General features: G+C 64.6%; 111 protein-coding genes and 3 tRNA genes (1 of these 114 cut by a window edge). 53 read left to right on the forward strand and 61 right to left on the reverse strand.

The window, feature by feature from the left end; translation table 11 throughout:
• Positions 1-112: 112 nt before the first annotated feature.
• Positions 113-1582, forward strand: a complete 1470-nt coding sequence (locus XH90_RS28915) for an amidase (protein ID WP_194477673.1) — start codon at positions 113-115, stop codon at positions 1580-1582.
• An 85-nt stretch (positions 1583-1667) separates the two neighbouring features.
• Here XH90_RS28915 and XH90_RS28920 read toward each other — a convergent pair whose 3' ends face one another.
• Entirely contained in the window at positions 1668-1985 is a 318-nt protein-coding gene (locus tag XH90_RS28920) for a hypothetical protein (protein WP_194477674.1), read from the reverse strand.
• A gap of 143 nt (positions 1986-2128) precedes the next feature.
• Between XH90_RS28920 and XH90_RS28925 the strand changes: the two genes are divergently transcribed.
• Together XH90_RS28925 and XH90_RS28930 are read left to right on the forward strand one after the other, a co-directional pair.
• Positions 2129-3037, forward strand: coding sequence for a PaaI family thioesterase (locus XH90_RS28925; protein WP_194477675.1), 909 nt, complete (start codon positions 2129-2131; stop codon positions 3035-3037).
• 93 nt (positions 3038-3130) lie between these two features.
• The gene (locus XH90_RS28930) at positions 3131-3496 is read left to right on the forward strand and encodes a hypothetical protein (protein WP_194477676.1); all 366 of its coding nucleotides are present in this window, start codon (positions 3131-3133) and stop codon (positions 3494-3496) included.
• 119 nt (positions 3497-3615) lie between these two features.
• On the opposite strand, the gene XH90_RS28935 is transcribed toward XH90_RS28930, so the two are convergent.
• Entirely contained in the window at positions 3616-4248 is a 633-nt protein-coding gene (locus XH90_RS28935; RefSeq protein ID WP_194477677.1) for a 2-dehydro-3-deoxy-6-phosphogalactonate aldolase, read from the reverse strand.
• Positions 4249-4261: 13 nt separating this feature from the next.
• The gene (locus tag XH90_RS28940; protein WP_194477678.1) at positions 4262-5176 is read right to left on the reverse strand and encodes a 2-dehydro-3-deoxygalactonokinase; all 915 of its coding nucleotides are present in this window, start codon (positions 5174-5176) and stop codon (positions 4262-4264) included.
• Between the two features lie 219 nt (positions 5177-5395).
• Between XH90_RS28940 and XH90_RS28945 the strand changes: the two genes are divergently transcribed.
• Together XH90_RS28945 and XH90_RS28950 are read left to right on the forward strand one after the other, a co-directional pair.
• The gene (locus XH90_RS28945) at positions 5396-6493 is read left to right on the forward strand and encodes an LLM class flavin-dependent oxidoreductase (RefSeq protein ID WP_194477679.1); all 1098 of its coding nucleotides are present in this window, start codon (positions 5396-5398) and stop codon (positions 6491-6493) included.
• 57 nt (positions 6494-6550) lie between these two features.
• On the forward strand, positions 6551-7105 hold the full coding sequence (locus XH90_RS28950; protein WP_194477680.1) for a flavin reductase family protein: 555 nt from the start codon (positions 6551-6553) through the stop codon (positions 7103-7105).
• A gap of 56 nt (positions 7106-7161) precedes the next feature.
• On the opposite strand, the gene XH90_RS28955 is transcribed toward XH90_RS28950, so the two are convergent.
• The 5 genes from XH90_RS28955 to XH90_RS28975 all read right to left on the reverse strand — a co-directional run bounded on the left by XH90_RS28955 (position 7162) and on the right by XH90_RS28975 (position 16652).
• Entirely contained in the window at positions 7162-9012 is a 1851-nt protein-coding gene (locus XH90_RS28955; RefSeq protein WP_194477681.1) for a sigma-54-dependent Fis family transcriptional regulator, read from the reverse strand.
• A 95-nt stretch (positions 9013-9107) separates the two neighbouring features.
• Positions 9108-12413, reverse strand: coding sequence for a carboxyl transferase domain-containing protein (locus tag XH90_RS28960; RefSeq protein ID WP_194477682.1), 3306 nt, complete (start codon positions 12411-12413; stop codon positions 9108-9110).
• Between the two features lie 11 nt (positions 12414-12424).
• Positions 12425-14146, reverse strand: a complete 1722-nt coding sequence (locus tag XH90_RS28965; RefSeq protein ID WP_194477683.1) for an AMP-binding protein — start codon at positions 14144-14146, stop codon at positions 12425-12427.
• Between the two features lie 139 nt (positions 14147-14285).
• Positions 14286-14957 (reverse strand): aspartate/glutamate racemase family protein, encoded by a 672-nt coding sequence (locus tag XH90_RS28970; RefSeq protein ID WP_194477684.1) that lies wholly within the window; start codon positions 14955-14957, stop codon positions 14286-14288.
• A 12-nt stretch (positions 14958-14969) separates the two neighbouring features.
• A complete protein-coding gene (locus XH90_RS28975) occupies positions 14970-16652 on the reverse strand; it encodes a methyl-accepting chemotaxis protein (RefSeq protein ID WP_194477685.1) in 1683 nt (560 codons plus the stop codon).
• A 283-nt stretch (positions 16653-16935) separates the two neighbouring features.
• Here XH90_RS28975 and XH90_RS28980 point away from each other — a divergent pair, with 283 nt between their 5' ends.
• The 3 genes from XH90_RS28980 to XH90_RS28990 all read left to right on the forward strand — a co-directional run bounded on the left by XH90_RS28980 (position 16936) and on the right by XH90_RS28990 (position 17880).
• The gene (locus XH90_RS28980; RefSeq protein ID WP_194477686.1) at positions 16936-17145 is read left to right on the forward strand and encodes a hypothetical protein; all 210 of its coding nucleotides are present in this window, start codon (positions 16936-16938) and stop codon (positions 17143-17145) included.
• Positions 17146-17156: 11 nt separating this feature from the next.
• Positions 17157-17558, forward strand: a complete 402-nt coding sequence (locus XH90_RS28985) for a hypothetical protein (protein WP_246755613.1) — start codon at positions 17157-17159, stop codon at positions 17556-17558.
• Between the two features lie 76 nt (positions 17559-17634).
• Complete coding sequence (locus XH90_RS28990; RefSeq protein WP_246755614.1) at positions 17635-17880, forward strand: hypothetical protein; 246 nt, start codon at positions 17635-17637, stop codon at positions 17878-17880.
• A 30-nt stretch (positions 17881-17910) separates the two neighbouring features.
• Here XH90_RS28990 and XH90_RS28995 read toward each other — a convergent pair whose 3' ends face one another.
• Together XH90_RS28995 and XH90_RS29000 are read right to left on the reverse strand one after the other, a co-directional pair.
• Positions 17911-18846 (reverse strand): GTP-binding protein, encoded by a 936-nt coding sequence (locus XH90_RS28995; RefSeq protein ID WP_194477687.1) that lies wholly within the window; start codon positions 18844-18846, stop codon positions 17911-17913.
• 3 nt (positions 18847-18849) lie between these two features.
• A complete protein-coding gene (locus XH90_RS29000; protein ID WP_194477688.1) occupies positions 18850-20340 on the reverse strand; it encodes an amidohydrolase family protein in 1491 nt (496 codons plus the stop codon).
• Positions 20341-20492: 152 nt separating this feature from the next.
• On the opposite strand from XH90_RS29000, the gene XH90_RS29005 reads away from it, so the two are divergent.
• Together XH90_RS29005 and XH90_RS29010 are read left to right on the forward strand one after the other, a co-directional pair.
• Positions 20493-20642, forward strand: coding sequence for a hypothetical protein (locus XH90_RS29005; protein WP_194477689.1), 150 nt, complete (start codon positions 20493-20495; stop codon positions 20640-20642).
• 98 nt (positions 20643-20740) lie between these two features.
• A complete protein-coding gene (locus tag XH90_RS29010) occupies positions 20741-21871 on the forward strand; it encodes a PcfJ domain-containing protein (RefSeq protein WP_194477690.1) in 1131 nt (376 codons plus the stop codon).
• A gap of 315 nt (positions 21872-22186) precedes the next feature.
• Here the strand turns inward: XH90_RS29010 and XH90_RS29015 are convergent, their stop codons facing one another.
• From XH90_RS29015 to XH90_RS29030, 4 genes are all read right to left on the reverse strand, one after another.
• Positions 22187-22720 (reverse strand): 2'-5' RNA ligase family protein, encoded by a 534-nt coding sequence (locus XH90_RS29015; RefSeq protein WP_194477691.1) that lies wholly within the window; start codon positions 22718-22720, stop codon positions 22187-22189.
• A gap of 22 nt (positions 22721-22742) precedes the next feature.
• Complete coding sequence (locus tag XH90_RS29020; protein WP_194477692.1) at positions 22743-24560, reverse strand: DEAD/DEAH box helicase; 1818 nt, start codon at positions 24558-24560, stop codon at positions 22743-22745.
• A 174-nt stretch (positions 24561-24734) separates the two neighbouring features.
• A tRNA-Glu gene (locus XH90_RS29025) sits at positions 24735-24809 on the reverse strand.
• 56 nt (positions 24810-24865) lie between these two features.
• Positions 24866-25210 carry a hypothetical protein gene (locus XH90_RS29030; protein ID WP_194477693.1) on the reverse strand — a complete coding sequence of 115 codons (345 nt, stop codon included), beginning with the start codon at positions 25208-25210 and terminating at the stop codon, positions 24866-24868.
• Here XH90_RS29030 and XH90_RS29035 point away from each other — a divergent pair.
• The 3 genes from XH90_RS29035 to XH90_RS29045 all read left to right on the forward strand — a co-directional run bounded on the left by XH90_RS29035 (position 25209) and on the right by XH90_RS29045 (position 27862).
• The gene (locus XH90_RS29035; RefSeq protein ID WP_194477694.1) at positions 25209-26216 is read left to right on the forward strand and encodes an RluA family pseudouridine synthase; all 1008 of its coding nucleotides are present in this window, start codon (positions 25209-25211) and stop codon (positions 26214-26216) included. The two genes, XH90_RS29030 and XH90_RS29035, sit on opposite strands and share 2 nt — an antisense overlap.
• Before the next feature lie 216 nt (positions 26217-26432).
• Complete coding sequence (gene rpoH, locus XH90_RS29040; protein WP_100178250.1) at positions 26433-27332, forward strand: RNA polymerase sigma factor RpoH; 900 nt, start codon at positions 26433-26435, stop codon at positions 27330-27332.
• A 188-nt stretch (positions 27333-27520) separates the two neighbouring features.
• Positions 27521-27862 (forward strand): hypothetical protein, encoded by a 342-nt coding sequence (locus XH90_RS29045; RefSeq protein WP_194477695.1) that lies wholly within the window; start codon positions 27521-27523, stop codon positions 27860-27862.
• A gap of 10 nt (positions 27863-27872) precedes the next feature.
• Here XH90_RS29045 and XH90_RS29050 read toward each other — a convergent pair whose 3' ends face one another.
• The 4 genes from XH90_RS29050 to XH90_RS29065 all read right to left on the reverse strand — a co-directional run bounded on the left by XH90_RS29050 (position 27873) and on the right by XH90_RS29065 (position 31389).
• A complete protein-coding gene (locus tag XH90_RS29050) occupies positions 27873-28493 on the reverse strand; it encodes a peptidoglycan recognition family protein (protein ID WP_194477696.1) in 621 nt (206 codons plus the stop codon).
• 37 nt (positions 28494-28530) lie between these two features.
• Positions 28531-29742 carry a GGDEF domain-containing protein gene (locus XH90_RS29055; protein ID WP_194477697.1) on the reverse strand — a complete coding sequence of 404 codons (1212 nt, stop codon included), beginning with the start codon at positions 29740-29742 and terminating at the stop codon, positions 28531-28533.
• A 590-nt stretch (positions 29743-30332) separates the two neighbouring features.
• On the reverse strand, positions 30333-30944 hold the full coding sequence (locus XH90_RS29060; protein WP_194477698.1) for a LysE family translocator: 612 nt from the start codon (positions 30942-30944) through the stop codon (positions 30333-30335).
• A gap of 70 nt (positions 30945-31014) precedes the next feature.
• On the reverse strand, positions 31015-31389 hold the full coding sequence (locus tag XH90_RS29065) for a response regulator (protein WP_194477699.1): 375 nt from the start codon (positions 31387-31389) through the stop codon (positions 31015-31017).
• Between the two features lie 129 nt (positions 31390-31518).
• Between XH90_RS29065 and XH90_RS29070 the strand changes: the two genes are divergently transcribed.
• Positions 31519-32361: an SDR family oxidoreductase gene (locus XH90_RS29070; RefSeq protein WP_194477700.1), complete on the forward strand. Its 843-nt coding sequence runs from the start codon at positions 31519-31521 to the stop codon at positions 32359-32361.
• A 31-nt stretch (positions 32362-32392) separates the two neighbouring features.
• Here XH90_RS29070 and XH90_RS29075 read toward each other — a convergent pair whose 3' ends face one another.
• Positions 32393-33199 (reverse strand): lytic murein transglycosylase, encoded by an 807-nt coding sequence (locus tag XH90_RS29075; RefSeq protein WP_194477701.1) that lies wholly within the window; start codon positions 33197-33199, stop codon positions 32393-32395.
• A gap of 154 nt (positions 33200-33353) precedes the next feature.
• Between XH90_RS29075 and XH90_RS29080 the strand changes: the two genes are divergently transcribed.
• The 6 genes from XH90_RS29080 (at position 33354) to XH90_RS29105 (ending at position 37980) form a co-directional block, all read left to right on the forward strand.
• A complete protein-coding gene (locus XH90_RS29080) occupies positions 33354-33881 on the forward strand; it encodes a hypothetical protein (protein WP_194477702.1) in 528 nt (175 codons plus the stop codon).
• Between the two features lie 36 nt (positions 33882-33917).
• On the forward strand, positions 33918-34268 hold the full coding sequence (locus XH90_RS29085; RefSeq protein ID WP_194477703.1) for a hypothetical protein: 351 nt from the start codon (positions 33918-33920) through the stop codon (positions 34266-34268).
• A 707-nt stretch (positions 34269-34975) separates the two neighbouring features.
• Complete coding sequence (locus XH90_RS29090) at positions 34976-35212, forward strand: hypothetical protein (protein ID WP_194477704.1); 237 nt, start codon at positions 34976-34978, stop codon at positions 35210-35212.
• A 493-nt stretch (positions 35213-35705) separates the two neighbouring features.
• Positions 35706-36419, forward strand: a complete 714-nt coding sequence (locus XH90_RS29095; RefSeq protein ID WP_194477705.1) for a hypothetical protein — start codon at positions 35706-35708, stop codon at positions 36417-36419.
• 266 nt (positions 36420-36685) lie between these two features.
• Positions 36686-37432 (forward strand): metallophosphoesterase, encoded by a 747-nt coding sequence (locus XH90_RS29100; RefSeq protein WP_194477706.1) that lies wholly within the window; start codon positions 36686-36688, stop codon positions 37430-37432.
• 242 nt (positions 37433-37674) lie between these two features.
• The gene (locus XH90_RS29105; RefSeq protein WP_194477707.1) at positions 37675-37980 is read left to right on the forward strand and encodes a hypothetical protein; all 306 of its coding nucleotides are present in this window, start codon (positions 37675-37677) and stop codon (positions 37978-37980) included.
• A 281-nt stretch (positions 37981-38261) separates the two neighbouring features.
• On the opposite strand, the gene rpoD is transcribed toward XH90_RS29105, so the two are convergent.
• Together rpoD and dnaG are read right to left on the reverse strand one after the other, a co-directional pair.
• On the reverse strand, positions 38262-40412 hold the full coding sequence (gene rpoD / locus XH90_RS29110) for an RNA polymerase sigma factor RpoD (protein ID WP_194477708.1): 2151 nt from the start codon (positions 40410-40412) through the stop codon (positions 38262-38264).
• A gap of 371 nt (positions 40413-40783) precedes the next feature.
• Positions 40784-42811 (reverse strand): DNA primase, encoded by a 2028-nt coding sequence (gene dnaG, locus XH90_RS29115; protein WP_194477709.1) that lies wholly within the window; start codon positions 42809-42811, stop codon positions 40784-40786.
• 193 nt (positions 42812-43004) lie between these two features.
• Here dnaG and XH90_RS29120 point away from each other — a divergent pair, with 193 nt between their 5' ends.
• A complete protein-coding gene (locus tag XH90_RS29120; protein ID WP_194477710.1) occupies positions 43005-43568 on the forward strand; it encodes a chlorite dismutase family protein in 564 nt (187 codons plus the stop codon).
• 33 nt (positions 43569-43601) lie between these two features.
• On the opposite strand, the gene XH90_RS29125 is transcribed toward XH90_RS29120, so the two are convergent.
• Together XH90_RS29125 and XH90_RS29130 are read right to left on the reverse strand one after the other, a co-directional pair.
• The gene (locus XH90_RS29125; RefSeq protein ID WP_194477711.1) at positions 43602-44000 is read right to left on the reverse strand and encodes a gamma-glutamylcyclotransferase; all 399 of its coding nucleotides are present in this window, start codon (positions 43998-44000) and stop codon (positions 43602-43604) included.
• Positions 44001-44007: 7 nt separating this feature from the next.
• A complete protein-coding gene (locus XH90_RS29130; RefSeq protein WP_194477712.1) occupies positions 44008-44922 on the reverse strand; it encodes a transglutaminase family protein in 915 nt (304 codons plus the stop codon).
• A 93-nt stretch (positions 44923-45015) separates the two neighbouring features.
• Between XH90_RS29130 and XH90_RS29135 the strand changes: the two genes are divergently transcribed.
• The gene (locus XH90_RS29135) at positions 45016-45822 is read left to right on the forward strand and encodes an N-formylglutamate amidohydrolase (RefSeq protein WP_194477713.1); all 807 of its coding nucleotides are present in this window, start codon (positions 45016-45018) and stop codon (positions 45820-45822) included.
• An 84-nt stretch (positions 45823-45906) separates the two neighbouring features.
• On the opposite strand, the gene XH90_RS29140 is transcribed toward XH90_RS29135, so the two are convergent.
• Genes XH90_RS29140 through XH90_RS29150 form a run of 3 tightly spaced genes read right to left on the reverse strand, consistent with a single transcriptional unit; the run spans position 45907 to position 48567 of the window.
• Positions 45907-46527, reverse strand: coding sequence for a LysE family translocator (locus XH90_RS29140; protein WP_194477714.1), 621 nt, complete (start codon positions 46525-46527; stop codon positions 45907-45909).
• A gap of 46 nt (positions 46528-46573) precedes the next feature.
• Positions 46574-47119 carry a hypothetical protein gene (locus XH90_RS29145; protein ID WP_194477715.1) on the reverse strand — a complete coding sequence of 182 codons (546 nt, stop codon included), beginning with the start codon at positions 47117-47119 and terminating at the stop codon, positions 46574-46576.
• A 2-nt stretch (positions 47120-47121) separates the two neighbouring features.
• The gene (locus tag XH90_RS29150) at positions 47122-48567 is read right to left on the reverse strand and encodes an LVIVD repeat-containing protein (RefSeq protein WP_194477716.1); all 1446 of its coding nucleotides are present in this window, start codon (positions 48565-48567) and stop codon (positions 47122-47124) included.
• A gap of 192 nt (positions 48568-48759) precedes the next feature.
• Here XH90_RS29150 and XH90_RS29155 point away from each other — a divergent pair, with 192 nt between their 5' ends.
• The 3 genes from XH90_RS29155 to XH90_RS29165 are packed head-to-tail and all read left to right on the forward strand — an operon-like array spanning position 48760 to position 50046.
• Positions 48760-49074 (forward strand): helix-turn-helix transcriptional regulator, encoded by a 315-nt coding sequence (locus tag XH90_RS29155; protein ID WP_097657644.1) that lies wholly within the window; start codon positions 48760-48762, stop codon positions 49072-49074.
• A complete protein-coding gene (locus XH90_RS29160) occupies positions 49067-49537 on the forward strand; it encodes an SRPBCC family protein (protein WP_194477717.1) in 471 nt (156 codons plus the stop codon). Before XH90_RS29155 ends, XH90_RS29160 begins: the two co-directional genes overlap by 8 nt.
• Positions 49534-50046 (forward strand): SRPBCC family protein, encoded by a 513-nt coding sequence (locus XH90_RS29165; protein ID WP_194477718.1) that lies wholly within the window; start codon positions 49534-49536, stop codon positions 50044-50046. The genes XH90_RS29160 and XH90_RS29165 overlap by 4 nt, the downstream gene beginning before the upstream one ends.
• A 34-nt stretch (positions 50047-50080) precedes the next feature.
• Here XH90_RS29165 and XH90_RS29170 read toward each other — a convergent pair whose 3' ends face one another.
• A complete protein-coding gene (locus XH90_RS29170; protein WP_194477719.1) occupies positions 50081-50854 on the reverse strand; it encodes a DUF2189 domain-containing protein in 774 nt (257 codons plus the stop codon).
• Positions 50855-51096: 242 nt separating this feature from the next.
• Between XH90_RS29170 and XH90_RS29175 the strand changes: the two genes are divergently transcribed.
• Positions 51097-53325, forward strand: coding sequence for an ATP-binding protein (locus XH90_RS29175; RefSeq protein WP_194477720.1), 2229 nt, complete (start codon positions 51097-51099; stop codon positions 53323-53325).
• Here XH90_RS29175 and XH90_RS29180 read toward each other — a convergent pair.
• From XH90_RS29180 to XH90_RS29210, 7 genes are all read right to left on the reverse strand, one after another.
• Positions 53322-53762, reverse strand: coding sequence for a hypothetical protein (locus XH90_RS29180; RefSeq protein WP_194477721.1), 441 nt, complete (start codon positions 53760-53762; stop codon positions 53322-53324). The genes XH90_RS29175 and XH90_RS29180 overlap by 4 nt on opposite strands.
• 2 nt (positions 53763-53764) lie before the next feature.
• Positions 53765-54133: a nuclear transport factor 2 family protein gene (locus tag XH90_RS29185; RefSeq protein ID WP_194482850.1), complete on the reverse strand. Its 369-nt coding sequence runs from the start codon at positions 54131-54133 to the stop codon at positions 53765-53767.
• An 80-nt stretch (positions 54134-54213) separates the two neighbouring features.
• Complete coding sequence (locus tag XH90_RS29190) at positions 54214-54681, reverse strand: MarR family winged helix-turn-helix transcriptional regulator (protein ID WP_194477722.1); 468 nt, start codon at positions 54679-54681, stop codon at positions 54214-54216.
• 9 nt (positions 54682-54690) lie between these two features.
• Complete coding sequence (locus XH90_RS29195) at positions 54691-56301, reverse strand: acyl-CoA synthetase (protein WP_194477723.1); 1611 nt, start codon at positions 56299-56301, stop codon at positions 54691-54693.
• A gap of 3 nt (positions 56302-56304) precedes the next feature.
• Positions 56305-57444: an epoxide hydrolase family protein gene (locus XH90_RS29200; RefSeq protein WP_194477724.1), complete on the reverse strand. Its 1140-nt coding sequence runs from the start codon at positions 57442-57444 to the stop codon at positions 56305-56307.
• Between the two features lie 150 nt (positions 57445-57594).
• On the reverse strand, positions 57595-58050 hold the full coding sequence (locus XH90_RS29205; RefSeq protein WP_194477725.1) for a GatB/YqeY domain-containing protein: 456 nt from the start codon (positions 58048-58050) through the stop codon (positions 57595-57597).
• Positions 58051-58083: 33 nt separating this feature from the next.
• Entirely contained in the window at positions 58084-58812 is a 729-nt protein-coding gene (locus tag XH90_RS29210) for an alpha/beta fold hydrolase (protein ID WP_194477726.1), read from the reverse strand.
• A 146-nt stretch (positions 58813-58958) separates the two neighbouring features.
• On the opposite strand from XH90_RS29210, the gene carA reads away from it, so the two are divergent.
• Positions 58959-60149 carry a glutamine-hydrolyzing carbamoyl-phosphate synthase small subunit gene (gene carA / locus XH90_RS29215; RefSeq protein WP_194477727.1) on the forward strand — a complete coding sequence of 397 codons (1191 nt, stop codon included), beginning with the start codon at positions 58959-58961 and terminating at the stop codon, positions 60147-60149.
• 38 nt (positions 60150-60187) lie between these two features.
• Here carA and XH90_RS29220 read toward each other — a convergent pair whose 3' ends face one another.
• Positions 60188-60403, reverse strand: coding sequence for a hypothetical protein (locus XH90_RS29220; RefSeq protein ID WP_194477728.1), 216 nt, complete (start codon positions 60401-60403; stop codon positions 60188-60190).
• Positions 60404-60546: 143 nt separating this feature from the next.
• Here XH90_RS29220 and XH90_RS29225 point away from each other — a divergent pair, with 143 nt between their 5' ends.
• A complete protein-coding gene (locus tag XH90_RS29225; RefSeq protein ID WP_194477729.1) occupies positions 60547-61071 on the forward strand; it encodes a cupin domain-containing protein in 525 nt (174 codons plus the stop codon).
• 87 nt (positions 61072-61158) lie between these two features.
• Here XH90_RS29225 and XH90_RS29230 read toward each other — a convergent pair whose 3' ends face one another.
• Positions 61159-61683, reverse strand: coding sequence for a Dps family protein (locus tag XH90_RS29230; RefSeq protein WP_194477730.1), 525 nt, complete (start codon positions 61681-61683; stop codon positions 61159-61161).
• A gap of 104 nt (positions 61684-61787) precedes the next feature.
• On the opposite strand from XH90_RS29230, the gene XH90_RS29235 reads away from it, so the two are divergent.
• Both XH90_RS29235 and XH90_RS29240 read left to right on the forward strand, forming a co-directional pair.
• On the forward strand, positions 61788-62489 hold the full coding sequence (locus tag XH90_RS29235; protein ID WP_194477731.1) for a class I SAM-dependent methyltransferase: 702 nt from the start codon (positions 61788-61790) through the stop codon (positions 62487-62489).
• Positions 62490-62543: 54 nt separating this feature from the next.
• Positions 62544-62619, forward strand: a tRNA-Ala gene (locus XH90_RS29240).
• Between the two features lie 115 nt (positions 62620-62734).
• On the opposite strand, the gene XH90_RS29245 is transcribed toward XH90_RS29240, so the two are convergent.
• The gene (locus XH90_RS29245) at positions 62735-63106 is read right to left on the reverse strand and encodes a helix-turn-helix transcriptional regulator (protein WP_194477732.1); all 372 of its coding nucleotides are present in this window, start codon (positions 63104-63106) and stop codon (positions 62735-62737) included.
• Positions 63107-63219: 113 nt separating this feature from the next.
• Between XH90_RS29245 and XH90_RS29250 the strand changes: the two genes are divergently transcribed.
• From XH90_RS29250 to XH90_RS29265, 4 genes are all read left to right on the forward strand, one after another.
• Positions 63220-64389, forward strand: a complete 1170-nt coding sequence (locus tag XH90_RS29250) for an MFS transporter (protein ID WP_194477733.1) — start codon at positions 63220-63222, stop codon at positions 64387-64389.
• A 142-nt stretch (positions 64390-64531) separates the two neighbouring features.
• Positions 64532-67996 carry a carbamoyl-phosphate synthase large subunit gene (carB, locus tag XH90_RS29255; RefSeq protein ID WP_194477734.1) on the forward strand — a complete coding sequence of 1155 codons (3465 nt, stop codon included), beginning with the start codon at positions 64532-64534 and terminating at the stop codon, positions 67994-67996.
• Between the two features lie 224 nt (positions 67997-68220).
• Positions 68221-68694: a transcription elongation factor GreA gene (gene greA, locus XH90_RS29260; protein WP_018318257.1), complete on the forward strand. Its 474-nt coding sequence runs from the start codon at positions 68221-68223 to the stop codon at positions 68692-68694.
• A 140-nt stretch (positions 68695-68834) separates the two neighbouring features.
• A complete protein-coding gene (locus tag XH90_RS29265; protein WP_194482851.1) occupies positions 68835-69224 on the forward strand; it encodes a DoxX family protein in 390 nt (129 codons plus the stop codon).
• Between the two features lie 10 nt (positions 69225-69234).
• Here the strand turns inward: XH90_RS29265 and XH90_RS29270 are convergent, their stop codons facing one another.
• On the reverse strand, positions 69235-69714 hold the full coding sequence (locus XH90_RS29270; RefSeq protein WP_027534298.1) for an Lrp/AsnC family transcriptional regulator: 480 nt from the start codon (positions 69712-69714) through the stop codon (positions 69235-69237).
• A gap of 267 nt (positions 69715-69981) precedes the next feature.
• Here XH90_RS29270 and trxB point away from each other — a divergent pair, with 267 nt between their 5' ends.
• From trxB to XH90_RS29295, 5 genes are all read left to right on the forward strand, one after another.
• Positions 69982-70947: a thioredoxin-disulfide reductase gene (gene trxB, locus XH90_RS29275; protein WP_194477735.1), complete on the forward strand. Its 966-nt coding sequence runs from the start codon at positions 69982-69984 to the stop codon at positions 70945-70947.
• Between the two features lie 5 nt (positions 70948-70952).
• Complete coding sequence (locus XH90_RS29280) at positions 70953-71876, forward strand: LysR family transcriptional regulator (RefSeq protein ID WP_187436649.1); 924 nt, start codon at positions 70953-70955, stop codon at positions 71874-71876.
• Between the two features lie 461 nt (positions 71877-72337).
• The gene (locus XH90_RS29285) at positions 72338-73246 is read left to right on the forward strand and encodes a 4-hydroxy-tetrahydrodipicolinate synthase (protein ID WP_194477736.1); all 909 of its coding nucleotides are present in this window, start codon (positions 72338-72340) and stop codon (positions 73244-73246) included.
• A gap of 170 nt (positions 73247-73416) precedes the next feature.
• Entirely contained in the window at positions 73417-73566 is a 150-nt protein-coding gene (locus XH90_RS29290) for a hypothetical protein (RefSeq protein WP_194477737.1), read from the forward strand.
• A gap of 129 nt (positions 73567-73695) precedes the next feature.
• Positions 73696-73863, forward strand: coding sequence for a hypothetical protein (locus XH90_RS29295; protein WP_194482912.1), 168 nt, complete (start codon positions 73696-73698; stop codon positions 73861-73863).
• A 157-nt stretch (positions 73864-74020) separates the two neighbouring features.
• On the opposite strand, the gene XH90_RS29300 is transcribed toward XH90_RS29295, so the two are convergent.
• Together XH90_RS29300 and XH90_RS29305 are read right to left on the reverse strand one after the other, a co-directional pair.
• Positions 74021-74698: a ParA family protein gene (locus tag XH90_RS29300; protein ID WP_194482852.1), complete on the reverse strand. Its 678-nt coding sequence runs from the start codon at positions 74696-74698 to the stop codon at positions 74021-74023.
• Between the two features lie 375 nt (positions 74699-75073).
• Positions 75074-75412 (reverse strand): hypothetical protein, encoded by a 339-nt coding sequence (locus XH90_RS29305; RefSeq protein ID WP_194477738.1) that lies wholly within the window; start codon positions 75410-75412, stop codon positions 75074-75076.
• 443 nt (positions 75413-75855) lie between these two features.
• On the opposite strand from XH90_RS29305, the gene XH90_RS29310 reads away from it, so the two are divergent.
• From XH90_RS29310 to XH90_RS29340, 7 genes are all read left to right on the forward strand, one after another.
• Positions 75856-77022, forward strand: coding sequence for a CaiB/BaiF CoA-transferase family protein (locus XH90_RS29310; protein WP_194477739.1), 1167 nt, complete (start codon positions 75856-75858; stop codon positions 77020-77022).
• A gap of 2 nt (positions 77023-77024) precedes the next feature.
• Positions 77025-77948, forward strand: coding sequence for a CoA ester lyase (locus XH90_RS29315; RefSeq protein ID WP_194477740.1), 924 nt, complete (start codon positions 77025-77027; stop codon positions 77946-77948).
• A gap of 7 nt (positions 77949-77955) precedes the next feature.
• Complete coding sequence (locus XH90_RS29320) at positions 77956-78894, forward strand: AEC family transporter (protein WP_194477741.1); 939 nt, start codon at positions 77956-77958, stop codon at positions 78892-78894.
• A gap of 456 nt (positions 78895-79350) precedes the next feature.
• A complete protein-coding gene (locus tag XH90_RS29325) occupies positions 79351-79737 on the forward strand; it encodes a nuclear transport factor 2 family protein (protein ID WP_246755615.1) in 387 nt (128 codons plus the stop codon).
• 221 nt (positions 79738-79958) lie between these two features.
• Positions 79959-81158 (forward strand): XRE family transcriptional regulator, encoded by a 1200-nt coding sequence (locus XH90_RS29330; RefSeq protein WP_194477743.1) that lies wholly within the window; start codon positions 79959-79961, stop codon positions 81156-81158.
• 4 nt (positions 81159-81162) lie between these two features.
• Positions 81163-81630 (forward strand): DUF4411 family protein, encoded by a 468-nt coding sequence (locus XH90_RS29335; RefSeq protein WP_194477744.1) that lies wholly within the window; start codon positions 81163-81165, stop codon positions 81628-81630.
• Positions 81631-81717: 87 nt separating this feature from the next.
• Positions 81718-82660, forward strand: a protein-coding gene (locus tag XH90_RS29340; protein WP_194476145.1) for an IS630 family transposase whose coding sequence is annotated in 2 segments (ribosomal slippage) — positions 81718-82053 and positions 82055-82660 — 942 coding nt in all. Because the reading frame shifts where the segments join, the coding sequence is not laid out codon by codon here.
• Between the two features lie 147 nt (positions 82661-82807).
• Here the strand turns inward: XH90_RS29340 and XH90_RS29345 are convergent.
• The 3 genes from XH90_RS29345 to XH90_RS29355 form a co-directional block, all read right to left on the reverse strand.
• Positions 82808-82884 (reverse strand) — tRNA-His (locus XH90_RS29345).
• Positions 82885-83194: 310 nt separating this feature from the next.
• Positions 83195-83629 carry a phasin gene (locus XH90_RS29350; RefSeq protein ID WP_194477745.1) on the reverse strand — a complete coding sequence of 145 codons (435 nt, stop codon included), beginning with the start codon at positions 83627-83629 and terminating at the stop codon, positions 83195-83197.
• A gap of 384 nt (positions 83630-84013) precedes the next feature.
• Positions 84014-84397, reverse strand: a complete 384-nt coding sequence (locus tag XH90_RS29355; protein WP_194477746.1) for a phasin family protein — start codon at positions 84395-84397, stop codon at positions 84014-84016.
• Positions 84398-84696: 299 nt separating this feature from the next.
• Here XH90_RS29355 and XH90_RS29360 point away from each other — a divergent pair, with 299 nt between their 5' ends.
• On the forward strand, positions 84697-88221 hold the full coding sequence (locus XH90_RS29360) for a PAS domain-containing sensor histidine kinase (RefSeq protein WP_194477747.1): 3525 nt from the start codon (positions 84697-84699) through the stop codon (positions 88219-88221).
• A 30-nt stretch (positions 88222-88251) separates the two neighbouring features.
• Here the strand turns inward: XH90_RS29360 and XH90_RS29365 are convergent, their stop codons facing one another.
• The 12 genes from XH90_RS29365 to XH90_RS29420 form a co-directional block, all read right to left on the reverse strand.
• Positions 88252-90228, reverse strand: coding sequence for a methyl-accepting chemotaxis protein (locus tag XH90_RS29365; protein WP_194477748.1), 1977 nt, complete (start codon positions 90226-90228; stop codon positions 88252-88254).
• A 191-nt stretch (positions 90229-90419) separates the two neighbouring features.
• Positions 90420-91592 carry an acetyl-CoA C-acyltransferase gene (locus tag XH90_RS29370; protein ID WP_194477749.1) on the reverse strand — a complete coding sequence of 391 codons (1173 nt, stop codon included), beginning with the start codon at positions 91590-91592 and terminating at the stop codon, positions 90420-90422.
• A 219-nt stretch (positions 91593-91811) separates the two neighbouring features.
• Positions 91812-93401, reverse strand: a complete 1590-nt coding sequence (gene serA, locus XH90_RS29375; RefSeq protein WP_194477750.1) for a phosphoglycerate dehydrogenase — start codon at positions 93399-93401, stop codon at positions 91812-91814.
• A 125-nt stretch (positions 93402-93526) separates the two neighbouring features.
• Entirely contained in the window at positions 93527-94699 is a 1173-nt protein-coding gene (locus tag XH90_RS29380) for a phosphoserine transaminase (protein ID WP_194477751.1), read from the reverse strand.
• A gap of 79 nt (positions 94700-94778) precedes the next feature.
• On the reverse strand, positions 94779-94985 hold the full coding sequence (locus XH90_RS29385; protein ID WP_194477752.1) for a hypothetical protein: 207 nt from the start codon (positions 94983-94985) through the stop codon (positions 94779-94781).
• A 157-nt stretch (positions 94986-95142) separates the two neighbouring features.
• Positions 95143-95607 (reverse strand): GNAT family N-acetyltransferase, encoded by a 465-nt coding sequence (locus XH90_RS29390; protein ID WP_194477753.1) that lies wholly within the window; start codon positions 95605-95607, stop codon positions 95143-95145.
• A 31-nt stretch (positions 95608-95638) separates the two neighbouring features.
• Positions 95639-96229, reverse strand: coding sequence for a glutathione S-transferase family protein (locus XH90_RS29395; RefSeq protein WP_194477754.1), 591 nt, complete (start codon positions 96227-96229; stop codon positions 95639-95641).
• A gap of 74 nt (positions 96230-96303) precedes the next feature.
• Positions 96304-97182 carry an outer membrane protein gene (locus XH90_RS29400; protein ID WP_194477755.1) on the reverse strand — a complete coding sequence of 293 codons (879 nt, stop codon included), beginning with the start codon at positions 97180-97182 and terminating at the stop codon, positions 96304-96306.
• Positions 97183-97351: 169 nt separating this feature from the next.
• Positions 97352-98188: an outer membrane protein gene (locus tag XH90_RS29405; protein WP_194477756.1), complete on the reverse strand. Its 837-nt coding sequence runs from the start codon at positions 98186-98188 to the stop codon at positions 97352-97354.
• A 228-nt stretch (positions 98189-98416) separates the two neighbouring features.
• Positions 98417-99679 (reverse strand): MFS transporter, encoded by a 1263-nt coding sequence (locus XH90_RS29410; protein WP_305853152.1) that lies wholly within the window; start codon positions 99677-99679, stop codon positions 98417-98419.
• A gap of 145 nt (positions 99680-99824) precedes the next feature.
• Positions 99825-101168, reverse strand: a complete 1344-nt coding sequence (gene glmM / locus XH90_RS29415) for a phosphoglucosamine mutase (RefSeq protein ID WP_194477757.1) — start codon at positions 101166-101168, stop codon at positions 99825-99827.
• Positions 101169-101387: 219 nt separating this feature from the next.
• Entirely contained in the window at positions 101388-101555 is a 168-nt protein-coding gene (locus XH90_RS29420; protein WP_194477758.1) for a hypothetical protein, read from the reverse strand.
• 100 nt (positions 101556-101655) lie between these two features.
• On the opposite strand from XH90_RS29420, the gene XH90_RS29425 reads away from it, so the two are divergent.
• Positions 101656-102792: an alpha-hydroxy acid oxidase gene (locus XH90_RS29425; protein ID WP_194477759.1), complete on the forward strand. Its 1137-nt coding sequence runs from the start codon at positions 101656-101658 to the stop codon at positions 102790-102792.
• Between the two features lie 55 nt (positions 102793-102847).
• Here XH90_RS29425 and XH90_RS29430 read toward each other — a convergent pair whose 3' ends face one another.
• The 6 genes from XH90_RS29430 to XH90_RS29455 form a co-directional block, all read right to left on the reverse strand.
• A complete protein-coding gene (locus XH90_RS29430) occupies positions 102848-103687 on the reverse strand; it encodes a shikimate dehydrogenase (protein ID WP_194477760.1) in 840 nt (279 codons plus the stop codon).
• Positions 103688-103740: 53 nt separating this feature from the next.
• The gene (locus XH90_RS29435) at positions 103741-105495 is read right to left on the reverse strand and encodes a SulP family inorganic anion transporter (protein ID WP_194477761.1); all 1755 of its coding nucleotides are present in this window, start codon (positions 105493-105495) and stop codon (positions 103741-103743) included.
• Between the two features lie 91 nt (positions 105496-105586).
• A complete protein-coding gene (locus XH90_RS29440; protein ID WP_194477762.1) occupies positions 105587-105859 on the reverse strand; it encodes a helix-turn-helix domain-containing protein in 273 nt (90 codons plus the stop codon).
• 229 nt (positions 105860-106088) lie between these two features.
• Positions 106089-108137 (reverse strand): elongation factor G, encoded by a 2049-nt coding sequence (locus XH90_RS29445; protein ID WP_194477763.1) that lies wholly within the window; start codon positions 108135-108137, stop codon positions 106089-106091.
• Between the two features lie 303 nt (positions 108138-108440).
• Positions 108441-108920: a DUF992 domain-containing protein gene (locus XH90_RS29450; RefSeq protein ID WP_194477764.1), complete on the reverse strand. Its 480-nt coding sequence runs from the start codon at positions 108918-108920 to the stop codon at positions 108441-108443.
• 161 nt (positions 108921-109081) lie between these two features.
• Positions 109082-110284: a pyridoxal phosphate-dependent aminotransferase gene (locus XH90_RS29455; RefSeq protein WP_194477765.1), complete on the reverse strand. Its 1203-nt coding sequence runs from the start codon at positions 110282-110284 to the stop codon at positions 109082-109084.
• Positions 110285-110824: 540 nt separating this feature from the next.
• Here XH90_RS29455 and XH90_RS29460 point away from each other — a divergent pair.
• From XH90_RS29460 to XH90_RS29480, 5 genes are all read left to right on the forward strand, one after another.
• Positions 110825-111475, forward strand: a complete 651-nt coding sequence (locus XH90_RS29460) for a glutathione S-transferase family protein (RefSeq protein WP_194477766.1) — start codon at positions 110825-110827, stop codon at positions 111473-111475.
• Between the two features lie 155 nt (positions 111476-111630).
• On the forward strand, positions 111631-111807 hold the full coding sequence (locus tag XH90_RS29465) for a hypothetical protein (protein WP_194477767.1): 177 nt from the start codon (positions 111631-111633) through the stop codon (positions 111805-111807).
• A gap of 73 nt (positions 111808-111880) precedes the next feature.
• Entirely contained in the window at positions 111881-112036 is a 156-nt protein-coding gene (locus tag XH90_RS29470; protein WP_194477768.1) for a hypothetical protein, read from the forward strand.
• A 131-nt stretch (positions 112037-112167) separates the two neighbouring features.
• Positions 112168-112974, forward strand: coding sequence for a PAS-domain containing protein (locus tag XH90_RS29475; protein WP_194477769.1), 807 nt, complete (start codon positions 112168-112170; stop codon positions 112972-112974).
• A gap of 81 nt (positions 112975-113055) precedes the next feature.
• On the forward strand, positions 113056-113133 hold the 5' end (the start) of the coding sequence (locus tag XH90_RS29480) for a GNAT family N-acetyltransferase (RefSeq protein ID WP_194477770.1). The gene runs 378 nt beyond the window's last position; the window shows 78 of its 456 coding nt (coding positions 1-78); its start codon is at positions 113056-113058; the stop codon falls past the right edge of the window.

Below are 113133 nucleotides of genomic sequence, written 5' to 3' on the forward strand. Positions count from 1 at the left end.
TGGACGCCGCTACCTCTCCGCCCGGCGCAACCCTGCCCTTCGCGCCGGCTCAGTTGATTCACGCGGGCCCTTGCGAAAAAGGTGGCGCCGCATCCAAGGGGATTTGGACTTCATGACTTTGCCGATGAGCTGGAACGAATGGACGCAGCACGATGGCGTCGGACTTGCGGCACGGGTCCGCAAGGGCGAGCTGACGGCGAAGGAACTGGCACGTCAGGCCGCGGCTGCCGTCGCCAAGGTCAATCCGACGCTGTCGGGCGTGGTCGAGCTGTTCGACGACGTGATCGCCGACCCAGCCAAGGACGGCGCCAATCTCGCAGGCCCCTTCGCGGGCCTGCCCTTCCTGATGAAGGATCTCGGTCCGACCATGAAGGGCCGGCTCCAGGAGATGGGCTCGCTGTTGATGCGCGGCAATCGCGCCGCGGCCGACACGTTCCTCACAGGCAAATTCCGCCAGGCAGGACTCAATCTGATCGGACGTACCACGACGCCGGAATTCGGCGTGTGCAGTTCGGCCGACAATCCCGCCGTCTATGTCACCCGCAACCCCTGGAATACCGACTACACCACCTGCGGCTCGTCGGCGGGAAGTGCTGCGATGGTCGCCGCCGGCGTGGTGCCGATCGCGCACGCGACCGACGGCGGCGGCTCGATCCGCATTCCCGCCGGGGTCAACGGCAATATCGGATTGAAGGTCTCGCGCGGCGTGTTCTCGCTGGCGCCGCACATGTCCGACCTCACCGGCCTCGTCTCGATCCAGGGCTGCCAGTCACGCACGGTGCGCGACACCGCGGCTTTCGTCGATCATGCCCGCGGGCCGGCGCCCGGCGAGTTCATGCCGTTCTGGACCACGGCGCAGCCTTACAGCGAGATGATCAAGCGCGATCCATCGAAGCTGCGCATCGCGCTGTCGCACAGCTGGGGCGATTACACCGCAACGCCCGAGATCGCCGCCGAGCTGGAGAAGACCGGCCGCTTCCTCGAAGGCCTCAGCCACCAGGTCGACTATGCGTTGCCCGAGCTCGATTTCCGCGCCGCCTTCGCGGCGCAGACCACCTGCTACATCTCGAATTTTTCGGTCGTGATCTCCAACATGCTGGCCGCGCGCGGGCTGGAGCGGCCGCCGGAAGATCTGATCGAGCCGATGAACATCCGGATCTGGGAAGCCGGGCTTCACACCAGCTTCGCCGATCGGGCGAAGATGCAGGCCGTGTTCAACACGACCTCGCGCGGCTTCGGCAGCTTCTTCGAGCAGTGGGACGTGATCCTGACGCCGATCACCGCGCTGCCGACGCCGAAGGTCGGCACGAAGCAATATCTCACCATCTCCGACAATCCCGACGTGCTCGACTGGTTCGGCAATCTCTGGCGCTTCTTCGCCTTCACCCCGCTCGCCAATCTCTGCGGCATGCCGGCGATCTCGATGCCGATGGCGAGCCAGGATCACGGCCTGCCGCTCGGCATCCAGGCCATTGCCAAGCAGGCCAATGACGGCCTGCTGCTGCAACTCGCCGCCCAGATCGAACGCGCGCTGGACGGCAAGTGGAACGGCGGCAAGAAGCCGAAGGTGCATGCCGGCTGAAGTGTCGCGGCGGTGTCTCAGACCCTCATTGTGAGCAGCGCCGCCTCGCGGCGCGTGTCGAACCACGCAGGCCCGCCTGCGCGCCTCAGTTCTTCACCGCAGGGATCGCCTCCTCCGGCTGCTGCTGTCCGAGCTTGAGTATCGCCAGCGCCTTGTCGAGTGCTTCGCGCAAGGCGAGCGCCGCGGCCGGACTGCAGCGCAGATGCGCGGTCTGGACCACGTCGACCCTGACGGCGGCACCGATGGGCATCAAGAGGTTGGCGGCGAGCTCGATCTGGATCGCGCCATTGTGATGGCCGAAGCAGGACGCGCCGTCGAAATAGATGATCGGCGCCCGCTCCGAGCTCGAGACGGAAATGGTGACGGGCCCCTGGTTGGCGGCGGGTGTTTCGGGGTCAGCCATGGAATACTCCTCGCGGGCAGTGAAGCGCCCACCATCGTTGCTTCGGCCTGATCTGTCGAGGCCAAACCAGCCTTGCAAACCCGCCGTACGACGATGCATGCGGGGTTTTTGCGCGGCGGCCGACACTGGTCTAGAACATCGTCATGTCCAACCTGTCGACCACACGTCCGTTCGAGGAACTTGCCGAGGCCATCAAAGGCCGCCGTTCCGATTACGGCCATATCAGCGGGCTCCAGCTCGACCGGTTCGCACCGGGCGAGGCCTGGTCTAGCCTGCCCTACCGCCCCGTCTTCGTCGGCGACACCGAGACCGGCGTGCTGCATGGCGGCGTCGTGACCGCGATGCTGGACGAAAGCTGCGGCATGGCCGTACAGCTCGCGCTTGACGGCACCAGCGCGATCGCGACGCTCGATTTGCGCATCGACTACCAGAAGCCGGCGACGCCCGGGCTCGCCATCAAGGCGCATTCGATCTGCTACCGCACGACCCGCTCGATCGCCTTCGTGCGCTCCACGGCCTATCAGGAGTCGGAGGACGATCCGGTGGCGACCGCGACCGCCTGCTTCATGATCGCGGCCAATCGCACCAACATGCTCGCTGACCGCAGGATGGACTCGCGCAGCATTCCAACGCTGGAGGCGCCTGACGATCCGCACGGCCCGTTCGCCAACAGCCCGTTCGCGCGCGCCCTCGGCATTCGCGTCAATGACGACGGCACGCTGACGATGCCGTTCTCGCCAAAGATCATCGGCAATCCGATCCTGCCCGCGATCCATGGCGGCATGACCGGCGCCTTCCTCGAGACGACGGCTATCCTCGGCGTGCGGCGCGAGCTCGGGATCGCCACGCTGCCGAAGCCGATCGGCCTCACCGTCAACTACCTGCGCTCCGGCCGCGCGCTGGATACCATTGCCAATGTCTCGATCGTGAAACAGGGCCGGCGTATCGTCGCCTTCGAGGCACGCGCCTGGCAGGACGATCCGGACAAGCCGATCGCCTCCGCCTTCGGCCATTTCATGCTGCGCCCGACGCCGGGAAACGACGAGGAATAGGCGTATTTTGCTTGACGGCACGGGCTTGACGTCGAAGGCTCGACGCCGAAGGCTTGGAACTCACCATAGCCCATTCCCGCGAGAGGTATTCGGTTGCGGCATCCGATCGACATCATCGCCATGTTTGCCGCCATCTGGCTGTTGGTGTCGATGGTGCTCGACGCGCTGACACCGAAGGAGCTGACGGCGGTGTTGATCGCCATCGCGATCGGGCCTGCCGTAGTCATCACCGCCGTGTTCTACTATCTGCGCTGCCCGCGCACGGATTTCGCGGTGATGTTCGCGGCGCTCTGGTTGATCTCCGACATCGCCATCGCCTTCATCTCGCCGAACGGACTGCCGCACTGGCTGATCGCGCTCGGCTTCGTGCCCGCCGCACTCATCGGCACCGTGCTGCACTGGCAGCGCTTCCAGCGCCGCCACGAGCGCTTGCCCGTACCGTCGGCGAAGCGCAGCTAGCGCGATAGCAGATTGGTCCTGGCGAGATCGATCACCTCGTCGCCACGGCCGCTCATCACGGAATTCGCATCGCGATCGCCAGCACGGGAACGCGGCGGCGCAGCGGCTCGGTTGCCACCTCAGTCTTTCACAATCGCCCGGTCATAGGCCTCGATCGTCGCCTTCGCGCGCGCCGCGACATCGCTGGCCGACATGCCGGGCTTGTAGAGGCTGGAGCCGAGCCCGAACGCGGTGACGCCGCCCTTGATGTACTCGGCAAAATTCTGATCGGAGACGCCGCCGACGGCGGCGATCATCACGCCGGCCGGCAGGATCGCGCGGATCGCGGCAATGCCGGACGCGCCCAACACGCTCGCCGGAAAGAACTTCAGGCCAGATGCGCCGGAGCGCGCCGCAAGCAGCGCTTCGGTCGGCGAGAACACGCCCGGCAGTGTCACCATCGCGTGCCGATGCGCGCGCGCCAGCACCTCGACATCGACATTCGGCGAGACCATCAGCCTGCCGCCGACGTCGTTGAGACGATCGACGTCCGCCGCGGTCAGCACGGTCCCGGCGCCGATCAGCACGCCCGAGGGCGCGAGCTTCGCCGCAAGGCCGATCGAGCGGAACGGATCCGGCGAGTTCAGCGGGATCTCGATCGCGGTCATGCCGGCTTCGATCAGCACGCCGACGATGGCCTCGGTCTCCTCCGGCTTGACGCCGCGCAGGATCGCGACGAGGGGGCGCTTCATCGACGGAAAGGGAACGCTCATCTCAAAAATCCTCTCACTTCGTCCAGATCGCCGCAGCCGCCATCGACAGGCCGCGACGCACCGCTTCGTCGGCATCGATCGGGCTCACGTCGACCTTCAGCGCATCGAAAGCCTGCCTATACAGAGCCGCAAGCCGACCCGACGCAATCAGCGTGATGCCAGTCTTGGGTACGCTGCCGGACAGGCCCGCCGCGAGCTCCGCACCGATCAACGTACCCGACAACGTCTCGCGCGCCGCAGCCGGCGTGCCGCCGAACAGCAGTTGGCGCGACCGCGCGGTGAACAGGAGATTGGCGGCGAAGGCCGGCGCCCCGAACGCGGCTTTCACGGCTGCCTTGAAGCTCGCGACATCCTCGGCCTCATCGGCGCCGGCGACCGCGAGCGACAGGATCGTCTCGCGCGAGACGACGCTGAACAGCTCGCCGGTCATGAAGGTCGAGAAATGCGTAACCGTGCCGTCCTTGACCCGCACCCATTTCGAATGGGTGCCGGGCATGCAGACCAGCGCCTCGCCCGCAGCGTCCAGGCCGAGCGCGCCGAGCAATTGCGTCTCCTCGCCACGCATCACGTCCGGCGCTTTTGAGTCGCGCTGCGCGATGCCGGGGAGGATGCGGATGTCGCGTGCCTCGCCCGACACGCGGGCGGCCTGCTTCAGGACCGCCGACAACGGCGCCGGCGTGTCGACATAGCCGGCCTCGACCCAGCCGGTCTTGGCCCCGGCCATACCGCAGACCAGAACCGGCAGATGATCGGGCGCTTGAACCGCGGCAAGGTGGGATTGCAGCACGCCGCGGAAGCCGGCCTTCGCCGCCGCCAGCATGCCCTCGTCGCTGCGACGCTCGGCCAGCACGTGGCCGGTGCGATCGACCAGCCAGAGCCGAAAGCTGCTGGTGCCCCAGTCCACCGCGACAAAAGCGGGATCGGTCATGTCGAAGCGTATCCTCGTCTCACGGCCAAGACGCCGTCTCGCGACAATGAGACGAAGCGCCAGCAAATCCGCCCCGGGATATCGGCAATTGCCGCCCCGAACCAGCGTTTTCTCGCGGGGTCCGGGCGCAAGGCGCGCTGGCACACGGCTTGCTGAAGCTGTTCCTGTTCACGTCCCCGAACGCGCAGCAAGACGCGTCAACATCAGATGAGGAAACCCATGGAGATCGGCTATTTCACGATGCCTTCGCATCCGCCGGAGTGCGGCCTGAAGGAAGGACACGACTGGGACCTTCAGGTCCTGCGCTGGCTCGACGAGCTCGGCTATCAGGAAGCCTGGATCGGTGAGCACCACACGGCGCCCTGGGAACCCAATCCCACGCCGGACCTGCTGATCGCGCAGGCCCTGATGCAGACCAAGCGTTTGCGCATCGGACCGGGCGGCTTCCTGCTGCCCTATCATCACCCCGCCGAGCTCGCCAACCGCGTCGCGATGCTGGACCATCTCTCCGAGGGCCGGCTCAACTTCGGCGTCGCGGCCTCGGGCTTGCCGAGCGACTGGGCGATGTTCAACGTCGACGGCATGAGCGGCCAGAACCGCGACATGACGCGCGAGGCGCTGGAGATCATCCTGAAGCTTTGGTCCGATCCGGCGCCCTTCACCTACAAGGGCAAGTTCTGGACGGTGACCAAGCCGGACACGATGTTCGACTTCCTCAAGCCACACATCAAGCCGCTCCAGGCGCCGCATCCGCCGATCGGCGTTGCCGGGCTCTCGAAGAACTCGGACACGCTGAAGCTCGCGGGCGAGCGCGGCTTCATCCCGATGAGCCTCAACCTCAACCCGGCCTATGTCGGCAGCCATTGGGACTCGGTCGAGATCGGCGCCGCCAAGACCGGGCGCAAGCCGAACCGCGCGGACTGGCGGCTGGTGCGCGAGGTCTTCGTCGCCGACACTGAGGAAGAGGCCTGGAAGCTCTCGACCGGCGACATGATGGGCCGGATGATGAGCGAATACTTCCTGCCGCTGCTCGGCCATTTCGGCTTCAAGGACTATCTGAAGCATGCCCCTGACGTGCCCGACAGCGACGTGACGGTCGAATATTGCGCCAAGCGGAACTGGATCGTCGGCTCGCCAACGACGGTCGCCGAGAAGATCGAGAAGATCTACGACGAGGTCGGCGGCTTCGGCGTACTCTGCGTGTTCGGCTTCGATTACAAGCACAAGCCGGAGGCCTGGCACCACTCGCTCGCGCTGCTCAAGAACGAGGTGATGCCGCGGCTGAAGCATCTCGGCTCCGCGAAGAAGGCGGCTTGACCTGATACGGGTGCGGCGCGAACCTGCCGCACCCGCCACTGTTTTGGAGATGTCCGCGTGAGCGTCGACGCAAAGGATTTCAAGCAGGCGATGCGCCAATGCGCCGGCGCGGTCGCGCTGGTCACTGTCGGCGCCGAGCACGGCAAGCGCACCGGGTTGACGGTGACGTCGGCCTGCTCGCTGTCGGACAATCCACCGTCGCTGATCGTCTGCGTCAACCGCAACGCCAGCGCCCACGCCCGCATCCGCGAGGAAGGCGCCTTCGCGATCAACTTCCTGCACGAGGATCACGCCCTGCTGGCGCTGACCTTCAGCGGCCAGAAGGGCGTCAACGGCGACGACCGCTTTGCCTTCGGCCAGTGGACGCGCGGGGTCACCGGCGCGCCCGTGCTGACGGATGCGGTCGCCGCATTCGATTGCGTGCTGGCGCAGGAGTTCGAAACCAAGACGCACTCGATCTTCGTCGGCGAAGTCCGCGGCGCGACGCATTCGGCGACCACCGCACCACTGGTGTACCTGCGCAGCAGCTTCCACACGCCGCAGGAAATCCGCGAGACCGTTTCAGTCGGCGATCTCGATTCGCGGCATTTGAGCTGGACTGATTTTTCGTAGGAGGCATCGGCGGTGACTTTCCTTCTCCCCTTGTGGGAGAAGGGAAGAGACAGGCGCTACTGCGCGGTCTCGATCTTCAATTGCTTGATCTTCCGATACAGCGTCGCGCGGCTGAGCTTCAGTGCGCGGGCGGCTTCGGTGACGCGGCCGCCGTGCTTGCGCAGAGCTTCCACGATCGTCGCGCGTTCGGCTGCTTCGAGATCGGTCTCCGTCGCTCTCCCGCCGAATGGCGGCAGGTCGAGATCGGCGTCCATGATCACGCCATCCTCCGCCGTGCAGCCGGCAAGCCGCAGCACGTGGCGGAGCTGGCGCATATTGCCGGGGTAGGGATAGGTCGAGAGCAGCGCCCAGGCCTCCTCCGACAGGCGGCAGTTCGGCGCCTCCTCGCGCGCGATCTGGGCGATGATGTCATCGCGGTCCGCGCGCTCGCGCAAGGCGGGCAGCCGCACCTCCATGCCGCGCAGGCGGAAATAGAGGTCGGCACGAAATGCACCCTCCTCCGCCATGCGGCCGAGATCGCGGTGGGTGGCGCTGATCAGGCGGATGTCCACCGGCACGGGCTTGAGCGCACCGAGCGGCCAGACCTCGCGGTTCTCCAGCACGCGCAGCAGCCGCGTCTGCAGCGCGATCGGCATGTCGCCGATCTCGTCGAGGAACAGCGTGCCGCCGTCGGCCTGCACGATCAGCCCCTTCGAGCCGTCGCGACGTGCGCCGGTGAAGGCCCCGGCCTCGTAGCCGAACAGCTCGGCGTCAATCAGGCTCTCCGGCATCGCCGCGCAGTTCAGCGCGACGTAGTTGTTGCGGGCCCGGTTGCTGGCGGCGTGAATGGCACGCGCGAACACGTCCTTGCCGACGCCGGTCTCGCCATGCAGCAGCACCGGCAGATTATGATCGCCGATGCTCCGGAGGCGCTTCACGCTCTTGACCAGGCCGGGATCGCGGCCGGCAAGCCGGTGCAGCGCGTCGAAACGATCGAGCGGCGCATCGCGGCGCGGTGTAGCGGATCTCGCGCGCTGTGGCGGAACGACATGGCTCTGCCCCAGCGGACGGCCATCGGCGCGGCGTAGCTCGACGATCTCGTCCGCGTTGCGCGCATGGTCGAGCTTGACGTAGCGCGACAGATCGATGCCGGAGGCGATCAGGCCGTCGGTGAGCCCGAGCAAGGCGCGCGCCGCGCGGCAGGCACCGACGATGCGGCGGTCGTCGTCATAGGCGAGCAGCCCGCTGCCGCCATCGCCCGGCACGGTCGCAATCCAGGCGTTGCGGAAATGATCGCGGAAGATCGCCCCCTCCATCCGCCGCGTCGCCTCCATCGTCACCGCAAGCGCGAGCTGATGCGCGGCCCGCTCGAGATCTTCGCGGCAGGACGTGATGTTGACGGCGCCGGCGAGGCGCCCTGACTGGTCGAACAGCGGCGCCACGGCGCAGGAGAACATGTGCCACTGCGCGCGAAAATGCTCGTCGCGGTGGACCAGGATCGGCTTCTGCTCGGCAAGGCAGGTACCGAGCCCATTGGTGCCCTCGAACGTCTCCGCGAAATTCGAACCGGTGTAGATCTTCCAGTCCATGAACATCCGCGCGTCGGCCTCTCCAGGCAGACGGCTGAACAGCATGGTCGCGTTCGCGTCGGCCAGATTGACGCAATAGCCGGCGTCGCGCAGCACACGGGCGAGATCGTCGAGTTCGGGCGTCAGAAGCCGGATGGTCTCTTCCAAGGGCTCGGCGACGTGACGGACCTCGGCCTCGGTCAGCGTCTGCGGCGGGCCCTGACGGGCGGGATCGAGCTTGTGGCTGATCAGGCAACGCCGCCAGGAGTTCTCGATGCGCGACGAGGCGTCGACGTCGGCCACATGATTGGCGACGGACAAGACACGGGCGACATGGTTCGAGGCCGAAAGGCTGGCCACCGCGGACGTCTCCACCCTGTATTATGATGCAAAGTCTGGCACCACAGGCGGGGATGTCAATCGGGAACCGGGTCGCGGCTATTGCTGCACCGCCCTCACCACGTGTCGATACACGGCCGCTTCTTCTCGGTCCGCGTCGGCGGCTTCGGCACAGTCCGGAGGCCCGCCATGATCCAGCGCCGCGTCTCCGCGGGATCGATCACGTTGTCGATCTCGAACACCGAGGCGATCGAGACCGCCTTGCCGTTGGCATAGAGCTCGGCGACCTTATTGCGGTAATAGGTCTCGCGTTCCTCGGGATCAGCGATCGCCTCCATCTCCTTGCGGAAACCGAGCCGGACGTAGCCTTCCAGGCCCATGCCGCCGAACTCGCCGGTCGGCCAGGCTGCGGTGAAGAACGAGGCGTGGAAACCGCCGCCGATCATGGATTGTGCGCCGAGGCCATAGCCCTTGCGCAGCACGATGCCGAACAGCGGCACGGTGAGGCTCGCGCCTGTCACGAACATGCGCGAGACATGACGTACGATCGCGGTTTTCTCGGCTTCCGGGCCGACCATGAAGCCAGGCGTATCGCAGAGCGAGACAACAGGCAGGTCGAAGGCATCGCAAAGCTGGAGGAAGCGCGCGGCCTTGTCGCCGGCATCGGCGTCGATGGCGCCGCCGAGATGGCGCGGATTGTTGGCGATCAGGCCGAACGGCTTGCCCTCGATCCGGATCAGCGCGGTGATCATGCCGACACCGTAGTCGCGGCGCAGCTCCAGCACCGAATCTTTGTCGGCGACGAGATCGATCACGCTGCGGATGTCGTAAACGCGCAGGCGGTTCTCGGGGATGGCGCGGCGAAGCAGGCGCTGGTCTGCCGCTTCCCAGTTCGTCACCGCGCCCTGGAAATAGGACAGATATTTTTGCGCGACCGATGTCGCCTCCTCCTCGTCCTCGACAAGGATGTCGATGACGCCGTTCGGCGACTGGAACGAGACGGGGCCGACCTCGGCCGGGTGATAGACGCCGAGGCCACCGCCTTCGATCATGGCGGGACCGCCCATGCCGATCGAGGCGTTCCTCGTGGCGATGATGACATCGCAGCAGCCGAGCATCGCGGCATTGCCGGCGAAGCAATAGCCGGAGACGACGCCGATCACGGGCACGAGGCCGGAGAGCCTTGCAAACTGCACGAAGGACGGGCCGTCCAGGCCGGTCATGCCGAGCCGGTCGGTGTCGCCGGGCCGGCCGCCGCCGCCCTCGGCGTAAAACACCAGCGGCACCCGCCAGTCTTCCGCCAAGGTCAGCATGCGGTCGATCTTCTTGTGGTTCATGTGGCCCTGCGTGCCCGCCAGCACGGTGTAGTCATAGGCCACGACGATGCAGCGCGCGGCGTCTCCGCCGAACTTTTCGGCGTTGACGGTGGCAACACCCATCACGAGGCCATCGGCCGGCGTATTCTTGATGAGGTCGTCAAGCTTGCGCCGGCGCCGCTGCGCGGCGATGGCGAGGCTGCCGTACTCCATGAACGAGCCGTCGTCGACGAGCTGCGCGACATTCTCGCGCGCGGTACGCTGGTTGGTGTTGCGGCGGCGCTCGACCGAAGCGGGGCGGTTCGCATCGAGCGTGTTGGCCTGGCGCGCGATCAGTTCGGCAAGATCCGGGCGGATGTGGTCGAGATCGATGTCGGCTTCGGCCGCCGCGCTGTCAGCGGCAACATCGAGCGGCTCGAGATAGAGGATCGGCTCGCCATGCAGCAGTGTGACGCCATCGCCGGCCATGAGCCTCATGACGCGGCCGCCCTGCTCGGCCATCACGAGGTGCTCCATCTTCATGGACTCGATGACGGCGAGTTGCTGGCCCGGACGAACAATCTCGCCCTCCTTCACCTGGATGGTGACGATGGTCCCTTGCAAGGGCGCGGCTACCATCACCGCGCCCTCGGGGACGATCTGCGCGACGTGCGCCTCAGCGGCATGCGTGCCGCTTCGCTCGGCCGCGGCAAAGTACAGCGGCTTGGCCGCGCCATCGGCCGCTTCGACGAGCTTTGCGATGTTGCGGTCGATGAAGTCGGTCGCGATCCGATTGGTCCTGAAATCGGGATGCGCCAGCACGGCCTGGAGGAAGGCGATGTTGGTGACGACGCCGTCGATCCGGAACTCACGCAGGGCGCGCGATGCTTTCGCCACGACATCATGCCAGGCTTCACCCGGCGTGTGCACAATGACCTTGGCGAGCAGGGAGTCGAAGGCCGCGCTGGTCTTGTAGCCGGCGTAACCAAAACTATCGACACGGACGCCGGGGCCGGACGGCGGCTCGAACACGGCGAGCACGCCGCCGGTCGGATGCGTCGCGCCCGTCTCGTCCAGCGTCTCCATGTTGACGCGGAGCTGCATCGCATAGCCACGCGGCTTCGGGATCGAGCCCTGCGTCAGGCCGAGCGAGGCCAGCGATGCGCCCGCGGCAATCGCAAACTGGGCGCGAACGAGGTCCAGGCCGAGCACTTCTTCCGTCACGGTGTGCTCGACCTGGAGCCGTGGATTGGCCTCGATGAAGGCAAAGCTGTCCTCGGCGGTGCCGTCGACCAGGAATTCGAACGTGCCGAGATTGTCGTAAGACGCCGCCGTCGCAAGCTGCTTTGCCGACTCGATGATGCGGCCGCGCAAGGTCTCGCTCAGCGACGGGCTCGGCGCCACCTCGATCAGCTTCTGATGCCGGCGCTGGATAGTGCATTCGCGCTCCCAGAGATGAGAGATTGCACCGTGGCGGTCGCCGATGATCTGCACCTCGATGTGACGCGCCTGCCGGATCAACCGCTCGGCATAGACGCCGTCGAAGCCGAACGCCGCCCTGGCCTCGGACTGGCAGCGCGCATAGGCTTCAGCGAGATCGGCCGAGTTCTCGACGACACGCATGCCGCGACCGCCGCCGCCGGCCATCGCCTTGATCACGATCGCCGCATTGGCTCCAAGCGAGGTGAAAAACGCGGAGATCTCGTCGAGCGACGACGGACCACTGGTGCCGGCGATCACAGGCACGCCGCAGCGCTTTGCCAGTTGCCGTGCGGCAACCTTGTCGCCGAACAGTTCCAGCGCGGCCGGCTTCGGCCCAACGAACACGATGCCTGCATCGGCACTGGCTTTTGCGAACGCCGCGTTCTCGCTGAGGAAGCCGTAGCCGGGATGCACGGCATCGCAGCCCGCACTCTTCGCCGCCTTCACTACAGCGTCGATGTCGAGATAAGCCCGCGCGCCGCGGCCGGGGATCTCGACGGCCTCGTCGGCCACGCGCACATGCAGCGAGAGCGCATCGTCCGCGGGATGGATCGCGACCGTCGCGATGCCGGCGTCGGCCGCGGCGCGCGCGATGCGGATGGCGATCTCGCCGCGATTGGCGATCAGGAGCTTTTTGAACGACATCGGTCTCTCACTCAGACTGAGGCAGGCTGGTTCGGGTTGAGGTCCTGCTTCTTCACCTTGCCCGTGGCCGTCAGCGGCAGGGCTTCGATGATGCGGACTTCCGGGACCTTGTAGACGGCCATGCGCTCGGCACACCAGGCGCGGAGATCTTCCGCCGAAATGGTACCGACCGCCTCCGGTTTGAGCTGGATATAGGCCACCGGCACCTGCCCCTTGTCGGGATCGTCGCGTCCGACGACGCCCGAACCCAGCACTTTCGGATGCTGGCCGAGCAGCGCCTCGATCTCCGGCGGAAACACGCTCATGCCCTTGACCTTCAGCATCTCCTTGCGACGGCCGAGGAAATGCAGGAAGCCGTCCCTGTCGATGGTGCCGATGTCGCCGGTACGGAGCCAGCCGTCGATCAGCGACTCCGTGGTCGCCTCAGGCTTGTTCCAGTAGCTCTTGAGCAGCGATGGCGTTCGCACGCGGATTTCGCCTTCCGCGCCGAGCGGCAACAGCGCGCCGGTCTCGAAATCGGTGATCTTGAACTCGGCGCCGGGGACCGGCAGGCCGACGAAGATCGGCTGGTTGTTGAGATCGAAATCGTCCTCCTGGAAGCCTGCCGTGAACGTGTTGGAGGTGTGGGTCTCCGTCATGCCCCAGGCCGCTTCCATCAGGATCGTACCGGTGAGGTCCTTCCAGCGCTTGCGATAGTCGGCGTTGAGCTTCTTGACGAAGGAGACGACGCGGACCTGCTCGAGCGACGACAGGTCGAACTCGTTCCAGCGCGGATGGTCCATCAGCTCGACGGCGCCATCGACCGGCATCGCGGTGATCGTGACCTTGTACTTGTCGATCGCCGCCATCGCGCCGACGGCGTCCCACCGCGCCAGCAGCACCAGCGTCCCGCCGGAGAACAGCGGGAAGATCAGGCCGAAATTCTCGCCGGCAATCCAGAACTCCGGAAAGAACGACAGGAAGACGCTGCTTTCGTCCGACAGCACCGAGATGCCGTAATTGGCCGCCGCCGTATAGACCATGTCGCGATGGGTGTGGACGCAGCCCTTGGGCATGCCGGTGGTACCGCCGGTGTAGTTGAGCGCGGCGACCTCATCGAGGGCGGGCGGCGGCAGCGGCGATGGTGCAGGCATTGCGGCAAGTGCTGGGAGCAGGTCAGTTGCTCCTGAAACCGCGATCCGCGGCGCTCGGATCGAGTCCGGCGTGGGAAACGCCGGCGTCGCCGGCACGACGTCGGCGAAGCTGGTGGCGATGATCTCGCGCAGGCTCACCTCACCTCGGACCTGCTCGACGACGGGGATGAGCTGATCCAATGCCACTATCACCTCGGCCTTGGTGTCGTTGAGTTCGTAGGACAGTTCGAACGCGCGCGACAGCGGGCTCACGGGAACGTGGACCGCACCGAGCTTCAATATGCCGAAGAACACGATGTGGAATTGCGGGCAGTTCGGCAGAAAGACGGCGACGCGATCGCCCTTCTGCACCCCCTTCGCCTGCAACAGCGCCGCAAAGCGGTCGCTCTGCTGATCGAGATCGGCATAGGTCGTGACGTGACCGTAGAAGATCACCGCAGGTCGCGTGGGACTTTGCCTCGCCCAGGCGCGAAGATATTCAGTCAGGGGAACTTCGCCATGCAGATAGTTCGGCGAACGCGGCATGCCCTTGGGCCAGGCCTTCTCCCACAAACCGTGCAAGGTGGCGAGGTAGTCCTTTTCATCGAGGCCTGCACTCATGACGTCTTTCCCGGATAACTTTTCCATACGTCGGCACGCGCGCGCCGACAATCGACATCGTTACAGGTCGAGCACGGCAAAGGTCATGTCAAGGAAAACAGTCTTCCGCATCACGGCCGATGCCGCGACGCGGAAAATGCTACGCCCTCACGAGGCGGATGATCCGCGCCACCGCGGAGGGGATCGGCGCGATGACAGGCACGGTGAACATCGACTGCAGCTCGCGAGCGACCTCACCCAGCGGGCCACCGCCGATGACGACGGCATCGGCTCCATCCTGCGCGATGCAGGCCTCGACTGCATCGGCAAGAGCCGAGCGGAGCCGCGACGGATCGCGCATCAAGACTTGCGGATCGCCCGCGGCGAAGCGGGCACCGGTGTAGCGGGACCGCAATTCCAGTGCGTCCGGCAGCGCGTCGATCTTCGCCTTCAGCTGCGGCGTCGTGGTCGCGACGCCAAAACGACGACCACCCTCGGCAGCCGCCAGCATCGCAGACTCTCCGATGCCGACCGCGGGCAGCGTCATCGCCGCCTTGATCCCCGCAAGGCCGGGATCGCCGAACGCGGAAACGATGATGCCTTCACAAGACATTTGATGCGCCAGCGCGATCTCCTCGACCTCGGCCGCGGCCGCATCCAGCGCGTCGGGTGTCACGATCATCTGGGGCGCACGCGTTGCCGTGGCGCCGATGATGTCGAAATCATCGGGGGCGGCAGACTTCGCGATGGCGACCATCATGGCGGTGGTCGCCTCATTGCTGTTCGGATTGATCAGGAGGATGCGCGCGCGGCGATCGGATGTCGGCCCCATCCCCCTGCTAACCTAGGCCGCCCGCACGCCGGCAACGAAGGCGCTGACCTCGTTCTCCAGCGATTGCAGCTTCTGGGTCAACCGTCCGCTCGACTGCAGCACGAGGCCGGCGGCCTGACCGGTCTCGGCTGTCGCGTCGGTGACGCCGGAAATGTTTTGCGAGACTTGGTCCGTGCCGGAGGCTGCTTCCCGCACGCTATGGGCAATCGCTTGCGTCGCGGCGCCCTGCTCTTCGACCGCGGCGGCGATCGACGAGGAGATCTCGTTGACCTCCATGATGGTCTTGCGAATGCTGTCGATGTTGCCGACGACCTGGTTGGTCTCGGCCTGGATCGCGGTGATCTGCGAACCGATCTCGTCGGTCGCCTTCGCGGTCTGGCTCGCCAGCGATTTCACCTCGCTCGCGACCACGGCAAAGCCCTTGCCGGCCTCGCCGGCGCGCGCCGCCTCGATCGTCGCATTGAGCGCGAGCAGATTGGTCTGTGAGGCGATCTGGTTGATGAGATCGATGACCTCGCCGATCTTGTGCGCCGCCGCGGCGAGCCCTTGTACGGTGTCGTTGGTGCGCTGGCCGTCGGCGGCCGCCTTGTCGGCGACCGTTGCCGCCTGTGCAACGCGCTGGCTGATCTCGGTGATCGAGGCCGACAGCTGCCCGGCGGCCGACGCCACGGTCTGCACATTGTTCGACGCCTGCTGGCAGGCGGTGGCGACGAAGCTCGCGCGGTCGGTCGCCTTGTCAGCGGTCTCCGACATGCCCTGGGCGGCCTGCTGCATCGCGCGCGCCTCGTTGAAGACGTCGCGAACCACGGCCTGGACACTCGCCTCGAACCTGCCGGCGAGATCCGCCATCGTCTTGCGCTTCTCGTCGTCGGTGCGCAGCTTCGTCTCCTGCTGCTCGGCATGCATCCGGCCCACGGCCGACGCGTTGTCCTTGAACACGGCCAGTGCCTTGGCGAGCCCGCCGACTTCGTCCCTGCGGTCGGTATAGGGCACCTCGAACGCACTGTCGCCGGAGGCGAGGCGTTCGGTCAGGTCCGTGATTTTCGCCAGCGGCCGCGTCACGCTGCGACCGATCGCGAAGGACGCGCCGAGCACGAGCACGAGCACCGCAAGACACACCAGGCCGAAGGTCATCGCATCCTGGCGGAAGACGGCGTCGACGTCGTCGAGATAGATGCCGGTGCCGATGATCCAGCCCCAGGGCGCAAAGCCCTTCACATAGGAGATCTTCCCGACCGGCTGCTCGAAGCCCGGCTTCGGCCAGAGGTAGCTGTAGAAGCCCGCGCCCTGTTTCTTGACGACATCGACGAAGCCGAGGAACAGCGCGTTGCCGGAGGGGTCCTTCATCCCGGCAAGATCCTTGCCGTCAAGCTCGGGCTTGATCGGGTGCATGACCATCCTGGGGGTCATGTCGTTGATCCAGAAATACTCGACCTTGTCGTAGCGAAGGCTCTTGATCTCCGCCATGGCGCCGGCCTGCGCCTGCTCGCGCGACAGCTTTCCGTCGCTCTCGAGCTTCTGGTAATGCGCGAGGATTCCATAGCCGACATCGACCATGTGTTGCGTCTTGGCCTGGCGGTCGGCGATCATCTGGCTGCGCAGTGTCGACAGCGCGATCGGCGCGAGTGCGATCATGCCGAGGAGGCTGATGCCGACAATGAGAACCAGCTTGAAACTGATGCGGGAGAAAATCATCGGTGCTCGCGAGATCTGGCGGGGCTGATATGCCAATTTATCGCGATCCTCTTAGCAAAGCTTTAAGCATTCGGGTTCCCGTTGCCCCGCAAAATCGCGCGGGCGAGGCCGCTGGCATCCGGCGACGGAGGGGTCGGCCGCATCCGGGATGAAGCTCTTTAGAACTGGAAGACCTCGATATCGTCGCTCCGAACGTTGACTTGCAGAGGACCCTGGCGGAACGATCGGCGCAGATCGTCAGCGCCGGACAGCGGCGTGAGCGCAGCCGGACGCGAGAGGCACAATGCATCAACCGACATCTTCGGGGTCTCCCGACCTCACCGTGCCGAGCGCCGTGCCTTCGCTGGAGGACATCATCGAGGTCTTTGCCTGCACGGCGCACACGGCCATCGAGGTTCATTGTCCCACCGGCCTGACGATACCGGAGAGTGGGCACATCGCGCAGACGATGGCGATGAAGAGCCGGTTTGTCGGAAGCCCCACATTGCATTGATGGGACCGTTCATGCAGGACACGCCGCGAAGCGTCGATGGCTGCGACGAGTTTTGCCGCGTCGCGCTGTCGCTGTTCCGGTTCATCGACGCTGCCTATGCGACCGGCGCCTCCGATTGCTGGGAAGCCGCCTATCGCTGCGCCGACGAAGCGCCCGGCATCTCCGACAGCCCGCTGCTGGTCGCCCGCGTTGCCGCGCTGGTCAGGATCCTGCGCAGCGGGCGTCCCTGCCATCTCTGCTTCATGCCGCCGTCATGCAGGCGGCTGTCGAAGGACGAGACGGAATTGATGCGCCTGCTGGCCGTCGCGCGACGCAGGGAGGCTGGGGAGCTCAAAACGGTCGTAGGCCAACTCGTCGGGATCGATCGGCAGGTTGCCGCCACGCGGGCAATCGCCGCGCTCGCAGTCTGCTGATGCTTTCGGGGTGTCCAGTCGCTCCCCTCCTGAGCATTGATCGCCGGAAGGGTCTGATGGGGTGTGGCTCGAATGGATGCGTGCCAAGCTGTTCGTCAACACGCAGGGCAATGTGACCGAACGCAAGATGGCGGTCGACGTCTCCGAGGAGCTTGCGCGCAAGGGCCAGGAGGTGCGCGAGATGACGCGTGATCTCGACATGCTGAAAATCGACGTCGACGTGATCGACACGATGATCCGGCTGCGCGGCACACACGCCGCACCCGCGACCCACGCGGAAGATGCGGCGGAGAAGCCGGCCGAAGAACCGGACGGGGAATGAGGCTGCAGCACGTCGAAGCTGCGTTTTCGCCTACGAATGGTCCTCGACCACGACACAAGTCTCCATGATCCCGTCGATCTCCGCCTTCGTCAGCACCCCGAGTTCGGCGATGAAGACGATCCGCGCGCGGGGCACGCCCGGTGCGGGTGCTTCGCCCGGCGCCAGCGTCGCGCGGCCTCCGGCGAGTTGGAACACCATCTGGCGGCCGGGCTGCTCGACCGTCTCGAACAGGCCCTTTGCGCGCGCCAATTTCGGCGCCAGCTTGCCGATCGCCTGCTGCAGGCGCGGCAGGGAGAGCGGCCGGTCGGAGGTCCAGCTCAACGTCTCGAAGCGCTCTTCCGACGGACGTTTCGGACCCGGCTCGCGCGGCGCGGGCGGGCGATCGCTCACGGGAAACAGCAGCGCTGATGGAATCTCGCCATGTTTGGCATCGACCACGACGGCAGGGACGCGCTGTGCGCGGATCGCCTCGCGCATCCGCAGGCCGGCGCCCTCGTCCGCCAGATCCAGCTTGCTCAACGCGACGATATCGGCGACGCGCAGTTGCGACCGCATCAACGCGTCATTCAGGGCAGAAGGCGGCGTCGCGGCGTCCATCACGCACAGCACCGTCTCCAGCGGCGCCTCGCGCAGGATGACGGGGTCCATCAGATTGCGGACGATGTCGGCGGGGTCGGCGACGCCGCTGGTCTCGATGACGATGTACTCCGGCCTGGGATCACGCCGCAGCAGCGTCGAGAGCGTGCGGAGCAGATCGCCTTCGAGCGAACAGCAGATGCAGCCATTGCTGAGGCTGACCACGCCGTCGCTCGCGCCAGCGATCAGCTCCGCATCGATGTTGATCGCGCCGAAATCGTTGACGATGGCGGCGATCCGCCGCCCGTCCGCGTTCGCCAGCAGGTGATTGACGACCGTGGTCTTGCCCGCCCCCAGGAAGCCCGTGACCAGGAGAACGGGGACCGGCATGGATCAACTCCCGACGACGGGACGGCGCACCGGCTTTCCGGGCCGCGCCGCGACGTCGAGCAAGCCATCGGTGATGAGCGGCTGGCCGCTGACGACGAGATGCCGAACGCCTTCCGACGGCCGGTTCATCGCGGTGAAGGTCGCGCGATCGGAAAGCTTTTCGTAATCGAACACGACGATATCGGCATCAGCGTCCTTGGCAAGCTTGCCCTTGGCACGCATTGCGGGCGTGCTCTGCGACAGGATCTCCGCCGGGATCAGCGCGCATTTGCGCACGCCTTCGAGCAGCGACACGGTCTTGCGCTCGCGCACCCATTCGCGGATGAATTTCGTGAAGCAGCCGGCCGAGCGGGGATGCGAGGTGGCATCGTCAGGCAACGGCCAGGCGTCGCCGGTGTAGGTCTTGCCGTCCGACGTCGTCCACGGCATCGCGTCGGAGGCGATCGCACCGCCGGGATAGAGCACCGACATGTCGAGCAGATCGCGGTGATGCGCATTGTGCTCGGTGTCGAGAATGTGCCACAGCACCAGCGAGGACGGATCTTCGGCCTGCGCCTTCAGGAGCTCCTCGCGGTCGTGAAAGCGATAGCCGTCGGTCACGCGCTGCACGGAATCGTAACCGGTGCCGTTGCGCTCGACGAATTGCGGATCGCTGAAGAAGGCGGCGGCCAGCACGGTCGAGCCGGTGCCGTAGGGGTAGGCCTCGACCGTGATGGGCAGGCCCTGCGCCTGCGCCTTCTCGATCAGCACGCGGCAGCGCTCGATGTCGGTCTTGCTCGACGAATTGAAGTGACAGATGTGCATGTGCGCGCCGGTGGCGCCGGCATAGCCGATCAGGCGGATATAAGCCTCCGCCGCACTTTCAGGGTCGATGCGCGACATGTAGGCGACGTGGGTGAAGGTCGGCACGTCCTGCTTGGCCGCAAGCTGGCACACCGCGGTCAGCTCTTGCACACCGGCGCCGGGCGCATAGGCATTCAAGATGCCGATACCGATGCCGCCTTCGTCCAGACCCCGCGTGAGGCGCTCGAGGATGCCCGCCACCTCCGCGTCGGTTGCGACATTGTCCATCCAGCGGCGATCGCGCATGGCGTTGCCGAACGCCTCCAGCGAACTCTCGGCGTTGGATCCCGTCATCGCGCCGATGCGCGCAAAGGCCCAGTTGGTGGCGGCGCCGTAATTCAGCACGCGACCCTTGCGCGCCTGGCGCTCGTACCACGAGCCGACCGGCAGCACGCCGGCCTCGAGATCGAGCGTCGTGGTCACGCCGTCGAAGGCCTGCATGCGGTCGGCGGGGATCGACTGGCCGTGGGCGTGCAGATCGATGAAGCCGGGCGCGACCACGAGCCCGGTCGCATCGATCACCCGCTCGGCGCCGCCGAGCGAGGCGCCCACCGCGGCAATCTTGCCGTCCACCACCGCCACGTCGCCAATGGCATCCATTCCGCTCGCGGGATCCACCACCCGGCCGCCAGAGATCACCAAACCGCTCATATCGCCACTCCGCCACGCTATTTCCAAAGCCCCCAAAGGTCCGGCAACAGCTTCGGAGGCGAGACCAGCCGCATCGCGCACCGTCCCGTCGCGCATCAAGGCAGATTTTTTGATGAACCACCACCGCCACTGAAGCCGACACAGCATGCAGATTGCTGCCCGCCATTGCGGAGGTCGCGCAGATGGATGCAGTCCCGGGTTGCATCTCGGCCGAGGCCAAGCTATTGGATGCGCGCATTTTCATTTTGGAGGCGACCATGTCGACGACTGCACGCTTCCCGGGTTCGCCGCGCGATATTTGACGCGCCTGCCCGGGACCCATGTCCCAGGTGAACCACAAATCTCCAAATCGACTCTCATCTGCCGCGGCCATCGGTGCCGCGATTGAGAACCTATTGGCATGACACCCCATCTTCTGCCGGCCCCCTGTCAGGCGGCCGGGCGCTCCGACCTGCTCGAACGCAGGCTTCGGCGATATCATCCGCACGTCCAGGGCGCGGTGCGCGCGCTGGCCATGCGCCATCCGCGCGTCGCCGATCTTGCTTTGAGCTTTCCCGCGCTTCTCTTCGCACTGGCCGATCCGCAGGCCCGGCGCGATCCTGCATGCGCGATCGCCTCCGCGATCGACGGCGCCGCCCTCGCGCAAGTCGCTGCCCTTGTCGATCTGCCGATGTGGCTGCGCAAGATGCCGCCGGAGGCGTTCGTGCGTCCGATTCCCCCGCTGCCCAATGGCGAGCTTTTTCGCCGGCAGATCGCGAACCATCTTCCGCGTTCTCCAAAACTTGCGCCGGCCTGGCTTCAGCTCGTGGCCGATGCTGCCGCGCTCGCGCATGAGCCGCTGGCAGCGTGGATCGCGCGCGAATATGTCCGCGATCCGTCGCAGGTGCCGCCTGCAAGGTTACGGCGCATCGCGCTTTGGGCCTGGTTCTCGGCTGAGCCCGCGACGACAGGGCACGACCTGATCGAGCGGCCGTGGACGCCGAACATGCGGATCGACGCCGCACGCTCGGCTGCGAGTGATTGGGAAATCGCAGTTGCCCTGCATGCAAATCTGGGGCGACAGCCGATCGCCGATATGTGGCTGCGGGCGGGCCGGTTGGCGGGTTACGAGTTCCTGCCTCTGGATTCGATTGCTGCAATCACCGAAGAGGCAAAGGCCATGCGGAATTGCCTCCGGACCTACGCCGGCAACCTCGCGCATGATCAAACGCGGATTTGGGGCGTGCGGAAGGACGGCAAACGCGTCGCGACGCTACAGATCGCCCGCCGCTATCGCGACCCGCTGCCAAACATCGTGCAGCTCAAGGGACCCGGCAATAGCGAGGTCTCACGCGAGGTGTGGTGGGCCGCACGTCAATGGCTGCACAAGCACGATTTGTCGCAGGTCGTGATCCGGCCGCGCAACTGGGGAACAGCGCCGCTCGATCGCGACAGCTGGGTGTCGCTGTGGCGACCCTACTGGCTCGCCAAGCGCCGCATCCCCGACTGGCTGCCGTTGGCTCCGTCGCGCGAGGCGCTGGGCGCGCTGTGAATGAGCGAAGCCGTTGGTACAGCGTTGACCTCGAGCCATCCGTCCGGCTTTCCCACTTCGCGATCGAGGGTGGCCGAGCTGACTTTCTTCCCCGGCAGGTTCACTCCCGTTCTGCGCAAGCTGAGCGCAATTGGCGTCATGGCACCTCTGATCCCCCTCCAACCGGCCCTAAACTACAGGACGCGCCCGGCCGTTGCCACGCGGGATCAATGAGGAGGAGCGTTCGATTGTGCACAGATCGTCAGCGGTCGAGAATCGGTACGATGCTGTCGATCCTCAAGCGGCTCGCGACCACGCGATCGCGTTCTCGACCGATTACGCCGCCAGTCTCCGCTCAGCGACAATCCGTACGGGCGGAAACACAACGCAATCCACCACGTCGAACGTCACTTCGATGCTGCGATCGAACGCCAGCGCAAAGGCAATGGCATCATTGCGCCGTTCGTTAGCGACGCCAGTGCCAAGCGTACAGTGCGGCGTCCACGCGCCGGGCCGATAATGAGGACGACAATGTGATGGATCGATTGCCGCGCTGACAGCACGATGGATGCGGGCCAGAGCCTCCTCGACCTCCGGCTCCGCCCAGAGGACCAGCGGAGAACCTTCAAACCAGCGAATTCGCTTGAACGCGATGCGCAATTGGGTTTCGCCAGCTGTGGCTGCCAGCAGGGCTTCCCATGCGGTCCTTTCATCGATCGCGGGGCCGTCGTAGATCGCAAATGTAAAATGCGGACGGTAGCCGAGCGCACGCATGGACGGCTCGGCCTCGAACGCACCGACCTGATCCCACAACCGCTCGATCTCGCCCGCTGAACCGTTATCGGCCCGGATGTTGATCGCCAATGCCAAGGGCTCACCTCGATGGAGCTGCCTACGCAATCAAACGCTGCACCAGCGCCGACTCACTCGAGTAGGTCAAAAGCGCCTCGTGAGTCGCGCGGGTAACTCCGACATACGTCAGTCGAACACATTCCTCGATCGTCTCGCCGTGGCGGCCAAGCATGCCCAACCCTGCAATCGCGACGCACGGAAACTCGAGTCCTTTCGCCGTGTGCATACTCAACAAGCGCACAGCGACACGCTTCGTCGAAATTCTGTTCTTGTTGTTCTTGGCCATATCGATCGGCACGTCATGCTTGGCGAGGATCTGAGCGACCCGCTCCCCAATCCAGTGCTCCGGATAAAGGCAGGCCATTTGCGGCCACTCATACCCGGCCTTTTTCCGCCCGAGGAACCACTCGGCGACGCAGTGAGCTTCTGCGTCGATGCTCACACATTGCCGTACATCCGGCGCCAGGCCTTGCCGACCCGCATCTTCGGGCAGCAGGATGGGATTCTCGTCATCGGCGGTCGTGCCGGGAGCACCGATCACGTCGGAAGCGAAGCGTCTCGCAAAGGCAACGATCTGCGCAGTATTGCGGTAGTTGACTTTCAGCACGGTCGTTCTGCCCGACGCTTCAATTCCGAGCTGCTTCCATACCGGGCGCTCACGTCCCTTGTAGATGGCCTGTATGTCGTCGTAGACGACCATCAACGCCTTCGTGCGCGGGTTCACCATCTTGGCCGCAAGCGCGAGCCATTGCGGCTCGAAGTCGTGTGCCTCGTCGATCAGGACGGCGTCGTACTGCCCCATGGGGATATGCCCCTGATCGACAGCCTTCATGACCTCCGAAACGCTCGCAGCCAGTCGCTTTGCGTAGTCCGGATAGTCTCGCTCGGATGGAGCCGGAATCCCATACGTCCGCAGCATCCGGTAACACCAGCCATGAAAGGTAAGAACCTGCACGCGATGCTCCACGCCCCGATCCTGCATGGCATCCTCAAGTCGGCCCGCGATGCCATTGGCGTAACACAGGATGAGCACCGGCCTTGTCGCCCCGCGCGCCAGATACTCGGCGCGAAAGGCGAGGATCAGCGTCTTGCCCGATCCGGCAACGCCGCGAATGATCCGATGGCCCTCGCCCAGGCTGCGCGCGATCTGCTCCTGATGCATATCCATGACCGCGAGCGTCCGGTCGGACGGATCAGGCACGGGCGCTTCGTCCAGCGGCAAGGCAATCTGCCGTATGCGGATCTCGGGAAACAGCAGCGCACGCAGCCGGTCGAACTGCGGCATCGACAGCGGCTCTTCGAAGCGCGGCGGGACCATGCGCCACAATCTGCAGCGGAATTCTTCCGGGTCTGCGCTCTCGGTCATTTCATCCTTGAACACACACAGGTGCCCGGCGAGCACCTCCCTGAGATCGGTCTGGTCGAATTGCCGGCGCGTGATGTTGGTGAATACGACACCGAAGCCGAACGGAACGATGGATTTGCCCATGAAGCGATGGCCGGGCGGAAACAGCAATTGCCCGTCCCGTTCCAGCGTGCGCACAACATCGAACGTATACTTGCGCGCCTGCTCCAGGGGATTGCTTTCGCGCACGATGCCGCGCGCCGTCAGCAATTCGACGTTGCCCTTGTCGGCCGACACGATCGACTCCAGACGCCAGTCCTTCACCTCGAGCACGAGCAGGCCGTTTGCCGGGTGAACGATGATGAAGTCCGGATGCCGATTGCGAGGGCCCACCGGGAGATTGTGCCAAACGACGGCATTCTCCTCGAGGAAGTCCTTGAGGCGCTCCGCGAGCCGCAACTCGCCGCGCGTGTCGAAGCGCGCGAAGCCGAGGCTGGGGATCAGTGTCGCCATGTGCGTCCGAGAGGTTGAGAGCCAACTCGAAAGCCTAACATGACCTCGGCACGCTGTGGACCAATGCGCGCAGGTCTGCGACCTCGCAACTCAGGGGCTATTCCGGTGACTTTTTCTGGAAGACCCATCGGGCCGGGGCGACTTCAAGCGCATCCGATGGCGTTCTGAAATAGCTGGCGCTCCCTAGGGGAATCGAACCCCTGTTTCAGCCTTGAGAGGGCCGCGTCCTAACCGCTAGACGAAGGGAGCGTGAGGGCTAGCCAATAGCCTCGAAATTTGTCCGCCGCAAGGACTGAACCGGCCTTTTATGGCTCATTGGCAAATTTCAGCTTTCCGGCCGGCTTGAGCGTGCGGGCGTCGAAGGTGCGGATCTCGGTGACCCCGCCGATATCGAGCGTGACCACGAGGCGGTCGCCGGCGATGCCGGTGGAGACGATCCTGGCGCCCTTCGGCAGGGTGGCGGTGACGTCGCCTGCGGTTTCCACCGCCCTTCCCTCCGACTTGAAAAGGCGGTAGCCCACCGCGATCAGGACGGCGCAGACGGCCAGCGCCGTGGTCAGCCCCGCGATCAGCATCATCCGCCGCACCCGCGCGAACAGCGCGGCCTGCTCGGGGGTCGGTTCGGGAACAGCGGTATCAGACGTCGTCATGGAAAGCTCAGGTTCAGCGCAAAGGTTGGAAGTCGTGGTCGAAGGCGACGAGGGCTCGGCCCGGCTCGACCGCGTGCTGGCGGCGCGCCTGCCGGAGCTGTCGCGATCAAGGCTCAAAGCCCTGATTCTGGCGGGCGCGGTGAGCCTCGAGGCCGCCGAGATCCGCGACCCCGCTTATCACGTCGCTTCAGGCGATACGATCATAATCGACGTGCCGGAGGCGGCCCCGCCCGAGCCCAAGGGCGAGGATATCGCGCTGGATATCGTGTTCGAGGACGACGACATCATCGTCATCAACAAGCCGAAAGGGCTGGTGGTGCACCCCGCGGCCGGGCACGAGACCGGCACGCTGGTGAACGCGCTGATCGCCCATTGCGGCACTTCGCTGTCGGGCATCGGCGGGGTGCGCCGGCCCGGCATCGTGCACCGGCTCGACAAGGACACGACCGGGCTGATGGTGGTCGCCAAGAACGATCTCGCGCACGCCTCGCTCACCGCCCAATTCGCCGACCACGGCCGCACCGGGCCGATGCGGCGCGGCTACATGGCGTTCGCCTGGGGGTTGCCGGGCCGCCATCGCGGCACGGTCGATGCGCCGATCGATCGCCATCCGCATGCGCGGGAAAAGATGGCGGTGCGCCAGGGCGGCCGCGAAGCGGTGACCCATTGGGAGCTGCTGGAGAGTTTCAACGGGCGCGACGGCAAGCCGGTCGCGGCACTGCTCGCCTGCGAGCTCGAGACCGGGCGCACCCACCAGATCCGCGTTCACCTCGCCCATATCGGCCACCCCCTGATGGGCGATACGGTCTACGGCCCGCATTTCAAGACCAAGGCGAACCAGCTCGGCCCCGAGTCGCAGGCGGCTTTGGCGGCCCTCGGACGGCAAGCTCTGCACGCTTATTTACTGGTACTCGAGCACCCCCGATCCGGAGAACTTCTTCACTGGGAGGCCGGCTTGCCGGAGGATTTGCTTCTCCTGGAAAGCGCCCTGAAAGCGGCGCTATGACGCAGGGCCTCTGAGAAAAGCCTTACCTTACAAAAAGTTATAGCTGCCACACGGGGACGTGACGTCAGCAATCCTTCCCTTTTTGCCCCCCGATAGGGTATATTGCGCCTGCGTTGGAAATGACCAACGGAACATCGCAGCCCGGCCGGCTTTGACAAAGCGGTCGTCTGCCTGGCCCGCCGCTATCGGGGGCCTGAACCTTTGGAGGGCTTACCAATGGCCCGTACCGCTGCTCTGCCGGTCCTCAATGGAGAATCCGGCCTTTCTCGCTACCTCGCCGAGATCCGCAAGTTCCCGATGCTGGAACCCCAGCAGGAATACATGCTCGCCAAGCGTTGGCGCGAGCATGACGATCGCGACGCGGCACATCAACTCGTCACCAGCCATCTCCGGCTCGTCGCCAAGATCGCCATGGGCTATCGCGGCTACGGCTTGCCGATCTCCGAGGTCGTCTCGGAAGGCAACGTCGGCCTGATGCAGGCGGTGAAGCGTTTCGAACCCGAAAAGGGCTTCCGTCTCGCCACCTATGCGATGTGGTGGATCAAGGCGTCGATTCAAGAGTACATCCTGCGTTCCTGGTCGCTCGTGAAGATGGGCACCACCGCGAACCAGAAGAAGCTGTTCTTCAACCTGCGCAAGGCCAAGAGCAAGATCAACGCGCTGGACGAGGGCGATCTCCGCCCCGACCAGGTGAAGATCATTGCCAAGCGCCTCGGCGTCACCGATCAGGACGTGATCGACATGAACCGCCGCCTCGGTGGCGATGCGTCGCTCAACGCGCCGATCCGGGACGACGGCGAAGCCGGCGAATGGCAGGACTGGCTGGTCGACAATACGCCCAACCAGGAAGCCATGATGGCGGAGCACGAGGAATATGATCACCGCCGTGACGCGCTGAACGGCGCTATGGGCGTGCTCAACCCGCGCGAACGCCGCATCTTCGAGGCACGCCGCCTCGCCGATGAGCCGATGACGCTGGAAGACCTTGCTGCCGAGTTCGGCGTGTCGCGCGAGCGCGTCCGCCAGATCGAGGTCCGCGCCTTCGAGAAGGTGCAGTCCGCGGTCAAGGGCACGATCGCAAGGGCCGAACAGGCCGCGCTGGAAGCCGCGCATTAAGCGCGGCTTTTTCCGGCGCCAGAGATTGGCGGATCGACAAGCGACGAAAAGCCGGCGGCAACGCCGGCTTTTTTGTCGTGTGAGCCGGAGCATGGTCGCGAGGGGCGCCGGCGGGACATCTTGAACGCACGTGGCCGGTCAACCGACCAAAGATGATCGGGCCACATCCAAAGGAACGGACACGCGCCGTGTCGATCATCCTGCAATCCACTGTCGGCGGCTTCTCGGCCCAGTTCATGCGCAAGCTGCCGCTGGTCGAGCAGGCCATGCGCGACCATGGCCTCGATCCCGCGGAGTTCGTGATCTCCAAGGACTTTGCCTCGACCGCGACGATCCCGATCATGGGCCCGTTCTTCTTCAACTACAGCGTCTACTTCGGCGAGGAGGAATTCACCGTCACCGAGCCGAACGACATGGTGTTCCTGGACTACTTCTTCAAACGCGTGCTGGCCGCGGACGGGCCGCCGGAATTGCCGGAGCAGCCGGGATTGATCCGCCGCCTCTTCGGCTGGATGGCGCAGCCGGTTTGACGCGCGCCGGTCACTCCCCCCATATCCGCGCCAGCGTCGCCAGCCAGCAGCCCTCGCAATAGCGGGCGTCCTTGAAGTCTATCCAATTGTGGGCATAGACGTGGTCGAGCGGAATGCCGTAGCGCGCGCGCAGCACCTGGACCAGGATCTTCCATGCCGCGACCTGCGCCTCGGTCGGACCGGTCGCGACATCGGGATAGTTGCCGGCGAACTCGACGCCGATGGAATTGTCGCGCACGACCTGATGATAGGTCGTGCTGTTGTCGACGTATTTGTTGTCGTTGCGGTTGGCGCCGTCGGTGTGGGTCGGCACCAGATTGTCGGCGACCGACCAGTAGACCGTGCCGTCGGTCTCGACCCAGACCATCACGCCGCGCCGCGTGGGGTTCTTCGACTGCTCCTGCGCGCCGCCGCGCGCCGAGCCCGTCGGCCCCTCGGTCTGGTGCACGATGATGTTACGCCAGGGATGGGCATTGGCGACATCGCCCCAGGGCGCGAGCCAGACGATCTTCAGGCCGGGGATGTCGGGCGTGCCGGCGCTGCGCGCGAGTCTTGAGAGCTCGGCATCGGCGGCGACGGCGGGAACGATCAGGAGTGCGGCGAGAACGGCCGCGAACAGGCGGGACATCATCACGGGGATCCAACAACGGAGCCCAGCGTAGCAGGATCTACGCGAATTTGCGCGTGGCCTCGCCGAGACCGGGCGCCTCTGGTGAGAGCGGCGGAGCCTGGTCGAAGATCGCAAAGTCGTTCTTGCCGTTCTTCTTGGCGGCATAGAGCGCGTGGTCGGCGTGGGCGATCAGCCGGTCCGGGAATTGGCCGATGCCGCGATCCCATTCCGCAACGCCGATCGAGATCGCGATCGGGATGTCGTTGCCGGAGCAGCCGGCGGCATCCTGGCGGCAGACCTCGAGGATGCGGCGGGCGATCAACGCACCTTCGCGCATGGAGGAGGACGGCAGCACGACGCAGAACTCGTCGCCGCCGGTGCGGGCGAGCAGGTCACCGGGCCGCAAGCGCGTCTGCGCCATCAGGGTGAAGTGCTGGAGGCAGGCATCGCCCGCGGCATGACCGTGGGTGTCGTTGATGGTCTTGAAGCCGTCGAGGTCGATCACCAGCAGCGAGAACGGCTCGCCGCTGCGCTCCGAGCGGGCACATTCCTCCGACAGCCGCTGCAGCAGATGACGGCGGTTGGCGACGCCGGTGAGGTCGTCGAGCAGCGCAAGGTCGGCGACCTCGTTGCGCAAGCGGTCCATCGCCATCAGCAGGAAGCCGAAATTGAGCGTCATCGACAAGAACAGCAGCAGCAGCACCATGACGGCATGGGTCTGACCGCCGGCTCGCGCCGAGAAATCGTAGCCGAGCACATTGCCGGCCGTACGGATCAGGAAGATCCCGATGATGGTGAGGATCACGATGCCGGACAGCCGGGCTCCCGGACTGGCGCGGCCCTCGGGCGGCGCCAGCAACAGGCGCAGTGACAGCACCAGCGGCAGGCCCTGCCCTACCGTGTAGAAGAGCATGCGCAACTGCATCTGCTCGAAGCCGACCATGAAGACCACGACGCCGGCGAGGCTGAGAATCCCCGTCCCGGCCATCAGACGCAAGTGCACCGGCCGGTCGTAGAAGCGCTGGATGCCCATGGCGGCGAAGCAGCTCGCCGCCATGATGCCGGCGGCACCGAGCAGCAGCGGCAAAGGCGACTCGACGAACAGTCGGATCAATGCGGTCATCGCACCGGCCGCGCCGACGAAGGCCGACGCCATCCAGTACCGCGCGGCCTCGAATTTCGGATAGGAGCGCGTCACATACGCCCAGATCAGGCCGAGCGCCGAGAAGTTGACGACGAAGACCATCCAAAGCGTCGGTACGTTCAGCATGGCGCCCGCAGTACGCGCAGCGTCCCGCCCCCTGTCTCTGGCAGAAGTCCGTCCATGACCCGTCCCCGTGTTCTTGCGGAGGATCATGCGCGGGCGCACTTAACGGAACCTCACTGCAACAGTCGAAAGCGCGCCCTTGGTTTTGGATTCATGAACGCAGCGGCGCGATTATCAGATCGTTAGGCACGTCGCCCGCGACGGTGCGCAATCGCGCTCAGCCAAGCGCCGATGCGGATTCGCGGACCAAAAGCACCTGAAAACGCATCTGAGCTGTGGATAACGCAATGACACAGATGTGACAGCGCGGGGCAGGCGGCTGCGAATCTGCTGAGTTTGTCATCGAGGATGTTGCGAGGCTGGCCCTCCGCCGAGCGTTCCTCGTGTCGCGTTTCACCATTAACCCTTAAGAGGATCCTATGGCTAAGAAAGCGAAGAAGGCGAAGAAGGCGACGAAGAAGAAGGCCAAGAAGGCCGCCAAGAAGAAGTAACTCCGGAAGTTTCTTTGCCCGGGTGGAGCACGCTCCGCCCGGGCGTCGGGCAAGGCCGGGAGAGTTTGAAGGTAGCGGGCGCGAGGCCCGCTTTTTTATTGACTACCGCTCGGCGAAGGCCAGCTTGGCGCCCAGCAGGGCAAAGCCCGCCGCAAAGGAGCGGCGCAGCCAGGCCATCACGCCGGGACGGGAGATGACGCGCTCGCGCACGGACGCCGCGCACAGGCCGTAGACCACGAACACGGCAAGGGTCATGGCCATGAAGGCGCCGCTCAATTCCAGCATCCGCGCCAGCACATGCGCCTCGTCCGCGGCGATGAACTGCGGCAGGAAGGCGAGGAAGAAGATCGAAAGCTTCGGGTTGAGGATATTGATCAGGAAGCCGGTGACGATGACCCGGCCGCTCGAACGCTCCTTGATATCGGCCTCGACCGCAAGCGCCCCCGTCTCGCGCAGCGCCTGCCAGAACATGTAGAGCAGATAGGCCACGCCGCACCATTTCAACGCAGCGAAGGCCAGCGCGCTGGTGTGCAGCACGGCGGCGAGGCCCAGCATCGCCGCGACCATGTGCGGCACGATCCCGAGCGTGCAGCCGAACGCCGCCGCCACGCTGGCGCGCGAACCGCGGGTCAGCGCCGCGGCCAGGGTGTAGAGCACGCCGGTGCCCGGCGAGGCGACGACGATGAGCGAGGTGAGCAGGAAGGACCAGGACATGATCCGTCCCTATCACCCCTGCCGCTCGCGGAGAAGTCACGACACGGTCAGCTCCCCCACCGGGCAGACCTCAGTTCAGCTGGGCGATCTCGGCTTCGCGCAGCACGTCGAGCGGCGCCCAGGGCTTGGCCCAGAATTTCGCGCCCTCGGGCAACGGCCGCGTCAACGGGCGGCCCGAGGTGACGACGACGTCGAGCTTCGGATTGCGATCCTTGGCCATGTGCGCGAGTTCTACGCCGCTCATGCGGCCAGCGAGCTGGACGTCGGTCAGCATCAGGCAGAGCGCGCCGGCATTCTTGTCCAGCACGCGCTCGGCGGCTTCCGCACTCTCACACTGGATGACTTGATACCCGCTCTCTTCGAGCAGGAGACTGAGCATCTCCCGCTGCATGGCGTCGTCTTCAACGATGAGGGCTGTTGCCGGAAACGGCTTGGATTGTCCCATCGGTGGCTCCCAATGCTGCTTGCCTCCGTCCAAGTATCCCATGTTAAACAAGGAACCCCGGTCTGGTTCGGGACCATTCTGAAAAAATATAGATCCGTGTTCCCTTCGCGGATCCTGACGGGAGGCATCATGACGGCGATTCGCGGCGCGGCGGCCATCACGGGAGCGGCGAGCGGCATCGGCCGCGCGCTCGCGATTGAACTCGCCAGCCGCGGCTGCGACCTCGCGCTCGCCGATCGCGACGAGGCCGGGTTGAAATCGCTCGCCGCAGAGATCGGCCAGGGAAACGACAAGGCGCGCAGGATCAGCGTGCACCGCGTCGACGTCGGCGAGCCCGATGACATCGCGCAATTCGCGCGCGAGGCCGTCGCCGCGCATCCCGCGCTCGACATCGTCATCAACAATGCCGGCGTGGCGCTGATGGGGACGTTCGAGGAGATCGACCATGCGCAGATGGACTGGCTGTTCGACATCAATTTCTGGGGCGTGGTGCACGGCACGCGCGCCTTCCTGCCGCACCTGAAGACACGGCCGGAGGCGCATATCGTCAACGTCTCCTCGATCTTCGGCATCATCGCGCCACCGGGACAATCGGCCTATGCGGCGGCGAAATTCGCGGTGCGCGGTTTTTCCGAGAGCGTGCGCCACGAGCTTGCGGTCGCGGGCAGCCCGGTCAAACTATCGGTGGTGCATCCCGGCGGCGTCGCCACGTCGATCGCGCGCTCCTCGCGCACCGGGGTCGGCGTCACCGACAATGCGCGCCGCGCGCAGATGATCGACCGGTTCGAGAGCGCGGCGCGAACGACGCCGAGGGACGCGGCGCTGCGCATCATCAGGGGCATCGAGAAAAACGAGCCGCGCATCCTGATCGGCAACGACGCCAGATTCATGGACATCCTGCAGCGCTTCCGCCCGGGGACCTACTGGGCGCCCTTGCAGCGGCGGCTGGAGAAGATGGCGAAGGGGAAGTAGGGGACGCGACGGCCTGTCCCCACCTCCGCCCCTACCGCCCCACCAGCCTGTCGGCAAAATACCCGATGGTCTTGCGGTAGATCACCGCCCTGTTCCACTCGCGCATCGCATCGAAATTGGCCGAGCCTTCGTCATAGGGCTGGCCCATCTTGAAGCCGTTCGAGTGCAGCAGGTTCGCGGTCGAGGCGAGCACGTCGGCGACGCTGTGGCGGAGGTCGACATGGCCGTCGCCGTCGAAATCGACGCCGTATTTGATGTAGGAGGACGGCAGGAACTGGGTCTGGCCGATCTCGCCGGCATAGGCGCCGATGAGGTCGCGCAGCGGCAGGTCGCCGCGCTGCACGATCTTGAGCGCGGCGAGCAGCTCGCCCTGGAACAGCTCGGTGCGGCGGCAATCATGCGCGAGCGTCGCCAGCGTGCGGATCACCGGCAGCTTGCCCATGTCGCCCTTGCCGAAATCGCTCTCCAGGCCCCAGATCGCGACCAGGATCTGTCGGGGCACGCCGAACTGCTGCTCGATGCGCGAGAGCAGCGCGGCATGGCGCTGCAGCAGCGCACGGCCGCCATTGATGCGGCCGGGCCCGACGCGGGTCGAGACATACTGCTCGAAGCTCTTGTTGAAGGTGTAGCGCTGGCGCCGGTCGAAGGCGAGCACGGCGCCATCCTGGGTGATGCCGCCGAACGCCGCGCTGGTCACGCCCGCCGAGACGCCGGCGGCTTGCGCTTCCGCGCTCATGCTGGCGACAAAGCTGTTGAAGTCGCCGCCGCAGCGCGCGGCCTCGGCCGACCCGCCGGCCAGCGAAACAATGACGGCGGCGGCGAGAAGCGGTCTCAACATCCGAAAAAATCCTCATGCCCTGGGGCGCAAAACTGCCGGGGATCATGCCCGGGAACGGGGTTCGGGTCAAAGCGGCGCGTTTGATCCGCATCAACGTGCCTCGCGCCCTTGCTCATAGATTGGCAGGACAGGAGCGCCGCCCAGGAGACGAGCCATGACAGGAGTTACGCTGACCGCCGACCAGATCCGCAACGCACCAGCGCCGGTGCGGGAATGGATCGAGCAAGAGGTGATCCGCTCGCTCGGCCTCGTGCCCCGCGCTCCCACTGCGGCCGCGACGGCGCAAGCCGCCCATCTCGTCGCCTGCAGCGTGGAAGACATGGCCGGCGTGGTCGAGCATATCCGCGGAACGTTCCCCGCGGTCAACGTCCTGTTCGAATTCGGCCGGCCCGGCGTCAACTACGGCCAGCCCGCGGTGATGACGTTCCGTCTGATGGACATCCTGCACCACACGCGGCTGCAGCAGATCGAACAGCTCATGACCTGCCTGGAGATGATCAACAAGGCGCTGGCCGACGTCAGGAAGGACCCGTCCGCGCGCTTCTGCGGCTTCGACAATGAGGGCCACTGCCTGATCGCGCCGCAGACGCAGGCCAGCATCGCCGCGCTCTGGCAGGACATGATGGCGCGTCAGCAGGCGCAGCAGACCAGGGCGAACGACCGGATCGCGCCGGCGGCGTAAGCCGGATCGAACACCCGCGCTTGCGGAGAATTCGTCATGCCCGACACCAGACGACGCGCCGGCCCGCCCTCCATCCGCCTGCTGCGCATGCCCCTCCTCCGCCTGCTCGCCATCAACCTCGCGATCGGCGCCGGCGCTGCAACGCTCCTCGTCGGCGGCCTGCTCTGGCTCAACCCCGGACATCTGCGCGAGTTGATCTTCGCCGATCGCGCGCCGGGCATCGGGCTCGCCGTGCTGCTCGCATCGTTCGTCATCACCTTCGGCTCCACCGCGATGGGCAGCGCGATCATGGCGCAGGGGCGCAAGGAGAAAGATGGCGGAAGCCGCGGCGGCCACACATCGCATTTGGCCGCGCAGGAAGTCACGCGGCGCACACGGCCGACGTGATAGGCGCAACGCACGAACCAACCGGGGCGAAACAAAAACCGCAAAACAACCCCATGCACAGTAGGAGCACGGCGACGAGCGATGCGCCTTTTCCGAATATGAGTTGACCCGTCGGGCAAAACAGGGGTATGGTGTCAGCATCGCAGACTGTGGACATTGGCACCCTGCCCGCGCCGCATCCTCCGCGCGTCGTGCGATCCACCCTCATGACCGACGACACATGAATCCAGGTATGGCATCCCGCTGCGCATGGTCGCTGGCATCTCGCAGCTCGGCCACCCGCGCGTTCTCGTTGCGTTGCGAGAGGCAGCAAGATGAACAGGTCATGTCAACGAACCAATGATGTGCTTTCGAAATTGTGGAACCCGCGTGGACATCTGCTGCATATCTGATGCGCTTGCTGCGACATCGTCGCCACCATGATTTGCCTTGCCATGGCAGAGCGTAAGTTATAGAATTCTATCTCAGGTTGTTGCCCTGCCAGCCCCGGGCAGCGTTGAAGGCCAAAATAAACGGCGGGCTTGTCGGCCCGCCGTTTATCGAGGCGCAGGGCCGCGAGCGGCGCGCACGGCGCGGCCGGGCATCGCGAAAGCAAGCACAATCAAACGGTTCCACGACCGGCCCAGCCGGCGCTTCGGCTGGAACATCGATGTCGACATCGGCGCGAAGCCATTTGACTGCGGCGCCCTGATCGACGACAAGCCGCCATGGCCAAAAAACCCGGAACCAATCCGAAGGGCGAATTCGCCTTTTTCAACGTCGTCTACGAAGACGGCTCCCAACGCTCCAACCGCCGCGTGCCCGCCGAGCTGCTCGGCGGCCTCGACGGCGACGAACCCGCGCGCGGCTTCATCATGGAGCAGGACCGCGAGATCGCGGAAAAGAGCGGGCGGCCGGCGTTGGAAATCAAGAGCCTCGATCGGGTTGGGGCGAAGAAGAAGTAGAGGGCCACGGCTCGACGAGATTGGGCTGAACTGGTGCGGCATCGGGAGTTCACCTCTCCCTTGGGAGAGGTCGGCGCTCCCGGGCGATGCGAAGCATCGTCCCGCGCACCGGGTGAGGGTTTCCGGTCTCACCACGTGCAGCGCCCCCTCACCCGATTTACTCCTGGCGATGCTCCGCATCGCCAGGCGCAAATCGACCTCTCCCCGCTGGGGAGAGGTGTCAGAGCCCGCGGCCAATCAATTCGATTTGAAGCCACTTTGCTCCACGCGCGCGCTCACCAGCGCCCGCACCATTTGTTCCAGGCAAACAGCAGATCCGCAAACCGGTCATAGACGAACCGCAGTCAGTGCATTACCGCTTGTGACCCAGAGCGGACATGGGCGTAGGTCGGTGGGTGATGTCCGCGGGCTCACCCTTGGGGCAAACACTGAAAATTTAACGTCGGTAAGGCCACCGGTTGACAACATTATACGATGCAACCAAGAAGAATGAATGCGACGTATTCTTCTGCGCCTCGGCACTCTAGCGCTCATTGCGATCTGTCTCACGGGATGCGGGAGGCGTGAAAGCTATCGCTACAAACTATCTCTCGCCGTCAGCACCCCGGCAGGGGTCAAACGGGCGTCAAACGTTGTTGAGGTGCAGGTCTTTAGCGTTTCGATACCAGCTAAGGGTGTCATGCACGAGCTGAACGGTGAGGCTCTTTATCTTGATCTTGGCGAGGGAAGAAAGCCTTTGATTGCCTTGCTAACCAAGCGGTCCGGGCGAAACAAGAGCGGAGAAGTTCGTTGGTCGCGCGATGGAGGGCCGAACAATCCTCTACTTGCTGAATTTTGCGGCGACGCAAGCGCAAAAGAGCTTCTCGACCTCGTCCACTGTGTTTCCAGGACACGCGGCTCGTTCCGGGTCAGTCTTGATGATATCCCTGATCTCGTGACTTTCGCTAACATCGATCAGCCCGATTCCGTCGCGCTTGTCGATCCACACAATCTCGCCGCGACGCTCGGATCAGACGTTGCTTGGAGCGCTGTCACGCTCGAAATCACGGATGAACCCGTCACGAGGAGTATCAATAGCAAGCTCCCGTGGTTGCGGGATCGTTTTGAGAAGAAACGCCAACTTGATGGCGCATATGGCTATTTCAAGAATGAACTAGCGAATATCCTGAGTTGGTCGGACTTCGAGTCGCCGCGGGATTCTAAATGAACTCGATAGCCTAATTTGCCCGCTGTCGTTTGTCCGCTTGTGGCCCATTGCTGACTTGTTGCGCCGTCCGCCGTTCGTCGGTTTGTGACCCAAATCGGACTTCATCGCCATCGCTTGATTGCGCCGCATTGATTGTGTAATTTTCCTGCCAGCGCCGATTTGACACTCAGCTTGCGGGCGCTTCTACAAATGCAGCTAAAGAGACCCGCTAGTCCTGCATCTCCCGCATCGCGTGAATCGTCGGCCAACTCGAATGGGAGGGCCGAATGAGATTTGCTGCAATCGCGGATGTGCACGGGAATCGCCCGGCGCTTGAAGCCGTACTTGCGGACATTGCCGGACTAGGCATCCATGAGGTTGTAAACCTCGGTGACCACGTCAGCGGTCCGTTGGAGGCGGCCAGAACTGCGGACCTACTGATCGAACGAAACTTTCCGTCGGTGCGCGGCGATCAGGATCGTATCCTCATTGAGCTCTGGCAGGGGGGCACTTCGACTCGCGGCGATTTCCGACAGCTCGAACGCAAGCACTTCGACTGGCTGGCGAGTATGCCGCCCACGCTAATATACAGGGACCAAGTGTTCTTATGCCATGCGGCGCCAAGGGACGACGCTGCTTTTTGGCTCGACTATGTGACCGAAGACGGGGATGTGCGCGCCAGTCCGATCGAGGCCATTGAGCCCGAAGCTGAGGGGATCAACGCCCGACTCATCTTGTGTGGGCACACTCACATTCCAAGAGTTGTCCGCCTGAGAAATGGACGACTAGTCGTTAATCCCGGCAGCGTTGGACTGCCCGGTTACGACGGGATGATGCCCGTTCCTTACGTGGTTGAGGTCGGCACACCTCACGCGTGCTATGCGATCTTAGAGCGGACTGGAGAGGGCTGGCTAGTGACCATGCGGCACGTGCCCTACGATGGCGCGCTTATGGCTGAACTCGCACGCAGCAGAGGAATGCGCAGTTGGGCGCACGCGATTGCAACTGGTTGGGTCCAACGGGAGAACAAGTAAGTCCGCTTGTGGCCCTTCGCTTCCGTTAGGGCGTTGCGGCGAGATGTCCGGGGTCGGGGGTAGAGCGGAAGCTCCCCACCGGTGATCAAAACGGCGCTGTTGGCCCATTGCAGTCATCGAGGACTGCATGCAAGCTGAACAGGGATCGGACGAGGTAATTCGCAGAGGCTAGCTTCATGACAGCAACGCTTTGGGAGGTCCCGGTCCCTCCCACTCAGGTTGAATCTACAAGGATTGAGCAGTTGCCGAAGCGTATCACGCGCTTGGCCATTTCCTTAGTGGTGCTGAGAGATGATGTTGATGTGGTTGAATATCATGATCTTTCTTTTGAGGGGACCGAGCTATTCAAGTGCACCTATCTCACCTCTCTTACTGCAGAGATGATCCGGTCAGCCTACGGCAAGCTCCTGGATTTAGGGCGTACTGAATTGTGGTCTCAAATTGCCGACAGATCGCAGAAAGAGAATATTCGGCACTTAATGATTTGCTTCGATGACGGCCCTCGTTACGAGGTTGTTTGCACCAGCTTTTCGCACTTGAAAAGATAGACTGTGATGTCGCCTGATAGCCCATCTCGGAAGTCGGGCACCGTCCGCTCTTTTGTTGCTGTTGGAATAGAAGCCGACATGGGCCGGGAAATCGCCTGGTGAGTGCAAGCCGCAGCCTGGATTGCTTCGTCGCTTCAGCGCAAAATTGCTTCGCAATTTTGTCGCAAGCTTCTCGCAATGACGGGGCGAGAGCAGCGGTCAAAACAAAAACGGCGGGCTTTCCGCCCGCCGTTCTCGTTTGGATGGATGCCCGGGTCGAGCCCGGGCATGACGATCCTGATCTAGTTATCCAAAAAGCTCCGCAGCTTCCGCGACCGTGACGGATGCTTCAGCTTGCGCAGCGCCTTGGCTTCGATCTGGCGGATACGTTCGCGGGTGACCGAGAACTGCTGGCCGACTTCTTCCAGCGTGTGGTCGGTGTTCATGCCGATGCCGAAGCGCATGCGCAGCACGCGCTCTTCGCGCGGGGTGAGCGAGGCGAGCACGCGCGTGGTGGTCTCGCGCAGGTTCGACTGGATCGCGGCGTCGATCGGGAGGATCGCGTTCTTGTCCTCGATGAAATCGCCGAGGTGTGAATCCTCTTCGTCACCGACCGGCGTTTCGAGCGAGAGCGGCTCTTTCGCGATCTTGAGGACTTTTCGCACTTTCTCCAAGGGCATGCCGAGCTTTTCGGCGAGTTCCTCAGGAGTCGGCTCGCGGCCGATCTCGTTGAGCATCTGGCGGCTCGTGCGCACGATCTTGTTGATCGTCTCGATCATGTGCACGGGGATGCGGATGGTGCGCGCCTGATCGGCGATCGAGCGGGTGATCGCCTGCCTGATCCACCACGTCGCGTAGGTCGAGAACTTGTAGCCGCGGCGGTATTCGAACTTATCGACCGCCTTCATCAGGCCGATATTGCCTTCCTGGATCAGGTCGAGGAATTGCAGGCCGCGGTTGGTGTACTTCTTGGCGATCGAGATCACGAGACGGAGGTTGGCTTCCACCATCTCCTTCTTGGCCTGGCGTGCCTCGCGCTCGCCCTTCTGCACGGAGTGCACGATCTTGCGGAACTCGACGATCTCGAGGCCGGTCAGCGCAGCGAGCTGATGCACCTCGTGACGGAGGTCCTTGATGCGGTCCTTCTCGTGGTGGACGAAGTTCTTCCAGCCCTTGGCCGACAGTTTTGACACCCGATTGAGCCAGCGCGGATCCAGTTCAGAACCGGTGTAGTTGCGCAAAAAGTCTTCGCGGGCGACGCCGTGGCTGTCGGCGAGGCGCATCAGGCGGCCCTCGTGCGAGACGAGGCGCTTGTTGATGTCGTAGAGCTGCTCGACGAGCGAGTCGATGCGCGCCTGGTTGAGGCGCAGCGACTTCACCTCGACGATGATCTCGTCCTTGAGCTTGCGGTACTTGCGCTCCTGGTGCGGCGACAGCGAGGGACCGTGCGAGGTGCTCTCGAGCTGGTTCTGGATGTCCTGCTCCTGAAGCTTGCGCAGCTTCTTGTAGCTCTCGGCGATCTTGTCGAAGATCTCGACGACCTTCGGCTTGAGCTCGGCCTCGATGGCCGCGAGCGACATCTGGTTCTCGAACTCGTCGTCCTCGTCCATGTCGGCTTCGGCCGCGGCTTCGCCCGGATCCTTGTCCTCGCCGGCCTGGCCGCCGGGAGCGGGCTGGGCTGCGCGGAACGGGGTCGGCGACGGGGGAGCTGCAGGCGGCGCGACATGCGCGGGCGCACCGGCAGCGGCCTGGCCCTCGGCCGGCGCTTCACCGTTCTCGCCGCCCGGACCTGCGATCATCGCGTTGTTCATGCCGGCCTTGGCGTCGGGGCCGGCATAGGTCGCTTCGAGATCGATGATGTCGCGAAGGAAGATCTTCCCTTCGTTGAGCTCGTCGCGCCAGATGATGATGGCCTGGAAGGTCAGCGGGCTTTCGCAGAGGCCCGCGATCATCGCCTCGCGGCCGGCCTCGATGCGCTTGGCAATCGCGATTTCGCCTTCGCGGGAGAGCAGCTCGACTGTGCCCATCTCGCGCAGATACATGCGCACGGGATCGTCGGTGCGCTCGCCCGGCTCGCTCTTCTTGACCTCGGTGACGGCCTTCTGCGTGACCTCGACGAGCTCGTTGTCGGTCTCGTCCTCGCCGCCCTCGTCCTTGTCCTCCTCGCCTTCGCTGTCTTCGGCTTCGGTGACGTTGATGCCCATGTCCGAGAGCATGGACATGATGTCCTCGATCTGCTCCGGGGAGGTCTGGTCGGACGGCAAGACTTCATTGAGCTGATCGAAGGTCACGAAGCCGCGCTTCTTGGCCTGCTTGATCATCTTCTTCACTGCCGCATCGGACAGGTCGAGCAAGGGAGACGGCGCGTCCTGGGAATCCTTCTCCGGAGCGTCCGCTGCCTTGTCGTCCTTTTCCTTGTCCTTCGCCTGCAGCGTCTTTGCCTTGGTGGCCATCCATTGCTCCTAAACGCGTTTCATGCAGACGTGCGCTGCGCCTGCCTGAAATCACCTAAACCTGTTGCTCGACGCTCTCGCTTCGTCAGATCTCGACACGGAAAGGGCGGCGCGCACACATCTCGCCACCCCGACCTTTCTCTCGCCGGATTTGCCTAACGCTTCGTGAGCCTCTTTGTCGCGGCGGATGCAGGTGAAGTGCCAACAGCTGTTGCGCGGATTCATTCCTGACGCGTCTGTTCTGCCTGCGGCCGCGGGGCCAAAGTGCTACAAGACCGTTAAGCCTCGATTAACCCTGTTTTTGCCGCCAAACCTTGGATTTGGCGAGTCTTTTAGCGTTGCCTGGCACGGCCGTCCGCATGATTCTTTCATCACACGCTCTTCTGGAACCGGCCCGACAGCTCGCCGAAACCCTCGATCAGGGCCTCGGTACCGTCGACTTCTCCTATCCGAGCCTTGACGTCACGCAGCCACGCCAAATTGGCCTCGCTGGGGTCCTCCCCCAAGGCCAGCTCGGCGTCTTTCAGCTCTCTAAGTAGTGAATGCCATTGCCGATGCAAGGCAACGAGCTGATGCCAGGTGGCAAGAACGTCGTCGCGCGCCGCGCCCTCGCGGGCGCCCCACACCGCCGCCGTGGTGATGCCGCCCTCAACCCTTTGAAGAACTTGAGAAAATCCGCTCTTATCGAGATCGCTGCGCATCTTCTCCGCCTGCTCCTCGGGGTCCGGGGAGTGATGATGGTCGTTGGCGAAAGCGGCAATGATGGCGGCCCGGAGCTTGTGGGCCTCGGGGTGGGCGAGCTCCAGGGCGGCCACTTCCTCAAGGTGGTCGTGCAGCAGCCAGGGGTGGTTGATCAGGCACTGCAGGATCAGGGCCTCGCGGCGGGAGATCGCGCTCCGCTGTCCGCGCATGATGGGGCTTGCCGCCAGCTGGGGGCTCGCCGCCTGGTAGGGGCCTGAGGGCAGCAGGGTCGGACCCGGCAGACCGCCGCGACGGCCTCCCCCGAATCCTTGCCCGAATCCCTGCCCACCGAATCGATTCGGCTGCCCGCCGCGCTGCTGAAACGGACGGCCGCCGCCTCCTTGACCCTGGCGGAAATTGCCCCTGCCGCCGCGGCCGCCGTCGGGGGAGAAGGTGCGCTGCAGCCGCTCGACGAAATCGTCGCGATAATAGCGCCGCACCACCTCGTCGCGGATGCCGTTCGACAATTCCTTGATGCGCGCTTCCAGCGCGGCGCGGCGCTCGGGCGTAGCGAAGTTGCCGCCTTCGAGCTCGCGCGACCAGATCATGTCCGCGAGCGGACGCGCTGCCGCGATCACCTCCTCGATCGCGCCGCGACCGCCGGAGCGCGCGAGATCGTCGGGGTCCTGTCCCTCCGGCAGCAGCGCGAAACGCAGGCTCTTGCCGGGGCTAAGGAACGGCAACGCGAGATCGGCGGCACGATACGCCGCCTTCTGTCCGGCGCGGTCGCCGTCGAAGCAGAGGATCGGCTCGTCCGCCATCTTCCACAGCAGCGCGAGCTGGTTTTCGGTGAGCGCGGTGCCGAGCGGCGCGACGGCGCCGGGAAATCCGGCGGTGACCATGGCGATGACGTCGACATAGCCTTCGACCACGATCAGCGCGCTGCCGTCATGGGTGGCCTTGCGCGCGGTCTGGTGGTTGTAGAGATTGTCGCCCTTGTGGAAGAGCGGCGTCTCCGGCGAGTTCAGGTACTTTGCCGGAACGTCCTTCTCCAGCGCGCGTCCGCCGAAGGCGATGACACGGCCGCGCAAATCGGTGATCGGAAACATCACGCGATCGCGGAAGCGATCGTAGGGCACGGGAATGTCGTCGCCGCCGATCAGGAGGCCGGTCTCGATCATGTCCTCGACGGAGATTCCGAGCTTGCCGAGATGCTCCTTCAGCGCAAAGCGCTCGGGCGGCGGCGGCGCATAGCCGAGGCGGAACTGCACCTGCGTCGCCGGCGAGATCGCGCGGTCGGCAAGATAGCCGCGCGCCTTGGCGCCAACGCGCGAGGCCAGCGTCTCGGCGAAAAAGTTGGCCGCGAGCTCCATCACGTCGTGCAGCGTGCGGCGGCGCTGCTCGTGCCGCGCCGCATCCGGCGTCACCGCCGGCAGCGGCAGGCCGGCCATGCCGGCGAGCCGCTCGACCGCTTCGGCAAACGGCAGGCCGTCGGTCTCCATCACGAAGGTGATGATGTCGCCGTGCTTGCCAGAGGAGAAGTCGTGGTAAAAACCCTTCTGGTCGTTGACGTAGAAGGACGGCGTCTTCTCCTGCTGGAACGGCGACAGCCCCTTCCACTCCCGCCCCGCCTTCTTCAGCTTGACGCGCTTGCCCACGACTTCGGAGACCGAAAGCCGGGCACGCAGCTCGTCGAGGAATTGGGGCGTGAAGCGCATGGGCTCTGTGTAGCGCGAACCAGAGTGAGTCGGGCGAAGGAACAGGGATATAGGTGCGGCGGGCCCAGAAGTCAGGTTTGTCGGGATTATGCGCGCTGTTCACAGCCCCCTCCGTCATTCCGGGGCGTCCGCAGGGCGAGCCCGGAGCGCGGGAAAAGCTTGAACCCGGCCGGGTTCCACGCTTCGATGGGCCATGTTCAGGACCTTTCGGGGCGGCCAGAGCGGGGGCTGGCGCGTGACCTCGCTATCATCAGTGACGGGCGAGCCCCTGCCCTTCATGCCGGCGCTGTCGGTGACCGACGGCGACGCCGTCGCGCTGCCGCTGGTGCCCTCGCGCAATGCGTGGCGTCTCGTCGGCGTGCCGAGCAGCCTGCGCTACACCGAGCGGCCCGAGAAGCAGCAGCTCGTCGCGGTGCAGGCCGGCCTCGGCCGGCCGGAGGCGACCAGCGCGGCGCTGATCCCGATCCGCAAATCGCAGGCCTGGTGGGACCTGACCCAGGAGGAGCGGCGCAATATCTTTGAAGACAAGTCGCACCACATCGCGAGCAGCCTTCGTTACCTGCCTGCCATCGCGCGCCAGCTCTATCACTGCCGCGACCTCGGCGAGCCCTTCGATTTCCTGACCTGGTTCGAGTTCGCGCCCGCGCACGCCTCGCTGTTCGAGGAGCTCGTCGACATGCTCAGGCAAACGGAGGAATGGAGCTATGTCGAGCGCGAGGTGGACGTGCGCGTGGTGAAGGAAGTGCTGTCGGCCTGATGCCGCAACGACGGTGCGCTCCCTCGCCCGCTGTCAGTGCTCCAGGAAGCGGCCGGAGGCGATGTGCGGCAGGTCGATGACTGGCCAGTTGTAGACATAGGTCCACGCCGGCGCGGTTGCGCCATCTGAACTCGTCACATCGATCAACTGGCGCAGATATTCGGTCGGCTCCGGAAAACCCTCGCCGCAGGCTTCGTACATGTCGAGCTCGCGGAGCAGTTCGTCGCCTGCGCGCAAGCGGAAGAGCTCGCCGTGCACGATGTCCGAGGACACCTCGGACAACAGCAAGCCCGGATAATGCTTCACCAGCACGAGCCGGCCACGGCACGTGGCTTCACCGATAAAATCCGCATGCTGCGCCAATAGCCGCGCCATCGGATGGTCGAAGCCGCGCATCAGGGTGCCGTAGACGAAGAGACGATCGGAGGTCATGTGGGCTCTATAGCCGGCAATGATGCGGAGTGACAGAGCTGCCGCGCTCCTCGGCCGAGACCACCTTGACACTCACGTCCATGACGTCGAACGCGTCCTGGGTGCCGATATAGATGCCGTGCAGCGGGATCGCCTGGCGCGGGTCGCGGGCGACCGCGACGCGGATGAGATCGCGGGTCCCGACGATGCCGTTGGTCGGATCGAACTCGATCCAGCCCGCGCTCGGCAAGTACACCTGCACCCAGGCATGGGTCGAGCCGCCGCCGACATGGTGCCGGGCGATGTCGTCGGGCACGAAGATGTAACCGGAGACGAAGCGCGCGGCGATGCCGAGGCGGCGCAGCGCCTCGATCATGAACAGCGCGTAGTCGCGGCAGGTGCCGGTGCCCCATCGCAAGGTATCGCATGGGCTCTGCGTGCCCGGCTCGTGGCGCCTGCGGTATCTGAACTGCCGGCGGATCGCGTGCGTGATGCGGCTCAGGATTGCGAACGTCGGCAGCGGCGCATGTTCGTCAACGAAGCCGCGCACCCATGCCGCGATCCTGCCCTCGGCGTCAGGGTATTGCGGCGTGATGTACTGGACGAGATCGGGCAATTCCGCATCGTCATAGGCGAAGGGATAGAAATAGGCGGGATCGTCGGGCGTCAGCGCGAAGTCGTCGACCGGATTGTGCTCGACGGTGACATGCCAGTCGAACACGAGCCTGTCCGCGCGCGCGTCGAAATCGGCGATCGCGACCGAATTGCCTGTTACGTCGTGGATCCAGCGCAGCGACTTCGGCTCGGGCGAAATCCCGAGCCTGTAATCGAGCACGCGCAGATCATGGCCGTCGCTGGGGCGCAGCATGAACCTGTGTTCGCCGAAGGCCACGGGTCTGATGTAGCGATATTCGGTCTTGTGATGAATCGTCAGCAGCGGCATCGTCGGGAGATCATGGTGATGTTGGGCAGACCCATAGACGGCGATTTGTTTGCCCAATTTCCGGGGCGACTGCTTTTTCGATAGGCAATCAGGATGGCTTTCAACACAGCCGAGGCGACGGATCAACTCCTTGGCGACGGCGATATTCCGCCAGTGCATGAGGTGAATGCGGACGGGGCATCGCCCTTCCTGCTCACATCGGACCATTACGGCCGCATTCTGCCGCGCGCGCTCGGCGATCTCGGTATTCCCGAGAGCGAGCTTGTCAGGCACATCGGCTGGGATATCGGCATCGCCGGCGTCGCCGAGCGAATGGCGCAGATGCTGGACGCCCATCTCATCGCACAACGATATTCGCGGCTCGTGATCGACTGCAACCGCCCGCCCGGTGTCGCGAGCTCGATCCCCGTGATGTCGGAGGCGACCGCGATTCCGCGCAACGAGGGACTCACGGAAGGCGAGCGCGCGGCGCGGCGGCGCGAGATCTTCGAGCCGTATCATCATCGCATCGACGCGGTGATCGACGGCCGGCTGCACGACAAGCGGCCGACGGTGCTGGTGTCGCTGCACAGCTTCACGCCCGTTTACGCCGGCGTCGCGCGGCCCTGGCACATCGGCGCGCTGTACAATCGCGATACCGTGCTGCCGAAGCTCCTGCTCAGGCATCTGCGCGCCGAAGGCGATCTCGTCGTCGGCGACAACGAGCCCTATGCGGTGAGCGATCTCAGCGACTACACCATTCCCGTGCACGGCGAGGCGAAAGGTCTCGTCAACACCGGCATCGAGATCCGCCAGGATCTGATCGCGGATCAATCCGGCCAGCAGCAATGGGCGGAGCGACTGGCGCGGATCTTTGCGGAGATCGAGGTGGAGCTGAAGCCGCAGCTGCTGGTGGGTTAGCCCCGGCTCGCGACGAACAGCGCAAGGGCGGCGAGCGAGGTGACGACCTTGCCCGGCGCTTGCGGCCGCCTCGCCTGGATCTGCTCATTTGGCCCGGATCAGGGCCAGCCAGATGCCGCCGCCGATCATGAAGCCGCCGGAGACGCGCGACACCAGGCGGGTGCGGCGCGCCGAGAAAAAGCCGCGGACCTGACCGGCGAGCAGCGCGTAGATTCCGTCGGTCAGGCCGGCGAGCACCATGAAGGTTATCCCGAGCACCAGGACCTGCGACAAATGATCCTTGCTCATGTCCATGAATTGCGGAATGAACGCGCCGAAGAACACCAGCAGCTTCGGGTTCGACAACGCCACCACGAAGCCCTGCAGGAGAAAGCCGCCACGCGGGGGAGGCGGTGGCGCGTCTGCGGAGACGCCCTCGACCGGAGAGCGGATCAGCTTGATGCCGAGCCAGACCAGATAGGCCGCGCCCGCAAAGCGCACCCAGTTGAACCAATAGCCCATCGTCGCCATCAGCGTGGTGAGGCCGACAGCAAGAATGCCGATCACGATCAGCAGCCCCATCTGCACGCCGAGGATGTTGGTCAGCGCCGCGCGCGTGCCGTGGCGCAGGCCGTTGGCGATCACGAGGGTGACGATCGGCCCCGGCAGCAGTGCGAGCGCAATGCAGGCTGCGACGAAGGCAAGATAGGCTTGCATGGAGATCATGGGAGGACTCGCGCTGAAGATGTTTGCGGATATTAATGCATGGCACTCAGCGTCCGTCCAGCGCTGCGGTCACCCATGTCTCCATTTCAGGCGTCTCGAGGAACACGAGCGCTGCGCGCTGGACCGCGCTTGCCTCAGCCTGCCCCTGCGCCGCAGCAACGAACAAATCGCATCGACGAGACACCGCGACGCCTATTGCGGCCTTGCGTGATCCGCCCGGCATGTCGAGATCATAGTGCCGCGCGCGGCCGTGCATCTCGCCGACATGCACCGCCTCGCCCGGCGCGGTCGCCGCAAAGCGCGGGGTGATCAGATCGATATCGGCGACGCGATCGACCTCGTCGTCATCGGCGACGCCGCTGTCGCAATTGCAGAAGCCGCGCTTGGCACGGACATAGAGTTCGGCGCCGTCGCAGCCGCCGCCCTCGCAGCGGAACGCGCGGCCTGCAGGCCAGCCGTCGCGCGGGAACGGCCAGGCAAGCTCGCGCCAATGCGCCGATGTCGGCGCCGGCGACGGCGCGAACTGATACGCGCTGACGCCGGACGCGCCGAGCGCGGCCAGCACGCCCGCGATCGCCGCCACCCGCCGCATCTTCAGTTCTTCGGCAGGCCGGCGACCGCGCGGGCCGGCCCGGTCAGTTCGAGAATGTGCAGGCCGGTGTTGGCGCGGTCGACGATGTAGATGTAGCCCCGCTCGTCGGTCTCGACATTGTTGGTCTGGATCGCGACCTTGCAGCGCTCGCCGCCTTCGACCGGAATGCAGCGCTTGTCGGTCGCCTGCGTGATCGCCGGAATGAAATAGCCGACTTCCCTGGGGTGATAGGGGTCGCGGATGTCGAGCGCGCGCACGCCGGCATTGAAGAAGGCGATGAAGGCCATCTTCTTGTAATAGACCGGCGCCATGCTCTCGTTCGAGGAATGCGACCCGAAGCGGCCGCCACGTTGGCAGAATTGTCCGCTCGCCTCCGGCACCGTGTAGCTCGAGATCATCATCGGCCGCGTCTCGGTGGTGACGTCGGCAAACCACACCATCTGCCGCGCCTCGCCGCATTCGTTCAAGATCGCCTCGTCGACGATCATGACGATGTCACGGGTCTTGCCGTCCTTGTCCTGAGCAAATTCGGCGATGGGCATGTCGAGCATCGGAAACGTCGTGTGGGCGCCGTTGAACGCGGACATCGGCATCCGCGAAATCTCGGGAAAGCGCAGATTGTCCGGCGTCGGCTCCTTCGGACCTGTCAGCAGCTTCTCGCGATCGACGATCTGCAGGATGCCACCCTTGTTGGTGCCGTAGCCGAAATAGACGCGGTTGCCATTCGGTCCGGTCGAGATCGGCCCATGCAGTTCGGTCGGCACCGCGCCGGTCGAGCCGGGCTCCTGGCCGGGAAGGCCGAAGTCGCGGATTTTCTGCGGATGCGCGGGATCGGAGAGATCGTAGATCTGCGTCATGCGCCGCGTGCGCCAGTCCGGCGCGCCGGAGACGAGATAGGCGATGCCGGTGTCGCATTCCCACCAGCTCTTGTGCGTGTCCTTCAAGCCACCGATGCGCGTGATCAACGTGGGGTTTGCCGGATCGGCGACATTCCAGATCTCGTGCGCCTGGCTGCCGAAGGTGCGCAGCATGTAGACCGCGTTGGGATCGCCCTTCGGCAAGCTCTTGCCGTCGCAGACACGCACCATCTGCGCGCCGCCGGATTCGTACTTGCCTTCCTGCCCCGGCAAATGCCTGAGATATCTGGGATGCGCGGGGTCGGTGACGTCGACGATCGAGGTCCCGTTCGGCTCCGCCTGGCCCGTCATCGGATTGACGGGATCGGGTACGTCGTCGGTGCCGCCGTGGTGGCCGATATAGGCGATCCAGCGGTCGCCCTGGCGATGGATGGTCGGTTGATAGGCGCTGCGTGCCTGGAGATCGTTGAAGCCGACCAGCTTCATGTTCGACGCCTCGGGCGGCGCGCCGATGGTCTGCTTCTGGGCGTGGACGACGGTGCTGCCGGCGAAAAGGACGAGGGCGGCAGCAGTCAGGACGCAACGGAACATCAAAGTCCTCCCGGAACCAATCTGCGTTGGCTGATGTTCGAAGCTAGCACAGCCATTTGCACGCGCCAAAGACACCTTCGCTTGCACGTCATTCCGGAAACCGTGCAGCCGTCATCGGGGAGCCCGAAATCCTTCGCCCCGAAATGACCTCACGCTTGACATGCAACCATTAAGTTGCCTATTATCGTCGCCATGGACGAGGTCTTCAAAGCGCTCGCCGATGCGTCGCGACGGTCGCTGCTGGACCGGCTTCACGCCAGAAACGGCCAGACGCTGAACGAGCTTTGCGAGGGCCTCGCGATGACGCGCCAGGCGGTGACGAAGCATCTGGTCATCCTGGAAGAGGCCAATCTGGTCACGACCATCAAGCATGGTCGCGAGAAGCTGCACTATCTCAACCCGGTGCCGATCCATCAGATCGGCGAGCGCTGGATCAGGAAATTCGAGCGCGGCAAGCTCGCCGCACTCGGCGAATTGAAACGCCAGTTGGAGAAGCGCGATGAGTAAGCCGCAATTCGTCTATGTCACCTATATCGAGACCACGCCGGAAAAGCTGTGGCAGGCGCTGACGTCAAGCGACTTCACCAGGCAATACTGGTTCGGCGCCGAGGTCCGTTCCGACTGGACGATCGGCTCGCCCTTCGCACTCACACTCGACGGCGAGGTCACCGACTCCGGCGAAATTCTGGAGGCCGATCCGCCGCGGCGCCTGTCCTACAGCTTCAAGCACCTGAAATACGAGGAACTGCGCGGCGAGCCGGTCTCGCGCGTCGTCTTCACCATCGAACCATTCGGCTCGCTCGTGCGTTTGACCGTATTGCATGACGGCTTCGTCGAAGGCGGCAAATATCTCGGCGCCGTCTCGAACGGCTGGCCGGCCATCCTGTCCCAGCTCAAGAGCCTGCTGGAGACCGGTAAGCTGCTCGGCATCCCGCGCGCCGCGCTCAACAAGGGGTTCGAGGCAAAATGAATCTCGACCAGTTCAAGCCGCTGACGGTCTACACCATCTACATTGCCTCCACGCCGGAGATGGTGTGGCAGGCGCTGACCTCGGCCGAGTTCAGCAAGCAATACTTCTTCGGCAACGCCGTCGAGGTCGAACCGCGGCTCGGTGGCGCCTTCATCCTGCGCACGCCTGACGGCGCGCTGCATATCAGCGGCGAGGTGCTCGCCTACGATCCGCCGCGCAAGCTTGCGGTGACGTTCAACGTCAACTGGCCCGAGTTGATCGAGAAGCTGGGGCCGACCCTCGTCACCTACGAGATCGAGCAGGCCGGCGACGCAGTCCGGCTCACCATGAGCGAAGGCCACGACCGCCCGCTCAGCGACGACATCCTGTCCGGCGGTCGCTCCGGCTGGCCCGCGATCCTTTCGAGCCTCAAGAGCCTGCTCGAAACCGGCAAGCCACTGGTCGTCAAGATGGGCCCGCCACGGCGGATGCTGGATGCATTGAAGGCGATGGGGATCAAGGCGCCGTAGGCCAGCCGAAACCAAGGCCTTCGCCGGGACGACACTACGGCACCGGCACCACCAGCCGCCGATAAAGATGCCAGGTCGCGTGCCCGAGCACCGGCAGCGTCACCACCAGACCGAGGAAATACGGCAGCGCCGACACGATCAGCAGCATCACGATGACGGCGGCCCAGCCGATCATCGGCAGCGGGCTCGTCACCACTGCGCGCACGCTCGTCACCATGGCCGTGACGAAATCGACCTCGCGGTCGAGCAGCAGCGGAAACGACACCACCGTCAGCGAAAACAGGATCAGCGACAGCGCCGCACCGACCGCGTTGCCGATCGCGAGGAACAGCAGGCCCTCGTTCGTCGTCAACACCACCGTCATGAATTCCTGCAGGCTCGAGAACGAGGCGTGCAGGCCGAGCAACAGCGCGATCAAGAGCCGCACCTGGTACATCCAGATCACGAATACGAACAACGTGACGAACGCCATCCAGCCGATCTCGCTGCGAGAGCGTATCGCCGACCAGATTGCGCCAAAGGACACCGGCTCGCCGCGCTCGCGGCGACGGCTCACCTCATAGAGGCCGATCGCCACGAACGGTCCGATCAGGGCGAAGCCTGCGGCCAAGGGATAGACGAGATAGATCACGCCAAAGGCGGTGAGACAGAGCATGATGGTGATGCCGCCGGCGGCGTAGAGCGCACCGAAGCAGAGCCCGTAAAGCGGAAGCGCCTGGAAATCGCGCAGGCCCTCGACCAACGCTTCGGCGATGTCGGTCGTCGCAACGGGACGCACCACAGGATCGACCTTGCCCGAGATGGACATCAACTCCCTCCGTACATCGGCGCGATCTTTCGTCGCACGCGGACCGCAATACTAGCGCCGCCGCGCGTACGCGCAACTTGACGCCGGTCGGCGGCATGATTGTAGCGACGCCGCAATGCGCGCGTGACATAATCTTTGGCCTTCCGTGCGATTTCGCTCCGATGTCTATGGACTGGGCAGAGGATCGTGCCGCAAATTGTACCTCCGAACAAACACGCGCGAAGAGCGGACCCGCCCGACCGATGAGCCTGCGTACCCGGTTACTGATCCTCGTGATCGCGGCCATGCTGGTGCCGGCGAGCCTCGTCGGCTTGCGGTTCATGCAAAACCGCACCAGCGAGATCAACGCGGCCCTGGCCAACCTGGCTGCATCGGCCGACGACATTGCCGCCGATCTCGACGAGAAGATTCAAGGCACCGCGCAGCTTCACTACGGCCTCGCCCGCGCCCGCGACCTCGACACGCGCGACAAGGCGGCATGTTCGGCGTTTCTCTCGGACGTGCGCGAGGAGTATCCGCAGTTCACGGGCATCCTGACCATCGATCCCGATGGCAGCCTGTTCTGCGACTCGCTGCGGACCAACCGAACGCTCGATCTGAACGATCGCGCCTATTTCAAGCAGGCGAAAGTCTCGCAAGGTATCGTCGCGGTCGAGCCGGTGTTCGGCCGCCTGACCGGAACATCAGTGCTCCAGATCGCCTATCCCGTGCGCTCGGATGCCGGCGCGCTCAAGTTCATCCTGCTCGCCTCGTTCAACCTGAACAAATTCGCCGAATTTCACGACAAGCGTTTGCTCGCTCAGAAGGAGATCCTGCTGCTCGACGGCAAGGGAACCATCCTCGTCGCCCCCAAGACGGGTGGCTGGAGCGATCCGGTCGGCGCGTCGATCGCGGGATCCGAACTGTTCCGCTTCGCAGCATCGCCCAATGGCGAATCGTCGCGCGAGGTGACGGATCGCGAGGGCCGCACCCAGGTCTGGGCCGTCGCCCGCTCGCCGTCGATCCGCAAGGCCGGCCTCTATATCATGGTCGGACGGTCCAAGGACGGACTGGTGGCGGCCGCGAACCGCCGGCTCTACGAGGACATGGCAATCCTCGCGGTGGCCTCGTTGCTGCTGCTCGCCGGCGTCTGGATCCTGGCGACCGTGAGCGTCGGGCGCCAGGTCGGACGGCTCGCCGCGATGGCGAAGCGGCTCGGGCTCGGCGATCTCAGCGCACGCATTCCGCCGCCGCATCCGCGCGGCGAGCTCGGCGGATTGATGGTGCTGCTCAACGGCACCGCTGAATCGCTGGAGCAACAGCGCGAGGCCATCGCCGACCTCAGCCACAAGCTCAGCCAGTCGCAGAAAATGGAAGCCATGGGCCAGCTCACCGGCGGCGTGGCGCACGACTTCAACAACCTGCTGACCGTCATTCTCGGCAACTCCGAGCATCTCGCCGACAGGCTGGCGGGCAACAAGGAATTGCAGGGAATCGCCGGCGACATCGCGACCGCCGCCGAGCGCGGCTCCGACCTGACACGCAGCCTGCTCGCCTTCGCGCGCAAACAACCCTTGAGGCCGCGCGAGATCGACATTGCCGAAAAGGTCGTCGGCATGGAGCAATTGTTGCGCCGGTCGCTCGGTGAGCACATCGAGTGCAGCTTCGCCTTCGGAGCGGATCTGTGGTTGACCAGCGTCGATCCCGGCCAGCTTGCAACCGCCCTGCTCAACCTCGTGCTCAACGCGCGCGACGCGATGCCTGACGGCGGCAAATTGACGGTCGAGGTGCGCAATATTTCGCTGAGCCAATCCGACCTCGACGTCAATGGCGAGCCGCAGCCCGGTGACTACGTCATGGTGGCCGTGACCGATACCGGCTGCGGCATGGCAGCGGACGTCGCCAGCCGCGCATTCGAGCCGTTTTTCACCACCAAGGAGGTCGGCAAGGGTACGGGCCTCGGGCTGAGCATGGTCTACGGTTTCGCGCAGCAATCCGGCGGTCTGGTGCAGCTGCAATCCGAAGCGGGGAAAGGCAGCGTGTTCAAGCTGTTCTTCCCGCGCATCGCGGCAGTGCCGACCGAGGACCCCGCTCCCGCGGAGCCCGTGGTCGCTCCAGACGGAAGCGGGACCATTCTCGTCGTCGAGGACGACGACATGGTGCGCGCCTATGTCGAGAGCGAGCTGCGGGCTCTCGGCTACCGCGTCATCGCGACGTCGAACGGGCCCGCGGCGCTGGACGTCCTGCGCAAGTCCGGGGAGATCCAGCTCCTGTTCACCGACGTCGTGATGCCCGGCGGCATGTTCGGACCGGAACTTGCGCGGCAAGCAACCGCCCTGCGGCCCGATCTCAAGGTGCTCCTCACCTCCGGCTACAGCCAAAATCCGGTCAAGACGCCCGACGGTGTCGACGCCCGCATTCTGACAAAGCCGTTCAAGCGACAGGACCTTGCCGCGATGCTGCGGTCGGCACTGTCGGCACCATTGCGCTAGCGAGACACGAGCAGCAGCGCCACACCGAGATTGGCCGCGAACAAGGCCGCGTCGATGACGAAGATCCGGAGCATCGGACCTTTCAGCACGGGCCAGTAAGCGACACCGACGCGTCCACCGCGCATCAAGACCGGAAGATTATAGGCAAACTGGCTGAAGTGGCACGCGGCGAAGAACAGGAACAGCGCAAGCTGCGCCTCGATCGGCTGGAAGAACGACGGACGCGCAGCCAACAGATAGAACGAGAGCAGGCCGATCGGCAGGTTCATCCCGCCCAGGAAGGCGACGCTCGCCGCCAGGGTCGGCGCGATCGGATTGCTGCGCTCTTCCCGCGGCAGCAGGATCTTCAGCGTGTTGGCTTGCGCGATGCTGAACTGGATGAAGGCGCCGCCGAACCAGAGCGCGTTGAGGAGCAGGACGAAATCCGAAAGGTGCATGGTCATTTTCCGTAGAAGGCTTCACTGCGCACCACCCGGCCCGCATCGTCGAAATCCATGAATTCGCTGGCCCTGACATCGCCGAGTTGCCACCACACCGTCAGACGCGTGATTTCCTCGTCCCAGCTCCAGCCCAGGATCTTCAGGTCGGCGCTTTCGACATGACCATAGGCTTCGCGCCAGTAGGCGCGGATGTTCTCGGCGCCCATGACGACTGGCGAGCCGGTCAGCGACGACGCCAAAGGACTGCGCATCTGCGCATCCCCGGCAAAATGCGCGACGACCGCGTCGATGTCGACCTTGCACCAGTTCGCATGCCACGCCGCGACGAAGCGCTCGGCAGCTGCCCGATCCATTTTGCCCGCGCCCATGATGCAGCCCTCCCCCGGCTCGTTGCCGGGAAAGTGGCAAAACAGGCGCTTCATGTCAATACTATTGACTTGAGAGCCGGTCAGTTGTTGTCGGCGATCGTCTCCATGACGGCCATCCATGCCGCCGCGCCGTGCGCCCCGACGCGATCGAACGCCTCGCGCATGACCTTGCGCTCGTGCCCCGATGCCGTTTGCTCGATCCGCTGCCCTGCAGCCGTCAGGCGCAACAGCTTGGAGCGATGCTGCTCGGGCGAGCGCTGCGACGTCACGAGCTTGCGCTCCAGCAACAGGTTGAGCGGCCGGTTCAGCGCTTGCTTGGAAATGCCGAGAACCTCGATCAACGATCCGATCGCGATATCGGGCTGGCGCGCCACCACGTAGAGGATGCGATGGTGCGAGCGCGACAGGCCCTGCCTGGCGAGATAGTCGTCGGCCTCGAGCGTCATTCCACGCCAGCCGTAGTACATGAGTTCCAGCGCCGCATCGAGATCGTGCAGCTTCGTTAACGAGGTGCGGTGAAGCCCCGCGGCTTGAGACGTCTTCGACATTGTCAGCAGCTAACCCCTCGCCCGCAGCTCGCGGCGCAGCACCTTTCCCGTCGCCGTCATCGGCAAGGTCTCGGCGAACGCCACGAAGCGTGGATATTCGTGGGCTGCGAGCTGCACTTTCACAAACTCCTGGATTTCGCGCGCCAGCGTATCTCCCGCAACAAAACCCGGGCGCAGCACGATCCAGGCCTTGATCGATTCCGTCCGGATCGGGTCGGGAATGCCGACTACGGCGGCCATCGCCACCGACGGATGCTTCATCAGCGTATGCTCGATCTCGGACGGGCCGACGCGATAACCGGCGGTCGTGATGACGTCGTCCTCGCGGCTGACATACCAGAAATAGCCGTCCTCGTCCTGCACGCCGAGATCACCGGTCAGCAGGAATTCGCGGGCATATTTCTTCGCCGTCGCCTCCGGGTTGCGCCAGTATTCGATCATGGTGACGGGGCATGGCTGGCGCACACCGATGATGCCGCGCTGGCCGCGCGGCTGTTCCTCACCCTTGTCGTTGACGATGCGGACGTCGAAGCCCGGCGTCGCCTTGCCCATCGAACCGGGCCGGATCGGAAACAGGTTGGAGTTGCTGCCGATCACGAGATTGCACTCGGTCTGACCGAACACTTCATGGGCATCGACGCCAAACGTCTCGCGCACCCAGCCGAGCAATTCGCCGCCGAGCGATTCACCGCCGGTAAAGATGCTGCGCAGCTTGACGCTGGCGTGCTTCACGCCCGCCTGTCGCATCAGCTTCAGCGCGGTCGGCGGCAGGAAGACGTTGCGGACGCCGAGATCGGCCATCATCTGCATCGCCGCCTGCGGGTCGAATTTTCGCGCGCGGTGACCGACCAGCGGAATGCCGTGATACCAGAACGCGAACAGGCCGTTGACGAGCCCGCCGATCCAGGCCCAGTCCGCCGGCGTCCACATCAGATCACCGGGTCGCGGCAGGAAGTTGTGGCACATCTCGACGTTCGGCATATGACCGAGCACGACGCGGTGCGCATGCAGCGCACCCTTGGGATTGCCCGTGGTGCCCGAGGTGTAGATGATGACAGCGGGATCGTCGGCGGAGGTGTCGACCCGCTCGAAGTCGGGCGAAACGCTCTTCACAGCAGCCCAGAATGATTTTGTACCAGCCGGCGCGCGCTCGCCGACGACATAGACGTTCTTCAGATCCGGCAACCGATCGCGAATCTTCGCGAGCTTCTCCCAGCCGCCCTCGTCGGTCACGACAGCCTTGGCCTGCGAATTCGACAGGCGGAATTCCAGCGCGTCCTCGCCGAACAGTGCGAACAGCGGGATCGAGATCATCGCCGAACGGAACGCCGCCATGTGCGCAATCGGCAATTCCAGCGACTGCGACAGGAACACCGCGACGCGGTCGCCGCGCGTGAGCCCGTCAGCCTTCAGCACATTGGCGAAGCGGCGCGACGCCTCGGCGACCTCGTCGAAGGAGGTGCGGGTGGTCGTGCCGTTCTCGTCGACATAAACGAGCGCAAGCCGGCCGGTGCCGTCGGCATGCCGGTCGCAGCACGCCTCCGCGATGTTGAAGCGCGCCGGAATGTCCCAGCGGAAGCTACGATAGAGCTCGTCGTAGGTCCTGGCTTCTGTCAGCATGGCTCAACGCACCGTCGCGAAGAATTTCCTGACATCGCGTACGAACAGCTCGGGCTGCTCGAAGGCAGCGAAGTGTCCGCCCTTCTCCATCTCGCTCCAATGGGTGATGTCCAGGAAATTCGGCTCCATCCAGCGCCGCACTGGCGTGATGATCTCCTTGGGAAACACCGCGACGCCGGTGGGCACCGTCACCTTGGGTGTCGCCCGCCGCTTGCCAAAACTTTCCCAATAGAGCCGCGCGGAAGATGTCGCGGTCTCCGTCGTCCAGTAGAGCATGACGTTATCGAGCAGTTCGTCCTTGCTAAAGATGTTTTCGGGGTGGCCGTTGCAATCGGTCCAGGCCCAGAACTTTTCCAGGATCCAGGCGGCCTGCCCGCTCGGCGAGTCCGTGAGCCCATAGCCGAGCGTCTGCGGCCGCGTCGATTGCTGTTTTGAATAGCCGGAGTCGAGATCGACATAGTGCTTGAGGCCGGCGAGCGCGCGCTTCTCTTCCGGCGTCGGCTCGCCCTCGACCTTCGGCGCGGCGTTGAAGGCGAGGGTGATGTGAATGCCGGCGCAATGTGCGGGGTCCTGCGCGCCGAGCGAGGTCGTCACCGCCGAGCCCGAGTCGCCGCCTTGTGCGCCGTAACGCGCGTAGCCCAGCCGGTCCATCAGCTTTACCCAGGTCGCAGCGATGCGGTCGACGCCCCAGCCGGTGGTCTTGGGCTTCGCCGAGAAGCCGAAGCCCGGCAACGAGGGACAGATGACGTGGAAGGCATCCGCGGGATTGCCGCCGTGCGCGGCAGGATCGGTGAGCGGCGCAATCACCTTCTGGAATTCGACGATCGAGCCGGGCCAGCCATGGGTGATGATCAGCGGCAGCGCGTTTGCTTCTTCCGAACGGACATGCAGGAAGTGGATGTCGAGCCCGTCGATCTCGGTGGTGAACTGATCGAAGCGGTTGAGCTTTGCCTCACGCGCGCGCCAGTCGTAACCGTCGGCCCAATAGGCGCTGATTTCCTGGATCCATTTCAGCGGCGTGCCCTGGCTCCAGTCGTCGACCAGCTCCGCCTCCGGCCAGCGCGTACGTGCGAGGCGTGATTTGAGGTCGGCGAGGATGTCGTCGCCGATGGCGATGCGGAACGGTTTGATGGCGCCGGTCATCGGTTGCCTCCCCATTCTTGTCGTCATTCCGGGGCGCGCGAAGCGCGAGCCCGGAATCCAGTAAGCAACGGACCCAGCGGCGCGATGAATTCTCTGATGCGCAATCGCGCATCAAAGCTCGACGCTCCTCACCTCGCCCCGGAACGACGGCTAGCCCGACAGCGCGGCCTTCACGAGACCGGACGCCTTGCCGAAGTCCATCTGTCCCGCGTACTTCGCACGCAACACCGCGATTACCTTGCCCATGTCCTTCATGCCTGCGGCACCGGTCTCGGTGATTGCGCCCGCGATCGCCGTCTTCACCTCGTCGTCGGACATCTGCTTCGGCAAGTAGGCCGAGATCACCGCGATCTCCTCGCGCTCTTGGGCTGCGAGCTCGGCGCGGCCGCCCTTGTCGTAGAGCTCGACCGACTCCTGGCGCTGCTTGATCATCTTCTGCAACACGGCGAGAAGGTCGGCGTCCGTCAGCGGCGGCTTGCCCTGGCCGCGCGCGTCGATGTCGGCATTCTTGATGGTCGAATTCACCATGCGCAGCGTGGAGAGCTTCCGCTCCTCCTTGGCCTTCATGGCCTCCTTGACCGCATTGTTGATGTCGTCGCGCAGCATGATCGTGATCCCTTCGAATATCCGACGCCTGATCTAGGCCGTTCGAGCCCCTGATACAACCGGAGTTCCGAGCCATTCGACCAGCGCCCGTGTTGTCGCCTCGGGTTGCTCCGGCTGCGGCAGGTGCCCGCAATTGGCCAGCACGACCAGCTTCGCGCCTGCGATCCCCTCCGCCATCTCCTTCGAGAAGGCGTTGGGAATGGTGTTGTCCTGATCGCCCGTCAGCACCAGCGTCGGGCATCTGATCGTCGCCAATGTCGGCCGTGAATCCACCCGCGCGATGATCGCGGTCTGTTGGCGGATATACGCGTCCACGCCGACGTCATCGCCCTGCGCGTGAACGAGTTGGCGAATGGCGGAATCATCCCGGCGCGACGGATGCACCAGTTCGGGAAACATCTCCTCGCGTGCCGCGCGCAGCTCGCCGCGCTTGGCGCGCTCCATCAGCCCGCGGCGACGGGCGGTGGCTTCGGGCGTATCGGGCCGGGCCTGGGTGTTGATCAAAGCAAGCTTCATCACCCGCTCGGGGGCCTGGCGCATGATCTCCAGCGCGATGTACCCGCCCATGGAATGACCCGCGAGCGCGAAACGCGGCGGCGCCTCGCAAAGGACGCGGGCCGTGATCGCGCTCATGCTGTCGTCGCGGATATGGTTGGCAACCATCACCGGGCCGAAGCGCCAGAGCGCCGGAATTACGGGGGCGTAGATGCGGGCCGAAGAGGCCAGCCCCGGAATCAGCACAACGGGGATGGTCTGGTCCATTATTGCCTCGCAAGCCCAGGAATTTGCCGGAAATTGTTCTGCCAAGCTTAAGTGCCGGAAGAGACCTGTCAAATATGCAAAAACGCATGTGAATCCGCCGTTTCCCGCTTTGACGGGCGCGTGCGGGGGGCTTATGAAGCGGGCTCATGACACAACATGAAAACGATACCGCCTGGCCGGACCATAAACCGACCGCGCTCCTCGTGCTTGCCGATGGCACGGTGCTCGAAGGCTTCGGTCTCGGCGCCGAGGGCCACGCCGTCGGAGAAGTCTGCTTCAACACCGCGATGACCGGCTACGAGGAGATCCTCACCGATCCCTCCTATGCCGGCCAGCTCATCACCTTCACTTTCCCGCATATCGGCAATGTCGGTACCAACGAGGAAGACATCGAGACGGTGAACATGGCGGCGACGCCGGGCGCGCGCGGCGTGATCCTGCGCACCGCGATCACCGATCCCTCGAATTACCGCGCCACCAAGCATCTCGACGCCTGGCTGAAGGCGCGCGGCATCATCGGCCTCTCCGGCATCGACACCCGCGCGCTGACCGCGCTGATCCGCAGCAAGGGCATGCCCAACGCCGTGATCGCGCATTCCAAGACCGGCGAGTTCGACCTGCATGGCCTGAAGGAAGAGGCGCGCGAATGGCCCGGCCTCGAGGGCATGGACCTCGTGCCGATGGTCACCTCCGGGCAGCGCTTCACCTGGGACGAGACGCCCTGGCTGTGGGACAAGGGTTTTGGCCAGCAGGACAAGCCTGAGTTCAACGTGGTCGCCATCGACTACGGCATCAAGCGCAACATCCTGCGCCTGCTCGCCGGCGTCGGCTGCAAGGTGACGGTGGTGCCGGCGACGACCTCGTCCCAAGACATTCTGGCCATGAAGCCGGACGGCGTGTTCCTGTCGAACGGCCCGGGTGATCCGGCCGCCACCGGCAAATATGCCGTGCCTGTGATCCAGGACGTCATCAAATCAGGCACGCCGACCTTCGGCATTTGCCTCGGTCATCAGATGCTCGGCCTCGCCGTCGGTGCGAAGACGAAGAAGATGCATCAGGGCCATCACGGCGCCAATCATCCCGTGAAGGACGAGACCACCGGCAAGGTCGAGATCACCTCGATGAACCACGGTTTTGCCGTGGACGAGAAGACGTTGCCGAAGGGCGCGACGCAGACCCACATCTCGCTGTTCGACGGATCCAATTGCGGCATCCAGCTCGACGGCAAGCCGGTGTTCTCGGTGCAGTATCACCCCGAGGCCTCGCCGGGCCCGCGCGACTCGCACTATCTGTTCCAGCGCTTTGCCGATCTGATGCGGCAGAAGAAGAGCGCGTAAGGCAACGAAACCGCCGGCGGACAATCCCGCCGGCGACGTCACGGACGCATGAACATGAAGTCCGTATCGGGATCGCAATTCTCGGCGATGAAGCGCAGCTCGGCCTGGATGTCGGCGACCGACCTCGTCTCCAGATATTTCGCGACCACGAGATTGAGCAGGGCACGGCAGACGGCCTCGTACCCGAGACCTGAAGTCTCGGCCTCGTCGATCGCCGCTGAAAAATGGCGCTGCGCAACATCGGATGCGTACATGGCGTTCCATCCCTTTTCCCTTGGGTTGCGTGCCCCTGAATGGCCGCCCGCGCCTTGATCTCCCTCAAGGCAGCGTGCTGTCTCGGGAACAAGCGCGGTTGCGCCGTCTTGACTCCTTGTCCAACGCTCCCGGGAGCCCGACCATGTCCGTCGTCCGCGACTATGCCGAGCCACTCGCCATCGTGTTCGAGGACGACGGGCTCGTGCCGAACAACGTTCTGCCGTTTCTGGTCTACCAGGGCGCGGTGACGCTCGATCCGAAGCAGCCGGAAGAGACGATCGAAAACCTGTTCGAGACGAACAATTGGGGCGGTACGTGGCGCAACGGCGTTTACGACTATCTGCATTACCACGCGACCGTGCATGAGGTGCTTGGCGTCGCGCGCGGTCGTGCCCGCGTTCGCTTCGGCGGCGATCACGGTCAGGAGCTTGAGATCAAGGCCGGCGATGTCGCCATCCTGCCGGCCGGTACGGGACATCAGTGCATCACATCGAGCGATGATTTCTGCGTGATCGGCGCCTACCCGCCGGGCGCGAGGATGGAGATCACGCGGGCAACGCCGGAGAACCACGCCAGGGCGCTGAAGACGATTCCGAACGTTGCGCGGCCGCCGGCTGATCCGGTGACCGGCAAGCATGGCGCATTGATGCGGTTGTGGCGGAGTTAGCCGCGGTCACACAACAATTTTCGCTGTCGTCCCGGCCTTCGCCTGGCCTGCGCCGGGACGACGGTTTGGATGGATATCGCCGATCAACTACGCCTCGTTGCCGCCTTCCTGGCGGGTCGCCTCGAACAGAAACCACGTCCGGCGCTCGGTCTCGTCGATGAAGACTTCGAGGATGCTGGCGCTGGCGACGTCGCCGGCATCGTCGCAGACCTCGTGCGCTTTGCGCATCGCCGACGCGACGTGCTTGTTGTCCTGCATCAGTTCGCGCAGCATCTCGCGCGGCGGGACGTAGTCCTCGTTGTTGTCCTTGATGGTCTGGAGCTTGGCGACCTGGCCGATCGACTTCAGCGTGGTGCCGCCGATCTTGCGGACGCGCTCGGCGAGTTGATCTGTGGTGGCGAAGATCTGGTCGGACTGCTCGTCGAGCAGGAGGTGATAGTCGCGGAAATGCCGGCCGCTGATGTGCCAGTGGAAATTCTTGGTCTTGAGGTACAGCGCGAACGCGTCGGCCAGAAGCACGTTCAGCGCCTCCGAGACCTTGTTGGCTGCCTGGGGCTGCAAATCGGTGGGGGTGTCGAGGTCGGGGGAGACTTTGCTGGGGGCTTTGCTCACGGGAAACCTTCCTGTTAGGACGCGGACATTGACGGCGCGCCGTCGCACCCCTAACGCAAGGCGGGCAGCGCGGTTCCTGGAGAGGAACCGCAGGGCGGGATACCATGGACGATTGGATCGATTACTACGACTCGACGCATACGATCTATGTCAGCAAGCTGCATCGCGATTTGCACTTCCAGATCATCGCGCGGGACATCATCGGCTACATCACCTCGCCCGAGGCGACGGTGCTCGACTATGCCTGCGGCGAGGCGCTGTCGGCGAGCCAGGTGGCGGCCGCCTGCGGCCAGTTGATCCTGGCCGAGCCCGCTCCCGGCGTGCGCGGCCGGCTGATCGCGCGGTTTGCGCCCAACACCAAGGTTCGTGTCCGTTCGCTCGACGATGTCCGCAAGATGCAGGACCAGTCGATCGACCTCGTCGTCATGAACTCGGTCGCACAATACATGACGGCGGAGGAGCTCGATGCCGCACTCATCAACGTCAGGCGGATCCTGAAGCCGTCGGGCAAGCTGGTGCTCGGCGATATCCTCCAGCCGCATGTCGGCATGGTCAGGGACGTGACGGCGCTGCTCTCCTTCGGCCTGCGTCACGGTTTCCTGAAGGACGCACTGATCGGGCTCGTCAGCACCGCCCTGTCGGACTACCGTCAATTGCGCTCGCGCATCGGGCTGCAGCGCTACAGCGAGGACGAAATCACAGCCAAGCTGAAGGCGGCAGGCTTCGCCAGCCAGCGCGCCAGCACCAATATCGGCCACAACCGCTGGCGCATGACCCTCATCGCCCGTCCGCCGCTCGTGCGTTAAGCATAACAACCACCCGAGGTGGCTTGTCGCAGCTCGATCGGCAATGATCGCCGTGGCCCGGTGGCGGAAGCGTCTACGCGAGAGCAGTGCATTGCTCTACATCCTGGTTCAAATCCAGGCCGGGTCTCCACGCTTCGCCCCTTCGGGGCTACGCGTGGCGCAGCCACGCAAGACCCGAAGGGGCGAAGCGTGTCCGGCGTAGCTGGAGCGAAGCGCAAGCGAAGACGGACTGTATCCGTACTGCCTCAATCCGCCTCAACCACGTCACACTCCGCGACGAGCTGAAGCCGGTCAGCATCCTTCGCCGCTGACTTGAGCACCGCATCGAGCAAGCCCGGAAAGCGCGCCTCCAAATCCTCGCGGCGCAACCGCATGAAGCGGTTCGTGCCTGCGACGCGCGTCTGCATCAGCCCGCAATCGCGCAGCTTGGCGAAGTGGTAGGTGAGGTTCGACTTGCCGGCGAGGCCGTTGAAGTCGCCGCAACACAGCTCGCTGCTGACACGTTCCTGCCGGGCGAGCTGATACACGATCGCGAGCCGGATCGGATCGCTCAGACAATCCAGAACCAGGGGCAGCTCGATCTGCTCGCGAGTGGGGTGGGAAGGCGTGCGGCTCATGATCCGGGAATCATAGCGATGCGGACCCAATGTTCAATAGTTCTTGAACCAATTGACTCCGAAATCGGCTTCTTCGATAGTTCAATAAACTTTGAACATGAGAATGACCTCTGATGAGTGTGTTCTGGCTGGCCCTGGGGGCCTTCGCGATCGGCACCGAAGGCTTTGTCATTGCTGGGCTTTTGCCTTCGATCGCCAATGACCTGTCGATTTCGGTCTCGGCCGCGGGCCAATTGGTCACCGCCTATGCTCTTACCTATGCCGTGGGCTCGCCGATCCTGGCGGTGGCGCTGAACAACGTCGACCGCCGCACCGTACTGGCGTTCGCGCTTTTGACCTTCATCGCTGGAAACCTCGCAGCGATGGAGGCCTCCAACTACGCCCTGCTGCTGGCCTCGCGCATGCTGATGGCGCTGGGTTCCGGGCTTTGCATGCCGACCGCCCTGGCGGTGTCCGTGGCAGTCGCATCGCCTGAACGCCGCGGCCGCGCGGTGGCGCTGGTCACCTCGGGCCTCACGGTCGCGACCGTCATCGGCGTCCCTCTCGGCAATCTCGTCGGCAGCCTGCTCGGCTGGCGCGCAACCTTCGCCATGGTCGCCATGATCGGCACCGTTGCACTCCTGGGCCTGCTGCTCGGCCTGCCCCGCGGTCTGCCACGCAATACGGCCTCGCTTAACGAACGCCTTGCCGTGGCTCGCCACGGCAATGTCGTGATCGCGCTCGTGATCACGATTCTATGGGCCCTCGGCGGCTTCACCGTGTTCACTTATTTCGCGGTCCCGCTGCGAGGCCTCGGCTTCGACGCCTCGCAAATCAGCCTTGCGCTACTGGTGTTTGGCGGCGCGGCCGCGATCGGCAACATCTTCGGCGGCATCCTGGCCGACCGGCTCGGCACACTCGCGACCGCAGCCCTCGGCCTCGCCGGCATGGCGAGCGCCCTGATCCTGCATTCGCTGGTCCTGAAACTGATGCCCTTACAGGCACACTATGCGGTGCTGGGCGCAATCTTCCTCTGGGGCCTCTCCGGCTGGGCGTTCTATCCGGCCCAGATCGCCAGCATCGTCCGGATCGAACCGCAGGCCTCGATGATCGCGCTCTCGCTCAATGCTTCCGCGATGTATCTCGGCTTCGCCATCGGCGGTGCGCTCGGCGGGGCCGTACTGGCCACCCTCTCGCCAAACGACCTTGGCTGGATCGGCGGAACGAGCGTTGCGGCCTCGCTTCTGGTGCATCTCGCCCGCGGTTGGCAGGCACGGCCAAAACCCGTCAAAATTGCTGGTTGATGGGCGTTTTTCGGGGTTTCGCCGCCCCGAAAACTGGTCTAAGACCCACCCGCGCGCGAGGGAAGACCCCGCGCTCTCGGCTCAGGGGACGCGCAGTAGCGCGCCCTTTTTTTGTGCCCAAATCCGACTTCGGCGAGAGTTGATGCCCAAACGTACAGACATCACCACCATCCTGATCATCGGCGCCGGTCCCATCGTGATCGGACAGGCCTGCGAGTTCGACTATTCGGGCACGCAAGCGGTGAAGACGCTGAAGGAAGAGGGCTACCGTATCGTCCTCGTCAATTCCAATCCGGCCACGATCATGACCGACCCGGAATTGGCCGATGCGACCTATATCGAGCCGATCACGCCGGAGATCGTCGCCAAGATCATCGAGAAGGAACGTCACGTCGTTCCCGGCGGCTTTGCGCTGCTGCCGACGATGGGCGGCCAGACGGCGCTGAACTGCGCGCTATCGCTGCGCCGACAGGGCACGCTGGAGAAGTTCGACGTCGAGATGATCGGCGCGACCGCCGACGCCATCGACAAGGCCGAGGATCGCCAGCTGTTCCGCGAGGCCATGACCAAGATCGGGCTCGAGACGCCGAAGTCGCGTCTGGCCAACGCCTCCGAGCTGAAGAAGTCTTTCCGCGACAAATACCACGCCGAACGCGAGAAGCTGTCGGGTGCGGCGCTCGAAGAGCTCGATCGGCAGTGGACCCTGGGCGAGAGCGATCGCCGCAAGCGCTACCAGGAATACGCCTTCGGCCAGGCCATGATGGCGCTGTCCGAAATCGGCCTGCCCGCGATCATCCGTCCCTCCTTCACGATGGGCGGCACCGGCGGCGGCATCGCCTACAACAAGGAAGAGTTCCTCGACATCATCGAGCGCGGCCTTGACGCGTCTCCGACCAACGAAGTGCTGATCGAAGAATCGGTGCTCGGCTGGAAGGAGTACGAGATGGAGGTGGTGCGCGACAAGAAAGACAATTGCATCATCGTCTGCTCGATCGAGAACCTCGATCCGATGGGCGTGCACACCGGCGACTCCATCACCGTTGCCCCGGCGTTGACGCTGACCGACAAGGAATACCAGATCATGCGCGACGCCTCGCTGGCGGTGCTGCGCGAGATCGGCGTCGAGACCGGCGGCTCCAACGTGCAGTTCGGCGTCAATCCCGAGGACGGCCGCATGGTTGTCATCGAGATGAACCCGCGAGTCTCTCGTTCTTCGGCGCTGGCGTCGAAGGCGACGGGCTTTCCGATCGCCAAGGTCGCAGCAAAGCTTGCGATCGGCTATACGCTCGATGAAATCGCCAACGACATCACCGGCGGCGCGACGCCGGCCTCTTTCGAGCCGACCATCGATTACGTGGTGACCAAGATCCCGCGTTTCGCCTTCGAGAAATTTCCCGGCGCCTCCTCCACGCTGACGACCTCGATGAAGTCGGTCGGGGAGGTCATGGCGATCGGTCGCACCTTCCAGGAGAGCCTGCAGAAGGCGCTGCGCGGGCTCGAGACCGGGCTGACCGGCCTCGACGAGATCGAGATCGAGGGCCTCGGTCGCGACGACGACAAGAACGCGATCCGCGCCGCGCTCGGCACGCCGACGCCGAACCGCATCCTCCAGGTCGCGCAAGCCATGCGGCTCGGCTGGTCGAACGAGGACATCTTCAAGTCCTGCAAGATCGATCCGTGGTTCCTCGGCGAGATGCGCGGCATCGTCGACATGGAAGAGAAGGTCAGGAAGCACGGCCTGCCCGGCAATGCCTTCGGCATGCGCACGCTCAAGGCGATGGGTTTTTCGGACGCGCGTCTTGCGGTGCTTGCCGAGACAACCGAAGCCGAGGTGACGGCGAAGCGTCACGCGCTCGGCGTTCGTCCGGTCTACAAGCGCATCGACACCTGCGCGGCCGAGTTTGCCTCGCCCACGGCCTACATGTACTCGACCTACGAGTCGCCGTTTGCAGGCAGCACGGCCGACGAGAGCACGCCGTCGGACAAGAAGAAGGTCATCATCCTCGGTGGCGGCCCGAACCGCATCGGCCAGGGTATCGAGTTCGACTATTGCTGCTGTCACGCCTGCTTTGCGCTGCACGACGCCGGCTACGAATCCATCATGGTCAACTGCAACCCGGAAACGGTGTCGACCGACTACGACACGGCGGACCGGCTCTATTTCGAGCCGCTCACCGCCGAGGACGTGCTGGAAATCATCGCCAAGGAGCGCAGCAACGGCACGCTGCACGGCGTGATCGTGCAGTTCGGCGGCCAGACCCCGCTGAAGCTCGCGCGTGCGCTCGAAGCCGCCGAAGTGCCGATCCTCGGCACCTCGCCTGACGCCATCGACCTCGCTGAAGACCGCGATCGTTTCAAGCGTGTGCTCGACAAGCTGAGGCTGAAGCAGCCCAAGAACGGCATCGCCTATTCGGTCGAGCAGGCCCGCCTCGTCTCCGCCGATCTCGGCCTGCCGCTGGTGGTGCGCCCGTCCTACGTGCTCGGCGGCCGCGCGATGCAGATCATTCGCGAGGAGAACCAGCTCAACGACTACCTGCTCGGCACGCTGCCGGAGCTGGTGCCGGCGGACGTCAAGGCGCGCTATCCGAACGACAAGACCGGGCAGATCAACACCGTGCTCGGCAAGAACCCGCTGCTGTTCGACCGCTACCTGTCGGACGCCACCGAAATCGACGTCGACTGCCTCTGCGACGGCAAGGACACGTTCATCGTCGGCATCATGGAACACATCGAGGAAGCCGGCATTCACTCCGGCGATAGCGCCTGCTCGCTGCCGCCGCACTCGCTCGAGCCTGAGATGATCGAGGAGCTGGAGCGTCAGACGCGCGAGCTCGCCCTCGGCCTCGACGTCGTCGGCCTGATGAACGTGCAATACGCGATCAAGGACGGCGAGATCTACGTGCTCGAAGTCAATCCGCGCGCCTCGCGCACGGTGCCCTTCGTCGCCAAGGTGATCGGCACGCCGGTCGCGAAGATCGCCGCACGTATCATGGCCGGCGAGAAGCTCGCCGATTTCAAATTGAAGAAGGGCGACTTCAAGCACGTCGGCGTGAAGGAATCGGTGTTTCCGTTCGCCCGCTTCCCCGGTGTCGACACGGTGCTCGGTCCGGAGATGCGCTCGACCGGCGAGGTCATGGGAATCGACCGCTCCTTTGCGGTCGCATTCGCCAAGAGCCAGCTCGGCGGCGGCACGCGAGTACCGCGCAAGGGCACGGTGTTCGTCTCGGTGCGCGAGAGCGACAAGACGCGCATCGCGGAAGCCGTGCGCCAATTGCATTCGCTCGGCTTCAAGGTGCTGGCGACCTCGGGCACGGCGCGCTTCCTGACCGATGAGGGCATCCCGACCGAGAAGGTGAACAAGGTGCTGGAGGGCCGGCCTCATATCGTCGACGCCATCACCAATGGCGACGTCCAACTGGTCTTCAACACCACCGAAGGTCCGCAAGCGCTCGCCGACAGCCGGTCGCTGCGGCGCGCGGCCCTCTTGCATAAAGTACCATATTACACCACTCTTTCCGGGGCCGTGGCGGCCGCGCAGGGCATCCGCGCCTATCTGGGTGGGGACCTTGAGGTTCGTACCCTGCAGAGCTACTTTTCGGAAACCTGATCACGCGCGGAAGGCCGGCCCCTGAGGGTCAAGCCTTGCGCTAAGTGATTGGCAATCAAGCCACAATGGCCGGAGGAACTGTCCGGCCATGTGATTGTTCTGTTCCGGCGCCAGCCCACTTAACGTTCCGGTGGCCATGTGTTCAGGTCCGGAAAGCACTGACGAATCAAGGTTGCCGCGCCCTTCGATTCTGGCGGGCGCGCGGCCGAAGGACGAGAGAAGAGATGGAAAAGGTTCCGATGACTGCGAGCGGCTTTGCCGCGCTCGGGGAAGAATTGAAGAAGCGCCAGTCCGAGGACCGTCCGCGCATCATCGAGCATATCGCGGAAGCGCGTTCTCACGGCGACCTGTCCGAGAATGCGGAATATCATGCCGCGAAGGAAGAGCAGTCCCACAATGAGGGCCGCATCGCCGAGCTGGAGGACAAGCTCGCGCGCGCCGACATCATCGACATTTCCAAGCTCTCCGGCGACACCATCAAGTTCGGCGCCACCGTGACGCTGGTCGACGAGGACACGGAGAAAAAGACGGTGTGGCAGATCGTCGGCGAGGTCGAGGCCGACGCCAAGAAAGGACGCATCTCCATTACTTCGCCGCTCGCGCGCGCGCTGATCGGCAAGAAAAAGGGCTCTACCGTCGAGGTCAACGCGCCCGGCGGCGCCAAGGCCTATGAGATCACCAAGGTCGAGTGGCGGTAAGCCGCTCCGCGAAGGTTGCCTCAAAAGCCGCGCTCCGCGCGGCTTTTCTGTTTCGCGATGTTTCCAACGCGCGATTGTGAACCACACCGTCCTCCGTCATGCTCTGCCCCGCCATCCGAGCATGGGAGGATACGATGGACATCGATCGCATCGCCGCGCAGAGCCAGCCCTATCTGCTCAGCCTCTTCCGCTTCGTCACCGGGCTGCTGCTGTTTCACTACGGCGTGGCCAAGTTGTTCAAGTTTCCGCCGGTGGAGATGTTTTCCGACGTCACGCCGTTGTCGCTCTGGGGCGTTGCCGGCATGTTCGAACTCGTGCTCGGCGGTCTCTTGATGGTCGGCCTCTTCACGCGACCGGCGGCCTTCATCCTGTCGGGCGAGATGGCCTTCGCCTATTTCATCGAGCACCTGCCGCACAGCTTCTTTCCCGTCGTCAACGACGGCGCGCTGGCGATCGTACTGTGCTTTGCGTGCCTCTTCCTCGCAGCCGCCGGCGGCGGCCCGATCAGCGTCGATGCGATGCGGCGGTGACCCTTCGTTTCTACCGCCGTCCCTTCACGTCCAGCGGCACGGCCGCCTCGTACTTGGAGTTATGCAGCACCAGCGACGTGCGCACGTTGCGGACATGGGGCGCGGCGGTCAGGTGCGTCACAAAATCCTGGAAAGTCGCCATGTCGGGGGCGACGCATTTCAGGATGAAGTCGACCTCGCCCGACAGCATCCAGCATTCGCGCACCAAGGGCTCGGCGCGGACGAACTCCTCGAAGGCGCGCAAATCCGCTTCCGCCTGGCTGGAGAGATGCACGGCGGCGAACACCGTGACGTCGAAACCGAGCTTTCGCGCATCCAGCAGGCCGCGGTAGCCGTGGATGTAGCCCTCCTCCTCCAGCGCCCGGACCCGGCGCAGGCACGGTGGGGGCGAAATGCCGACCCGTTTGGCGAGCTCGACATTGGTGATTCGACCGTCGGCCTGGATCTCGGCGAGAATTTTGAGGTCGATCTCGTCTAGGTTCCGCGACACGTGATTGGAACTCCTGGCCTTATCGGCGGTATCGGGTGGGTCTGTCGCAATCCTCATAGCCCAGTCTGTGCCGTCTGAGCAATTTTATTGCGCGTGCAGCGCAATCGACTTTTGTTCCTTGTTGGAAAAATCCGCCGACAGGGAATGCAATTCTTGCATAGCTCACCAGAAGGCTTAGATTAGCTCTGATATTTCAGCGCCTCCGCGAGGCCTCCCGGCACGTTCCGCGCCCGCGCTGCAGATCCCCCGTGAAAGGCGTCCGCAAATATGTCCGCTCCTGTTCATGCAAAGGTCGTCATTATTGGCTCCGGCCCCGCCGGCTACACCGCCGCGATCTACGCCGCGCGTGCGATGCTCGAGCCGATCCTGATCCAGGGCATGCAGGCGGGCGGCCAGCTCACCATCACCACCGACGTCGAGAACTATCCGGGCTTCGCCGACGTGATCCAGGGCCCCTGGCTCATGGAACAGATGGAGAAGCAGGCGGTCCATGTCGGCACCAGGATCGTCACTGACCTCGTGATCAAGCTCGACACCTCGCAGCGGCCGTTCCGCCTCACCTGCGACTCGGGCGACGTCTATCTCGCCGACACCGTGATTCTGGCAACCGGCGCGCAGGCGCGCTGGCTCGGGCTGCCCTCCGAGGCGAAATTCCAGGGCGGCGGCGTGTCGGCCTGCGCCACCTGCGACGGCTTCTTCTACCGCAACAAGGAGGTCGTGGTGGTCGGAGGCGGCAATACCGCGGTCGAGGAAGCCCTTTACCTCACCAACCACGCCTCGCAGGTCACCATCGTGCATCGTCGCGATCACTTCCGCGCCGAGCGCATCCTGCAGGAGCGCCTGTTCAAGCACCCCAAGATCAAGGTGGTCTGGGATTCGGCCGTCGACGAGATCTGCGGCACCGAGAACCCGAACAAGGTCACCCATGTCAGGCTGAAGAACGTCAAGACCGGCGCGCTGACGGACGTGAAGACCGACGGCGTCTTCATCGCCATCGGCCACGCGCCGGCGACCGAGCTCGTGAAAGACCAGATCAAGCTGAAACCGTCGGGCTATGTCGAGGTCGCCCCGAACTCGACCGCGACGTCCGTGCCCGGCCTGTTCGCCGCCGGCGACGTCGCCGACGAAACCTACCGCCAGGCCGTGACGGCCGCAGGCCTCGGCTGCATGGCAGCACTCGAGGCCGAACGTTTCTTGGCCCTGCGCGCCAGCGAGCGCGCGGCAGCGGAATAACGATCATGCCTCGAACACGCGACGGATTTACGGATATGGACTGGGACAAGCTGAAGGTGTTTCACGCGGCGGCGGAAGCGGGCAGCTTCACGCATGCGGGCGAGCAGCTCGGCCTGTCGCAATCGGCGGTGTCGCGCCAGGTCTCGGCGCTGGAGCAGGAGCTCTCGGTCTCGCTGTTCCACCGCCACGCCCGCGGCCTGATCCTCACCGAGCAGGGCGACCTGTTGTTCCGCACCGCGCATGACGTGTTCATGCAGCTCCAGGCGGCGCGCGCGAAACTGACCGACAGCCGCGAGCGGCCGAGCGGCGATCTCAAGATCACCACGACGCCCGGCGTCGGCATCAACTGGCTGATCCCGCGGCTCGGCGAATTCACCGCGCTCTACCCGGAGATCCGGATCTCGCTGATCGTCACCGACGAGGAGCTGGATCTGTCGATGCGCGAGGCCGACGTTGCCATCCGCACCCGCAAGCCGACGCAGCCGGATCTCATCCAGCGCAAGCTTTTCGCGATGGGCTTCCATGCCTATTGCTCGCCCGACTACATCAAGCGCTTCGGCACGCCGCGGACGCTGGAGGAACTCGACTCCCACCGCATCATCACGCTGTCCGACGGCAACTTCGCGCCTCACTTGCAGAACCGCAACTGGCTGATCGAAGCCGGGCGCAACGGCTCGGGTCCGCGCGAAGCCTATTTCAAGGTCAACAACATCCTCGGCCTGGTGCGTGCCTGTCAGCAGGGCCTCGGCATCGCCGCGTTGCCGGATTATCTGATCGAAGAACAGAGCCGCCTCGTACAACTGTTCGGCGAGTCGGATTCGATCCAGCTCGACACGTATTTCGTCTATCCGGAAGAGCTGAAGACGGTCGCGCGCGTGCAGGTGTTCCGCGATTTCGTGGTGAGCAAGGCGCAGCGCTGGCCGTCCTGATTTCCGCATGACTGACATGCGACCTCGGCTGTTGCTGCAGGCCGCTCGTCAAGCCCATACTGCTTAAACGCTGAGCCTTCGCGTTGCGCATTTGTCCCCCTCCTCCAGTGGCGCGGGAGTTCAGTAATCCCTCTTGGAAGGTGATTGTGTCGGCCTCACGTGGCCAATACCTAAGCCGGGCCCTTCGGGTCCGGCTTTTTTTCTGCCCAGTCAGGCTTTCACCTTCCGCGTGTATTGACAGTTTTCGGCATACCCCGCATCATTTCCAAATGATCACGAAGTCGTGCGCAATCTCGTCGAAGGCATCAGCCTCGAAAAAAGGCCCCCATCCGGGGACCTCGGATTTTTGCGCGCGCTAGGCTGACTTCGTCATCGCTGCCAAATCCCGAAAACCCCGCCACCTGGACGGGGTTTTTTCATGTGCCCTCCGTCTCAGGTTTCACCTCGAGAAGGAGAACAACATGATTGACTTGCAAACTCACATGCACGGGCTCTGGCTGCCGCTGGTGACACCGTTCCGCGACGGCGGTCTCGACGAAACCTCGCTGCGACGGCTGACCAGACACTACGCCGCGCAAAGCATTGACGGCTTCATCCTGGGAGCGACCTCGGGCGAAGGCATGACGCTGCGCGAGAGCGAGCTCGAACGCCTCGTCGCCATCGTGCGCGACGAGATGGCGGCCGGCCGCCGCAACGTTCCGATCGGGCTCGGGCTGTCGGGCGTCGACACATCGCGGCTGAAGGACCGGCTCGATGAGACCGCGGACTGGCCGATCGACTTTTATCTGCTCGCGAGCCCCTATTACGTGCGGCCGTCGCAGCGCGGGATATCAGCGCATTTCGAGGCGCTGGCAGATCACGCCGCCTGGCCGCTCGCGCTCTACAACATTCCCTATCGCTGCGCCGTCGGCATCACCAACCAGACCCTGCTGCGGCTCGCAGAACATCCCAACATCATCGGCCTGAAGGATTGCGGCGCGAGCCGCGAGCAGTCGATCGCGCTGCTACGCGACCGGCCGAAGAGCTTTCGCGTGCTCACCGGAGAGGACGCGAATTATTTCGAGGCGCTCGGCGACGGCGCCGATGGCGGCATCCTGCTATCGGCACATCTCGAGACCGAGACCTTCGCGGCGGTCTACAGCGAGTTGAAGCGCGGCAACCCGGGTGCGGCAGAAGCGCGCTGGCAGGACGTCGCGGAGCTGACGCGGCTGTTGTTCACCGAGCCGAGCCCGGCGCCGGCGAAGTACTGGCTGTGGCGCACGGGCCTGATCGACAGCCCCGAAGTGCGCCTGCCGATGGTGGAGGTGAGCAGCGAGCTCGCCGCCACGCTCGATCGCGAGATCGAACGGCGGATGCAGGTCGCGGCGTAGCTGCTTTCCTTCGCCTCTCCCCGCAAGGACGGGGAGAGGCAGCGAGCGCGCATTGCCTTGGTTAACCGGGCGCGAACGGCCTTCGCAGCTGCCGCATGGCGCATCCACGTCTCGTTTACGCAATGGCGCCTATCGTTTCGCCTCAACGTCTTTCAGAAGGGGGAATGACCATGGGGCAACGCGTTCGCCCGACCGCGGCGGAAATGTTCGCGCCTGCCGATCTCTTGCAGGGAATCCTGATGGTGTCGTCGTTCGGCTTCTGGGCCGTGATGCTCGGCCTGATGCCGGTGCTGCTGTTTCGGGTCTGGCTCGCGGGCTGAGGACACCCGCTCGCATGGTTAATCCCGGACTCGCACTTGCGTTTAAATGCGAGCGGGAACCCAAGCCGGAATCTTAAAACATCCTGCGTATCGTTCGTCCCCATAAGCGAAGAAATCGCGGGGGCGATCTTGAACAATCAGAACGATATGGCGTCGCATTACGACGCCACGCAGAATCTTGACGACACCGAGCAGCAGGGCTTTTCCACCGAAGACATCATCTGGGCCGTCGGCATCTGGTCGGTGATCCTGACGCTGTCGCCGGTCATCGTGTTCTACATGCTGATGATCGCGTAGCTTCCATCACCTGTCGTTCCGGAGCGACCGAAGGGCGAATCCGGAATCTCGGGATTCCGGGTCGCGTTGCGCGCCCCCGGAACGACAGGGAGATCCCGGAAACGCAAAACGCGCGGGACGCCGCGCGTTTGTCGTCCGGGGAAATGATTGATGAAAATTATGCCGCCTGCCTGTGCATTGCGCCGGAAGCCGACGCCGTGCCGCGAATAGCCTTCACTGAACGCTCGATCGCCGCCCACAGTCTTGCAATTTCCTGGGCCGCACGGCTCTCGGCCTGATACTCACGCGCGCCTTCGCCGTGGCTGAGTGCCATCAACAAATCCGAACGATTGGTGATCTGACCGCCCCATACCGGAGCGCGGAACTTGGCCAGCGCCTCGCGGGCGATGGTGACGATCGGGCTTTCGGCCTCGTCGCGCTTGGCCGGTGCACCGTTGAGCACGACCGCGTAGGGCTTGCGCGCCGCGCGGCACATCTGGATGGTTTCCTGCACCGCGTTGACGTCGAACACGCCGGGACGCGCGGGAATGACCACCATGGTGGCATTCTTGATCGCATCGTCGACGACGGCCGACAGGTTCGGCGGCGTGTCGATCAGCACCCACTCGTAACCGTCGCGCTTGGCAGCGGAGACGATGCCGCTGACCGAGTTCACCGCCGCCTTGATCGGCGGCTCGTTGGTGCCACGCAGCTTGTGCCACAGCGTGAGCGAGCCCTGCGGATCCGCGTCCACGAGCATCACCTGCTTGCTCGCCTTGATCTGCGCAGCGAGATGTGCAGCCAGGGTACTCTTGCCCGAGCCGCCTTTACGCGATGCAAAAACAATAACGTTCATACCCTTGGCCTCCAGATTGACCCCAGGCCGCGAAAATGAATCAGCACGCTGATTCGGGAAAGAAAAATTTGTCAGGGGGTGCGTCGCCGCCACGAAATAACAAGGCGTGTTGGCTTTTGAGTCACACTGCGGGCGCGCGACGGCGGACATCAACCGTCATGGATCGCTGTTCACGCGGGCAATCGCGCATTTTCCAGGCAATTGCCGGAGAAATCAGGACTGCAACCTTGCCGCGCAAATCCTCGCGCCGGTCTTCTCCGTCGCGCAGAAGCGCAATGGCTGCAGGTCTGCGCGGGCCTGACGCGAACAAAACGAGTCCGGTGGCTGTCGCCGGGCAGGAGGAGGTTGCAAGCAGGGAACGCGCGAAGTGGCGGCCTAGCCGTCCGCGGACTTCTTCTTCTTGCTCGCCTTCGCCTTGGTGGTCTTCTTCGTCGGCTTCGGCGCGATGTTGGTCGGCGCGCCGACGCCCGACTCCGGTCCGCGGCGGAAGAACACCGCGCATTGCGGCGAGAGCTGCGCCTTCTTCTGGATCATGCAGGCGGTGATGGCATCGACGTTCGGAACGAAGTCGCCGCACAGCCGCATCGCATCCGGCGTGCAGGCCTGCTGCTGCTCGGGCGTGTAGGCGAAGCCCGTGCCCGGCTGGACCAGAACGGCGAGCGCGAGCGAGAGGCCTGCGGTCGCCAAGGATGTCGTGACGCGAGATACCGGCATCGATCCCCCCAAGTGTCGAACAGGACGGGAGTGTGGGTGAACGGGCGTTCGTTGGCAACGAGGCCGAGGCGAAAGGTCCGACGTGTGCGGTCTCGGCAACAGGGAGAGCAGCCGCTTTCTCCGCTGTCGTCGCCCGGCTTGACCGAGACGGCAGTGCTGAGCCGAGAGGCCGCGGCCTACTGGGTCCCCCGCCGCCGGCGCAGGGGACGACAGCTGTGGACGGGGACCCAAAACCCTCGAAAACAACCCCATGCACAGTAGCCAGCAAGGTCACGACCAGGCCGCGGCCATCGCCCGGGCCGTCGAAATATTAGGAAATTTCGAAATCAAGTTTGACTCGTCGGGCAAAACAGGGGCATCATGCCAGCATCGAGGACGCGTGGGGTGGTCGGCTGGTCTGCTGCGCCGGGTCGGGAAGCGTCGGCGCAAGTGGAGGCGATCGCATGAACGGGAATGGAGCGGAGCTGCCGCTGTCGGGCGTGACGGTGGTCTCGCTCGAGCAGGCGATCGCGGCGCCTCTCGCCAGCCGGCATCTGGCGGACTGGGGAGCCCGGGTCATCAAGATCGAGCGGCCGGGCCCCGGCGATTTTTGCCGCGACTACGACCACGTCATGAACGGCATGTCGAGCCAGTTCGTCTGGACCAACCGGTCGAAGGAGAGCCTGGCCATCGACATCAAGAGCGAGGCGGGCCGCAAGGCGCTCGACGCGCTGCTGCCGCGGGCCGACGTGTTCATCCAGAACCTGGCGCCCGGCGCGGCGGAGCGGCTCGGTCTCGATGCCGCCGCCCTGCTGCGCAAATACCCCAAAATCATCGCCTGCGACGTTTCGGGTTATGGCAGTGGCGGCCCCTACAGCGACAAGAAGGCCTACGACCTGCTGGTGCAGTGCGAGGCCGGCGTCCTCGCCGTGAACGGCACCGAGGCGGAGCCCGCCAAGGTCGGGCTGTCCGTGGTCGACATCGCCACCGGCATGTACATCCTCAATGGCGTGCTGATGGCGCTTTATCGCCGCGAGCGGACCGGCAAGGGTACCGCGTTCCAGGCATCGCTGTTCGACTCCATCACCGACTGGATGAGCTATCCCGCCTTCTACACGCGCAGCACGGGACGGCCGCTGCCGCGAACCGGCGCGAGGCACGCCACCATCGCGCCCTATGGCCCGTTCCGCGTCGGCGACGGCAGCACGATCTTCTTCGGCATCCAGAACGACCGGGAATGGCGCGCGCTGTGCCGGATCGTGCTCGGCGATGACGCCCTCGCCGACCATCCGAGCTTCCGCACCAATCCGCTGCGCATGCAGAACCGCGACGCGCTCCAGGCCCATATCGAGCAGCGCTTTGCTTCCCTGACCGGCGAGGAGGCGCTGCGGCTGCTCGATGCGGCCTCGATCGCCAACGCGCATCTGAATTCGGTCGAGGCGTTCCTCGCGCACGAGCAACTCCACGCCCGCTCCCGCGTGCAGACGGTCGGCTCTCCCAGCGGGCCGGTGATGAGCTTCCTGCCGGCCCTCACCATTCCCGGCCTCACCCCGAGGATGGATCCCGTTCCCGATGTCGGGCAGCACAATGACGCCATCCTCGCCGAACTCGGTCTGACGAAGGAGAGCTAGCCATGGTCCGTGGTCGACCGACGCGGGCTTACCTGGCCGTTCCCGCGCATCGCTCCCGCCTCGTCGAGAAGGCGGCCGCCTCCATGGCGGACGCGGTCTTCATGGATCTCGAGGACGCCGTGCCGCCCTCCGAGAAGGTCGCCGCACTGGAGGAAGCGGTGCGGTCGCTGTCCGCGTGCGATTGGGGCACGAAGACCGTGGCCGTCCGGCTCAATGCCATCGACAGCCCCTTCATCGACCGGGAAATCCGTGCGCTCGCCCCGCTTGCCAGACTAGATGCGGTGATCGTGCCGAAGGCGGAGCGCGCGAGCGACATCGGCGCGATTGCCGATCGCTTGCGCGCCGCCGGCCCCGGACGTCCCGCGCCGGTCGCGCTGGAATTGCTGATCGAGACGGCGCTGGGGCTCGTCAATGTCGACGCGCTGGCCGCATCGCACGACAGCGTCAGCGCCCTGCATCTCGGTGTCGGCGATTTCGCGGCCTCGATCGGGGCCCGCTGCTCCGATATCGGCATCTCGCCGGAGGGCTACCGCCAGACCGGAACGGCGCAGAGCGGCTACGCTTCCGCACCGCTCGATCTGTTCGCCTATCCGATGATGCGCGTGCTGGTGGCGGCGCGCGCGTTCGGCCTGCGCGCCGTCGACGGTCCGTGCGGCGCGTTCCGCGATGCCAGATTGACCGAAAGCACCGCGCAGAAGGCCGCCGCGATGGGCTTCGACGGCAAGCAGGTCATCCATCCCGACCAGATCGAACCGACGCTGCGTGCGTTCATTCCGTCCGGCCACGAGCTGGCGCAGGCACGCCGCATCCTCGAGGCGATGGAGCAGGCCGAAGCGCAGGGCCAGGGGGCCGTGACCCTGGACGGCAAGATGATCGATTACGCCAATGTGCGCATGGCACGCCGGATCATCGAGATGGGGTCTTGAGAAGCGCATGGCCACCATCCTGATCGTCGCGCCGGTGTTTGCGCTGATCGCGGCCGGCTATGCCTCGGTGCAGTTTCGCTTCGTCTCAGAGGGCGCGCACAAGGGCATCTCCGAATTCGCCTTCAGCATCGCGATCCCTGCGCTCTTGTTTCGCACCATCGTCGTGTCGGAATTCCCCGACGTCAGCCCCTACAGGATGTGGGGCGCCTATTACGGCGCGCTGGCGTTGACCTGGATCGCGGCGCTGGCGATCTCGAGGTTCCTGCGCGAACGGCGCGAGGACCGCGAGGACGGCGTCGTGTTGGCGATCGGCTCGGTCTACGGCAACATCGTGATGCTCGGCATTCCCCTGGTGCTCTCGGCGCTCGGCAACGAGGCGGCCGGGCCGATGTCGCTGATCCTGTCGGTGAACACGCCGCTGCTGTGGCTGTGCGGCATCCTGCAGATGGAGCTGGTCAGCCGCAAGCGAAAGGGTTCGGTGCTCTCGGTCATCCGTCCGGTGCTCGCCGATCTCGTGCGCAATCCGCTGATGCTGGGGATCGGCTTCGGCGTCCTCTGGCGCTTCACCGGCCTCGGCCTCAACCCCGTCGTCGACAAGACCATCGAGCTGCTCGCGCAGGCGGGATCGCCGGCCGCCCTGATCGCGCTCGGCATCAACCTGTTTCGCTTCGAGGTGAAGGGCGAGACGCCAAGCGTCCTCGCGATGTGCGCGCTAAAACTGCTGGCGATGCCGGCCGCCGCGTTCGTGCTGGCAAAGCTGCTGGGACTGCCGCCGACGGCCGCCGGCGTAATCGTGCTGTTCGCGGCGATGCCGACCGGCGCCAACGCCTACATCTTCGCGGCGCAATATCAGCGGCTGGTGAACCCGGTGTCGGGCGCGGTGGCGCTGGGGACGCTGCTGGCGGCGGTGACGCTGCCGGTGGTGGTGATGGTGGTGGCGCGCTGAGCCCCTGCCCATCATCGCCCCGAGGGGTCAGCCGCCCCAGTGCATGGCTTGGTAGATATCAGTGTATCCGCCCGAGTACGGGGCCGAGTACGGGGCTGCGTATGGCATATAGCCAAAGCTCTCGGCCGCACGCGGCGTGAGGCGGGGTGCGAAGGTTTGTGTAGCCGGCGCGGCATGTCGCCTATGATGTGCCGTCCCGGCACTGGCGGAGGCAGTCAGGGCGACAAGGATGCCCAAGGCCAAGATCGCACGCATCGCAATTGCTCCTGTTGAGTTGAGGTGCTGACATGGGCTTCGGCCCTGGCCGCACCAGTCCGCCCCCCTTCACGATTGCTCACATCCTCGGCATCCATCGTCGCACACTGAGCTCCGTCGTGATTTTGCCTTCGCACGCAAAGGTAGCTATTCTGCGGTGACACACATCACGGGGAGGCGGACATGGGACATCGCGAGGACATGCTCGACGTCATCAGGCGCGCTTACGCCGCGCGCGGCGATGGCGACGTGAAGGGCCTGGTGGCAGCTTTTCATCCCGAGGGCTCGTTCAACCTGATCGGCGACAAGGGCGCGCTGCACCTGACCGGAAATGTGCAGGGGCACCAGCCATTGCTTGCGGCCTTCGGCCAGTTCATCGAGCATTTCACTTTCGAAAAGCGCGAGATCCTGACCGAGCTGGTTGAGGGGAATTGTGCCGCGATACGCTCGCGCCTCGACATCCGATACCGTCCGAGCGGAAAGGTTTTCAGCACCGAAGTCCTGGACCTTTTCAAATTTCAGGATGGCAAGATCGTCGAGCTGGTCGAGTACGCGGACACCGCGCTGATCAAGGCTGTCGTGTCCTGACCTCAGGCACTACGTGCGCTGCCGGATCGGAAGTTTCGTGCGCCGTCACCGCAATCCCTGTAACCGCAATACCGGCGGCTGCCCCCGACGAACCGATTGCGCTTCTCGAGTTGGGCACCGTCGGAACTATGATTTATCTTTGCGGTAGCGCGCGACACATAAGCTCTAGGTCGGTCAGTCGTTTACTATTATATGCTACCTGCTCTGAATAAGGCAGACCAATGGCAGCTCGAGTAAAGGCCCTGATCACACCGGCCCTCATTTCGTGGGCCCGGGAGACGGCTGGCTTTTCGATCGCTGAAGCCGCCGACAAACTCGACATTGACGCCGAAGCGCTTACCGATTGGGAAAACCCCGACAGCGACGCCTCGCCGTCGATACCCCAATTGCGCAAACTCGCAGCGCTGTTTAAGCGGCCTCTGGCGGTCTTCTATCTGCCCAGTCCGCCGACCAAGTTTGACGTGATGCGGGACCTGCGTCGGCTTCCCGGAACGGGGCTGCGTCACTACTCACCGGCTTTGCAGTTAGAAATTCGCGCGGCGGCAGAGCGGCGCGAACTCGCGCTTGATCTAGCTGACGATCTTGATGAAGAATTGCCGAAATTCAACCTGAAGGCCGACTTGAGCGAAGACCCCGAAGCCGTTGGGCAGCGCATTCGCAAAGCGCTCGGTGTGACGGACGATTTACAAAACGAATGGCGCGACACTGACGGTCGCACTGGCTTCAATGCTTGGCGCAGTCGGATCGAAGGCACAGGCACACTAGTTTTCCAATCGGCTGCGATCGGCAGCGAGGAAGCATCCGGCTTTGCGATCTTCAACGATGTGTCGCCAGTCATCTCCGTAAATCGGAAGGATGCACTGACGCGGCGAACCTTCAGCTTGCTTCACGAATTCGCGCATCTGATGTTGCACGTGAGTGGCGTTTCTGATCTTGAGACCGACGAAAAGCGCCCGCCGGAAGATCAGGCGATCGAGGTTTTTTGCAATCAGGTCGCGGCCGCCGCGTTAATGCCGAAGGCTGCGGTGCTTGCCTATCCGGGAGTCGCAGAACAAGGCGTGCGCTCAGAGGGTTGGACAGACGCCCAAATCGGTGAACTGGCGCGGCGCTTCAATGTGAGCCGTGAAGCCGTCGTTCGCAGGCTACTGACGCTTAATCGCACCACGCAGGCATTTTACGCTCGCAAGCGAGGCCAATACGTCGCCGAGTATGAATCTCAGCGTGCGCGGCAGCGAGAGCAAACGACAGAGATCCGGCGGAATATGCCGCAGGAAACGGTGAGCCATTTTGGCAAGCCGTTGGTGAGGATGCTTTTGAGCAACTACTGGCAAGATCGCATGACTCTCAGCGCGATCTCTGGCTATCTCGGGCTAAAGGTGAAGCACATCCCGAAGCTAGCGAAGGCGGCGGGGCTCAGATAGTCGTATGACCGGATTGGTCTACAGCATCGACAGCAGCGCGCTGATCCACGCTTGGCACCGGATTTATCGCCCGAAGAATTTCGGATTTGTGTGGGACGGCTTCGACAAGCTGATTGCCGAAGGTCGTTTCAAGTCATCGATCGAGGTTTATAACGAGTTGCAGAAGAAAGACGACGAACTCTTCGCGTGGTGCAAAGACCGCAAGGAAAGTATGTTTGTCGAGATTGATGATCCGACGCAGGTGATCGTTGCGAAGATCATGGCCGCACATCCCAAGTTGGTCGATACCGTAAAGGGCCGGTCGGGTGCTGATCCTTTCGTGATCGCTCTTGCGGCGAGCACTACGCCGCAAATGTGGGTCATCACCGAGGAGCATCCTGGGAAAGAACGTATTCCCGATGTGTGCGACGCCCAGAAGATCGACTATTGCGGCGTTGCCGATCTCATCGAGAAAGAAGACTGGACAAGCTAGAGCATGTTGTTTTTGACTGGAATCGGGATTCCCACAGGGAGCGATTTCTGATTCAACCTCCATGCTGGAGGGCGGAGGCCAGCATGGATGACGCGACCCTATTCTGAAGACATTCGGGAACGGGCTTTGGCGCGAGCTGACGCGGGGGAAACGGTTCGTTCGATTGCAGAGGCGCTACAGATCAGCCCCTCCTGCGTGACGAAGTGGAAGAATCTGAGGCGGGATACCGGAGGCCTGTCACCTGGCCAAATCGGCGGCCACAAGAAACGGGTTCTGTCGGATGCCAACGCCGACTGGCTGCGCAAACGCATTCGCTCGGGGCCATTCACCCTGCGCAAGCTGACGCAGGAACTGGCTGCACGCGGGATCAAGACAGACGTGCGGGCGGTGTGGACTTTTGTTCACACCGAAGGGCTCAGCTTCAAAAAAAACGCTTCTACCAGCCGAGCAGGATCGCCCCGACGTCGCCCGTAAGCGGACCCGCTGGAAAGCACATCAAGGCAGGATCGACGTCGCGCGGTTGGTGTTTATCGACGAGACGTGGATCAAAACCAATATGGCACCATTGCGCGGCTGGGGGCCGTGCGGGCAGCGCCTCCAAGCATCTGCACCTTTCGGCCATTGGAAGACAATGACCTTCATCGCGGCGCTGCGTCACAATCGGATCAGCGCGCCTTGGGTGATCGATGGTCCCATCAATGGCGAGCTCTTCACGCTGTACGTCGAGAAGGTGTTGGCACCCACCCTCGCACCGGGCGAGATCGTCATCCTCGACAATCTTGGCAGCCACAAGGGCAAAGCGGCCCGCCAAGCCATCCGCGCCAGAGGCGCTCACCGCATCTTCTTGCCGCCATACAGCCCTGACCTCAACCCGATCGAGCAGGTCTTCGCCAAACTCAAACACCTCATGCGAGCTGCCGAAACTCGTGACGTCGAGGCAACCTGGCGAAAGGTCGGTGAACTCCTCGATCTCTTCTCAGAGCAGGAGTGCACCAACTACTTCAAAAACTCAGGTTACGTTTCCGTATAAAAACATCATGCTCTAGATCGTGATCGCGGTGATTGCCTCAGCCATCTCCGCGTGCGTGCAAACCTCGGGAGTCGTGTGCGCGCACCGCAGCCTGAATTCGCGACGTGAGAGGACATAAGGGCCAATGCGCAAAATCATTGCCGGCATTGGTACAGTTGGGTGGGCTCGAACCACCGACCTCCTGTTCCACAGACAGGCGCTCTAACCAACTGAGCTACAACTGCATCCTTGCGAGCCGCCTCTAGGGCTGCCTGAAAAGGCCTGACTCCGAGGGGGCTGGACGGGGCGGAAACTAGGTGCAACGGGCGTTTTTGGCAAGGCCGCAAAAGGCGTTATTTGCCCCTCTTCAGCGCGATAAATCCCTGGATTCGTCCGCAATCCACCTCGTGGGACCTGAGCTCCTCGCCCGGATCGCGCCGGACGATGCTTCGCATCGCCGGAGCCGATCCGACCTCTCCTTTCGGGGAGAGGTGAAGAAAAAAACCCGGGCCGCTGGGGCCCGGGTTTCCTGATTGGGTCGATCCGCCGTTTTGATCAGGCGGCGGGCTTGTAGAACTTCGAGGCGCTGGCCTTGATCGGCTCGGCGGTCTCGGCGGCGACGCGCTGGGTGAGTTCGACGAGCTCCTTGGCCTGGGCCTGGAAGGTCTCGAGCTGGGTGCGGGCGTGGCCGGTCCAGAGCTGGAAGGCGTCGGTCGGCGATCTGGTGCCGAACAGCTCCTGGGCGAAGTCCAGCGAGGCCGTGGTGTTGGCCTTGGCGAACTCCATCAGCTTGGCGGTGTACTCGCTCGCGCCCTTGGACGCCGAAGCGAACACGGCCTCGACGGTGCCGTTGTGGGTTTCGGCGGCGTCCTTGAACTTTGCGTAGGTCTCACGGGCCTGCGAAACGCCCTTCTCGGCGAACGCACGCATCTGCTCGGGAACCTCGAACGGAATGATCGAGGCAGAAAACGGATCAGTCGCACCTGTCATGTTTGGTCCCTCAACGCTAATGAAAATGGAGTGAGCCTTCTGGCGCGCCCGCCGGCCAACCGGGGCCATTTCTTCTTGTTACGAGGTGGCGGGTACGAAGACTGGACACGCAGAACAACGAAATGGCTCGTCCAGCGTCCAGCATTGTCGCTGCCTAACATGTCAACATTGTGCAGCGCAATGCGGCTGTGGGGTGCGATGCGATAATTTAATCCTCAGGGCGAGGTTCCCGGGGCCGGGAACCGGGGGTTGCGGTATTTCGGTGCGAATGACGGAGACGGCCGGCTCCCTCTCCCGCTTGCGCAAGCGGGAGAGGTTGGACCGAGGCCGCGGCCGGGTCGGCGCGCACCAAGGAACGGGCGCGGGTTGCCCCCCTCTCGGGCTTCAGTGCTTCGCCTTGGTCGCGTCCATGGCGGCGCGGCTGACGGCCTGGCTCATTTCGCCGGCCTGTTCGGCCAGGGCCTTCATCTGGGCCTGGACGTAGTCGCCGTGCAGCCGCATCACCTCGGTGAGGTCCCGGGCGTGGACCAGCGACTGGGCGTAGTTCAGCGAGGCCTGCACATTGGTCTCGGCGAAGGCGATGGCGCGGGCGCCGATGTCCTTGGCGCCGGCGCGCATGGAGGCGCCGCGCTCTTCGATCGAGCCGGCGGCGGCTTCCGCGTTGGCGAGCAGTTTTTCGAAGGCGTCGCGGGCCTGCCTGAAGCTCGATTCCGCCATGTTCCGCATCTCCGGCGGAAGCTCGAAATGGCCATTTGCCTGATCGGTCATGACTTGCTGCTCCTGTGCTGCTTTCTGCTTTGCCGGCCGTTTCGGCGGCCTTCGAAGGCTAGCCGACGACGGTATTGCCGGTATGACGCCCGCCCCCCGCGGATCGTTCTCGGCGGATTCCTGCGGATGCAACGACCATGCGCCTTGCGGGTTCAGCCACATTAAGGTTATCGCGGCTTTAGGCCGCCCCTGTCAGGGTGGGGCCGTGGACCTGACCGCGCCCGCGGGCGATACTAACTCTTTCTTAAGGCTGCCATTCCCGGCAGGCCTGTCGACGTGACGAGATACAAGCCGGTCGGATGACGAATTCGGATTTCCAGTTGCGAGGCGTCGGCGATCCCAGGCTGTCCGTGCATGCGACCTCGCCCTTGCCGGCCTGGCTCTGGTCGCCCGACGGCAGCCGCGTGCTGTGGGCCAATGCGGTCGGCGCAATATTTTTCGGCGCGGCCAATGCGGCCGAGCTCGCGCAAAGGACATTCGGACCGTCCGACACCCATCGCCGCCAGATCGTCCGGCTCGCCCGCCAGCTGCCCGCGAACGGCGCGGTGAGGCTCGAGCGGATGCGCGGCTTCGGCGCGCGGCTCGGCACGCTCATGACCTGCGCCTGCGCGCGGCTCGATTTTTCCGACGGCAGCGAAGCCGTGCTCGTCACCGCGATGGATGCCACCGCGCGCAGCATGCCGCTGGTCGAGCGGCTGCATCGCCTCGTCGACGGCGCGACAACGCCGATGGCGGCGTTCGCGCCCGACGGCATGTTCGCCGGCGCCAGCGAAGCCGCACGCCCGCTGCTCGGCTTTCGCGATCTCGGCGAGGCCGGCCTCGAACAGGCGCGCAGCGATGCGCTCGGCAGCGGCCGCGTCGAGATCCCTGTCGGCATCGGCAAGATGGTGCTGCAACGGGTCGGCGCCGGGGCCGATGTCGGCCTCGTCGCGCTGATCGAGCCCGAGGTGACGCAGGCCGCGCCCGCGGCCGAGAGCGCGCCGGAGCCTGCGGCTGAAATGTTGCATGAGGTGGTGCATGGAGCGGTGCAGCCGGCTGCCCCCGAGATGTCCGATGAACCCGCGCATCATGTCGTCGAGACGCCGCCGGCGGACGAGCTCGACGCCGGCATCGCGTTGTTCGATCCGTTTGCCGAGCCGGACGAGACGCCCGCGACGACCGAGACGATCGCAGCTGCGCCCGAGCCTGGTGCACACGAGGCGACGGAGATCGTCGCGATCCAGGATGCCGTGAAGGAAGCGGCCGAGGCGCCTGTCCGGGACACGATCGCCGAGACCGCGGAGACCGCGCCGGAAACAGCTGAGGAAAACCCGCCGGCAGCCATTGTGCCGCCGCAAGCTGCGCCGATCACATCAGCCATGGTCGAGCCGCCCGGACGTGCGGAGCCGCAGTCCGCACATGCTGAGACACCTCGCCAGCATCCGCTGCGATTCCTGTGGCAGATGGATGCGCTGGGGCGCTTCGTGCTGGCGTCGAGCGAGTTCATCCGCCTGATCGGCGCGCACACCGCGGCCGGCTTCGGCCGGCCCTGGCGCGAGATCGCCGACGAATTTGCGCTCGATCCCGATGGCCGCGTCGCGCAGGCGCTCGCCAGCCACGACACCTGGGCCGGCATCACCGTGAACTGGCCCGCCGATGGCGGCGAGCATCTGCCGGTCGAACTCGCAGGCCTGCCGGTCTACGACCGCGAGCGCAACTTCGCCGGCTTCAAGGGCTTTGGCGTCTGCCGCGATCTCGACGGCCTCAACCGGCTCGATGCGCTGCGCCGTTACGAATTGGTCTCCGAGCCGCATCCGCCGCAGAGCCTGTCGGCCGACGTGGTCGAGCCCGATCCCGAACCGGAGGCAGAGCCTCCGCTCGCGGCATCGCCGCCGCCCGAGCCTGAACCGCCCACTGCAATCGAAGCCGAACCGCCCGCACTTTTCATCGAAGCGAATTCACAACCAACCGATCCGGAAACGCCAGTGGAAACGCCTCCGAATGTCGTCCCGTTCCGCGCCCCCGGCGACCAGAGGTCACAAGGCGACCAGAGATCGCCGACGCTGACGCCGGTCGAGAACAGCGCGTTCAACGAGCTCGCGCGGCAATTGTCCGAGCGGCTCGAACGCGATCGCGAACAGATTTCCTCAACTGCGGCCGAGCTGCCGGCGGAGGAGATCGCGTCCGAAGCGCAGATGCCGCCCGAGCCCGCTCTATCGGAGCCCCTGATATCGGAGCCCTTGATCTCGGAGCTCGAGGCGCCGCCGGCCGCGGCCGAATGGCTGACCGAGCCGGCGCCGCCGCCGCGCGGCGACAGCCTGCGCGACCGCACGCTGCTGGATCTCGTGCCCTCGGGCATGCTGATCTACCGGCTCGACCGCCTGCTCTACGCCAACCCGGCGTTCCTGGCGCGCATGGGCTACGCCAGCATCAATGCGCTGGAAGACGCCGGCGGGCTGGATGCGCTCTATGTCGAGCCGGGCGTCTCCGCCGCCTCGAGCACGTCGCAATCGGGCACGCCGGTGACGATCAGCGCGGCCATCGCGAACGGCGAGCAGGAGCTGGCGACGACGGAAGCGCATCTGCACACGATCGACTGGAACGGCGAGAGCGCGCATGCGCTGATCTGCGCGCTGCCGCAAGCCATCCCTGTCATGGTCGCGCCGACCGTCGTCACCGAGACCGTCGTCGCGGAAACCTTCCCCTACGCGTCCGATCCCGAGCCCGAGGCCGGCGAAGCCGATGCGGAAGATCTCGCCGCGATCCTCGACACCACGGCCGAGGGCATCGTGATGTTCGATGCCGAAGGCAACATCCACGCCTGCAACCGCAGCGCCGAGGCTCTGTTCGGCTACGACGGCGAGACGCTGCTGCAGCAGACCCTGCTGACGCTGTTCGCGCCCGAGAGCCAGCAGATCGTCGTCGACTATCTCGAAAGCCTCAAGAGCCAGGACATCGCGAGCCTGCTCGATCACGGCCGCGAGGTGCTGGGCCGCGAGAAGAAGGGCGGCGTGCTGCCGCTCGCCATGATCATGGGCCGTACGCGGCCGGACGGTCCGAACTTCTTCGCCGTGTTCCGCGATCTGTCGCACGCGAAGAAGGGCGAGAGCGAGCTGACGCAGGCGCGACGCCTCGTCGACGGCGCCGCCAATGCCAAGGCCGACATGCTGGCGCGGATCAGCCACGAGATCCGCACGCCGCTCAACGCCATCATCGGCTTTGCCGAGGTGATGATCTCCGAACGCTTCGGCGCGCTCGGCAACGAGCGCTACGGCGAATACATGAAGGACATCCGCGCCTCCGGCGAGCGCGTGATCACCATCGTCGACGATCTGCTGGAGCTGTCGCGGATCGAGACCGGCAAGCTCGACCTGAATTTTTCGGGTTTGAACCTCAACGACCTCGTCGAGGCCTGTGTCACCGTGATGCAGCCGCAGGCCAATCGCGAGCGCATCATCATCCGCACCTCGCTCGCCCATGCGCTGCCGCAGGTGACGGCGGACGCGCGCGCGCTGCGGCAGGTGACGATGAACCTGATCTCGAACTCGATCCGGCTCGCCAGCGCCGGCGGCCAGGTGATCGTCTCGACCGCGCTCTCCGACCGCGGCGAGATCGCGCTTCGCATCCGCGACACCGGCCATGGCCTCAGCGAACAGGAAGTCGCCGCCGCCATGGAGCCGTTCCGCACCCCGCCGCCCGGCGACGCCGCGGACGGCGCGGCGCTCAGCCTGTCGCTGACCAAGGCCCTGGTCGAAGCCAACCGCGCCCAGTTCAACATCAAGAGCGCGGGCAGTTCGGGCACGTTGATCGAAGTGACCTTCGCACCTGTGGCGACGCGGGCGTGAAGACGGCCGCGAACGAGGTGCGTGCAGCGCCTACGCCGCGCGCACCGTATCCAGGAACTTGCCGACCTCGAACTTGAGGCGGTTGCTGTCGCCCGACAGAGACCTCGCCGCCGACAGCACCTGCGCCGATGCCGAGCCGGTCTCGACCGCGCCGTGGCGCACGTTGCTGATGTTGGCGCTGACCTGCGTGGTGCCGGCAGCCGCGCTCTGGACGTTGCGCGAGATCTCGCTGGTCGCGGCGCCCTGCTCTTCGACGGCGGCCGCGATGGTCGACGAGATCTCCGACAGGCGCTCGATGGTGCCGCCGATGGTCCTGATCGCGCCGACGGACTCGTTGGTGGCGCCCTGGATGCTGGCGATCTGCTGACCGATCTCGCCGGTCGCCTTCGCGGTCTGCTCGGCCAGCGCCTTCACCTCCGAAGCGACCACCGCAAAGCCGCGCCCGGCCTCGCCCGCGCGCGCCGCCTCGATGGTGGCGTTCAGCGCCAGCAGATTGGTCTGGCCGGCGATGGCGTTGATGAGCTCGACCACGTCGCCGATGCGGGCGGCAGCCCTGGACAATTCGCTGACGCGATCGTTGGTCTGGCCGGCCTGGCTGACGGCCTCGCCGGCGATGCGCGCCGAGGCCTGCACCTGGCGGCTGATCTCGTTGACCGAGGCGGTCAGCTCCTCCGCGGCGGAGGCGACCGACTGCACGTTGGTGGCGGCTTCTTCCGAGGCGGCCTCGACCAGCGTCGCCAATTCGCTCGAGCGGCCCGCAGTCGTCGTCAGCGACGTCGCCGACGCCTCGAGCTCGGTCGCCGCCGACGATACGGTCTCCACGATCTCGCCGATCGCGCCTTCGAAATCGTCGGCCATGCGGATCATGTCGGCGCGGCGGCGCTCGGCGGCGAGCTTGTCCTGCCTGATCTTCTCTTCGGCTTCGTCGCGCGCCTTCTGCTCGGCATTGAGCTTGAAGGTCTCGACGGCCTGCGCGATCTCCCCGATCTCGTCGGGACGGCCGAGGCCCGGCAGCACGATGGCGAAATTGCCCTTGGCGAGTTCGATCATCGCCGCCCGCATCGCCGCGAGCGGCTTCGACACCGAACGGCCGATGAAGACCCCGAGGCCGAGCACGCCGGACGCGATCAGCGCGATCGCGACGGCGATCCAGAACTGGATACCGTCGCGCTCGGCATCGTTGAGCCGGTCGGCTTCGGCGCGGATGCCGTCGACCGCGTTCGAGACCTGCGCGATCACGGGCTCGACCGCCGCGAACGCCTCCGACATCGCCTTCAATTCCGTCGCGAGCTTCAAGGCGGTCTCCATCCAGGCGGCGAAGTCGCGCTGATAGTCGGCGAGCTTCTGCCGCAGCTCGGTCTTCGCCGTCTCGGGAATGGCGGCCGCGTCGATGCCGGCCGAAAATTCCGACGCGCGCTTCTTCATCTCGCCGCCGTATTTGGCGTCGCGACGCAGCATGAAATCCTTCTCGTGCCGGCGCATCATCAGCATGATCACCTTGAGCGGGGCATCGTGGAGCTGATCGACCTTGCTCTCGATCTCGTGGACGGAGCCGCGCAGGCGGCCTTCGAGGCCTGAATTCTCGTTTAGCCCGAGCCGCAGCCGCTCCTCGACCACCGCGGCGAAACGTGCCTGATAGCTCTTCAGCGACGCGTTCATCGCGTCGATCTTCTGTGCGAGCTCAGGCTTGCCGAGCGCCGCGATCCGGCCGCGGAGCCTTTCGATGTCGGCAGCGACTTCCTTGCCGATCTCGACCTGGCGCTGGGCCCTGGCCGCATCGCCGCGCAGCAGGAAATCCTTCTCGGCGCGGCGGCCTTCCAGCAGCTCGACCGCGATCCTGTTGTTCAGCTCGAACATCGTGCGCGCGTTATCGGCAGCGTCGCGATAGACGCCCATCGCGCGCTCGCCGTAGAGATGAATGCCGCCGATGAGGACCACGCCGGCGACGCCGATGACGCCGATCGCAGTGATCTTGTGGGTGAGCCGGAGGGAGAGAAGCCGCATCATGTTCACCAGGCCGGTTGTGACTGATGCGGTTCATGAGGCGCTAACGCGTCAAAAACTCCGTTAATTTGCGGGCACGTAAGATTACGCGTATTGTGACAGAATGCACGTCAGAGTGCACAAGCAGAGCTCAACAAAAAGCACGGCGCTCATCGCGCCGTGCTGCTTGCGACGTCGTCAGTGAGGCGATGGCCTCAGCTGTAGATCTCGAACAAGCCGGCGCCGCCCTGGCCGCCGCCGATGCACATGGTCACGACGCCCCACTTGGCCTTGCGGCGGGCGCCTTCCTGCAGCAGATGGCCGGTGAGACGGGCGCCGGTCATGCCGAAGGGATGGCCGATCGCGATCGAGCCGCCGTTGACATTGTACTTCTCGGGATCGATGCCGAGCTTGTCGCGCGAATAGAGGCACTGGCTGGCGAAAGCTTCGTTGAGCTCCCAGAGATCGATGTCGTCGATCTTCAGGCCGTGACGCTTGAGCAGCTTCGGCACGGCGAAGATCGGGCCGATCCCCATCTCGTCGGGCTCGCAGCCTGCGGCCGCCCAGGCGACGAAACGGCCGAGCGGCTTGAGGCCGCGCTTCTCGGCGTCCTTGGCTTCCATCAGCACCACGGCGGCGGCGCCGTCGGAGAGCTGGCTGGCATTGCCGGCAGTGACGTACTTGCCGGGACCCTTCACCGGCTCGAGCTTGGCGAGCCCCTCCAGCGTGGTCTCCGGACGATTGCACTCGTCGCGGTCGACGACGTAGTCGACGATGCTCTCGGCCTTGGTGGCCTTGTCGACCACCTTCATCCTTGTCTTCATCGGGACGATCTCGTCCTTGAACTTGTTGGCCTGCTGGGCGGCGGCCATGCGGCGCTGCGACTCCAGCGAATACTCGTCCTGGTATTCGCGGCTGAGCTTGTAGCGCTCGGCGACGATGTCGGCGGTATCGATCATCGCCATGAAGATGTCGGGCGCGGTCTTCAGCAGTTCGGGATCGATCGATTCCTTCGGCGTGCCGCCGCCGGGGATCGAGATGCTCTCGACGCCGCCTGCGACGATGCAGTCGGCGCCGTCGGAGCGGATCGAGTTCGCGGCCATCGCGATGGTCTGGAGCCCCGAGGAGCAGAAGCGGTTCACCGAGACGCCGCCGGTCGACTTCGGCAGGCCGGCGAGCAGCGCGGCTTGGCGGCCGATGTTGGGCGCACCATGGGCGCAATTGCCGAGATAGCAATCCTCGACATAATCCTTGTCGACGCCGGCGCGGTCGACCGCGTGGTGAATGGCGTGCGCCGCGAGCGACATCGGCGGCGTGATGTTGAATCCGCCGCGGCCGGATTTGGCGAGGCCCGTGCGCGCGTAGGAAACGATGACGGCTTCACGCATTGTTTTCTCCCTTTCGAACGATGGTACGGAGGCGCTGGTCAGAAGCGTTCTCTGGCCGCCATTGGTACACAAAGATTGGCCGGCGCGACAATAAAAACGCCGCCTCCGGTGACAGAGGCGGCGCTGTTCCGCGGGTCGGAATATATCGGCACCAGGCGCTGTGAAATCCGACTCTGTCGGCTTGCTGTGTCACCTCTCCCCAGCGGGAGAGGTGAAGAATCAGAACGTCAGCGCCTTGACCTGCTTGACCTGCGGCAGGGCCTGCACCTTGGCGAGCAAATCGGCCGGCACCGCGCCGTCGACCTCGACCAGCGCGATGGCGTCGCCACCCTGCGAGACACGGCCGAGATGGAAGGTCGCGATGTTGATCTTGGCATCGCCGAGGAGGCCCGCGAACTTGCCGATGAAGCCCGGCTTGTCCTCGTTGGTGACGTAGATCATCGACTTGCCGAACTCGGCATCGACGCGGATGCCCTTGATGTCGACGAGGCGCGGCTTGCCGTCGTGATAGACGGTGCCTGAGACAGAGCGCTCCTGCCGTTCGGTCGCGACCGTGACGGTGATCAGGCTCTCATAGTCGCTCTGCGCGGCGCGGGTCACCTCGTCGACCACCATGCCGCGCTCCTTGGCGACGACGGGGGCGGAGACGACATTGACCTCGCCCAGCATCGGGCGCAGCAGGCCCGACAGCACCGCGGAGGTCAGCGCCTTGATCTTCATTTCGGCGACGTGACCCTCATAGGTGATCGTGACCTTAGAGATGCCGGTCTCGGTGAGCTGGCCGGCGAACGAGCCCAGCTTCTCGGCGAGCGTGATGAACGGCTTGAGCTTCGGCGCTTCTTCCGCGGTGATCGACGGGAAATTGATGGCGTTGGAGATCGCGCCGGAGATGAGGTAGTCCGACATCTGCTCGGCGACCTGGAGCGCGACGTTCTCCTGCGCTTCGGTGGTGGACGCACCGAGATGCGGCGTGCAGATCACGTTGGGATGGCCGAACAGCACGTTGGCGGTCGCGGGCTCCTCGACGAACACGTCGAAGGCGGCGCCGGCAATGTGCTTGGAATTGAGCGCATCGACCACGGCGTGCTCGTCGACGAGGCCGCCGCGGGCGCAGTTGATCAGGCGCACGCCCTTCTTCATCTTGGCGATCGCGGCCGCGTCGATGATGTTCCTGGTCTTCTCGGTCAGCGGCGTATGCAGCGTGATGAAGTCGGCGCGCTTGAGCAGATCATCGAGCTCCACCTTCTCGACGCCGATGTCCTTGGCACGCTCCGGCGACAGGAACGGATCGAACGCGACCACCTTCATGCGCAGGCCGAGCGCGCGGTCGGCGACGATCGAGCCGATGTTGCCGCAGCCGACCACGCCGAGCACCTTGCCGGTGATCTCGACGCCCATGAAGCGGTTCTTCTCCCACTTGCCGGCCTGGGTCGAGGCGTCGGCCTGCGGGATCTCGCGGGCCAGCGCCAGCATGAGCGTAATCGCATGCTCGGCAGTCGTGATCGAATTGCCGAACGGCGTGTTCATCACGATGATGCCCTTGGCCGTGGCGGCGGGGATCTCGACATTGTCGACGCCGATCCCGGCGCGGCCGATCACCTTGAGGTTGGTCGCCTTCTCCAGGATCTTCGCGGTCGCTTTCGTCGCGGAGCGGATCGCGAGGCCGTCGTAATTGCCGATGATCTCGGCGAGCTTGTCCTTGTCCTTGCCGAGGTTGGGCTGGAAGTCGACCTCGACGCCGCGATCCCTGAAGATCTGCACGGCGGCGGGAGAGAGCGCGTCGGAAATGAGAACTTTGGGTTTGGTCATGGGGATGATCCGTGGTGCGAGCTGCATTTACGGAACGTCATCCGCGGGCCTGACCCGCGGATCCATCTCTTGAGCGATGGATGACCGGGTCAAGCCCGGCCATGACGAGGATGGGGTGAAACGCGTTAAGCCGCCTTGGCCAGCGTGGCCTTGGTCTCGGCAAAAGCCCAATCGATCCACTGCGTCAGCAGCTCGACGTCCTTGGCCTCGACGGTGGCGCCGCACCAGATGCGGAGGCCCGCAGGCGCATCGCGATAGTACGCGAAGTCGTAGCCGGCACCTTCCTTCTCGACGAGAGCGACGAGCTTCTTGGAGAACTCGGCCTGCGCGTCGTCCGAGAGCGAGGTGATCGCGGGATCGGTGAACTTCAGGCACACGGAGGTATTGGAGCGGATCGCGGCGTCCTTGGCCAGGAAGTCGATCCAGGGCGTCTTCGCCTTCCAGTCGGCCAGCACCTTGGTGTTGGCATCGGCGCGCGCGATCAGCGCCTTGAGGCCGCCGATCGACTTGGCCCAGTTCAGTGCGTCCAGATAATCCTCGACGCAGAGCATCGACGGCGTGTTGATGGTCTCGCCGACGAAGATGCCTTCGTTGATCTTGCCGCCCTTGGTCATGCGGAAGATTTTCGGCAGCGGCCAGGCCGGCTTGTAGGTCTCGAGCCGTTCCACCGCGCGCGGCGACAGGATCAGCATGCCGTGCGCGGCTTCGCCGCCGAGCGCCTTCTGCCAGGAGAAGGTGACGACATCGAGCTTGGCCCAGTCGAGGGCTTGCGCGAACGCGGCCGAGGTCGCATCGCAAATGGTCAGGCCTTCGCGGGTCGCGCTGATCCAGTCGGCATCAGGCACGCGCACACCCGAGGTGGTGCCGTTCCAGGTGAAGACGACGTCGCTGTTGGGATCGACCTTGGAGAGATCGGGAATTTCACCGTAGCCAGCGTTCAGCTTGGTGACGTCCTTGAGCTTCAATTCCTTGACGATGTCGCTGACCCAGCCCTCGCCGAAGGATTCCCAGGCGAGCGTTGTGACGGGCCGCGCACCGAGCAGCGACCACAGTGCCATCTCGACCGCGCCGGTATCGGACGCCGGCACGATGCCGATCCGATAATCGGCCGGCACTTCAAGCACTTCGCGCGTCAGATCGATCGCGAGCTTGAGCTTGGTCTTGCCGACCTTCGCGCGATGCGAACGGCCGAGCGCTGCGTCCTTGAGATTTTGGGCGTTCCAGCCGGGGCGCTTGGCGCAGGGGCCGGAGGAGAAATGCGGCATGGTCGGCCGCGAAGCGGGCTTCGCTACAGTCATGATCTACCCTTCCAGATAGTAAGCCTCCCGTTGGGGGGAGGTGTCCCGCCGCGGCTGATACGGGAATCGGGAAGGCCAGTCAAGGAAGTTCAGGCGCCTCACGCTGGAGTGATGGCTCCTCCGGAGCGATACCAGGGGATGCGACAGGCGCGAGCGCGTTCAGCAAGTCGGTGGCCTCGCTGATCAATTGCGCGGCACGGCGGCGGCTGCCGACCTTCAAAATGCACTTGTCGTTGGCCTGCACAACGTAATCGTTGCCGACCTTGATCATCGAATAGCTTGTCATCGAAATCCCCGAACCAACCGAGCCCGGTTTCAGACGCTCCGTAGCACCCTTCGTTCCGCGATCCACGTGAACGACGAACGGGTAGTTTATCAGCTGTTAAGATGAACGAAGGCGCGATCCGATTTCGTTGATCGCGCAACGCTCGCCGCGCGCTGCGTCAAAAGCGGACAGTCATGCCGGCGTGGCTCAATGCAAATCCGAGACGCTTGTAGAAGCGCTGCGCGTCGACGCGGCTCGAATGCGTCAGCAATTCGACCAGGTTGCAGCCGCGCGCTTTGGCTTCCGCGATTGCCCATTGCACCAATTGCTCGCCGATGCCGCGGCTGCGGCAGTCGGAGGCAACGCGGACATCCTCGAGCAGAGCACGAATGCCGCCTTGGGAACTGATGCCCGGAAGCACCGCGAGCTGCAGGCAGCCGACCACCCTGCCCTCGCTTTCGGCAACGACCAATGTGAGATTCTGGTCGCGCTCGACGCGCTCGAACGCCTGATAGTAGACGACGGGAAGCGGATCCTCGACGCGCTCGCGGCCGCGGCCGAGATGATCGTCGGCGAGCATCGCCACGATCGCGGACACGTCGTCGCGGCGCGCGGGGCGGATGGAGACGGACTTTTCGTTCATGCGGGTAGCTCCAGAACTCGGCGCGAAGGGCTCAGCGCACCGGTGGCAGACCGAGACAGGCCTCGGCTTCAGTGATCCAGCGGCGGATGGCGGCATAGCGGCCGAGATCGAAGCCGCCTTCATGCGCGAGGCGCGTATACGCGAGAAGCGAGACGTCCGCGAGCGAGACCGCATCGCCCGCGAAGACACGGCTCGCCGCCAGATGCTGCTCCATGCGGTCGAGCGCCGCATAGCCGCGCTTGACCTTGTCAGGATCGAGCTCGGAGGCGGCCTTGCCGAGATAGACCATCTGGAAACGGCACACCGCGACATAAGGCTCGTGGCTGTACTGCTCCCAGAACAGCCATTCGTCCATCTTGGCGGCGGCAAAGGCGTCGCGCGGAACGAGTGCGCTGTCGCGGGCGAGATAGCGGATGATGGCGTTGGACTGCGCCAGCGTGCGGCCGTCGTCGAACGCGACGGTCGGAACCTGGCCGGCGCCGTTCATCTTCAGGAATTGCGGCGTGCGCGTCTCGCCCTTGCGCGTATCGATCTCGATCCAGCGATAGGGCAATGCGAGATGATCGCAGACCCACTTCACCTTCAGACAATTGCCCGAATTGCTGTCGCCGTAGATTTGCATCGCTGCCGCCCCTTGTCGGGCGACAGAGCATCAGGACGCAGCCGAGCTGTCAACCGCGGCGGCGCGAGGGTGCATCAGAACTTGTAACCGCCGCCGACGCGGAAATTGTTCAAGCCAACGGTGATGTCCTTGACGTTGGAAAAGCCGACATGCTCCCATTCGCCGCGAATGAGGAAGTTGCCGCAGATCGCGTATTCAATACCGATACCGGCGGTCCATCCGTACATGAACGCGTTCGCGCGCTGCTCGGTGCTCGCCCACGCGCCTGTGTCGATCGTGTCCTGATGATGAGTCGTCGTGGTGACACCGCCGACCGTGACCGACGTATCGTAGTCGTCATGCTTGATGTAGGACACGGTCGCGAACCGCGAGACTTCGGCGCGCCCGATCGCCAGGCCTGCGAAAGCATAGGGCATGAAGTCGCCGCCGTCCCAACCAACCCGGCCGCGGAAAGTGGCGTAATCCTTGAGCTTCAGCGAAGCGCCGCCGCCGAGCGTGGTGACGTAAGTATAGGTGTGGCCAGTTGGCGCTGTCTCGCCGTCAAGGATGCGCGTCATGGAGTCGCTGGCCGAGCTCGCTATGTTGTTCATGTAGCTGTAATTTGCCTCGACGCCCATCACGGCATCGTAGAGCTGCCAGTTCTTGCCAACATAGGCGCCGAACCCTGTCGACTGCACGTGGTTCTTCGGCAGCAGCGACCATCCGCCGACCGGCGCCTGGAGGATGCTGTTGCGAAGCATGAAGTCGGTCATCGACTTCGGAGCGTGGCTGAAATCGATGTCGGTCGTAGCGAAGCCGAACTGGCCGCCGACATAAAAGCCTTCCCAATTCTGGGATGTCCTCGACAGTCCGTCGGTGAAGCCGCCGCGCAGGACGGGCAGATCGGAGAGATCGGCCGCGTGTGCGGCGGACACAGATCCGAACACCGCTGCCACCAACCAAAGCCTACGCATTGCAACGCTCCATCGAACTCGAACTGTCGAGCGTGATCATGGCTCGTTAACCTTAACCAATGGTTGCGTCCGGCGTTTTCGTCGCCGCTCGCCATGAAAAAAATGCAAAGCAAAACGGCGCGGGATGATCCCGCGCCGTTAAGAGACGTTAAAGCGATGAGGCTCGCGATCAGCCCTTGGTGACGAGCGGCGGCGGCACGTAGGCCGGCGGGCTGTTGAGCTCCCAGCGCACGCCGAGCTTCACGTCGTTCGAGGTGATGTTCCTGACCTTGATGGTCGAGGGGCCGGCGGCGCTGCCATCGAACGCACGGAAGTTGCCGGGCGCAGCGTCGCCGAGATTCATGTAGCTGTAGGCCAGTTCGACGGTGAACCCGGGATTGACCTTGTAGGCGAGACCGGCATGGGCGGCCCATGCGAAGTTCCACTTACCGTTGTTGTCGAAATAGGTGACGCTGTTGGACAGCGCGCCGGCGGTGTAGCGGACGCCGTTATCCTGGAAGCCCGAGAGCTGGTTGTAGGAACCACCGAGGCCGGCGCCGATGAACGGCGTGATGCACCACCAGGTACCGAGATCGACATAGGCGTTGGCCATGACGACCCACTCGGACTTGCTGCCGGTGTAGGTGTTGGCTTCGACATCGGCCGCGCCGAGAGCGACGCTCTGCGAACCGTGCAGGTTGGCCTTGCCGCGGTACTGGCCGGTCACGTCGGCACGGAACCAGTTGTTGAAGCGATAGCCGACACCGACGTCGAACAGCGGCGAGGAGTCGAAGCCAAGCCCGGCCGTCGTGGTCGGGAACGCCGCCGACGTCGCGCTGTCGATGCTCTTTGCGCTCTGGTTGGTCATGCCGATATCGCCGCGCAGATACCAGCCGCCGAAATCAGCGGGCGGAGCGGGCGGCGCGTACATGGGGGGCGGAGCCGCGATCGGCATATCGGCGGCAAACGCCATCGACGAGATCAAGGATGCCGCACCCGCGGCAAGGAGAGACTTAACGCTACGCATTGGCTTCGTCCTTATGGCCGGTGAGGCTGAAAACGAGCGCCTCACGTTCTGGAAACTCACGAGCCGGACGATGGCAGCAAATGCTTAAGCGCCACTTAACCCTAATTTTTAAGGTTGATTTTTTCTGACTGCACACGCGGATGCGGCGCGAGCGTTGCAAAAATGCTGCGGTGGCGCGCCGCAATTGCTAACGATTGGTGAAGCCGCAATGCAGCGAAAGAAGGTTTATTAACGCCTGTGTTGCGGCAGCTTCGGCAGGAACACCGCAAGCAGGCCGATCGCCGGCAGATAGGCGCAGACCTGATAGACGAACTCGATCGAGGTGTGGTCGGCGAGCCTGCCGAGCACGGCTGCGCCCAGGCCACCGATGCCGAAGGCGACGCCGAAGAACACGCCTGAGATCATGCCGAAGCGATGCGGCACCAGCTCCTGCGCGAACACGATGATCGACGACGTCGTCGAGGAGATGATCAGGCCGATGATCACCGACAGCACCGCGCTTGCGACGAGGCCGGCATAGGGCAGCGCCAGCGTGAACGGCAGCGCGCCGAGAATCGAGATCCAGATCACGATCTTGCGGCCGAAGCGATCGCCGAGCGGACCGCCGAAGAACGCACCGACCGCATTCGCCGCCAGGAAGATGAAGAGAAAGATCTGCGCCGTCTGCGTCGACACGCCGAAACGGTCGATCAGATAGAAGATGTAGTAGCTCGACAGGCTCGAGACGTAGAGCTGCTTCGAGAACAGCAGCGCCACCAGCACGAGGAGTGCAACGACGACGCGGCGCGAGCTCGGCGCATCGGGATGGGCCTGAACCGGCGCAGCCTTCCTCGTGGTGATCTGCGGCGCGTACCAGCGACCGATGCGCCAGAGGATGACGATCGCGAGGAATGCGATCGAGGAGAACCAGGCGATACTGCCCTGCCCGAACGGCACGACGATGAGCGCAGCGAGCACCGGCCCCATCGAGGTACCGAAGCTGCCGCCGAGCTGGAACACCGATTGCGCAAAACCGTAACGGCCGCCCGAGGCGAGCCGCGCGATGCGTGCCGATTCCGGGTGAAACACCGCCGAGCCGAGACCGACCAGCGCGGCCGCAATCAGAATGACGAGATATTGGTGCGCGGCGCTGAGCAGCAGGAGGCCGAAGAAGGTCGAGGCCATGCCGATCGACAGCGAGTAAGGCTGCGCCTTCTTGTCGGTGTAGTGGCCGACCACCGGCTGGAGCAGCGATGCCGTGAACTGGAAGGCCAGCGTGATCATGCCGATCTGCGCGAAGTCGAGCGCGTAGGTGTCCTTCAGGATCGGATACACCGAAGCGATCAGCGACTGCATGGTGTCGTTGAGGAAGTGCGAGAAGCTGATGCCGGCGAGCACGATATAGGCCGGCCCCGCGGCGGTTTTGGCAGCGGACTTGGCGGCGGGCGCGACGTCGTTGACGACGACGGGCTCGGTCGGCGTTTCCGCAGGCACGACGACAGGCTTGTTCACTGGAGCATCCCGGCGCGGCAGATTGCCGCGACCTCACAGGTACGATGCAACGCTCGGTGGAACCACCGCCAATCGCAAATGGCTGGGATGCGTGATGAGTCTCTTCTTCCCCTCTCCCCTTACAAGTGGAGAAGAAAGAAGAAGCTCAGGCCGCCGCCTGCCCCAGCGCCGAGACGATCGTGTCGACGACGTCCTCGACCAGGATGCGGTCCTCGCCTTCGCCCATGACGCGGATCACGGGCTCGGTGCCGGAGGAGCGGATCAGCAGGCGACCGTGGCCGTTGAGGCGCTTCTCGCCGTCCGAGATGGCAGACTTGACGTCGGAATCGTCGAGGGGCTTGCCGCCCTTGTGGCGGACGTTCTTGAGGATCTGCGGCAGCGGATCGAAGCGGTGGCACACCTCCGAGACCGGACGGCGCAGCCTCTGCACCACGGCCAGCACTTGCAGCGCGGCGACGAAACCGTCGCCCGTCGTGGCGTAGTCGGACAGGATGATGTGGCCGGACTGCTCGCCGCCGAGATTGTAGCCGCCGCTCAGCATCTGCTCGAGCACGTAGCGGTCGCCGACCGGGGTGCGCACGAGATCGAGCCCCTGCCCTTTCAGGAAGCGCTCGAGGCCGAGATTGGACATCACGGTGGCGACGATGCCCGGACGCGACAGACGGCCGTCCTCCTTCCAGCTCTGCGCGATCACCGCCAGCAGCTGGTCGCCGTCGACGACATGGCCGCGCTCGTCGACCAGGATGACGCGGTCGGCGTCGCCGTCCAGCGCAATGCCGATGTCGGCGCGCATCTCGCGCACCTTCCTCGACAGCGCTTCCGGCGAGGTCGAGCCGCAATCCTTGTTGATGTTGAAGCCGTCCGGCTCGACGCCGATCGGCACGACGTCCGCGCCCAATTCCCACAGCGCTTCCGGCACCACCTTGTAGGCGGCGCCGTTGGCGCAATCGACCACGACGCGCAGGCCGTCGAGCGAGAGATCGCGCGGCAGCGTGCGCTTGGCGAATTCGATGTAGCGGTCGTGCACGCCGTCGATACGGCGGGCGCGCCCGAGGCTCGCGCTTTGTGCAAGCCGCTTCTCGATCGGCTCGTCGAGCAGCTGCTCGATCTGCTTCTCGACGTCGTCGGAGAGCTTGAAGCCCTGCGGGCCGAACAGCTTGATGCCGTTGTCCTCGAACAGATTGTGCGAGGCCGAGATCATGACGCCGAGATCGGCGCGCATCGACTTGGTCAGCATCGCGACCGCCGGCGTCGGCATCGGGCCGACCAGCAGCACGTCCATGCCGACCGAGGTGAAGCCCGCGACCATCGCGTATTCGATCATGTAGCCCGACAGGCGAGTATCCTTGCCGATCACGACCCGGTGGCGGTGGTCACCGCGCTGAAATGCAAGGCCGGCGGCCTGGCCGACCTTGAGCGCGAGTTCCGGCGTGATCAGTCCGTTAGCGCGGCCCCGGATCCCGTCCGTCCCGAAATATTTGCGGCTCATATCGTCCCCCACGCAACAACCAGGAATCCCCAAGACAACCTCCGGGTGCCCTGGCGGGCCCCGCATCCCTGATTTGCTAGGCTCTTATAAGCCTTACACCGCTAAATTGGCTTCAAAAAATATGATGAATCATTACGGAACCGGGAAACCGGTACCATGGTAACCTGTTGTTAACACTATACTTCCGGTTTGAGCGCCGGAACGAGGCGGAACTGCCCCTCAGGGCTTGCGCTTGACGTGACCGTCCTCGCGGCTCGGCGCCGGCTGGATGACATTGACGGGATCGGAGCCCGGAAATGTCTCCTCGAGGCCCTCTTCCAGCGCCTCCTCCAGGTCCTGCTTTTCCTTGATCTCCTTCGGCGAGGGTCCTTTGTGCGGCTTGGTCATGGCGCCCTTCTCGCAAACGATTTGGCTGTGCATCCAACCATGCTAGATGACCCCTCAATCTTCCGATGCAAGACTTCTTAAGACGGGGCGGGGAACGTTCATGAAGCACATCACCTGTATCGACGATCTTCGCGCGCTGCATAAGCGCCGCGTGCCGAAGGCGTTCTTCGACTATTGCGACCGCGGCTCCTATGCCGAGGAAACGCTGCGCGCCAACCGCGAGGACATGCAGCAGATCAAGTTCCGCCAGCGCATCCTGGTCGACGTCTCCAAGCGCGACACCTCGACCACGATTTTGGGCGAGCCCTCGACCATGCCGCTGATACTGGCGCCGGTCGGCCTGCTCGGCATGCAGCATGGCGACGGCGAGATTCACGCCTGCCGCGCGGCGCAGGCCGCCGGCATCCCGTTCACGCAGTCGACCATGTCGATCTGCTCGATCGAGGACATCGCGGCCGCCGTCGACAAGCCGTTCTGGTTCCAGCTCTACGTGATGAAGGACCGCGGCTTCATCAAGGATCTGGTCCAGCGCGCAATCGCGGCGAAGTGCAGCGCACTGGTGCTGACCGTCGATTTGCAGGTGATCGGCCAGCGTCATGCCGACATCAAGAACGGCATGACGATTCCGCCCGAGTGGTCGCTGTCGAAGTTCATCGACTTCGCGACCAAGCCGGCCTGGGTCTCCGGCGTGCTGCGGGGCAAGCGCCGCACCTTCGGCAACATCGCGGGCCATGTGAAGAACACCGAGGATCTCAACCGCCTCGCCGAATGGACCGCCTCGCAGTTCGACACTTCCCTGAACTGGAAGGACGTCGAATGGATCCGGAGCATCTGGCCGGGCAAGCTCATCATCAAGGGCATTCTGGACGTCGAGGACGCCGAGGAAGCCGCCAAGACCGGCGCACAGGCGCTGGTGGTCTCCAACCACGGCGGCCGTCAGCTCGACGGCGCGCCGTCCTCGATCGAGGTGCTGCCCGAGATCGTCGATGCGGTCGGCGAGAAGATGGAGATCATGTTCGACGGCGGCATCCGCTCCGGCCAGGACGTGATGCGTGCGCTCGCGCTCGGCGCAAAATCCTGCATGATCGGTCGCGCCTACGCTTATGGCCTCGGTGCCGGCGGCCAGGCCGGCGTCGCCAAGGCGATCGACATCATCCAGAAGGAGCTGCTGACCACGATGGGCCTGTGCGGCGTCAACCGGATCGACGAGATCGACGATCATGTCATTGCGGTGTGAGCCGCGGTTTGCCCTCTCCCCGTAAGAACGGGGCGAGGGACCGCGCACTATTCTCTCAAGTCTTTGAGAGGTCGGCCTCGACCAGCGCGCGGAGCTCGGCCGTGACCTGCGGCCGCTGGCCGAACCACAGCTCGAAGCCGCGCACCGCCTGGTGCAGCAGCATGCCGAGCCCGTCGGCGGTCTTCAGTCCGCGGGCCCTGGCGGCCGCGAGCAGCGGCGTCACGAGGGGAACGTAGACGAGATCGGCGACAACGGCGGCTTCGGGCAGGCGCGCCACATCGACCTCGAGTTCGGGCTGGCCGTGCATGCCGAGCGAGGTCGTGTTCACGAGCAGCTTGGCCTGCGGCAGGACGTCGTTGATCCCGTCCCAGGCCCGCGGATGCACGTTCGGCCCGAACTGCGCGGCCAGCGCCTCGGCGCGGGCCAGCGTGCGATTGGCAAGATGAATGCGCGCGAAGCCGCGTTCGAGCAGGCCGAACACCACCGCGCGCGAGGAGCCCCCCGCCCCCATCACCAGCGCCTCATCGGCCTTGTCCCAGCCGGGCGCGCTGGCGTCGAGATTGCCGAGAAAGCCCTCGACGTCGGTATTGGTCGAGCGCAGTTCGCCGTCTTCGAACCACAGCGTGTTGGCGGCGCCCACGGCCCTGGCGCGCGCATCGGGGGTCGACAGTTCGAGCACGCCGACCTTGTGCGGAATGGTGACGTTGGCCCCGACGAAGCCGCGCAGCGACAGCCGCAGCACGAAATCCCGGAGATCATCGGGCGGAACGGCCTCGATGACATAGCCACCCGCGATGCCGAGCGTGCGCAGCCAATAGTGATGGATCAGCGGCGAGCGCGAATGCGCGGCCGGCCATCCGATCAAGCAGGCTGCGGGCGGTTTGGGCGTCGTCATCCTTCCCTCGGGTCGTGTTCGAGGGCGATCCATTTCGCGTCCGGCCGGTCCTGTCAAGCAGGCGGTTGATCCGCGGGTAAGGCCGCCCCCGGGGCGGCCTTGATGTCCGCGACCGCACGCTCGATGGTCTGACGATAACGCGCACGTCGCGGGCCGACGCCATGCGTCAGCAACGCACGGCGCACCGCGGGCGAGGCCCCCGTGATGAAGAGCCGGATACCTTGCCGCTTGGCCTTGGCGGCGACGCGGCCGAGCACGTTCGCCGCGGTGGAATCCAGGAACGGCACGGCCGCGAAATCCACCACCAGCGCCTTGCGCTTGTCGGCGATACCGTCGAGCACGCCCCCGATGGCGGACGCCGCACCGAAGAAGAACGCACCGGTGATGCGGTAAACCAGAACGTCGCGATCAACCGCGAGCGCGGCGTCGTAGGGCACGCGCTCGCCATTGCCGTCGTCGGGACGATCGGCCGCCACCAGCGGCGAACGCTCCTCGATGCCGGTCATCTCCGCCATGCGATGGATGAACAGCACCGCGCCGAGCGCGAAGCCGACCAGGATGCCTTCGGTGAGGTCGCGGAAGATCGTGAGCAGGAAGGTCGCGAGCAGCACGACGGCGTCGCCCCATGACGAGCGCAGCAGCGTCGCGAATTCGTGCTTCTCCGCCATGGTCCAGGACACCACGACGAGCACGGCCGCGAGTGCGGCGAGCGGGATGTAGCTCGCGAGCGGTGCTGCGACCAGCATGAACAGCAGCAGGAACACCGAGTGCAGCATGCCCGCCAGCGGCCCGCGCGCGCCGGCCCGGATGTTGGTCGCGGTGCGCGCAATCAGGCCGGTGACGCAGATGCCGCCGAACAGCGCCGCGCCGATATTGGCCGCGCCTTGCGCAACCAGCTCGCAATTGGAGCGATGGCGGCGCCCGGTCATGCCGTCGGCCACCACCGCCGACAGCAGAGATTCGATGGCCGCGAGCAGGGCGAACGAGATCGCATCGGGCAGCACCGCCGTCGCCTTGGCGAGCGAGAACGCCGGCAGCGCCGGCGAGGGCAACTCGCGCGGGATGCCGCCGAAACGCGATCCGATCGTCTCGATCGGGAGCGACAGTGCGGCGGTCGCGATGGCCGCGAGCACGACCGCGATCAGGATGCCGGGCCAGGACGGCCGCCAGATCCGCAAGGCGCCGATGATGGCGATGCTGACCAGCGCGACCAGGACCGTAGCGGGATTGATGGTGTTGAGCCCCCCCGCGAGCGCGACGAGTTTCGGCACGAACTCGCTCGGCTCCTTTCCCGCGAGCGTGATGCCCGAGAGATCGCGAAGCTGGCTCGCAAAAATGATCACGGCGATGCCGGCGGTGAAGCCGACCGTGACCGGATAGGGAATGAACTTGATGTAGGTGCCGATGCGCAGCAGACCCGCGGCGATCAGGATGATGCCAGCCATCAGGGTGGCAAGGATCACGCCGTCGACGCCGTGCCGCTCGGCGGTCACCGCGACCAGCACGATGAAGGCGCCGGCGGGACCGCCGATCTGGAAACGGCTGCCGCCGAGCAGCGACACGATGAAGCCGCCGACGACGGCCGTGTAGAGCCCGCGATCCGGCGTTACGCCCGAGGCGATCGCGATCGCCATCGACAGCGGCAGCGCGACGATCGCGACGGTGAGACCCGCGAACACGTCAGCGCGAAAATCCGCGAGGCCATAGCCTTCGCGCCAGACGGTGACGAGTTTTGGCAGGTACAATTCGGCAAAGGTCGGCTGACGCAACTGACGCAGTCCGCCTGCGCTTTCGCTGGTGATGCTCATTGCCCACAATGCTCCACTGCATCGTGCGGCCGCGTGCTTCGGCGCGACGGTGCGTTAGTTCAGACTGCTCCCGAGCATGATCGTCGCGGGATCACGCCCCCATCCGACGCGGCGGCCCCGGCTCCTTCAGCCGAACGCCGCGTCCTCCGCTGTCGCTGCGCGCCTGTTCGCCGATCAGCTCGACACCGGCCCGGTCGAACGCCTCGACCACCTTGATCAAGGTCTCGACCACACCGCGCACATTGCCGGTCGAGGCCTCCATCCGCTGGATGGTCGGCAGCGACACGCCGGCAAGCTCGGCCAGGGTTTTCTGGTCAATGCCGAGCAGCGCGCGGGCCGCCCGCATCTGGAATGACGTGATCACCTTGGCCTCACGTTTTAGCTCTTATAATTGATATTTTGTGCATGTACAATGATGTAAAATACATCATATCGAGGCGAGCGCAAGGGGGCCTCGCTGTCTCCTCGGTCACTGCGAGGAGCTCTTGCGACGAAGCAATGACGCGTGGAGAGAGCCCAGCCCCAAGTCTCCTCTCCCCGCGAGAACGGGGAGAGGACGAAAGAGCAAATGCGCCCTTACTGCGCTGGTCGGATCACGCCGCGTGCTGATGCGCGGCAATGATCTGGTCGGCGGCGCGTCCCGTGACTTCGGCCATATGGTCGAACTGACGCGTGAAACTGCCGGCGCCGGCGGTGGCGGAACGCAGTTCGACGATGAGTTCGCCGATCTCGGCTTCGGGCATCATGGCACGGACGCAGTCCCAGCCGCTCCAGCCGTCGCGGGTGTCGAAGCCGAGGATCTGGCCGCGCCGCGCCGACAGGATCGCGTTGATCTTGGCGGTGGCATCGGTCGGACACACGATCTCGACCACATGGATCGGCTCCAGCAAGACCGACTGGCATTGCGGCAGGCCTTCGTTGAGCCCGATCCGCGCCGCCGTGCGGAAGGCGAGGTCGGAGGAATCGACGCTGTGATATGAGCCATCGGTCAGCGTCACCTGCACATCGGTGACGGGGAAGCCGAGCGGGCCGCGGGCGAGCCCGTCGACGACGCCTTCTTCCACCGCGCCGATATAGTTGCGTGGCACAGCGCCGCCGACCACCTTCTCCGCGAACCTGAAGCCTTCGCCACGCGGCAGCGGCTGGATGTCGAGCACGACATCGCCGAACTGGCCGTGACCGCCCGATTGCTTCTTGTGGCGGCCACGCTGGACGATCGGCTTGCGGATGGTCTCCTGGTAGCCGATCGCGGGCGGATGCGAGGTGATCTTGACACCGAAGCGATCGCGCAGCCGTTCGCTGGCGACGCGCAAGTGCATCTCGCCCTGCCCCCACAGCACGGTGTCATGGGTCTGGGCGTTCTGCACGACGACGAGCGACGGATCCTCTTCGTGCAGCCGCATCAAGGCCTGGCCGAGCTTGACGTCGTCCTTGCGGTCGGTGGCCGCAACCGAAATGGCGAGCACCGGCGGCGTCGGCTCGGCGGCGGCAAGCGCAGCGGGCGCGGTTTTGCCGCTCGACACGGTGTCGCCGGTCTTGATCGGATCGAGCTTGGCGAGCGCCACGGTGTCGCCGGCGTCAGCCGTGGCGCGCTTGGTGTCGTAAGCACCGTTGACGGCGAGAATGCCGGAGATGCGGCTCGTTCCGCCGGAAGCGGACTGCAACGTGGCGCCGTCGTCGAGATGGCCGGCGAGCAACCGGGTCAGCGACAGCTTTCCGCCGTGCTGCGAGTGCAGCGTCTTGAAGACGAAGCCGAGCGCGTCCTTCGCGGAGGGCGCGCCGAGACGTTTTGCCGTCTCTGCTATCCCCGGCGCCTCGTGGCGCAGCGCCTTCATCAGACGCAGCACGCCGTTCTCGCGCGAGGCCGCGCCGAGCAGAACGGGGCAGATCAGTCCTTCGCGCAATTCGCGGGCGAGATCGTCGAACACGGCATCGCGCGGCGGCTGGATATCCTCCAGCAATTGCTCCATCAGTGCGTCGTCGTGATCGGCCAGCTTCTCCAGCATCGAGAAGCGCGCCTCCTTCTCGCGATCGAGATTGCCGCCGTCGAGCGCGACCACTTCGGACGCCTTGTGCTCACGATAGATGAACGCACGTTCCAGTGCGAGATCGACGAAGCCCTCGATCAGCTCGCCCTTCCAGATCGGAATCTGGCGCAGCACCAGCGGCACGCGCGAGGCGGGCTGGAGCATCGCGAGCGTCTCTCGGATGCGCTTGCTGGCGCGGTCGATCTTGTTGAGGAACAGGAAACGCGGGATCTTCAGCTCCTCCAGCTCGCGCAGGATGATCTGAAGCTGGGGCAGCTTCTTCTCGTCGGCCTCGCAGACCACGATGGCGGCGTCGACCGCGGGAAGCGCGGCGCGCATGTCGTGGGCGAACTCGACGGAACCGGGACAATCCAGGAAGGTATAGCTGTCGCCCATGAAACTCGTGGTGGCGGCAGTCAGCCCGACAGTCATCTTGTGGTGACGGGCCTCGGGCGTGGCGTCGCCGACGGACGTTCCGTCGTCGACGCTGCCGGCACGCGGGATTGCGCCCGTCCGCGCCAGGATCGCTTCGAGAAGTGTGGTTTTACCTGATTGGAAAGGGCCCACCAGCGCAATGCACCGTGGACCTCGGGGACTTCTGACGTCTTGTCCCATTCGCCGCCTCCTTGGTGTGGAGCTCGGCCCATGATTGGGTCGGCAAATGCAGATGCTCTGCCCGTCCCCGAGATTTGGCAAGCATCAAACGTCGCTGCGGTGCGTCGTCAGTTCGTCGTATCGCTATCGATCGATGTTCCACCTCTCCCGAAGGTCGGATCGCATCGAAAGATGCGATCCGGGTGAAGGTTACAGTCTCACTAAACGCGACGGCCCCTCACCCGGATTGCTACCGCCATCCGACCTCTCCCCGTCGGGGAGAGGTAAAGAGAAAGAGATCCTCGCCTGCAATGACGGAACGCCTTAACGGCCTGGACGGAGTTCCAGGCTTTCGAGTCCAGCGGCAACGTTGAGGCCGACCTGGCCCTGCACGCTGAGCGGCTGAAGCGCGATCGAATTGTTGGAGCCGCCGACCAGCACGTTGCCGCCGAGGCCGACGCCGACCGAGGCGCTGCCCTGCGCACCGGCATAGTTGCCGGAGAGATCACCGGGGCCGAGGCGATTGACCGGTGCGAACACGCCCCAGGCGAGCGACGTCTCCTGGGTGATGCCGAGGTCGATGCCGACCTTGCGGATCGTTGCAATGTAGCGGTCCTCGGGCAGACCGTCGGCGCGCAGCACGCAGCCGAGATTGGTCACCGATCCCACCACGAAGCCGATGCTGGCGCCGCCGCGGCATTCGAGCACGCCGACCCGTACCAGCCGCGACTGCGCGCTGGCACCCGCGATGGAAGCGACGAGGCACGCAGCAGTGAGTCCGGCGAGGAGGAGTGAGCGGTGCATGAATGTCTCCGGCAATGAATGTGATGCGAGCAAAGAGGCGCGGCAGGAAGCCGCAGGGCGTTCTATGCCACAAGTGGCATGAGCGTGCCAGATCGCGCGGGCGTGAAAGAAAAAGGGCCCGCGCGAAGCGGGCCCTTTCGTATCGGATCGTACCTGCAAGCTTAACGCAGATTGCCGCAGAAGCGCTGGATGCGCTTGCAGGCGTCTTCGAGGTCCGAGGTCTTGGTCGCGTAGGAGATGCGGAATGCCGGGCCGAGGCCAAAGGCCGAGCCCTGCACGACAGCGACGCCTTCGGTCTCCAGCAGCTCGGTGACGAACTGCTCGTCGTTCGAGATCAGATTGCCCGACGGCGCCTTCTTGCCGATCGTGCCGGCGCAGGACGGATAGACGTAGAACGCGCCTTCGGGACGCGGACACTCGATGCCGTTCGCCTGGTTGAGCATGGAGACGACGAGGTCGCGACGCTCCTTGAACACCTTGTTGTTGGCAGCGATGAAATCCTGCGGACCGTTCAGCGCTTCCACCGACGCCCACTGCGAGATCGAGGACGGGTTCGAGGTCGACTGCGACTGGATGGTCGCCATCGCCTTGATGAGATGCGCGGGACCACCGGCGTAGCCGATGCGCCAGCCGGTCATGCAATAGGCTTTCGACACGCCGTTCACGGTGAGCGTGCGGTCGTAGAGGCTGGGCTCGACCTGCGCGACGGTGGTGAACTGGAAGTCGTCATAGACGAGGTGCTCGTACATGTCGTCGGTCATCACCCACACGTGCGGATGCTTGACCAGCACGTCGGTGAGCGCCTTCAGCTCGGCCCTGGTATAGGCCGCGCCGGTCGGGTTCGACGGCGAGCACAGGATCACCCATTTGGTCTTCGGCGTGATGGCGCGATCGAGCGCCTCGGCCTGAAGCTTGAAGCCTTGAGCGGCCGTGCAGACCACCGGCACAGGCTCGCCACCGGCGAGCGCCACCATCTCGGGATAGCTGACCCAGTACGGCGCGGGGATGATCACCTCGTCGCCCGGATTGATGGTCGCCATCAGGGCGTTGTAGAGCACCTGCTTGCCGCCGGTGCCGACGATGATCTGGTTCGGCTTGTAGGCGACGCCGTTCTCGCGCTGAAACTTCGCGATGATCGCGTCCTTCAGCTCGGGGATGCCGTCGACCGCGGTGTACTTGGTCTTGCCGGACTCGATGGCGTGGATCGCCGCCAGCTTGATGTTGGCGGGCGTGTCGAAGTCGGGCTCACCGGCGCCGAGGCCGATGACGTTGCGGCCCGCCGCTTTCAGCGCGCGTGCTTTATCCGTGACCGCGATGGTCGCGGACGGCTTCACACGGTCGAGCGCAGCGGCAAGGAAGGACATCGTCATCTCCTGACAAGCGTCGTGAACCCTCTGGCCTCACGACTCCAATTGTGGGAATGGAGCCACCCTAAAACGTGTGCCGCTGCACCGCAAGAAACTTCGGCCCGATCTCGCAAAAGTTTACGGATTTCGCGCGGCCGGAGCCTCGATTTCCCGCAATTTTCCGCAACTTTGCCCCGCAATCCCCACATATCCGGCAAGGCTTGTCCTCGGAGCAATTTTGCGGGGTCCGAGCGCCACAAAACTGACGGCGGCCTGACGCGCGAGAGCTGCCACTGATCGCCAGCACGGGTGGGATCGCGTCCCTGTCATCGCCTCTCGCGCGATCGCGCGACGCGATGAGTCGTGCATGTTGACGCAGGCGTGATCTGAATTGCGGCGTCGTGCGAACATGACCTTCCCTGGCATTGCGGTGCGGCAGGGTTTTCGAGTTTTTCTAGTACCCGGCCCTTGCGGCTGATTCCCATCGGCATCATTGTTTAGCCGCGGTGCGGGGCAACATGCACCGCATCTTCCCGTCCTTGGAATCGAACTCCCAGAATGTACAAGCTCTATTCGATGCAACGCTCGGGCAACAGCTACAAGGTCCGCCTTGCGCTGGCGCTGTTGAACGTACCCTACGAGGCGGTCGAGGTGGACATTCTGCGTGGCGAGAGCCGCACGCCTGATTTCCTGACCAAGAACCCGTCCGGCCAGGTGCCGCTGCTCGAGGTCGGCGACAACCGCTATCTCGCGGAGTCCAACGCCATCCTCTGGTACGTCGCCGTCGGCACGCCGCTGGCGCCGGAGAATCGGATCGATCGCGCCGAGGCGCTGCAATGGATGTTCTTCGAGCAGCATGCACTCGAACCAAATATCGGCGCCGCCTATTTCTGGCTGTCGCTGGTCAAGGGTGGCCGCGACCTGCAGACCCACGCGCTGGAGGACTGGATGGAGCGCGGCTATGGCGCGCTCCAGGTGATGGAGAACCATCTCAAGACCAACGACTACTTCGCAGCGCGTCAGCTCACGGTCGCCGACATCGCGCTGTACGGCTACACCCACCTCGCCGACCGTTGCGACTTCGACCTGGAGCCGTTCCCGGCGATCCGGGACTGGCTCAAGCGCGTCGAGGCGGCGCCGGGCTTCGTGGCGATGGACTGGCGTCCCGCCGACATCGACGATCCCGCCAGCATCGCGGCCGGAGCCTGAAATCCGGTGCGGCGTTAAGAAATAGCGGGGGTTGCGTTAACCTTTGCCCCAATCCGGCCATGTTCGGCGCGATTGCCGCCCCAATATTGCCGGTTGAAATTGTGAAGTTATTCGGCGTCGCGGGTGATTCGCTCGCACGTTGAAGGATTTAGACCATGATTCGGGCGTCCGGCACGGTCGGCTTTCAGGGCCAGACCGATACCGTCTCGTCTTCCCGGCTAGCCAGCGCGGTCGCGGCCTCGCTCGCCGTCGCCGCCCTCTCGCTGTGCCTGATCGTCACCCTCACGGTGCTGTCGACCAAGGCGACCATGGCGATGGGTCTGCCGGTCTGATCGCCGTTTCATCCTCGACAGCCTTCAAGGTGCCGCGCGGCCCCGCGCCTGATGGCATCGCGACGGGACGCCGATGAAATCGCCTGTGGTCATCGTTGCAATCACCCTGACAGCAGCCATCCTGGTTGCGGCGTCGCTGTTGATCTTCGTCGGCACCCGCAAGGCGCCGGGGACGTCGACATGGAATGCGCCCGGGCAACAGCGCATCATGCACGCGCATTTGGTCTAAAATCATCCGAAAGCTTTGAGCGCGCAGGCAAGCTCCGCTTAAGCGCGCTGCGTGAAATCGCATTGCGCTCGCGCAGCCATGCGTCAGTCTGGCGGCCTTATTTCGTTCAGGGAGGAACGAGCGAGGGCCCCATGCGGTTCGGATGGCGCGCCATCTCAGGTCCCGTGCTGACGGCAGCGATTGCTCTGCTGGCGATCGTGCTCGATCGCGCCGTTCCCCTTCCCTCGCCAGCGCCGCTGTTCGTCTGCGTTGTCGCGCTTGCCGGCGCGCTGTCGGGCCTTGCCTCCGCCATGACCAGCGCGGCCTTCGCCGTAGCGGGCGCTGCACTGTTCTTCCTTGGCCATCGTGCCATGCCCCTCCCTGCCGCCGCCGATCTGGTCGGGCTCCTCGCGGTGACGGCCTTCGGCACCGCTGCCATCACCGGCCTGATGCGCGAACGCCTGCTCGCAGCTCTCGCCGCCGAGCGGCACAACCACGCCACCGCGGCGCGGCTGTCGGCCGCGCTCGATCAGGTCGATATCGGCATCGTGCTGCTCGATGCCGAGACCCGCGCCGAATTCATCAACCGCGCCTTCCGCGATTACTTCGCGCTGCCGGACGAGAAGGCCGACGATAGGCCGCCCTTCATCGCGCTGATGTATCACGGCCGCGACACCGGCGCGTTCGAGCTGCCGGAGGACGAGCTCGGCGTCTTCATCGCGCAGCGCATGGAGATGGTGCGGATCGGCGACGCCACCCCGATCAACATCGCCTTGCGCAACGGCGAGGTGCTGCGCTTCGTCTGCACCGCGCTGCCCGACGGCGGCCGCATGCTGAGCTACACGCCGGTGACCGACCTCGTGCGCCACACCGACGCGCCGGCGCGCGGGGATTATTATCGTTCGCTGCGCGATCCCGCGAGCCGCAAGCTGATCCGATATCTGCGCGTTGCGGAGTGACGCGCGACAACGCGATTGATCCGCAGCGCCATCATCCGTATCAAGGACGCCTCATCGGCCCTTCGATCACGGATTTCCCAGATGTCGCTCATCATTCGCTCGGTCACAAGGCAGGATTACGATCAATGGCTACCGTTGTGGGACGGCTACAACGCCTTC

The sequence above is a fragment of the Bradyrhizobium sp. CCBAU 53338 genome, from assembly GCF_015291665.1.
GTDB lineage: Bacteria > Pseudomonadota > Alphaproteobacteria > Rhizobiales > Xanthobacteraceae > Bradyrhizobium.

Coding starts and splice junctions, on each gene's coding strand:
- XH90_RS28915 (WP_194477673.1), top strand. CDS start 113: ATGACTTTGCCGATGAGCTGGAACGAATGGACGCAGCACGATGGCGTC.
- XH90_RS28920 (WP_194477674.1), bottom strand. CDS start 1,985: ATGGCTGACCCCGAAACACCCGCCGCCAACCAGGGGCCCGTCACCATT.
- XH90_RS28925 (WP_194477675.1), top strand. CDS start 2,129: ATGTCCAACCTGTCGACCACACGTCCGTTCGAGGAACTTGCCGAGGCC.
- XH90_RS28935 (WP_194477677.1), bottom strand. CDS start 4,248: ATGAGCGTTCCCTTTCCGTCGATGAAGCGCCCCCTCGTCGCGATCCTG.
- XH90_RS28940 (WP_194477678.1), bottom strand. CDS start 5,176: ATGACCGATCCCGCTTTTGTCGCGGTGGACTGGGGCACCAGCAGCTTT.
- XH90_RS28945 (WP_194477679.1), top strand. CDS start 5,396: ATGGAGATCGGCTATTTCACGATGCCTTCGCATCCGCCGGAGTGCGGC.
- XH90_RS28960 (WP_194477682.1), bottom strand. CDS start 12,413: ATGTCGTTCAAAAAGCTCCTGATCGCCAATCGCGGCGAGATCGCCATC.
- XH90_RS28965 (WP_194477683.1), bottom strand. CDS start 14,146: ATGAGTGCAGGCCTCGATGAAAAGGACTACCTCGCCACCTTGCACGGT.
- XH90_RS28970 (WP_194477684.1), bottom strand. CDS start 14,957: ATGGGGCCGACATCCGATCGCCGCGCGCGCATCCTCCTGATCAATCCG.
- XH90_RS28975 (WP_194477685.1), bottom strand. CDS start 16,652: ATGATTTTCTCCCGCATCAGTTTCAAGCTGGTTCTCATTGTCGGCATC.
- XH90_RS28980 (WP_194477686.1), top strand. CDS start 16,936: ATGCATCAACCGACATCTTCGGGGTCTCCCGACCTCACCGTGCCGAGC.
- XH90_RS28985 (WP_246755613.1), top strand. CDS start 17,157: ATGCAGGACACGCCGCGAAGCGTCGATGGCTGCGACGAGTTTTGCCGC.
- XH90_RS28990 (WP_246755614.1), top strand. CDS start 17,635: ATGCGTGCCAAGCTGTTCGTCAACACGCAGGGCAATGTGACCGAACGC.
- XH90_RS28995 (WP_194477687.1), bottom strand. CDS start 18,846: ATGCCGGTCCCCGTTCTCCTGGTCACGGGCTTCCTGGGGGCGGGCAAG.
- XH90_RS29000 (WP_194477688.1), bottom strand. CDS start 20,340: ATGAGCGGTTTGGTGATCTCTGGCGGCCGGGTGGTGGATCCCGCGAGC.
- XH90_RS29010 (WP_194477690.1), top strand. CDS start 20,741: ATGACACCCCATCTTCTGCCGGCCCCCTGTCAGGCGGCCGGGCGCTCC.
- XH90_RS29020 (WP_194477692.1), bottom strand. CDS start 24,560: ATGGCGACACTGATCCCCAGCCTCGGCTTCGCGCGCTTCGACACGCGC.
- XH90_RS29035 (WP_194477694.1), top strand. CDS start 25,209: ATGGAAAGCTCAGGTTCAGCGCAAAGGTTGGAAGTCGTGGTCGAAGGC.
- XH90_RS29030 (WP_194477693.1), bottom strand. CDS start 25,210: ATGACGACGTCTGATACCGCTGTTCCCGAACCGACCCCCGAGCAGGCC.
- rpoH (WP_100178250.1), top strand. CDS start 26,433: ATGGCCCGTACCGCTGCTCTGCCGGTCCTCAATGGAGAATCCGGCCTT.
- XH90_RS29050 (WP_194477696.1), bottom strand. CDS start 28,493: ATGATGTCCCGCCTGTTCGCGGCCGTTCTCGCCGCACTCCTGATCGTT.
- XH90_RS29055 (WP_194477697.1), bottom strand. CDS start 29,742: ATGCTGAACGTACCGACGCTTTGGATGGTCTTCGTCGTCAACTTCTCG.
- XH90_RS29060 (WP_194477698.1), bottom strand. CDS start 30,944: ATGTCCTGGTCCTTCCTGCTCACCTCGCTCATCGTCGTCGCCTCGCCG.
- XH90_RS29065 (WP_194477699.1), bottom strand. CDS start 31,389: ATGGGACAATCCAAGCCGTTTCCGGCAACAGCCCTCATCGTTGAAGAC.
- XH90_RS29070 (WP_194477700.1), top strand. CDS start 31,519: ATGACGGCGATTCGCGGCGCGGCGGCCATCACGGGAGCGGCGAGCGGC.
- XH90_RS29075 (WP_194477701.1), bottom strand. CDS start 33,199: ATGTTGAGACCGCTTCTCGCCGCCGCCGTCATTGTTTCGCTGGCCGGC.
- XH90_RS29080 (WP_194477702.1), top strand. CDS start 33,354: ATGACAGGAGTTACGCTGACCGCCGACCAGATCCGCAACGCACCAGCG.
- XH90_RS29085 (WP_194477703.1), top strand. CDS start 33,918: ATGCCCGACACCAGACGACGCGCCGGCCCGCCCTCCATCCGCCTGCTG.
- XH90_RS29090 (WP_194477704.1), top strand. CDS start 34,976: ATGGCCAAAAAACCCGGAACCAATCCGAAGGGCGAATTCGCCTTTTTC.
- XH90_RS29095 (WP_194477705.1), top strand. CDS start 35,706: ATGCGACGTATTCTTCTGCGCCTCGGCACTCTAGCGCTCATTGCGATC.
- XH90_RS29100 (WP_194477706.1), top strand. CDS start 36,686: ATGAGATTTGCTGCAATCGCGGATGTGCACGGGAATCGCCCGGCGCTT.
- rpoD (WP_194477708.1), bottom strand. CDS start 40,412: ATGGCCACCAAGGCAAAGACGCTGCAGGCGAAGGACAAGGAAAAGGAC.
- dnaG (WP_194477709.1), bottom strand. CDS start 42,811: ATGCGCTTCACGCCCCAATTCCTCGACGAGCTGCGTGCCCGGCTTTCG.
- XH90_RS29120 (WP_194477710.1), top strand. CDS start 43,005: ATGTTCAGGACCTTTCGGGGCGGCCAGAGCGGGGGCTGGCGCGTGACC.
- XH90_RS29125 (WP_194477711.1), bottom strand. CDS start 44,000: ATGACCTCCGATCGTCTCTTCGTCTACGGCACCCTGATGCGCGGCTTC.
- XH90_RS29130 (WP_194477712.1), bottom strand. CDS start 44,922: ATGCCGCTGCTGACGATTCATCACAAGACCGAATATCGCTACATCAGA.
- XH90_RS29135 (WP_194477713.1), top strand. CDS start 45,016: ATGGCTTTCAACACAGCCGAGGCGACGGATCAACTCCTTGGCGACGGC.
- XH90_RS29140 (WP_194477714.1), bottom strand. CDS start 46,527: ATGATCTCCATGCAAGCCTATCTTGCCTTCGTCGCAGCCTGCATTGCG.
- XH90_RS29145 (WP_194477715.1), bottom strand. CDS start 47,119: ATGCGGCGGGTGGCGGCGATCGCGGGCGTGCTGGCCGCGCTCGGCGCG.
- XH90_RS29150 (WP_194477716.1), bottom strand. CDS start 48,567: ATGTTCCGTTGCGTCCTGACTGCTGCCGCCCTCGTCCTTTTCGCCGGC.
- XH90_RS29155 (WP_097657644.1), top strand. CDS start 48,760: ATGGACGAGGTCTTCAAAGCGCTCGCCGATGCGTCGCGACGGTCGCTG.
- XH90_RS29160 (WP_194477717.1), top strand. CDS start 49,067: ATGAGTAAGCCGCAATTCGTCTATGTCACCTATATCGAGACCACGCCG.
- XH90_RS29165 (WP_194477718.1), top strand. CDS start 49,534: ATGAATCTCGACCAGTTCAAGCCGCTGACGGTCTACACCATCTACATT.
- XH90_RS29170 (WP_194477719.1), bottom strand. CDS start 50,854: ATGTCCATCTCGGGCAAGGTCGATCCTGTGGTGCGTCCCGTTGCGACG.
- XH90_RS29175 (WP_194477720.1), top strand. CDS start 51,097: ATGAGCCTGCGTACCCGGTTACTGATCCTCGTGATCGCGGCCATGCTG.
- XH90_RS29180 (WP_194477721.1), bottom strand. CDS start 53,762: ATGCACCTTTCGGATTTCGTCCTGCTCCTCAACGCGCTCTGGTTCGGC.
- XH90_RS29185 (WP_194482850.1), bottom strand. CDS start 54,133: ATGGGCGCGGGCAAAATGGATCGGGCAGCTGCCGAGCGCTTCGTCGCG.
- XH90_RS29190 (WP_194477722.1), bottom strand. CDS start 54,681: ATGTCGAAGACGTCTCAAGCCGCGGGGCTTCACCGCACCTCGTTAACG.
- XH90_RS29195 (WP_194477723.1), bottom strand. CDS start 56,301: ATGCTGACAGAAGCCAGGACCTACGACGAGCTCTATCGTAGCTTCCGC.
- XH90_RS29200 (WP_194477724.1), bottom strand. CDS start 57,444: ATGACCGGCGCCATCAAACCGTTCCGCATCGCCATCGGCGACGACATC.
- XH90_RS29205 (WP_194477725.1), bottom strand. CDS start 58,050: ATGCTGCGCGACGACATCAACAATGCGGTCAAGGAGGCCATGAAGGCC.
- XH90_RS29210 (WP_194477726.1), bottom strand. CDS start 58,812: ATGGACCAGACCATCCCCGTTGTGCTGATTCCGGGGCTGGCCTCTTCG.
- carA (WP_194477727.1), top strand. CDS start 58,959: ATGACACAACATGAAAACGATACCGCCTGGCCGGACCATAAACCGACC.
- XH90_RS29220 (WP_194477728.1), bottom strand. CDS start 60,403: ATGTACGCATCCGATGTTGCGCAGCGCCATTTTTCAGCGGCGATCGAC.
- XH90_RS29225 (WP_194477729.1), top strand. CDS start 60,547: ATGTCCGTCGTCCGCGACTATGCCGAGCCACTCGCCATCGTGTTCGAG.
- XH90_RS29235 (WP_194477731.1), top strand. CDS start 61,788: ATGGACGATTGGATCGATTACTACGACTCGACGCATACGATCTATGTC.
- XH90_RS29245 (WP_194477732.1), bottom strand. CDS start 63,106: ATGAGCCGCACGCCTTCCCACCCCACTCGCGAGCAGATCGAGCTGCCC.
- XH90_RS29250 (WP_194477733.1), top strand. CDS start 63,220: ATGAGTGTGTTCTGGCTGGCCCTGGGGGCCTTCGCGATCGGCACCGAA.
- carB (WP_194477734.1), top strand. CDS start 64,532: ATGCCCAAACGTACAGACATCACCACCATCCTGATCATCGGCGCCGGT.
- greA (WP_018318257.1), top strand. CDS start 68,221: ATGGAAAAGGTTCCGATGACTGCGAGCGGCTTTGCCGCGCTCGGGGAA.
- trxB (WP_194477735.1), top strand. CDS start 69,982: ATGTCCGCTCCTGTTCATGCAAAGGTCGTCATTATTGGCTCCGGCCCC.
- XH90_RS29280 (WP_187436649.1), top strand. CDS start 70,953: ATGCCTCGAACACGCGACGGATTTACGGATATGGACTGGGACAAGCTG.
- XH90_RS29285 (WP_194477736.1), top strand. CDS start 72,338: ATGATTGACTTGCAAACTCACATGCACGGGCTCTGGCTGCCGCTGGTG.
- XH90_RS29290 (WP_194477737.1), top strand. CDS start 73,417: ATGGGGCAACGCGTTCGCCCGACCGCGGCGGAAATGTTCGCGCCTGCC.
- XH90_RS29300 (WP_194482852.1), bottom strand. CDS start 74,698: ATGAACGTTATTGTTTTTGCATCGCGTAAAGGCGGCTCGGGCAAGAGT.
- XH90_RS29305 (WP_194477738.1), bottom strand. CDS start 75,412: ATGCCGGTATCTCGCGTCACGACATCCTTGGCGACCGCAGGCCTCTCG.
- XH90_RS29310 (WP_194477739.1), top strand. CDS start 75,856: ATGAACGGGAATGGAGCGGAGCTGCCGCTGTCGGGCGTGACGGTGGTC.
- XH90_RS29315 (WP_194477740.1), top strand. CDS start 77,025: ATGGTCCGTGGTCGACCGACGCGGGCTTACCTGGCCGTTCCCGCGCAT.
- XH90_RS29320 (WP_194477741.1), top strand. CDS start 77,956: ATGGCCACCATCCTGATCGTCGCGCCGGTGTTTGCGCTGATCGCGGCC.
- XH90_RS29325 (WP_246755615.1), top strand. CDS start 79,351: ATGCTCGACGTCATCAGGCGCGCTTACGCCGCGCGCGGCGATGGCGAC.
- XH90_RS29330 (WP_194477743.1), top strand. CDS start 79,959: ATGGCAGCTCGAGTAAAGGCCCTGATCACACCGGCCCTCATTTCGTGG.
- XH90_RS29335 (WP_194477744.1), top strand. CDS start 81,163: ATGACCGGATTGGTCTACAGCATCGACAGCAGCGCGCTGATCCACGCT.
- XH90_RS29350 (WP_194477745.1), bottom strand. CDS start 83,629: ATGACAGGTGCGACTGATCCGTTTTCTGCCTCGATCATTCCGTTCGAG.
- XH90_RS29355 (WP_194477746.1), bottom strand. CDS start 84,397: ATGACCGATCAGGCAAATGGCCATTTCGAGCTTCCGCCGGAGATGCGG.
- XH90_RS29360 (WP_194477747.1), top strand. CDS start 84,697: ATGACGAATTCGGATTTCCAGTTGCGAGGCGTCGGCGATCCCAGGCTG.
- XH90_RS29365 (WP_194477748.1), bottom strand. CDS start 90,228: ATGATGCGGCTTCTCTCCCTCCGGCTCACCCACAAGATCACTGCGATC.
- XH90_RS29370 (WP_194477749.1), bottom strand. CDS start 91,592: ATGCGTGAAGCCGTCATCGTTTCCTACGCGCGCACGGGCCTCGCCAAA.
- serA (WP_194477750.1), bottom strand. CDS start 93,401: ATGACCAAACCCAAAGTTCTCATTTCCGACGCGCTCTCTCCCGCCGCC.
- XH90_RS29380 (WP_194477751.1), bottom strand. CDS start 94,699: ATGACTGTAGCGAAGCCCGCTTCGCGGCCGACCATGCCGCATTTCTCC.
- XH90_RS29385 (WP_194477752.1), bottom strand. CDS start 94,985: ATGACAAGCTATTCGATGATCAAGGTCGGCAACGATTACGTTGTGCAG.
- XH90_RS29390 (WP_194477753.1), bottom strand. CDS start 95,607: ATGAACGAAAAGTCCGTCTCCATCCGCCCCGCGCGCCGCGACGACGTG.
- XH90_RS29395 (WP_194477754.1), bottom strand. CDS start 96,229: ATGCAAATCTACGGCGACAGCAATTCGGGCAATTGTCTGAAGGTGAAG.
- XH90_RS29400 (WP_194477755.1), bottom strand. CDS start 97,182: ATGCGTAGGCTTTGGTTGGTGGCAGCGGTGTTCGGATCTGTGTCCGCC.
- XH90_RS29405 (WP_194477756.1), bottom strand. CDS start 98,188: ATGCGTAGCGTTAAGTCTCTCCTTGCCGCGGGTGCGGCATCCTTGATC.
- glmM (WP_194477757.1), bottom strand. CDS start 101,168: ATGAGCCGCAAATATTTCGGGACGGACGGGATCCGGGGCCGCGCTAAC.
- XH90_RS29420 (WP_194477758.1), bottom strand. CDS start 101,555: ATGACCAAGCCGCACAAAGGACCCTCGCCGAAGGAGATCAAGGAAAAG.
- XH90_RS29425 (WP_194477759.1), top strand. CDS start 101,656: ATGAAGCACATCACCTGTATCGACGATCTTCGCGCGCTGCATAAGCGC.
- XH90_RS29430 (WP_194477760.1), bottom strand. CDS start 103,687: ATGACGACGCCCAAACCGCCCGCAGCCTGCTTGATCGGATGGCCGGCC.
- XH90_RS29435 (WP_194477761.1), bottom strand. CDS start 105,495: ATGAGCATCACCAGCGAAAGCGCAGGCGGACTGCGTCAGTTGCGTCAG.
- XH90_RS29445 (WP_194477763.1), bottom strand. CDS start 108,137: ATGGGACAAGACGTCAGAAGTCCCCGAGGTCCACGGTGCATTGCGCTG.
- XH90_RS29450 (WP_194477764.1), bottom strand. CDS start 108,920: ATGCACCGCTCACTCCTCCTCGCCGGACTCACTGCTGCGTGCCTCGTC.
- XH90_RS29455 (WP_194477765.1), bottom strand. CDS start 110,284: ATGTCCTTCCTTGCCGCTGCGCTCGACCGTGTGAAGCCGTCCGCGACC.
- XH90_RS29460 (WP_194477766.1), top strand. CDS start 110,825: ATGTACAAGCTCTATTCGATGCAACGCTCGGGCAACAGCTACAAGGTC.
- XH90_RS29465 (WP_194477767.1), top strand. CDS start 111,631: ATGATTCGGGCGTCCGGCACGGTCGGCTTTCAGGGCCAGACCGATACC.
- XH90_RS29470 (WP_194477768.1), top strand. CDS start 111,881: ATGAAATCGCCTGTGGTCATCGTTGCAATCACCCTGACAGCAGCCATC.
- XH90_RS29475 (WP_194477769.1), top strand. CDS start 112,168: ATGCGGTTCGGATGGCGCGCCATCTCAGGTCCCGTGCTGACGGCAGCG.